Annotated in this window: 118 protein-coding genes and 1 riboswitch (1 of these 119 running past the window's edge); of the genes, 89 read left to right on the top strand and 29 right to left on the bottom strand. The window is 36.7% G+C overall.

The genetic code is table 11. The features are described from left to right. The 3 genes from miaA to EK386_RS05310 form a co-directional block, all read left to right on the top strand. A protein-coding gene (gene miaA, locus EK386_RS05320; RefSeq protein ID WP_126657999.1) for a tRNA (adenosine(37)-N6)-dimethylallyltransferase MiaA crosses the window boundary here: on the top strand, nucleotides 1–835 show its 3' portion. The gene continues 86 nt to the left of window position 1, outside the view; only the last 835 of its 921 coding nucleotides appear in the window; its start codon lies off the left edge, out of view; the stop codon is at nucleotides 833–835. A 56-nt stretch (nucleotides 836–891) separates the two neighbouring features. Continuing rightward, the gene (gene hfq / locus EK386_RS05315; RefSeq protein ID WP_126657998.1) at nucleotides 892–1,125 is read left to right on the top strand and encodes an RNA chaperone Hfq; all 234 of its coding nucleotides are present in this window, start codon (nucleotides 892–894) and stop codon (nucleotides 1,123–1,125) included. Between the two features lie 207 nt (nucleotides 1,126–1,332). Further along, nucleotides 1,333–1,635: a rhodanese-like domain-containing protein gene (locus tag EK386_RS05310; protein ID WP_126657997.1), complete on the top strand. Its 303-nt coding sequence runs from the start codon at nucleotides 1,333–1,335 to the stop codon at nucleotides 1,633–1,635. A 109-nt stretch (nucleotides 1,636–1,744) separates the two neighbouring features. On the opposite strand, the gene EK386_RS05305 is transcribed toward EK386_RS05310, so the two are convergent. Further along, nucleotides 1,745–2,374 (bottom strand): trimeric intracellular cation channel family protein, encoded by a 630-nt coding sequence (locus EK386_RS05305; protein WP_126657996.1) that lies wholly within the window; start codon nucleotides 2,372–2,374, stop codon nucleotides 1,745–1,747. A 182-nt stretch (nucleotides 2,375–2,556) separates the two neighbouring features. Between EK386_RS05305 and EK386_RS05300 the strand changes: the two genes are divergently transcribed. From EK386_RS05300 to glnA (EK386_RS05265), 8 genes are all read left to right on the top strand, one after another. Then, complete coding sequence (locus tag EK386_RS05300) at nucleotides 2,557–3,804, top strand: methionine gamma-lyase family protein (RefSeq protein WP_126657995.1); 1,248 nt, start codon at nucleotides 2,557–2,559, stop codon at nucleotides 3,802–3,804. Nucleotides 3,805–3,988: 184 nt separating this feature from the next. Then, a complete protein-coding gene (locus EK386_RS05295; protein ID WP_126657994.1) occupies nucleotides 3,989–4,663 on the top strand; it encodes an adenosylcobinamide amidohydrolase in 675 nt (224 codons plus the stop codon). A 1-nt stretch (nucleotide 4,664) separates the two neighbouring features. Then, entirely contained in the window at nucleotides 4,665–5,618 is a 954-nt protein-coding gene (cbiB, locus tag EK386_RS05290) for an adenosylcobinamide-phosphate synthase CbiB (RefSeq protein WP_126657993.1), read from the top strand. Beyond that, nucleotides 5,590–6,666, top strand: coding sequence for a pyridoxal phosphate-dependent aminotransferase (locus EK386_RS05285; RefSeq protein WP_126657992.1), 1,077 nt, complete (start codon nucleotides 5,590–5,592; stop codon nucleotides 6,664–6,666). The genes cbiB and EK386_RS05285 overlap by 29 nt, the downstream gene beginning before the upstream one ends. Beyond that, on the top strand, nucleotides 6,659–7,258 hold the full coding sequence (locus EK386_RS05280; RefSeq protein WP_158674377.1) for a histidine phosphatase family protein: 600 nt from the start codon (nucleotides 6,659–6,661) through the stop codon (nucleotides 7,256–7,258). Before EK386_RS05285 ends, EK386_RS05280 begins: the two co-directional genes overlap by 8 nt. Before the next feature lie 67 nt (nucleotides 7,259–7,325). Next, nucleotides 7,326–7,946, top strand: coding sequence for a Bax inhibitor-1 family protein (locus EK386_RS05275; protein ID WP_126657990.1), 621 nt, complete (start codon nucleotides 7,326–7,328; stop codon nucleotides 7,944–7,946). Between the two features lie 283 nt (nucleotides 7,947–8,229). Next, entirely contained in the window at nucleotides 8,230–8,631 is a 402-nt protein-coding gene (locus EK386_RS05270; protein WP_126657989.1) for a MerR family transcriptional regulator, read from the top strand. Nucleotides 8,632–8,682: 51 nt separating this feature from the next. Further along, on the top strand, nucleotides 8,683–10,017 hold the full coding sequence (gene glnA / locus EK386_RS05265; RefSeq protein WP_126657988.1) for a type I glutamate--ammonia ligase: 1,335 nt from the start codon (nucleotides 8,683–8,685) through the stop codon (nucleotides 10,015–10,017). A 216-nt stretch (nucleotides 10,018–10,233) separates the two neighbouring features. Here the strand turns inward: glnA (EK386_RS05265) and EK386_RS05260 are convergent, their stop codons facing one another. From EK386_RS05260 to EK386_RS05250, 3 genes are read right to left on the bottom strand one after another with little or no spacing between them, the layout of a single operon-like run. Continuing rightward, nucleotides 10,234–11,352: a hypothetical protein gene (locus tag EK386_RS05260; RefSeq protein WP_126657987.1), complete on the bottom strand. Its 1,119-nt coding sequence runs from the start codon at nucleotides 11,350–11,352 to the stop codon at nucleotides 10,234–10,236. Next, nucleotides 11,353–11,823 (bottom strand): prepilin-type N-terminal cleavage/methylation domain-containing protein, encoded by a 471-nt coding sequence (locus EK386_RS05255; protein ID WP_158674376.1) that lies wholly within the window; start codon nucleotides 11,821–11,823, stop codon nucleotides 11,353–11,355. A 2-nt stretch (nucleotides 11,824–11,825) separates the two neighbouring features. Next, nucleotides 11,826–12,257, bottom strand: a complete 432-nt coding sequence (locus EK386_RS05250) for a prepilin-type N-terminal cleavage/methylation domain-containing protein (RefSeq protein ID WP_126657985.1) — start codon at nucleotides 12,255–12,257, stop codon at nucleotides 11,826–11,828. A gap of 477 nt (nucleotides 12,258–12,734) precedes the next feature. Between EK386_RS05250 and EK386_RS05245 the strand changes: the two genes are divergently transcribed. Then, nucleotides 12,735–13,004, top strand: a complete 270-nt coding sequence (locus EK386_RS05245; RefSeq protein ID WP_126657984.1) for a hypothetical protein — start codon at nucleotides 12,735–12,737, stop codon at nucleotides 13,002–13,004. 269 nt (nucleotides 13,005–13,273) lie between these two features. Here EK386_RS05245 and EK386_RS05240 read toward each other — a convergent pair whose 3' ends face one another. From EK386_RS05240 to EK386_RS05230, 3 genes are read right to left on the bottom strand one after another with little or no spacing between them, the layout of a single operon-like run. Then, nucleotides 13,274–14,821: a pilus assembly PilX N-terminal domain-containing protein gene (locus EK386_RS05240; RefSeq protein ID WP_126657983.1), complete on the bottom strand. Its 1,548-nt coding sequence runs from the start codon at nucleotides 14,819–14,821 to the stop codon at nucleotides 13,274–13,276. 18 nt (nucleotides 14,822–14,839) lie between these two features. Continuing rightward, entirely contained in the window at nucleotides 14,840–15,313 is a 474-nt protein-coding gene (locus EK386_RS05235) for a type II secretion system protein (protein ID WP_126657982.1), read from the bottom strand. Next, nucleotides 15,313–15,774 carry a type IV pilus modification PilV family protein gene (locus EK386_RS05230; RefSeq protein WP_126657981.1) on the bottom strand — a complete coding sequence of 154 codons (462 nt, stop codon included), beginning with the start codon at nucleotides 15,772–15,774 and terminating at the stop codon, nucleotides 15,313–15,315. The genes EK386_RS05235 and EK386_RS05230 overlap by 1 nt, the downstream gene beginning before the upstream one ends. A 319-nt stretch (nucleotides 15,775–16,093) precedes the next feature. On the opposite strand from EK386_RS05230, the gene EK386_RS05225 reads away from it, so the two are divergent. From EK386_RS05225 to EK386_RS05180, 10 genes are all read left to right on the top strand, one after another. Then, the gene (locus EK386_RS05225) at nucleotides 16,094–17,452 is read left to right on the top strand and encodes a VanW family protein (protein ID WP_126657980.1); all 1,359 of its coding nucleotides are present in this window, start codon (nucleotides 16,094–16,096) and stop codon (nucleotides 17,450–17,452) included. Nucleotides 17,453–17,466: 14 nt separating this feature from the next. Further along, on the top strand, nucleotides 17,467–19,143 hold the full coding sequence (locus EK386_RS05220) for a GspE/PulE family protein (RefSeq protein WP_126657979.1): 1,677 nt from the start codon (nucleotides 17,467–17,469) through the stop codon (nucleotides 19,141–19,143). A gap of 12 nt (nucleotides 19,144–19,155) precedes the next feature. Next, nucleotides 19,156–20,202 (top strand): type IV pilus twitching motility protein PilT, encoded by a 1,047-nt coding sequence (locus EK386_RS05215; RefSeq protein WP_126657978.1) that lies wholly within the window; start codon nucleotides 19,156–19,158, stop codon nucleotides 20,200–20,202. Next, nucleotides 20,199–21,410 carry a type II secretion system F family protein gene (locus EK386_RS05210; RefSeq protein WP_126657977.1) on the top strand — a complete coding sequence of 404 codons (1,212 nt, stop codon included), beginning with the start codon at nucleotides 20,199–20,201 and terminating at the stop codon, nucleotides 21,408–21,410. Before EK386_RS05215 ends, EK386_RS05210 begins: the two co-directional genes overlap by 4 nt. Before the next feature lie 60 nt (nucleotides 21,411–21,470). Further along, nucleotides 21,471–21,974 carry a type II secretion system protein gene (locus EK386_RS05205; protein WP_439331224.1) on the top strand — a complete coding sequence of 168 codons (504 nt, stop codon included), beginning with the start codon at nucleotides 21,471–21,473 and terminating at the stop codon, nucleotides 21,972–21,974. 109 nt (nucleotides 21,975–22,083) lie between these two features. After that, a complete protein-coding gene (gene pilM / locus EK386_RS05200) occupies nucleotides 22,084–23,061 on the top strand; it encodes a type IV pilus biogenesis protein PilM (protein WP_126657976.1) in 978 nt (325 codons plus the stop codon). Next, entirely contained in the window at nucleotides 23,058–23,666 is a 609-nt protein-coding gene (locus EK386_RS05195; protein WP_126657975.1) for a PilN family protein, read from the top strand. Before pilM ends, EK386_RS05195 begins: the two co-directional genes overlap by 4 nt. Further along, the gene (locus tag EK386_RS05190) at nucleotides 23,663–24,364 is read left to right on the top strand and encodes a potassium transporter (RefSeq protein WP_126657974.1); all 702 of its coding nucleotides are present in this window, start codon (nucleotides 23,663–23,665) and stop codon (nucleotides 24,362–24,364) included. Before EK386_RS05195 ends, EK386_RS05190 begins: the two co-directional genes overlap by 4 nt. 32 nt (nucleotides 24,365–24,396) lie before the next feature. Then, a complete protein-coding gene (locus tag EK386_RS05185) occupies nucleotides 24,397–25,149 on the top strand; it encodes a prepilin peptidase (protein ID WP_126657973.1) in 753 nt (250 codons plus the stop codon). Nucleotides 25,150–25,231: 82 nt separating this feature from the next. Further along, nucleotides 25,232–25,951 (top strand): gamma-glutamyl-gamma-aminobutyrate hydrolase family protein, encoded by a 720-nt coding sequence (locus EK386_RS05180; protein WP_126657972.1) that lies wholly within the window; start codon nucleotides 25,232–25,234, stop codon nucleotides 25,949–25,951. Between the two features lie 252 nt (nucleotides 25,952–26,203). Here EK386_RS05180 and lexA read toward each other — a convergent pair whose 3' ends face one another. Continuing rightward, entirely contained in the window at nucleotides 26,204–26,824 is a 621-nt protein-coding gene (gene lexA, locus EK386_RS05175; RefSeq protein ID WP_126657971.1) for a transcriptional repressor LexA, read from the bottom strand. Between the two features lie 168 nt (nucleotides 26,825–26,992). Between lexA and yneA the strand changes: the two genes are divergently transcribed. The 4 genes from yneA to tkt all read left to right on the top strand — a co-directional run bounded on the left by yneA (nucleotide 26,993) and on the right by tkt (nucleotide 30,512). Continuing rightward, on the top strand, nucleotides 26,993–27,328 hold the full coding sequence (gene yneA / locus EK386_RS05170) for a cell division suppressor protein YneA (protein WP_126657970.1): 336 nt from the start codon (nucleotides 26,993–26,995) through the stop codon (nucleotides 27,326–27,328). Continuing rightward, nucleotides 27,325–27,987 (top strand): YneB family resolvase-like protein, encoded by a 663-nt coding sequence (locus tag EK386_RS05165; protein WP_126657969.1) that lies wholly within the window; start codon nucleotides 27,325–27,327, stop codon nucleotides 27,985–27,987. The genes yneA and EK386_RS05165 overlap by 4 nt, the downstream gene beginning before the upstream one ends. A gap of 161 nt (nucleotides 27,988–28,148) precedes the next feature. Further along, nucleotides 28,149–28,379: a DUF896 domain-containing protein gene (locus EK386_RS05160; protein ID WP_126657968.1), complete on the top strand. Its 231-nt coding sequence runs from the start codon at nucleotides 28,149–28,151 to the stop codon at nucleotides 28,377–28,379. Nucleotides 28,380–28,517: 138 nt separating this feature from the next. Next, nucleotides 28,518–30,512, top strand: coding sequence for a transketolase (gene tkt / locus EK386_RS05155; protein ID WP_126657967.1), 1,995 nt, complete (start codon nucleotides 28,518–28,520; stop codon nucleotides 30,510–30,512). A 43-nt stretch (nucleotides 30,513–30,555) separates the two neighbouring features. Here tkt and EK386_RS05150 read toward each other — a convergent pair whose 3' ends face one another. The 4 genes from EK386_RS05150 to adhP all read right to left on the bottom strand — a co-directional run bounded on the left by EK386_RS05150 (nucleotide 30,556) and on the right by adhP (nucleotide 36,226). After that, the gene (locus EK386_RS05150) at nucleotides 30,556–31,986 is read right to left on the bottom strand and encodes a sigma-54-dependent transcriptional regulator (RefSeq protein ID WP_126657966.1); all 1,431 of its coding nucleotides are present in this window, start codon (nucleotides 31,984–31,986) and stop codon (nucleotides 30,556–30,558) included. A gap of 17 nt (nucleotides 31,987–32,003) precedes the next feature. Then, nucleotides 32,004–33,653, bottom strand: a complete 1,650-nt coding sequence (locus EK386_RS05145) for a sensor histidine kinase (protein WP_126657965.1) — start codon at nucleotides 33,651–33,653, stop codon at nucleotides 32,004–32,006. A 2-nt stretch (nucleotides 33,654–33,655) separates the two neighbouring features. Beyond that, the gene (locus EK386_RS05140; protein WP_126657964.1) at nucleotides 33,656–34,804 is read right to left on the bottom strand and encodes an iron-containing alcohol dehydrogenase; all 1,149 of its coding nucleotides are present in this window, start codon (nucleotides 34,802–34,804) and stop codon (nucleotides 33,656–33,658) included. A gap of 411 nt (nucleotides 34,805–35,215) precedes the next feature. Next, on the bottom strand, nucleotides 35,216–36,226 hold the full coding sequence (gene adhP / locus EK386_RS05135) for an alcohol dehydrogenase AdhP (protein WP_126657963.1): 1,011 nt from the start codon (nucleotides 36,224–36,226) through the stop codon (nucleotides 35,216–35,218). 427 nt (nucleotides 36,227–36,653) lie between these two features. On the opposite strand from adhP, the gene EK386_RS05130 reads away from it, so the two are divergent. After that, nucleotides 36,654–38,336: a methyl-accepting chemotaxis protein gene (locus EK386_RS05130; RefSeq protein WP_126657962.1), complete on the top strand. Its 1,683-nt coding sequence runs from the start codon at nucleotides 36,654–36,656 to the stop codon at nucleotides 38,334–38,336. A 152-nt stretch (nucleotides 38,337–38,488) separates the two neighbouring features. Here the strand turns inward: EK386_RS05130 and EK386_RS05125 are convergent, their stop codons facing one another. The 5 genes from EK386_RS05125 to EK386_RS05105 all read right to left on the bottom strand — a co-directional run bounded on the left by EK386_RS05125 (nucleotide 38,489) and on the right by EK386_RS05105 (nucleotide 42,134). After that, nucleotides 38,489–39,121 (bottom strand): LuxR C-terminal-related transcriptional regulator, encoded by a 633-nt coding sequence (locus EK386_RS05125; protein ID WP_126657961.1) that lies wholly within the window; start codon nucleotides 39,119–39,121, stop codon nucleotides 38,489–38,491. A gap of 164 nt (nucleotides 39,122–39,285) precedes the next feature. Beyond that, nucleotides 39,286–40,332 (bottom strand): sensor histidine kinase, encoded by a 1,047-nt coding sequence (locus tag EK386_RS05120; RefSeq protein ID WP_126657960.1) that lies wholly within the window; start codon nucleotides 40,330–40,332, stop codon nucleotides 39,286–39,288. Beyond that, complete coding sequence (liaF, locus tag EK386_RS05115; RefSeq protein ID WP_126657959.1) at nucleotides 40,329–41,012, bottom strand: cell wall-active antibiotics response protein LiaF; 684 nt, start codon at nucleotides 41,010–41,012, stop codon at nucleotides 40,329–40,331. Before liaF ends, EK386_RS05120 begins: the two co-directional genes overlap by 4 nt. A 117-nt stretch (nucleotides 41,013–41,129) precedes the next feature. Further along, nucleotides 41,130–41,768, bottom strand: a complete 639-nt coding sequence (locus EK386_RS05110) for a PspA/IM30 family protein (RefSeq protein ID WP_126657958.1) — start codon at nucleotides 41,766–41,768, stop codon at nucleotides 41,130–41,132. Nucleotides 41,769–41,780: 12 nt separating this feature from the next. Further along, the gene (locus EK386_RS05105; RefSeq protein WP_126657957.1) at nucleotides 41,781–42,134 is read right to left on the bottom strand and encodes a lmo0954 family membrane protein; all 354 of its coding nucleotides are present in this window, start codon (nucleotides 42,132–42,134) and stop codon (nucleotides 41,781–41,783) included. 232 nt (nucleotides 42,135–42,366) lie between these two features. On the opposite strand from EK386_RS05105, the gene sirA reads away from it, so the two are divergent. Both sirA and EK386_RS05095 read left to right on the top strand, forming a co-directional pair. Next, complete coding sequence (gene sirA / locus EK386_RS05100) at nucleotides 42,367–42,795, top strand: sporulation inhibitor of replication protein SirA (RefSeq protein WP_158674375.1); 429 nt, start codon at nucleotides 42,367–42,369, stop codon at nucleotides 42,793–42,795. A 130-nt stretch (nucleotides 42,796–42,925) separates the two neighbouring features. Then, nucleotides 42,926–43,147: a YneF family protein gene (locus EK386_RS05095; RefSeq protein ID WP_126657955.1), complete on the top strand. Its 222-nt coding sequence runs from the start codon at nucleotides 42,926–42,928 to the stop codon at nucleotides 43,145–43,147. Nucleotides 43,148–43,251: 104 nt separating this feature from the next. On the opposite strand, the gene EK386_RS05090 is transcribed toward EK386_RS05095, so the two are convergent. Next, nucleotides 43,252–44,199: an alpha/beta hydrolase gene (locus tag EK386_RS05090; protein WP_126657954.1), complete on the bottom strand. Its 948-nt coding sequence runs from the start codon at nucleotides 44,197–44,199 to the stop codon at nucleotides 43,252–43,254. 213 nt (nucleotides 44,200–44,412) lie between these two features. Here EK386_RS05090 and EK386_RS05085 point away from each other — a divergent pair, with 213 nt between their 5' ends. Further along, nucleotides 44,413–44,655 carry a YqkE family protein gene (locus tag EK386_RS05085; RefSeq protein ID WP_126657953.1) on the top strand — a complete coding sequence of 81 codons (243 nt, stop codon included), beginning with the start codon at nucleotides 44,413–44,415 and terminating at the stop codon, nucleotides 44,653–44,655. Between the two features lie 136 nt (nucleotides 44,656–44,791). Here the strand turns inward: EK386_RS05085 and EK386_RS05080 are convergent, their stop codons facing one another. Next, nucleotides 44,792–45,298, bottom strand: coding sequence for a VanZ family protein (locus tag EK386_RS05080; RefSeq protein ID WP_126657952.1), 507 nt, complete (start codon nucleotides 45,296–45,298; stop codon nucleotides 44,792–44,794). Beyond that, entirely contained in the window at nucleotides 45,295–46,185 is an 891-nt protein-coding gene (locus EK386_RS05075; protein WP_126657951.1) for an aldo/keto reductase, read from the bottom strand. Before EK386_RS05075 ends, EK386_RS05080 begins: the two co-directional genes overlap by 4 nt. Nucleotides 46,186–46,268: 83 nt before the next feature. Here EK386_RS05075 and EK386_RS05070 point away from each other — a divergent pair, with 83 nt between their 5' ends. From EK386_RS05070 to fur, 3 genes are all read left to right on the top strand, one after another. Next, nucleotides 46,269–46,814, top strand: a complete 546-nt coding sequence (locus EK386_RS05070; RefSeq protein WP_126657950.1) for an NUDIX hydrolase — start codon at nucleotides 46,269–46,271, stop codon at nucleotides 46,812–46,814. 171 nt (nucleotides 46,815–46,985) lie between these two features. After that, on the top strand, nucleotides 46,986–47,495 hold the full coding sequence (locus EK386_RS05065; protein ID WP_126657949.1) for a hypothetical protein: 510 nt from the start codon (nucleotides 46,986–46,988) through the stop codon (nucleotides 47,493–47,495). Nucleotides 47,496–47,620: 125 nt separating this feature from the next. After that, nucleotides 47,621–48,076 carry a ferric iron uptake transcriptional regulator gene (gene fur / locus EK386_RS05060; protein ID WP_126657948.1) on the top strand — a complete coding sequence of 152 codons (456 nt, stop codon included), beginning with the start codon at nucleotides 47,621–47,623 and terminating at the stop codon, nucleotides 48,074–48,076. Nucleotides 48,077–48,150: 74 nt separating this feature from the next. On the opposite strand, the gene EK386_RS05055 is transcribed toward fur, so the two are convergent. Continuing rightward, the gene (locus tag EK386_RS05055; RefSeq protein ID WP_126657947.1) at nucleotides 48,151–49,719 is read right to left on the bottom strand and encodes a zinc ribbon domain-containing protein; all 1,569 of its coding nucleotides are present in this window, start codon (nucleotides 49,717–49,719) and stop codon (nucleotides 48,151–48,153) included. Nucleotides 49,720–49,828: 109 nt separating this feature from the next. On the opposite strand from EK386_RS05055, the gene EK386_RS05050 reads away from it, so the two are divergent. The 6 genes from EK386_RS05050 to EK386_RS05025 all read left to right on the top strand — a co-directional run bounded on the left by EK386_RS05050 (nucleotide 49,829) and on the right by EK386_RS05025 (nucleotide 57,531). Next, the gene (locus tag EK386_RS05050; protein WP_126657946.1) at nucleotides 49,829–50,251 is read left to right on the top strand and encodes a zinc ribbon domain-containing protein; all 423 of its coding nucleotides are present in this window, start codon (nucleotides 49,829–49,831) and stop codon (nucleotides 50,249–50,251) included. Continuing rightward, the gene (locus tag EK386_RS05045) at nucleotides 50,251–51,819 is read left to right on the top strand and encodes a zinc ribbon domain-containing protein (RefSeq protein WP_126657945.1); all 1,569 of its coding nucleotides are present in this window, start codon (nucleotides 50,251–50,253) and stop codon (nucleotides 51,817–51,819) included. Before EK386_RS05050 ends, EK386_RS05045 begins: the two co-directional genes overlap by 1 nt. A gap of 125 nt (nucleotides 51,820–51,944) precedes the next feature. Next, nucleotides 51,945–52,847 (top strand): site-specific tyrosine recombinase XerD, encoded by a 903-nt coding sequence (gene xerD / locus EK386_RS05040; RefSeq protein WP_126657944.1) that lies wholly within the window; start codon nucleotides 51,945–51,947, stop codon nucleotides 52,845–52,847. Between the two features lie 258 nt (nucleotides 52,848–53,105). After that, nucleotides 53,106–54,284 carry a phosphopentomutase gene (gene deoB / locus EK386_RS05035; RefSeq protein ID WP_126657943.1) on the top strand — a complete coding sequence of 393 codons (1,179 nt, stop codon included), beginning with the start codon at nucleotides 53,106–53,108 and terminating at the stop codon, nucleotides 54,282–54,284. Between the two features lie 12 nt (nucleotides 54,285–54,296). After that, a complete protein-coding gene (locus EK386_RS05030; RefSeq protein WP_126657942.1) occupies nucleotides 54,297–55,601 on the top strand; it encodes a pyrimidine-nucleoside phosphorylase in 1,305 nt (434 codons plus the stop codon). A 205-nt stretch (nucleotides 55,602–55,806) separates the two neighbouring features. After that, complete coding sequence (locus tag EK386_RS05025) at nucleotides 55,807–57,531, top strand: SulP family inorganic anion transporter (protein WP_126657941.1); 1,725 nt, start codon at nucleotides 55,807–55,809, stop codon at nucleotides 57,529–57,531. A gap of 49 nt (nucleotides 57,532–57,580) precedes the next feature. Here the strand turns inward: EK386_RS05025 and EK386_RS05020 are convergent, their stop codons facing one another. Both EK386_RS05020 and EK386_RS05015 read right to left on the bottom strand, forming a co-directional pair. Continuing rightward, nucleotides 57,581–58,357 carry a response regulator gene (locus tag EK386_RS05020; RefSeq protein ID WP_126657940.1) on the bottom strand — a complete coding sequence of 259 codons (777 nt, stop codon included), beginning with the start codon at nucleotides 58,355–58,357 and terminating at the stop codon, nucleotides 57,581–57,583. Nucleotides 58,358–58,469: 112 nt separating this feature from the next. Continuing rightward, on the bottom strand, nucleotides 58,470–59,252 hold the full coding sequence (locus EK386_RS05015) for a hypothetical protein (RefSeq protein ID WP_126657939.1): 783 nt from the start codon (nucleotides 59,250–59,252) through the stop codon (nucleotides 58,470–58,472). 298 nt (nucleotides 59,253–59,550) lie between these two features. Here EK386_RS05015 and EK386_RS05010 point away from each other — a divergent pair, with 298 nt between their 5' ends. From EK386_RS05010 to EK386_RS04980, 7 genes are all read left to right on the top strand, one after another. Beyond that, complete coding sequence (locus tag EK386_RS05010) at nucleotides 59,551–60,165, top strand: hypothetical protein (protein WP_126657938.1); 615 nt, start codon at nucleotides 59,551–59,553, stop codon at nucleotides 60,163–60,165. Nucleotides 60,166–60,603: 438 nt separating this feature from the next. Continuing rightward, nucleotides 60,604–60,957 (top strand): STAS domain-containing protein, encoded by a 354-nt coding sequence (locus EK386_RS05005; protein WP_126657937.1) that lies wholly within the window; start codon nucleotides 60,604–60,606, stop codon nucleotides 60,955–60,957. Beyond that, a complete protein-coding gene (gene spoIIAB, locus EK386_RS05000; RefSeq protein ID WP_126657936.1) occupies nucleotides 60,950–61,393 on the top strand; it encodes an anti-sigma F factor in 444 nt (147 codons plus the stop codon). The genes EK386_RS05005 and spoIIAB overlap by 8 nt, the downstream gene beginning before the upstream one ends. A 104-nt stretch (nucleotides 61,394–61,497) precedes the next feature. Continuing rightward, nucleotides 61,498–62,286 (top strand): SigF/SigG family RNA polymerase sporulation sigma factor, encoded by a 789-nt coding sequence (locus EK386_RS04995; protein ID WP_126657935.1) that lies wholly within the window; start codon nucleotides 61,498–61,500, stop codon nucleotides 62,284–62,286. Next, nucleotides 62,283–63,743: a spore germination protein gene (locus EK386_RS04990; protein ID WP_126657934.1), complete on the top strand. Its 1,461-nt coding sequence runs from the start codon at nucleotides 62,283–62,285 to the stop codon at nucleotides 63,741–63,743. Before EK386_RS04995 ends, EK386_RS04990 begins: the two co-directional genes overlap by 4 nt. A 206-nt stretch (nucleotides 63,744–63,949) precedes the next feature. Continuing rightward, nucleotides 63,950–65,266, top strand: coding sequence for a diaminopimelate decarboxylase (gene lysA, locus EK386_RS04985; protein ID WP_126657933.1), 1,317 nt, complete (start codon nucleotides 63,950–63,952; stop codon nucleotides 65,264–65,266). 221 nt (nucleotides 65,267–65,487) lie between these two features. Next, complete coding sequence (locus EK386_RS04980; RefSeq protein WP_126657932.1) at nucleotides 65,488–65,853, top strand: GNAT family N-acetyltransferase; 366 nt, start codon at nucleotides 65,488–65,490, stop codon at nucleotides 65,851–65,853. Nucleotides 65,854–65,860: 7 nt separating this feature from the next. Here EK386_RS04980 and EK386_RS04975 read toward each other — a convergent pair whose 3' ends face one another. Then, nucleotides 65,861–66,361 carry a DUF309 domain-containing protein gene (locus EK386_RS04975; RefSeq protein WP_126657931.1) on the bottom strand — a complete coding sequence of 167 codons (501 nt, stop codon included), beginning with the start codon at nucleotides 66,359–66,361 and terminating at the stop codon, nucleotides 65,861–65,863. Nucleotides 66,362–66,503: 142 nt separating this feature from the next. Between EK386_RS04975 and EK386_RS04970 the strand changes: the two genes are divergently transcribed. From EK386_RS04970 to EK386_RS04895, 16 genes are all read left to right on the top strand, one after another. Further along, entirely contained in the window at nucleotides 66,504–67,283 is a 780-nt protein-coding gene (locus tag EK386_RS04970) for a segregation/condensation protein A (RefSeq protein ID WP_126657930.1), read from the top strand. Further along, a complete protein-coding gene (gene scpB, locus EK386_RS04965; protein ID WP_126657929.1) occupies nucleotides 67,252–67,839 on the top strand; it encodes an SMC-Scp complex subunit ScpB in 588 nt (195 codons plus the stop codon). Before EK386_RS04970 ends, scpB begins: the two co-directional genes overlap by 32 nt. A gap of 127 nt (nucleotides 67,840–67,966) precedes the next feature. After that, nucleotides 67,967–68,956: a D-alanyl-D-alanine carboxypeptidase family protein gene (locus tag EK386_RS04960; protein ID WP_246027582.1), complete on the top strand. Its 990-nt coding sequence runs from the start codon at nucleotides 67,967–67,969 to the stop codon at nucleotides 68,954–68,956. A 346-nt stretch (nucleotides 68,957–69,302) separates the two neighbouring features. Continuing rightward, on the top strand, nucleotides 69,303–70,037 hold the full coding sequence (locus tag EK386_RS04955; RefSeq protein WP_126657928.1) for a pseudouridine synthase: 735 nt from the start codon (nucleotides 69,303–69,305) through the stop codon (nucleotides 70,035–70,037). Between the two features lie 113 nt (nucleotides 70,038–70,150). Next, entirely contained in the window at nucleotides 70,151–70,696 is a 546-nt protein-coding gene (resA, locus tag EK386_RS04950; RefSeq protein ID WP_126657927.1) for a thiol-disulfide oxidoreductase ResA, read from the top strand. Nucleotides 70,697–70,702: 6 nt separating this feature from the next. Further along, nucleotides 70,703–72,364 (top strand): cytochrome c biogenesis ResB family protein, encoded by a 1,662-nt coding sequence (locus tag EK386_RS04945; RefSeq protein ID WP_126657926.1) that lies wholly within the window; start codon nucleotides 70,703–70,705, stop codon nucleotides 72,362–72,364. Further along, nucleotides 72,361–73,548 (top strand): c-type cytochrome biogenesis protein CcsB, encoded by a 1,188-nt coding sequence (ccsB, locus tag EK386_RS04940; protein WP_126657925.1) that lies wholly within the window; start codon nucleotides 72,361–72,363, stop codon nucleotides 73,546–73,548. Before EK386_RS04945 ends, ccsB begins: the two co-directional genes overlap by 4 nt. 232 nt (nucleotides 73,549–73,780) lie before the next feature. Next, the gene (locus EK386_RS04935) at nucleotides 73,781–74,497 is read left to right on the top strand and encodes a response regulator transcription factor (protein WP_126657924.1); all 717 of its coding nucleotides are present in this window, start codon (nucleotides 73,781–73,783) and stop codon (nucleotides 74,495–74,497) included. After that, nucleotides 74,490–76,265, top strand: coding sequence for an ATP-binding protein (locus EK386_RS04930; protein WP_126657923.1), 1,776 nt, complete (start codon nucleotides 74,490–74,492; stop codon nucleotides 76,263–76,265). The genes EK386_RS04935 and EK386_RS04930 overlap by 8 nt, the downstream gene beginning before the upstream one ends. Nucleotides 76,266–76,550: 285 nt before the next feature. After that, complete coding sequence (locus tag EK386_RS04925; RefSeq protein WP_126657922.1) at nucleotides 76,551–77,090, top strand: RNA polymerase sigma factor SigX; 540 nt, start codon at nucleotides 76,551–76,553, stop codon at nucleotides 77,088–77,090. Continuing rightward, a complete protein-coding gene (locus EK386_RS04920; RefSeq protein WP_126657921.1) occupies nucleotides 77,080–78,282 on the top strand; it encodes a hypothetical protein in 1,203 nt (400 codons plus the stop codon). Before EK386_RS04925 ends, EK386_RS04920 begins: the two co-directional genes overlap by 11 nt. A 144-nt stretch (nucleotides 78,283–78,426) precedes the next feature. Continuing rightward, a riboswitch (FMN riboswitch) is annotated at nucleotides 78,427–78,599 on the top strand. Between the two features lie 263 nt (nucleotides 78,600–78,862). Then, the gene (locus EK386_RS04915) at nucleotides 78,863–79,441 is read left to right on the top strand and encodes an ECF transporter S component (RefSeq protein ID WP_126657920.1); all 579 of its coding nucleotides are present in this window, start codon (nucleotides 78,863–78,865) and stop codon (nucleotides 79,439–79,441) included. 305 nt (nucleotides 79,442–79,746) lie between these two features. Then, the gene (locus tag EK386_RS04910; protein WP_126657919.1) at nucleotides 79,747–80,142 is read left to right on the top strand and encodes a MerR family transcriptional regulator; all 396 of its coding nucleotides are present in this window, start codon (nucleotides 79,747–79,749) and stop codon (nucleotides 80,140–80,142) included. Nucleotides 80,143–80,183: 41 nt separating this feature from the next. Then, nucleotides 80,184–81,518, top strand: a complete 1,335-nt coding sequence (glnA, locus tag EK386_RS04905; protein ID WP_126657918.1) for a type I glutamate--ammonia ligase — start codon at nucleotides 80,184–80,186, stop codon at nucleotides 81,516–81,518. Nucleotides 81,519–81,632: 114 nt separating this feature from the next. After that, a complete protein-coding gene (locus tag EK386_RS04900) occupies nucleotides 81,633–82,301 on the top strand; it encodes a TlpA family protein disulfide reductase (protein ID WP_126657917.1) in 669 nt (222 codons plus the stop codon). Between the two features lie 73 nt (nucleotides 82,302–82,374). Further along, nucleotides 82,375–82,671: a cupin domain-containing protein gene (locus EK386_RS04895; RefSeq protein ID WP_126657916.1), complete on the top strand. Its 297-nt coding sequence runs from the start codon at nucleotides 82,375–82,377 to the stop codon at nucleotides 82,669–82,671. Nucleotides 82,672–82,719: 48 nt separating this feature from the next. Here the strand turns inward: EK386_RS04895 and fabI are convergent, their stop codons facing one another. Further along, the gene (gene fabI, locus EK386_RS04890; RefSeq protein ID WP_126657915.1) at nucleotides 82,720–83,496 is read right to left on the bottom strand and encodes an enoyl-ACP reductase FabI; all 777 of its coding nucleotides are present in this window, start codon (nucleotides 83,494–83,496) and stop codon (nucleotides 82,720–82,722) included. A gap of 293 nt (nucleotides 83,497–83,789) precedes the next feature. Beyond that, nucleotides 83,790–84,038, bottom strand: a complete 249-nt coding sequence (locus EK386_RS04885) for a ferredoxin (RefSeq protein ID WP_126657914.1) — start codon at nucleotides 84,036–84,038, stop codon at nucleotides 83,790–83,792. Between the two features lie 105 nt (nucleotides 84,039–84,143). Here EK386_RS04885 and EK386_RS04880 point away from each other — a divergent pair, with 105 nt between their 5' ends. The 14 genes from EK386_RS04880 to EK386_RS04815 all read left to right on the top strand — a co-directional run bounded on the left by EK386_RS04880 (nucleotide 84,144) and on the right by EK386_RS04815 (nucleotide 98,386). Continuing rightward, nucleotides 84,144–85,178 (top strand): YpbB family protein, encoded by a 1,035-nt coding sequence (locus EK386_RS04880; RefSeq protein ID WP_126657913.1) that lies wholly within the window; start codon nucleotides 84,144–84,146, stop codon nucleotides 85,176–85,178. After that, the gene (locus EK386_RS04875) at nucleotides 85,178–86,617 is read left to right on the top strand and encodes a RecQ family ATP-dependent DNA helicase (RefSeq protein ID WP_126657912.1); all 1,440 of its coding nucleotides are present in this window, start codon (nucleotides 85,178–85,180) and stop codon (nucleotides 86,615–86,617) included. Before EK386_RS04880 ends, EK386_RS04875 begins: the two co-directional genes overlap by 1 nt. A 222-nt stretch (nucleotides 86,618–86,839) precedes the next feature. Next, a complete protein-coding gene (locus EK386_RS04870; RefSeq protein ID WP_126657911.1) occupies nucleotides 86,840–87,496 on the top strand; it encodes a LysM peptidoglycan-binding domain-containing protein in 657 nt (218 codons plus the stop codon). A 240-nt stretch (nucleotides 87,497–87,736) separates the two neighbouring features. Further along, nucleotides 87,737–88,495, top strand: coding sequence for a metallophosphoesterase (locus tag EK386_RS04865; protein ID WP_246027581.1), 759 nt, complete (start codon nucleotides 87,737–87,739; stop codon nucleotides 88,493–88,495). Between the two features lie 67 nt (nucleotides 88,496–88,562). Beyond that, the gene (locus tag EK386_RS04860) at nucleotides 88,563–89,537 is read left to right on the top strand and encodes a YpdA family putative bacillithiol disulfide reductase (protein ID WP_126657910.1); all 975 of its coding nucleotides are present in this window, start codon (nucleotides 88,563–88,565) and stop codon (nucleotides 89,535–89,537) included. A 388-nt stretch (nucleotides 89,538–89,925) separates the two neighbouring features. Continuing rightward, nucleotides 89,926–90,783 carry an alpha/beta fold hydrolase gene (locus EK386_RS04855; protein WP_126657909.1) on the top strand — a complete coding sequence of 286 codons (858 nt, stop codon included), beginning with the start codon at nucleotides 89,926–89,928 and terminating at the stop codon, nucleotides 90,781–90,783. A 27-nt stretch (nucleotides 90,784–90,810) separates the two neighbouring features. After that, nucleotides 90,811–92,010, top strand: coding sequence for an acyl-CoA dehydrogenase family protein (locus EK386_RS04850; RefSeq protein WP_126657908.1), 1,200 nt, complete (start codon nucleotides 90,811–90,813; stop codon nucleotides 92,008–92,010). A 74-nt stretch (nucleotides 92,011–92,084) separates the two neighbouring features. After that, nucleotides 92,085–93,062: a VOC family protein gene (locus EK386_RS04845; protein ID WP_126658052.1), complete on the top strand. Its 978-nt coding sequence runs from the start codon at nucleotides 92,085–92,087 to the stop codon at nucleotides 93,060–93,062. Nucleotides 93,063–93,095: 33 nt separating this feature from the next. Next, nucleotides 93,096–93,575 (top strand): flavin reductase family protein, encoded by a 480-nt coding sequence (locus tag EK386_RS04840; RefSeq protein ID WP_126657907.1) that lies wholly within the window; start codon nucleotides 93,096–93,098, stop codon nucleotides 93,573–93,575. Between the two features lie 17 nt (nucleotides 93,576–93,592). Beyond that, on the top strand, nucleotides 93,593–94,381 hold the full coding sequence (locus EK386_RS04835) for a 2-keto-4-pentenoate hydratase (protein WP_126657906.1): 789 nt from the start codon (nucleotides 93,593–93,595) through the stop codon (nucleotides 94,379–94,381). Then, nucleotides 94,378–95,256: an acetaldehyde dehydrogenase (acetylating) gene (locus EK386_RS04830; protein ID WP_126657905.1), complete on the top strand. Its 879-nt coding sequence runs from the start codon at nucleotides 94,378–94,380 to the stop codon at nucleotides 95,254–95,256. Before EK386_RS04835 ends, EK386_RS04830 begins: the two co-directional genes overlap by 4 nt. Before the next feature lie 11 nt (nucleotides 95,257–95,267). Beyond that, nucleotides 95,268–96,278, top strand: coding sequence for a 4-hydroxy-2-oxovalerate aldolase (gene dmpG, locus EK386_RS04825; RefSeq protein ID WP_126657904.1), 1,011 nt, complete (start codon nucleotides 95,268–95,270; stop codon nucleotides 96,276–96,278). 550 nt (nucleotides 96,279–96,828) lie between these two features. Next, nucleotides 96,829–98,064 carry an MFS transporter gene (locus EK386_RS04820; RefSeq protein WP_126657903.1) on the top strand — a complete coding sequence of 412 codons (1,236 nt, stop codon included), beginning with the start codon at nucleotides 96,829–96,831 and terminating at the stop codon, nucleotides 98,062–98,064. Further along, on the top strand, nucleotides 98,030–98,386 hold the full coding sequence (locus tag EK386_RS04815; protein ID WP_126657902.1) for an SDR family NAD(P)-dependent oxidoreductase: 357 nt from the start codon (nucleotides 98,030–98,032) through the stop codon (nucleotides 98,384–98,386). Before EK386_RS04820 ends, EK386_RS04815 begins: the two co-directional genes overlap by 35 nt. Before the next feature lie 78 nt (nucleotides 98,387–98,464). Here EK386_RS04815 and EK386_RS04810 read toward each other — a convergent pair whose 3' ends face one another. Together EK386_RS04810 and EK386_RS20420 are read right to left on the bottom strand one after the other, a co-directional pair. Then, nucleotides 98,465–100,123: a methyl-accepting chemotaxis protein gene (locus tag EK386_RS04810; RefSeq protein WP_218939061.1), complete on the bottom strand. Its 1,659-nt coding sequence runs from the start codon at nucleotides 100,121–100,123 to the stop codon at nucleotides 98,465–98,467. A gap of 424 nt (nucleotides 100,124–100,547) precedes the next feature. Continuing rightward, nucleotides 100,548–100,622 (bottom strand): TetR family transcriptional regulator, encoded by a 75-nt coding sequence (locus EK386_RS20420; protein WP_246027585.1) that lies wholly within the window; start codon nucleotides 100,620–100,622, stop codon nucleotides 100,548–100,550. A gap of 41 nt (nucleotides 100,623–100,663) precedes the next feature. On the opposite strand from EK386_RS20420, the gene EK386_RS04800 reads away from it, so the two are divergent. The 12 genes from EK386_RS04800 to EK386_RS04745 all read left to right on the top strand — a co-directional run bounded on the left by EK386_RS04800 (nucleotide 100,664) and on the right by EK386_RS04745 (nucleotide 112,186). Next, nucleotides 100,664–100,855 (top strand): hypothetical protein, encoded by a 192-nt coding sequence (locus tag EK386_RS04800; RefSeq protein WP_126657900.1) that lies wholly within the window; start codon nucleotides 100,664–100,666, stop codon nucleotides 100,853–100,855. Nucleotides 100,856–101,104: 249 nt separating this feature from the next. Further along, nucleotides 101,105–102,061 carry a VOC family protein gene (locus tag EK386_RS04795; protein ID WP_126657899.1) on the top strand — a complete coding sequence of 319 codons (957 nt, stop codon included), beginning with the start codon at nucleotides 101,105–101,107 and terminating at the stop codon, nucleotides 102,059–102,061. Nucleotides 102,062–102,086: 25 nt separating this feature from the next. After that, nucleotides 102,087–102,887: an FAD synthetase family protein gene (locus tag EK386_RS04790; RefSeq protein WP_126657898.1), complete on the top strand. Its 801-nt coding sequence runs from the start codon at nucleotides 102,087–102,089 to the stop codon at nucleotides 102,885–102,887. An 11-nt stretch (nucleotides 102,888–102,898) separates the two neighbouring features. Then, entirely contained in the window at nucleotides 102,899–103,795 is an 897-nt protein-coding gene (locus EK386_RS04785) for an isocitrate lyase/PEP mutase family protein (protein WP_126657897.1), read from the top strand. Continuing rightward, the gene (locus tag EK386_RS04780) at nucleotides 103,792–105,213 is read left to right on the top strand and encodes an FAD-binding protein (RefSeq protein ID WP_126657896.1); all 1,422 of its coding nucleotides are present in this window, start codon (nucleotides 103,792–103,794) and stop codon (nucleotides 105,211–105,213) included. The genes EK386_RS04785 and EK386_RS04780 overlap by 4 nt, the downstream gene beginning before the upstream one ends. A gap of 15 nt (nucleotides 105,214–105,228) precedes the next feature. Next, nucleotides 105,229–105,984 (top strand): SDR family NAD(P)-dependent oxidoreductase, encoded by a 756-nt coding sequence (locus EK386_RS04775; RefSeq protein ID WP_126657895.1) that lies wholly within the window; start codon nucleotides 105,229–105,231, stop codon nucleotides 105,982–105,984. 179 nt (nucleotides 105,985–106,163) lie between these two features. Next, nucleotides 106,164–106,613 (top strand): GlcG/HbpS family heme-binding protein, encoded by a 450-nt coding sequence (locus tag EK386_RS04770; protein WP_126657894.1) that lies wholly within the window; start codon nucleotides 106,164–106,166, stop codon nucleotides 106,611–106,613. 2 nt (nucleotides 106,614–106,615) lie between these two features. Continuing rightward, nucleotides 106,616–107,995 (top strand): FAD-dependent oxidoreductase, encoded by a 1,380-nt coding sequence (locus EK386_RS04765; protein ID WP_126657893.1) that lies wholly within the window; start codon nucleotides 106,616–106,618, stop codon nucleotides 107,993–107,995. Nucleotides 107,996–108,019: 24 nt separating this feature from the next. After that, entirely contained in the window at nucleotides 108,020–108,862 is an 843-nt protein-coding gene (locus EK386_RS04760; protein WP_126657892.1) for an aspartate/glutamate racemase family protein, read from the top strand. Nucleotides 108,863–108,985: 123 nt separating this feature from the next. Beyond that, complete coding sequence (locus EK386_RS04755; protein WP_158674374.1) at nucleotides 108,986–110,824, top strand: XylR N-terminal domain-containing protein; 1,839 nt, start codon at nucleotides 108,986–108,988, stop codon at nucleotides 110,822–110,824. A 155-nt stretch (nucleotides 110,825–110,979) separates the two neighbouring features. After that, nucleotides 110,980–111,738, top strand: a complete 759-nt coding sequence (locus EK386_RS04750) for an AAA family ATPase (protein WP_126657890.1) — start codon at nucleotides 110,980–110,982, stop codon at nucleotides 111,736–111,738. A gap of 160 nt (nucleotides 111,739–111,898) precedes the next feature. Further along, nucleotides 111,899–112,186: a DUF5316 domain-containing protein gene (locus EK386_RS04745; RefSeq protein WP_126657889.1), complete on the top strand. Its 288-nt coding sequence runs from the start codon at nucleotides 111,899–111,901 to the stop codon at nucleotides 112,184–112,186. Between the two features lie 134 nt (nucleotides 112,187–112,320). Here EK386_RS04745 and arr read toward each other — a convergent pair whose 3' ends face one another. After that, nucleotides 112,321–112,737: an NAD(+)--rifampin ADP-ribosyltransferase gene (arr, locus tag EK386_RS04740; RefSeq protein ID WP_126657888.1), complete on the bottom strand. Its 417-nt coding sequence runs from the start codon at nucleotides 112,735–112,737 to the stop codon at nucleotides 112,321–112,323. 625 nt (nucleotides 112,738–113,362) lie between these two features. Between arr and EK386_RS04735 the strand changes: the two genes are divergently transcribed. Next, on the top strand, nucleotides 113,363–115,099 hold the full coding sequence (locus tag EK386_RS04735) for a methyl-accepting chemotaxis protein (protein ID WP_126657887.1): 1,737 nt from the start codon (nucleotides 113,363–113,365) through the stop codon (nucleotides 115,097–115,099). Nucleotides 115,100–115,343 lie beyond the last annotated feature (244 nt).

Raw genomic sequence — 115,343 nt, 5'->3', positions numbered from 1 at the left:
ATTTAATGGAGAAGTGATCAACGGCGATTCGATGCAAATTTATAAAGGGCTCGATATCGGTACGGCGAAAATTACAGAAGAAGAAATGGAAGGCATTCCTCATCATTTATTAAGTTTTAAGGAACCAACTGAAAGCTTCTCTGTTGCGGAGTACCAATTGCTTGTCCGTGAGAAAATTGAAGAAATCAGAAGTCGAGGCAAGCTTCCCATTATCGTTGGTGGAACGGGTCTTTATGTGCAAGCAGTTCTTTATGATTTTCAGTTTACAAAAGAAGACGTGGATGAAGAAGCTCGCCAAACCTATTATGAGGAACTTGCTAAAATCGGTCCGGATGCCATGCACGCCCGTCTAGCCGAACTCGATCCCGAAACGGCAAGTACAATTCACCCAAACAACACTCGACGCGTCATCCGAGCATTGGAATTAGTCGAATTACATGGCGTTTCCAAAGCTGCTGAAGAACATAATCGAGGAGATGTCCCACTTTACAATCACTTAATTATTGGATTGGATATGGACCGCGAAAAACTTTATGAACGAATTAATTTACGTGTAGATGTCATGATGGAAAAAGGATTACTCGATGAAGTGAAATCGTTATGGGATCAAAATATTCGAGACGTGCAAGCAGTTCAAGCAATCGGGTATAAAGAGTTGTATGCTTATTTTGACGGTCGTATGTCGCTTGAAGATGCGGTGGAACAACTGAAACAAAATTCTCGACGCTATGCGAAACGCCAATTGACATATTTCCGCAACAAAATGGATGTACAATGGATTGGTGACGATTGGAATAAAATTGTAAAATATTTTCAAAATTCAGAAGGAAAATAACTTCTGATGTCGAATACTTCACTATATAGAAAATAGAAATAGAAGAGGTGTGCGGCGTGAAATCAATCAATTTACAAGATACGTTTCTTAATAATTTACGAAAAACGAATATCTTTGTCACAGTATTTTTAACGAATGGTTTCCAATTAAAAGGATTAGTGAAGTCATACGATAATTTTACCGTGTTGCTAGAGTCTGATGGCAAACAACATCTTATATACAAACATGCAATTTCAACATTTGTCCCATCTAAACACGTTTCCTTTGGTAATGATGAAGAGAATAATTAATTGTAAGATCGGCGAAGTGGTTCCTACTAGCCGATTTTTTCTATGTCTAGCTCCAGCGCCCAGCCCCTCGGAAACTTCAACTTCCTCCTACGCATGCAAGCATGCTTGTCGGAAGTCTCCAGTTTCTTTCGGGGCTAAGCAGGTCGCTTGCGCTTTTCTTATTTTTCTCTATAATGGCAATGTAGATGAATATTGGAGGTTTTGTAAATGAAAACAATGACAACAGAAGAAATCATTAATTTATTAGATGCAAACGAAGATTTAAATGTTATCGATGTGCGCGAAGCAGATGAAGTCGAACAAGGCATGATCCCAGGTGCCGTACACATTCCACTAGGGTCAATTCCTGAACGTGCGGATGAATTAGATAAAACAAAAGAATATATCCTTGTATGCCGCGGCGGCGTTCGTAGTGCAAAAGCTGGCGAATACTTAGAATCACAAGGCTTCGAAGTGATCAACCTAGAAGGCGGTATGATGGCTTACGATGGAGAATTAGAGTTTAAATAATGGCGAGCTGGGCGAAATCCCGTCAAAAAGTGAAGGAATTCCGTCAAATTCAGCGATAATCCCGCCAAGTTCACCTGAAATCCCGCCAACAACATACAAAAAGCACATATCATCTATGTGCTTTTTGCTTTGTATTAATCATAGTTAACTTTCGAACAGGCAATTTCCAGTTTCTCATATACGATAAAACGCGCAAAGTCGTAATCACCACAAATAAAACATATAAGAAAACATCTCCGGGTACTAATTCCAGTCCAATGACTAAACCAGCCCCAGCTGCCCACACTGCATAGATTTCCTCTCGTAATACGATTGGTTTTCTTCCAGCTAATAGATCTCGCACAATCCCACCGCCAGAACCTGTTAAGATCGCAGCAACAATTACTGCACTTACAGGTAACTCTAAGGAAACCGCGTACATCGCACCTTGAATGGCAAATGCGGATAAACCAATCGCATCGGTCAAATTCCCCCAGCGATGCCAATGCTTAATAAGCTGATGAGGTACTAAGAAAAAGATCGTAATCGCCGCAATCGCAATTTGAAACATCATCTCCTGGCTCCATAACGTCGATACCGGTAAACCAATTAATATATTTCGAATGGCCCCGCCACCAAAAGCTGTGACAATACCTAATAAGTACACCCCAAATAAATCATATTCTTCTTCCATCGCCACAATCGCACCGGAAATCGCAAAGGCAATGGTCCCAATGATACTCAATACTTCCCAAGCCATAAGTACATCCCCTTAAATTTATATTATTCTGAGAATAGCAGTTTGAAAGAGTTTCGTAAAGATAGTAGTTTTATTCGTTAGATGGTTTATTTACGAATTCATCAATTCCAAGCCCTAAAACGGTTGAAAAGCTGCAAAGAATTGTTAAGATGAATAAGAAGATAAATAAGGGAGCAATCAACATGACATTTTTTTCAACATTAAAGCCAGAAACGTTGCAACTTGCGCAAGAGGTAGAAGAGAAAATTAAACCCTTTCATGATCAAGTAGACGAAATGGCGTTTTATAATCAACAAAAGGTGTTGGCAGCCTTTCGCAAACATCAAGTAAGTGACTTTCATTTACATCCATCTACAGGGTATGGCTATGACGATGAAGGGCGTGATAATTTAGAACGCGTTTATGCAGAAACGTTCGGTGCAGAGGCAGCAATCGTACGCAGTCAAATCATTTCTGGCACACATGCCATCACGCTTAGTTTATTCGGCGTACTGCGACCAGGTGATGAACTAGTCTACATAACGGGGAAACCATATGATACGCTCCAGTCGATTGTCGATGGGGGAGAAAAAGATACCGGCTCTCTAAAAGACTTTGGCATTGGCTATCACCACGTTGATTTACTCAATGACCGAGAAATCCATTGGGCAGCAGTACGCAATACGATTAATGAAAAGACAAAAATAGTCGCTATCCAACGCTCAAAAGGTTATGCAACTAGACCTTCCTTCACAATCGATGAGATAGAAGAAATGTGTCAAAAGATTCGTGCCATCAAACAAGACGTGGTCATCTTTGTCGATAACTGTTATGGGGAATTTGTGGAAGCAAAGGAGCCAACTGAAGTAGGGGCCGACTTAATGGCAGGTTCCCTCATTAAAAATCCTGGCGGGGGCTTAGCGAAAATCGGTGGTTATATTGCTGGACGTGCTGATTTAGTGGAGAAATGTGCGTACCGAATGACTTCTCCTGGAATCGGTGCAGAAGCGGGGGCATCGTTAAATACGTTAGCCGATTTTTATCAAGGATTCTTCCTTGCACCGCATGTGGTAGCGCAAAGTTTAAAAGGAGCTATTTTCACTTCAGCTATGCTGGAAGAAGTGGGCATGTCAACGTTTCCACATTATGCAGCAAAACGAACAGACTTGATTCAATCGGTTTCTTTCCAAACAGCGGAGCAAATGATTGCATTTTGTCAGGAAATTCAAGCAGCGTCTCCAATTAACGCTCATTTCGCACCAGTTCCAGCGTATATGCCTGGCTATGAGGATGACGTCATTATGGCTGCAGGAACATTTGTACAAGGTTCCAGCATCGAATTAACTGCAGATGGTCCGATTCGTCCGCCATTTACTGCCTATATACAAGGTGGTTTAACGTACGAACATGTGAAATTTGCGATTTGTAGTGCGGTTCAGAAAATTCGATAGTGAGGGGAGCGGTTCTTTCGTTTGGGAGCCGCTTTTTTAATTCCGCCAAATTAGTAAGAAATCCCGCCAAAAAAAGCAATATTTCCGCCAAACTTGTTGAGAATTCCGCCAAACTTTCAAATAATCCCGCCAAACCGCTTTTTTTATGCTAATTTAGAAGTACTACTAAACTAGAGGTCAAAACATGATTACATTAGAAAACTTCAAAAAATATAAAGAGTTTATCGTTGTCGAAGCACCCACACCGCTTCGCACATTTAGTTCGGCCATGCACAATCCTGGCTATGGCGAGTATACATTCTTTGTCAATCGTACGGTAGGGATAGACTATTTCCCCGAAGATGCCAATGAAGAAATGCGCCAGTTCCTCAATGAAAGAAACTTTCCATTAGAACAAACCATTGCCATGATGACAGCGGTGGATATGGAATTTGCATTTATCGATTGTTATGAAGAAGGGGAAACATCCATCGTGATCATGGTGACTGCTGGTTTAGGTAATGCAGTCGATGTCACAAAAGCGCATCAATATGCTTATCAACCCAAAGTGGGCACTATCAACACATTTATTTTTATCAACGGCAACTTATCCGATGAAGCACTCATTCAAGCGTTATGTTGCGCAGTGGAAGTGAAAACGAAAATTATTCACGAACGTGGTATCCTTGATCACAAATCCGGTACAATTGCGACAGGTACATCAACGGACAGTGTATGCGTTGCCTCAACCCAAACCGGAGAATTTCACCAGTATGCAGGCTCTATTACAAAAATGGGGACGTTAATCGGACGAGGGTTATATGAAACAATGAACAAAGCCGTTGATAGTTACTTAGCTTTTAAGAAAGGGAATCAGTAACATGCACATATTGGCCGTTTTCCTAGGGCAACTATTAGACATTATCATCGGGGATCCACCAAAACTCCCGCATCCTATCAGATGGATTGGGAACTTCATTGCGTTTCTCTCAAAAAAATTAAACCAAGGTAACTCCCGTACAATAAAAGGCGCAATCATGGCATTCATCGTCGTTGGTACTGTTACTGTCGTGACATTTTCGGTCGTCTATTTATCTTATACAATTCATTTCGTTGTCGGGTTATTAATCGAAACCATTTTAATCGCAATCGGCTTAGCACAAAAAAGTTTAAAGGAAGCGGCCATGGTTGTCTATGACGCGCTTAAACGAGGGGATTTAGATGAGGCACGGGTGAAATTGTCTTGGATTGTAGGTCGCGATACGGCACATTTAGAGGAACCTGAAATCGTGCGCGGAGTAGTCGAAACAGTTTCAGAAAATACAAGCGATGGCATTACGGCGCCCCTGTTTTACGCGATTTTGTTTGGGGCAACAGGTTTGTGGGCCTACAAAGCGATCAACACCCTCGATTCAATGGTCGGTTATAAAAATGAAACGTATATGCAGTTTGGCAAAGTTTCCGCAAGACTGGATGATATGGCTAACTTTATCCCAAGCAGAATCACAGGTTTACTCATTTTATTGTTCACAAAAAATAAAACAAATCGTCCACTAAAAGAGCGATTCATAAATTGGCTAGTGGACGCCAAAAAACATCCAAGTCCGAATAGCGGCTACTTAGAAGCGGCAACAGCCTATCAACTTGGCATTCGATTAGGTGGCTACAATACATATAAAGGAATTACGTCGTTTCGTGCTTATATGGGAAAACCGACTGAAACGTTACAGGCGAGTCACATTAAAGAAGCGATTACACACATGCTCATTGTTTCTTGGGTATTCATTTTAATTGTGGGAGGTGTTCATGTTGCAATTTCCCTCGCATGGCGCTAATTATGAAGCATTATATAAAAATTTTGGACTAGATTTACCAGAAGTCGTATTTGATTTAAGTGAAAATGTCAATTCACTCGGCATACCAAAGCAAATAGAAAAACTATGGCCGAGCTTGCAACAACAATTGTTAACTTATCCGCATCCGGAAGCAGAACCACTTCGAACAATGATTGCAACAAAACATCATGTACAAAAGGAATGCGTGTTAGTAGGAAATGGTGGGGCAGAACTGCTCACGTTTTATGCCCAGCTTTACCGTGGAAAAAAGGTGATTCTTGTACATCCAACATTTTCCGAATATAAAATGACATTAGAAGCAGCAGGAGCAGACGTAATTGATTTAACGATTTCAGATGTGGCAGCCTACCAATTACCAATTGAAGAGATCAAGCAGGAGATGACCGATGCTGACTGTCTGTATTTATGTAATCCTAACAATCCAACAGGTGCACTCATCTCAAAAACTATATTACTAGAATTAATTCAATACGGTGAAAAAGTGGGATGTGCAGTACTCATTGACGAGGCGTTTATGGATTGGACGGATGAAGAACATTCGGCAATCAATTTAGTCAACGAGTTCAAACATGTAACGGTATTGCGTTCCATGACGAAAATGTATGGCATCGCAGGGATAAGACTTGGTTACTTAATTGGATCTCCTCAACTTGTACGTGATTTGCGGAAACGATTGCCGCATTGGAATGTGAATAATCTCGCTATATCTATTGGTGTGGAATGTTTAAACGATGAGCAATTTAGACAAGAAAGTATCAACTATCAACACAAGCAAAAAGTATATTTGGTCGATTATTTATTATCGCGAAATTGTATTGTAACGAACAGTGTAGTAAACTTCCTTTGCTTTCAATTAGCAAACCCTACAGACACGCGTGAATTTTATTTTCATTGTTTGAAGCGCGGCGTTGTATTACGGCATACCGAAAACTATATTGGCATGGATGGAAAGTGGCTTCGAATCGGTATTAAATCCGCAGAAGCACTGGCAAAATTTCAAGAAGTCATGGATGAATGGTATGCGTAATATGGAAATTTACTTTGTTCGTCATGGAGAAACCGAATGGAACAAGGAAGGGCGCTTACAAGGATGGTTGGATTCCAAACTGACAGCAAGAGGAATTGCCCAAGCAGAGAGGCTAAGAAATGAACTACCAAATTTCCAAGCGACCTATTCTAGCCCACTTCAAAGAGCGATTCAAACAGCTAGCATTTTAGCAGACCAAGAGATTCATCTGGATGATCGATTAAAGGAAATTCATCTAGGTATCTGGCAGGGGCAGTTAATTGAGGCGCTTTTGAAAGATGAACTCTATGATGCTTATTGTAATAGGCCAGCAATGTATGTGCCAAATGGTGGGGAAACCTTTGAACAAGTTACTCATCGAATGTGGGACTTTTTGATGGATTGTTCAAAGCTTCATCAAGGCGAGCGTATTTTAGTCGTTACCCATGGAGTGGCCATTCGTGCATTGCTTTTGAAAGTACTAAATTTACCGATTCGAAAAATTTGGGACTTTGGCGAAATCGATGGGACAAGCGTGACGAAAATCGTGATCGAAAATGGCAGATTTATTGTTGAATCCATTGGCATGACCGAGCATATTACTTTACTGTAAAAATGATTAATAACCACGCTCCTTTCGAAATATAGTAAATAGTAAACTATGATGATTGGGGTTGTGTATGGGGCAGTTAAGTAGGAATCGGAACTACGACCTCATTTTAAAACACTTTGCTTGTATGTGGATCTTAACAGTTGTCGGTGTCCTCATTGCGCTTGTTTTACCGTTTTGGTTAGTCGTAACGTTAGCCATCATAGGTGTAGGGTTAATTGTGCTCATTTTCTTAATGCAGCTAGGACATATAATCCTCTACTATGCCATTCCATTTTTATTAGGGATGCTCCATTTCTTATTGTTAGTATTGTTCATTGATTGGTTTGGAAAAGCTCTTGTGCTGTCCGTATTTATCGGGACCGTAATAATTTTCTTGTTGTTAACCATTTTGGGATTAAAATTAATTGCCGAAATAACGGATTCATTTATTTACTTATTTGCAGTAATCATTGTATTTGTTGTCTTTTCATTTATTTATATTTTCATTCCAATTAGTAGCGTAGTATTACTCGTAATTGCCGGCCTCGTAGTTTTATTACTAGCGATCTACACCGTTTACGACTTAAACAATATGCGCAACAATTTTGTGCGGGATAGTGAAGTCATTGCCATTGCCCTCGGGTTATATTTGAATTTTATTGCGCTTGCATTAAATGCCTCGCAAATGACGAAGAAAATCAAAAGATAATAAAACGCTACCTAATCGACTAAGGTTAGGTAGTTTTTTTGCATATGCTAGGTGAAAGAAGTTTGAATGTTTAGAGTGAACTGGGGGAAACGCTTAATTTTTTCTTAACATCCTTTGTAAGAAAAAATAATTTCTAAATATGAATCTTATTTTCTGAAAAGTGCTACTAACTACTTAATTTTTCGCAATTTTTCCCACTTATTCTTAATGTGTAAGTTTTTCTGACATAAGATTGACATTACAATTGACGGAGAGTATTATAATGGCAAGGGAGGTGAATTAAATGAGTGGAAATAAACGAACGAGTGAAATTAGAAGATCGATGCCACTTTTACCAATTGGTACCGTTATGCAACTAACAGAATTATCTGCGCGACAAATTCGTTATTACGAAGAGCACGATTTAATTCAGCCACACCGTACAGATGGAAATCGTAGAATGTTTTCATTGAATGATGTCGATACTCTACTTGAGATAAAAGATATGCTAGACCAAGGTATTAACATGGCCGGCATTAAAAAATTATTTGATTTAAAAGACAATCCAGCTGCACAAGCCGTACAAAAAGAAAAAGAAATTTCAGATTCAGAATTGCGTAGTATTTTACGCCAAGAGATGCGCAGTGCAGGAAAACACCAAAAATCGTCTTTGCGACAAGGGGATTTATCGCGGTTTTATCAATAATTCGCGTAAATTATAAAAAGCTAGTGGAAAACAGTAGGAGTGTGGAATATTGTGGGTAAATTCACAAAAGAGGACATTAAACGACTTGTAGAAGAAAAAGAAGTAAAATACATTCGTTTACAATTCACTGATATTTTAGGAACAATTAAAAACGTAGAAATTCCAGTAAGTCAATTAGACAAAGCATTAGATAATAAGATGATGTTTGACGGTTCTTCTATTGAAGGTTTTGTTCGTATTGAAGAATCTGACATGTACTTACATCCTGATCTTGATACTTTCATGGTTTTCCCATGGACTACTGGTAACGGGAAAGTAGCTCGTTTCATTTGTGATATTTATACAGCTACAGGAGAACCATTTGCAGGGGACCCACGTAACAACTTAAAACGCCTATTAAAGAATATGGAAGAGCTAGGGTTCACAGATTTCAACCTTGGACCAGAGCCTGAATTTTTCTTATTTAAATTAGATGCAAAAGGTGAGCCAACGCTAGAAGTAAATGACCATGGTGGTTACTTTGACTTAGCGCCAACTGACTTAGGTGAAAACTGCCGTCGTGATATCGTATTAGAGCTTGAAGAAATGGGCTTTGAAATCGAAGCTTCTCACCATGAAGTAGCACCAGGTCAACACGAAATTGACTTTAAATATGCGAATGTTGTAGAAGCATGTGACAACATCCAAACTTTCAAATTAGTTGTTAAAACGATTGCTCGTAAACACGGCTTACATGCAACATTTATGCCAAAACCATTATACGGTGAAGCAGGTTCTGGTATGCACTGTAACGTATCTTTATTCAAAGGGAAAGAAAACGTGTTCTACGATGAAAGAGCGGAACTTGGCTTATCTGAAACAGCAATGCAATTTATGGCAGGGGTACTTGCACACGTTCAAGGATTTACAGCGATCACAAATCCAACTGTAAACTCATATAAACGTTTAGTACCTGGTTATGAAGCACCATGTTACGTAGCGTGGTCTGCTCAAAACCGTTCACCACTAATCCGTGTCCCATCTGCTCGTGGACTGTCAACACGTATCGAGGTTCGTTCTGTTGACCCAGCAGCAAACCCATACTTAGCATTAGCGGTAATTTTAGAGTCTGGTTTAGAAGGGATCCGTCAACAAATGACACCACCTCCTGCAATCAACCGCAACATCTATATCATGTCAGATGAAGAGCGTAAAGCAAATGGCATCGACAATTTACCAGCAGCTCTTGATGATGCGTTAGTTGCTTTAGATAAAGATGAAGTGGTAAAACGTGCATTAGGTGAACACATTTACGCAAACTTTAAAGAAGCAAAAGAAATTGAATTCGAAATGTTCCGTACAACAGTACATCCTTGGGAACGCGAACAGTATTTGAAGATGTACTAATTGGTGCCTGGCACACAAACAATTCTGGCAATTATATACAATTTAAAAAGCATTGGGGCATAATTTTGTGCTCCAATGCTTTTTCCTTCTGTACTGCTTTTTTCCAAGTTAACACATTAATCATTTCAGATAGAATTGTTGCACTCAATTTGACAAACTCACATAAAAAAGCTATTACAAAACGCTGTAATAGCTTCTGAATAGAAGACAGGGACACTAAATTTCTCTAATAGGTTGAACGGTCCATAACTCGCCTGTAATATTAATTTGTTTTATAGGGTCACTTTTATAATCTGGTATGGGATTTTCAATAGGCTCCAATGATAGGCTACTACAAGATATACTTGCATTTCCCCCACCACTAGCACTATAACCATTAGCAACTATTGTACCGCAAAGGTCAGCGTTACCATTAATTTTAATATTAGAAAATGGTGCAATAATTGTTCCAATAAATTTTGTACTTTTATTTCCATTCATTACTACATCACCATTCAAAACAAAATATGAACCATTAATAGTTGTATTACTAATAGTAAAACCATTTGTTATGATAGTAAAGCCTTTTGTTTTAGCGAATTCTATCCATTTTTTTGCTTCATCCACAAACTTAGGATTTACTAATGTAGATGCAGGGTGTGCAATTGTGCTATTATTAGCAATTATTATGGAAGGTGCATTTGTTTGAGTGGGAAACTCGAACTTTGGAGCAATTTGCACGATAGGATCACTTCCTCCATTCGATTCATTAATAATGAAATCCTCCTCTATTACGTTGATAATAGTGTTGCTATTTATTTTAATACTTTGAAGAACTTGCCTTTCCTTATTATCAATTTGACCATTTGCTATTATTTGGCAAACAATTTCTTCCCCGTCTTTATATACATTGATATCAAATTCAGCGGTCGGTGCAACATTATTAATTAGAGAAAACGAACTTGAAGAACCACCTGAACCTAAGTTAAATGTTGAATTAAACCTTTCAAAATTATTTTCTACGTTTCCATATTCATCTTTTAATCGATTAAAAATCTCTGTTTTTATACCTTCTATGTCTACTGTATTATCTTTTAATATATAATTATTATAATTAATACCGTCCCTTATAGCTTTTATTTTCTCCAGCACTTCTGCGCGTTTTTCTACAACAGTTGCTTCAGCAATATAATAAACAGCCTGATCAATTCTTTCATTCGAGGTGTTTTTTAAGGTATTTCCTGAAACAGTTAATATGCTCATTCCTAAAATAGAAAGTAGGACTAACGCGAAAAGCGTAATAAGTAGAGAGTATCCGTGGTCATTTGAAAAGTAGCGATTTTTAGATCGTTTCATTTATGAATCCCCACTTCTTACAATTATTTTCGTTTTAATCGAATCTTTGAGTTTATCATTAATAATTTCAATACTAATTATTGATACTTTATTAGGATGAGTACTGTTGGGTGTTAACACAAATTTTTCAACATTATTAATATATACTGAACTATCTTTATAAAGTGTTTTTGCTGATGAGTCATAATAAAAAGTAGTTGTAGAACTTTCAATTACTAGGTCCATTGAGTTGGGACTTAAATAATTTACATCACTAGCTTTTCTAATTTCTTTAGTCAGTAGTTTTAATTTGTAAGAAATATCTGACAATTCCATATTTTTATCATATTGGTTATTATAGTGATCATTACTTTTTATAACAATGCTATAAACTAGTGAGCTTACAATTGATACTATAACGATACTAGCTAACACTTCGACAAGTGAAATTCCAAATTGTTGTTTGATTATCGAGGGTTTTGTCCTTTTCACCACTATTTCCCCCAATCTAAAGTATTTTCCATTTGTGCCTTTGGATGTGTATCGTCTTTATGATCATAGACTTGAATGAGTATTCTAGTTAACTGAGGATACGTATCATTATTTGTAAGACTTAATTTAATATAAAAGTTATAGGAACTATTTGTTTTTTCAAAATAAGTAGTGTTTTTTGTATAGCCTTTAGATAAGATGACAGATTCAGGGTCTGCTCGTTTAATAGATTCAAAATATAACTCTTCCATCTCCGTTTGAGCAACATAGGTAGCATCAATGATTCGCTCGGAAGTTCTCGTTGTTTTCGAAGACTGAGTAAGTAAAGAAAAAATACTAAGAATAATAATGGATAAGATGACGATGGATGCAATGACCTCCACTAACGAAATACCGGATTCATTTAAACGAAAAGATTTATAAAAACGTTTCATAAAGAAACACCTACTTATCTAGTGAAATGGGGAACTATTTATTTAAATCATATTAAATAAACGAATTTTTGTATATGGGGAAGTAGGAGGAATTACTTAATTAATTCGATTAATTTTTAGTATATTTGATATTATTAGTATTCATTTTAAAGTTAGGACTATTTTTATATTATATTTACATAAATGTATTAATAATATAAAAATGGTAAATTATATGTAAATACCACCACTTAGGGTTGATCTTCACTCGGGCTAAATCTTCCGCACATGCTTTATCCCTAAGGAGTAGTGATACAAGATTTACTACATTTAAAGTGGATGAAAATAATACAATTAGAATTGATGTTGGGGAGAGAGAAGTGAATTTATTTGTCGGGGATTTAAAGAGAGCACAAGGGAAAATTAAATATTTTCGAAAAAAGTATTACAAGTATTAAGGGCTCATTGAATGGAAATCTATATAGTGGGGGCTCCAAAGTGGTAATTTTGGGTGGTGTACCGAATAATGGACAGATGATTGTTGCGCGAAATACAAATGTATCCGTTCGAGAAGGTGGGAATATTAAAGGAATAGTCATAGCCAATTCGCTATTAGCAGATGGTGATACGAGTATTACGTATGGTTCACCGGTAGTACCGATTTCAAAACCAATACCAACAACACCTAAAACGGAAAAAGTGATAGGAGGCATTGATTTATTGAGTGAACTCTTTATTGAAGATGCTTTAATGGAGATCGTTGAGTAGGATATGAAATAAAAATAGCTGTATCGGACTGTAGACGAACTTGGGGAATATCAAGTTTGGGCGCAGTCTTTTTATTAATTCGATATGTTTTATAAATACAGTATTTATCGATAGAAAATATTAATAATTAGATAGAGTGCATGATTGGGGATGGGTAGAGATGAAATTTTGAGATTGATAATTGTGGTATTATAAAATAAAATGCCCACCAAAATGGAGGGCATTTTCTATAGTAGTAATTAATTAGTTTTTTGTGTCTTTATTTAAACTTATTGCAACGAGCAGGGATTGTAGTCTTTATCAGTTGTTTTCCCTACGGAAGCTGAACCATTATGAGAGAAGGAATTTACAACAATCTTCCCATTGACATTATAAGTACCTGATGATGAATAGGAAGCATTTGGTGCACAGATACCTTTAATAGTTGTGCTTGAATCACCATTAACAGTAATTGAAGATGTGTTGGAAACAAGAGAACCTTTGATATTAAGATTTTTATCGATATCTACGTTACTAGTAGAATTTAAAGAATAAATATTTGCGTCAGCATTAATAGTTCCTTTTTTGTCTAGATTCAAGTCATTTTTGATGAATATATTAATTTTTACTTTTGAATTTTCCGCTTTAATATTTAAGATTCCCTCATTAATATCGAGGTCTCCGTTAATGTAAATGTTTATAGTCCCTTCACCATCGAATTTTAAAGTTGTAGTTTGCTTTTTGTCTGATAATAAAACACTAGAATCAATGAAAAGATTTTTTGATGTTGATGTATTAAAGGTAATATCATTCCCATTTATATTGTTCAAGATATAATTTTTGTCTAAATTCTGTGGGTTACGTAATACCTTTAGTTCAGTATAGTCATTTTTGTTATTGAAATAACTTATAAATTCTTGTTTAGTAGGGAGTTTAATATCGTTAACATCATATTTGCTATGAGTAAATCCTTTACTACCGTTACCAGTACCTGTTTGATTAAATGTGCCACTGGTAGTGGTGTATACTAAACTTTCACCGAAGACTGGGTTTTCTATTTCATTATCATCAGAGCCACCGCCGCCAGAACCATCACTGCCAGAATCACCGTCATCACCAGAGTCATCATCTTTACAATTCTTATTATGCGGTGGACATTCGGATTTATCTGGATCACGTTGACATTTATCATTGCCATGACCTTGACAGTTACTATCCTTATTATCTCCGCTGTCACCAGGGTTGGATCCACCGCCAGGAACGGTACCAGGAGTAGGTGCTGAACATGGCGTGAAATTTTCATCAATAATACATATCTCTTTGATACTACCCGGATCAATAATGTTCCCATCATTATCAATTAAAATGGTTTGTGAAACTGCACGTCCAATAGCATTACCAGATCCTTCAATTGTGCCTCGCGATAGGATAGTAAATTGATTTGCAGGATTGTTTGTTAATTTTACAAATGCTTTTGTTTTTTTATTAGGATCATTAAGATGATTTTCAAAGTTATAAACCTTAATATTAGTTAAATCTAGTTCCGGGTTAGTAGATATTTTATCTAAGATATTTTCTAGCTTACTTTTAGATGAGTCCGTACTAGGATTATTAATATTATCTATGAGGTTTACTTTAACATGATTAAGTCCAGCCTCTGCAATATAATATACAGCTTGGTCATCTCGTTCCCTCTCAGCAGCTTTACTAGTATTATTCGAAATTGTAAACATACTGATACCGATAATCGAAAGCACTATAACTGACATTAAAGCAATCATCATGGAAAAACCTTTTTCATTTTTAAAATAACTAATTAAACTTCTTGTTTTAAACAAATTCCCCACTCCCTTCATTTATCTTTCTATAATAGTTGTTTCATATTTTTTATTTTTACTACGGTCATCTAAGTATTGAATCGTTATTGTTCTTTGTTTATTACCCGAAAGTGTTGTACTCTCAACAATATTGTATGATAGAATTTGATCTGCTATAGTTGAGCCATTTAAAGTTATTTTTTTATTATTCGGGTCAGACTCGTCTAACTTATATATACTTTTAGGAGATCCATCTACTTCTTTTACTTCAAGAATGGTAGGGTTACTACTAATAGATAGGGTAGTTGGATAGCTTCGAATATCTTTGGTCATCAAATTAATTGCATAACTAATACTTGATAACTGGCGATTATTACCAGATTGATTGTTATATTCTTTTTGTCCATTAGTTAAGACGCCAAAGATTATTGGAGTAACAATTGCTATAATGGTTATTACTGCTAATATTTCTAATAGAGTTATGCCATTTTGATTAGTTAAAAGTTTTCTCATTAAGGTCTCCTCCACTCTAGAGTGTTTTGCATTTGAGCTTTTGGAGTTTTCAGAGGTGAGCTTTTTTCGTCGTAAACATTAATAATGATATGGGTAGTTAATAAAATAGGATCAGTTTTGCTTATTATAACTTGTATGTAAAAATTCCTATTCGGTGTTGTTATGTCTTTTTCATATTCTGTTTCGGGAGAAATGATATCATAATCTAACTCTAAATCAATTGCATTTTCATAATCAGCAAATAGAGTTGTTTGAGATTTGTCATACAACTTCTCCATCTCTGTCTGTGCAAGGTAAGTCGCTTCTACAATATCCTCATTATTCTTCGTCGTTCTCCCCGACTGTGTCAACATCGTAAAAATACTAATTAAAATAACCGACAATATTACAATAGAAGCAATTACTTCTACTAAAGAAATACCAGATTCATTTAAGCGGGATTTCATTATTAATTTCTTCAATAAAAATTCACCTACTTCGTCACTTTTAATAAAAAACTTCCTTATTAAAATGTTACTATTAACTTAAATAGGTAACATTTTTATCTAAATGTTTGGAGTTTGAAAAATACTAAACAATTTCTTCCTTAATTATACAATATTGTAAAGTAAGTTGCTATCATAGTAGGAAATTTCATAATTTCATCAAAAAATTCCAAAAGGACATAGGTAAAAAGAAACGTATATTTTCTTTTTTTTTATTGTATGCTATATTTGTAGTTAATAAGAATTAATTGGTTAAAATAACCATGAAAATTACGGGAATATTACAGATTAAGAGGTGAGCCAACTGAATATCCAAAAAAAATTCGTACTATTTATTGTGCTAACTGTTTTCCTACTTTACTTAATCTTACCATTCAATCTTTTTTCATCGAATGTCGTTTTGGCTGATGAAGAGGAAATCAAAACAAGTGGCTCTACAATTGGTAGTGTAAGTGTCGCAGGTCTAGAACGCAATGCAATTACTCAAGCTGTAACGGATGCGATTATTAGTTGGAAGTCTGAACCAGTGATCATCTCTGGTGGTGGGGAAGAACTTAGCATCGATGTGAATGAGCTTCAATTTAATGTGGAGGCAGCGGTTGATCAGTACGAACTATTAACGGACAAACCTTGGTATGCATTTTGGGTGGATGAAAAAACTGTTCATTTACCAATTGATGTGACTGTTTCCGATACTATTAAAACTGATGTCGCTAATATCTCGGTCTGGAATGCAGAAGAAACATTGAACCAATTAACTGGACAAGCTTCTTATTTAAAATCTCATGACATTGAAGCATCTGTTAATGATATCTCCCATATTGAAAATGATCGATTAGCATTAACGATGGAAGCCATTCCAGAAGGTGCTATAGGGATTTCATACATAGCACAATCTTTAAATGATAAAGTACTTAATCCAAACGAACCGTTTTCTCTGTTAGAAACTCTTGGGGAAAACAGCAGTATATCGAATAAAATGGGGCTAAATTTCTTAGCTTCAGTCCTATATAACACGGTGTTACAAACAAATTTCGCTATTTTAGAGCGTCACTCCCAAAATGAAATTCCTACCTATTTAGAACCGGGAATTGAAGCGCAAGTAAGTGAGTTTGAGCAAAAAGATTTGAAATTTGTTAATACAACGACTAATCCAGCACTTATTAAAGCGACTGTTGAGAACGATATGCTAAAGCTTGAAATATATTCAACAGTAAAAGAAAGTGACGTATCCGTAAGAGTGGAACGGGAAGAAATCATTGCACCACGTATTATTAATCGCTACTCCACTGATTTACCAATTGGCCAAACGACAATTGTTCAAGAAGGTCAGGAAGGTTTACGAATTTCAGTCTTCCGTAATATTACAGAAAATGGTAATGTAACAGAAGAACATATTAGTCGTGATTATTATAAGCCCATTAATCGTATCGTCCTAAATTCATCGAGATCACTGTTACCTGAAACGGATGGAACGCAACCAGATACAGATTTGAACATTGATTTAAACGGCGATGGGTTACCAGATCTCGAGCTTGATGATTTTATTCCGAAAAACCCAACAGATTTAGAAAAAAATGATTTACCAACGAATGAGAATGAATTGCCACCTGGTAGTTATTATGATAAAGGTGGGAATCTAGTTACTCCATAGGAAGGAGATAAAAAATGAGACCATCTTCGAGAAAACGCCTAGGGGATTTATTAGTCGATGCAGGAGCGATTACGAGTGAACAACTTGATTATGCCCTGACAACCAAAACGAGTGATGAAAAAATAGGGGACTTCCTTATTAAACAAAACTTTATTACCGAACAACAGTTAATTGAGGTTTTAGAGTTTCAATTAGGGATACCTCATGTCAATTTAAACCAATTCACCATTGACCCAGAATTATTGCATTTAGTACCGGGCGAACTTGCTAAACGTGCCATGGTTATGCCGATTCGCCGCGATCGAAATAAACTCTTTATCGCCATGGCTGACCCAATGGATTACTTCGCGATTGAAGAAGTGCGCATGGCAACAGGGTGTCAAATTGAAACAAGTATTGCTGCAAAAGACGATTTATATCGAACAATTACGAAATACTATGACCTTCAGGAATCGATGGAAGCAGCATTGTCGGACCTTGGATTGGCTGCCACAACTACAGAGGCGGCACCACAACAAGAAATTAATGATGACGATTCACCGATTGTTCGATTAGTAAATCAAATTATTGCCAATGGGGTTGCCTCAAGAGCGAGTGATATACACTTTGACGCAATGGAAAATGAATTTAAAGTTCGCTATCGTGTGGATGGTGTGCTACGAACAGAACGTTCTTTACCTAAACATATGCAAAATATGATGACGGCTCGTGTAAAAATTATGGGGAACTTAAACATTACCGATACACGTACACCACAAGATGGCCGTATTCGAACAACGGTAAATTTTAAGCCAATTGACATTCGTTTATCAACGTTACCAACCATTTTCGGTGAAAAAATCGTAATGCGTATACTAGATGTGACGAATGCGGCAAATGATATCAATAAGCTAGGATTTACGAAGCGAAATGAAGCCCTATTCCGTGACATGATCGCTCGTCCAAATGGAATTGTGCTCATTACTGGTCCTACTGGTTCTGGTAAATCTTCCACGTTATATGCAGCGTTGTCGAACTTAAACAGTGAAGATGTGAACATTATTACGGTTGAAGATCCAGTGGAGTATCAATTAATAGGCGTCAACCAAATTCAAGTAAATGAAGATGTTGGGTTAACGTTTGCAGCAGGATTACGTTCGATTTTACGTCAAGACCCGGATATCGTCATGATTGGGGAAATTCGAGACTTAGAAACAGCAGAAATTGCGGTTCGAGCATCGTTAACAGGTCACTTAGTATTAAGTACATTGCATACAAATAGTGCGGTTGAATCCATTTCGAGATTACGTGATATGGGGATTGAGCCGTTATTAATATCATCTTCTCTAGTTGGGGTTGTTGCGCAACGATTAGTACGCAAAATTTGCCGAGACTGTAAAACTACAGTGGATGCAACCGAACGTGAGAAGGAAATATTTAAAGAATACGGTCTACAAGTAACAACTGTTCAGAAAGGTCGTGGCTGTCCATCTTGCGGGCAAACCGGTTATAAAGGTCGATATGCCATTCATGAAGTATTACCAATTGACCGTTATATAAGAGAGCATATTTTAAGCAATGGTTCCAATACACAGCTAACAGATTATATGAAACAAGAAGGATATAACTCGTTAATGATTGATGGGTTACTAAAAGTGTTGGATGGAGTAACAACAACAGAAGAGGTAATCCGTGTGGCAACGACAGAGTAGGGAGAATTAACTATGAGCAATTTATCAATTCACGATTTACTTATGCGTGCATATACAGAAAAAGCATCGGATTTACATTTAACAGTAGGGTTGCCACCGGTTTATCGCCGAAACGGTAAACTCGAGCAATATGGAAATGAGCTTTTAACGCCAGAAATTTTACATGAAATGGTCTATGACATTATGCCTGAGCATAAAGTTGCAGAGTATGAGAGTCATGGGGAAACGGACTTCAATTTCTCCTTAGAAGAGTTATGTCGATTCCGTGTCAATGCTTTTCATCAAAAGAATGCCAGTGCTCTAGTTTTACGTTTGATTTCTTCCAAGATTCCTACAATTGAATCACTGAAAATGCCAGACATTCTGTATCAATTAATGGAAAAACCACAAGGATTAATTTTAGTAACAGGTCCTACAGGCTCCGGGAAATCAACGACATTAGCAGCCATGATTGATTATGTAAATGAATCGAAAGCAAAACATATTATTACATTGGAAGACCCAATCGAATATTTACATCATCATAAACAATCGATTGTCAACCAACGTGAAATTGGTGTAGATACAGAAACCTTTGCGACTGGCTTACGTGCAGCCCTTCGTCAAGATCCAGACATTATATTAGTTGGTGAGATGCGAGACTTAGAAACCATTTCAACTGCGATTACGGCAGCTGAAACAGGTCACTTAGTACTTGGTACATTACATACATCAAGTGCACCAACTTCGATTGATCGTATCATTGACGTATTCCCACCACATCAACAAGGGCAAATTCGTGTGCAATTGGCAAATGTATTGCAAGGGATCATTTCGCAAAGACTATTTCCAACGAAAGATAAAAATGGTCGTGTAGCAGCAACAGAAATTTTAGTCGGTGTCCCAGCGATTGTAAACTTAATTCGCAGTGAAAAAGTACACCAAATTCCAAGTATCATGCAAACAAGTCGTGCTCTTGGAATGCATACATTAGAAAGTTCCATTCAAACACTAGTCTCTTCAGGAAAGGTTTCATTAGAAGAAGCAAGACCGTTTATGAATGTTGGTGATTATAGTTGACGGTATATAAATACACCGGTCGAACGAAAAAAGGCGAACAAAAGAAGGGCATAGTGGATGCACCAACAAAACAAGCCGCCATTGCTAAACTTCGCGAGCAGGGAATTAACCCGCGTCAATTAGAAGAATCGAAAAGCCTTTTGCATATGGAAATTAGTTTAGGTGGAGGGGCAAAGGTAAAAAATGAAGATTTCGTTATTTACTGCCGTCAATTTGCCACATTAATTCGTGCAGGGATTTCCATTGTGGAGGCAACCCGAATTCTAGCGGATCAAACAACGAGTAAACCGTTAAAAAAGGCTTTATTAGCAGTAGAGGAAGATGTACGTGCAGGGACACCCTTCTCTAAAGCTACGCTAAAGCATCCAAAAGTGTTTCCACAACTATTCGCGAATATGATTGCTTCTGGGGAAGTAACCGGGAACATGGACGAGACATTAGAACGACTAGCTAACATGTTTGAGAAACAATATAACTTAAAAAAGAAAGTACAATCAACATTAACCTATCCATTAATTTTACTTTTTATAACAATGGTGGTTGTAGCATTTTTACTAATTTTTATCGTTCCTAATTTCGTCACAACCTTTGAAGAAATGGGAGCAGAATTGCCTTTAATTACAGTCTATACAATAACTTTTAGTAAATTTTTACAAAGCTTTTGGTGGTTGTTACTAGTCTTGATGATTGGGGCAACTATTGTATTGCAATTCTTATATAAGAAAAATAAACAATTTCATTATGGAGTGCATTTAATGCTTTTAAAGATGCCGATGTTCGGGAAATTATTTCAAAAGTCTGCTATTGCCAGAATGACAAGAACACTATCTTCTTTATTTAGTAGTGCAGTCCCGATATTAAATTCTTTGACTATTGTTGAAAGAGTCGTGGGGAATCCAGTCTTAGGAAGAGTTATTTTAGAAGCACGGACGAGTCTAGAAAAAGGACAATCATTATCGGGGCCTTTTGAAAGAAGTTGGTTATTTCCACCATTAGTTACTTCGATGACAAAAATTGGGGAATCGACAGGATCACTTGACATTATGTTAGAAAAAGTGGCAGATTTTTATGAAAGCGAAGTAGACCGATCTGTAGATACTTTAAAGTCTTTAATTGAACCGTTAATGATTCTGTTATTAGCAGGAATTGTAGGACTGATTGTAGCTGCAATAATGATGCCAATGTTTAGTCTTTATGAGCAGATGTAAAAGAGTGTAGTTTTGATACTTAAATATACAGAAAGGGCGTATTTCAAGGAGGTGAACAATATGCAAAAAACGTCCGAGCAAAAAATTAATGAGAAATTAAAAGTAATGAAAAATTTAGGAGGAAATGATATGTTTAAAAAAATAAAAAAACGTGTAAAGAATGAAAAGGGTTTGACTTTGATTGAGTTATTAGCTGTAGTTGTTATTTTGGCAATTGTTGCTGCAATAGCAGTTCCATCTATTGGTAACATTATTAATAATTCTCGAGATAAAGCAATTTTGGCTGAAGCTTCTAATGTATTAGCTGCTGCAAAACTTGCACATATAGATAATAAATGTACAACTGTAACTGCAACTGCAACAACTACATGTAATGCCGGTGTTATTGATCCGTATCTTGATGGCGTAGCGTTAGTTACTGGTGACCAGGCAGTACTTAGTGGTAGTACTTGGACTGTAACTTATGCTAAATTAGCAAATATTGTTGGGTCTGATTATAAAGCTAACGTATCTAATGCAAATGCTATCACTGAAGAAAATCTAAATTTAAACCTCAAAAAATAGGGAGTTAATTTCTGTAAAGTTAAGATAGTTTTTGTTACTTTTCCTGAAATACATATTCAGGAAAAGCATAGAAAAACTAAACCAATTATAATGTGATTGGAGAACGTGTATGTTTAAAAAAGTGAAAAAATCCCATACTTCCATCGAACTTCGAGATTACGTAATCCGTGCGCTTGTGATGAAGGGGCCTGGCTTAGAACAATCACAGCTTTTTGAAATTCCATTAGAACATGGAGCGATTGTTGAATCTACTATTGAAAATGAAATGATTTTATTTGAAATATTTAAAAAGTACACATCCAAATGGGGCGGAAAAAAACAAAATGTCCGCCTTTTTGTGCCTGATACATCGGTGCTTTTAAAGACCTTTGAGCATCCGGAAGACGTGGAGCCGGATAAACTTTTAGAATATGTTCAAATGGAGCTTGGGGAGTCGATTCGTGTTCCCTTTGAAGATCCTTTAGTGGATGTGTATGACCATACTCCAGGGGATGGACAGGCAATTCTTTTTGCGGCCCCATCGGAAGAAATTTCAAAGCTCACATCAATTTTTCTCGATATTAAAATGGAGCCGGAAGTTGCCGATATTCGCTCCCTTTGTAATTTACGAATTTTAGATAAAATGGGCTTGATTGATGGAGAGAAAACGTACTTAGTTTCGGACTGGTCCATTAATGAGCTCTCTATTTGTATTTACTCCCTTGGCCAAGTGGAGTTTCTTCGTTTTCAATTGATTGAAACGGAGATGTTGAAGTGGGTTTCGACTGTGGAATCGGAGGTAGATGTACGGTTTGAATTTCAAGGTGATCCGCAAAGCTATTTAATGCAAGTAATGGATCTTGTTTTGGAACTAGATCGAATGATGAATTTCTTCCGTTTTTCTTTACATAAGGGTGAAAAAGGTGTTGATGAGATTATCGTCATGGGGGATAATCCATTTATAGAACAAATTACGGAAACGTTGAATAACAATTTAAATATTCCTTCAACACTCATAAATGATGAAGTCATTTCGAAGCATTTTCCTAATTTTAAAGCGAAACATACTGCTTTATTAGGCCTCGCTCTAAAGGAGGTTGACCCATGATTCCAGATATAAACCTGTTGCCCAAAGTAGAGCGGCGTCGACAGGCAGATTCCAAGTTGCTTTATGTGTTACTTGCGATCATCGTATTACTTATTTTAAGTTTACTTGTATGGCAATATTTTAATGCGCGAAGTAGTGTTGCTTCGATGAAAAATGAAGAACAAGCCTTAATTGCACAACGAGATCAATTACAAGCTGAGTTTGATGTTTTAAACGGTATGAGTTCAAGTTTATCATTAAATGAATTTGTGGAATTTTTGGAAATTCTCTCATATCCCGTTTCACCAATTATTAATGAAGCCCAAACTTTACAACCGAATAACTCCTTTTTACGCGCTTATGAATTTTCAGAAAATAGCGTTACGATTACCCTCGATTTTGAAACGTTAAATGCGATTTCTGATTATGTTGCTAGACTTTCGAATAGCGGGTATTTTAAAGACGTTCAAGTTTCTACTATATCGAACTTTGAATTAGTAGTTGAAACAGAAGAAGGCTCAACGGATGATACAACGAATTTTAACGAACAACTTCGATATTCAGCTAACATCACATTATTGATTGATGATGCGTATTTAGCTACTACTGGAGGTGTGAACGAGTGAAGCTTTTCTCTGGTAGTAAAAATTCTAGTCTGATCTTATTGGTTGCCTTAGTTGCTGCCTTATTATTTGCGCTTTATTATTATGTGGTGCTTCCAAAGAAAGATGAAGCGAGTTTAACCCAAACGTCCATTTCCAGTTTGCAGACGGAAATTACAACGTTACAAGACCAAATCAATAATCTGCAATCGGAGCAAGTGATTGAGTCAAATACGTTTGCACTTCGAAAAAAATTACCACAAAGCCGTGAAATCGATCAACTGCTTTTAAACATAGAAGAAATTGAATACATTTCCGGTACACGCGTATTGAATATTAACTTTAACAATTATGATTCTCTTGTTTCTGAAACTCTTCCAGAAGAGGAAGCGACAGAAGAAACAACAGAACAACCAGCACCAGCACCTGAAGAAAATGCGAACACGGAAGAAACACCGGAAACCGAAGAAATTCCAATGACATCGATTGATCGTGCATCCATTCCGAATGATTTAAAACTTATTACGTTCACGATTGATGTCGAAGCACCAAACGCGAGAAACCTTCAAAAATTTATTGAAGAAGTGGAAAATTTAGAACGCATTATGCATATTGATACGATCAGTTTTGCTCTTCCTGGTGAGGAAAGTGTCATTTTGGATGAAGAAGAAGTGGTATCGGTTTCGCTTCAAGTGACAACTTTTTATTATGAAGGTGAGTAATAAAGACAGGTAGAAAGTAAGGAGCGTTTTACATGGAGATTGTTTATGCTAGTTTTGCGTTAATCTTTGGACTCGTCTTCGGTTCATTTTTTAACGTGGTTGGGCTAAGGGTTCCGTTGAAAGAGTCAATCGTAACACCACCATCGCATTGCACATCCTGTAACCGACGATTAACGACTCTGGACCTGATACCTGTTTTTTCGTACATATTTTTAGGCGGGAAATGCAGAAGTTGTGGTGCAAAAATCTCCCCCATTTATCTCTTAACGGAAATTATGACGGGGATTTTGTTTGCCTTTACGGTTTACACATTAGGCATTACGATTGAAACGGCTGTCGCGTTACTGTTTATTTCTTTGTTAATGATTATTGTCGTTTCGGATATTGCCTATATGCTCATTCCGGATAAAATTCTATTATTCTTTTTACCATTTTTAGTGATTGGGCGCGTTTTCTCACCGCTCGACAATTGGTGGGATAGTTTACTAGGGGCAGTAATTGGCTTTGGTATTCTACTACTGATTGCCATTATTTCAAAAGGTGGCATGGGTGGGGGAGACATTAAACTCTTCTTCCTCATTGGGTTAGTGCTTGGAACAGCAAACACGTTAATCACGCTCTTTTTATCATCAGTAATCGGGATGATTGTCGGTGTGATTGTTCTAAAAGTACGCGGTCAAGACCGAAAAACACCCGTTCCATTCGGGCCATCGATTGCTCTGGCGGCGGTCATTGTCTATTTTTACGGGGAAGCGATGTTAAATTGGTATATGAACTTATTTTAGCTTAACGATGTCGTTAGGCTTTTTTCTTTTGCGTGAGGAATGATTTCGCCTCTCACGAATATTTTATAGGGGAGGTGCTTGTATGAAGCCAATCATTGGAATAACGATGACCGTGATCAAAGAGAAATATAATATAAATGTTCCGTACGTCCAATCCGTATTAGAAGCTGGGGGATTGCCATTTTGTATTCCTTTTGGCGTCGAAAAAGAGGCTGCCCAAGTGGTGGAGGTGATCGATGGATTGTTGTTAACAGGTGGGGTTGACGTTCACCCGCATTATTTTCAAGAAGAACCCCATCCGCAATTAGGTGAAGTGATGCTCGAGCGCGATAAAGTGGAAATTGCGTTAGCGCATGCAGCCTTAAATAAAAAGCTGCCGATTTTCGCCATTTGCCGAGGAATTCAGCTATTAAATGTTGCATTAGGAGGCACCCTATATCAAGATATCAATGCCCAATATGAGCAAGAACCCCTGCTTCATAAACAACAAGCTTTACGACATGAACCAAGTCATTTTGTGGATGTTGTTCAAGGTTCGATATTGCATAAAATTGTGGGAAAAGATCGCATTGCGGTGAATTCGTTGCATCATCAAGCGGTAAAAGACGTTTCGGATATTTTGAAGGTGTCTAGTCGAGCAAGCGATGGCATTATTGAAGCGATGGAGTTAGAAAATTATCCTTTCTGTATCGCGGTACAATGGCATCCGGAAGAAATGGCGGTAAAAGGGGATACGCATTCTCGAGAATTGTTTAGAGCGTTTATTGAAGCGTGTGGGGGAACAGGGAAAAATGTTAAATAGCAGGTAAGTGATCCAAAGTAGTTGCTAAGTGATCAGAAATCCGAGTAAGTGATCAAAAGAGGAACCTAAGCGCCCACAACCCGGAGCCAAACGCCCACAACCGGAAGCAAGCGCCCACAACCAGGAGCCAAACGCCCACAACCGGAAGCCAAGCGCCCACAACCAGAATTCAAACACTCACACCCCATCCAAATCCAACCAAAATAAAAAAGTTGTCACTTCAGTCTCCTAAAGACCAAAGCGACAACTTTTTTAATGAATTTGTCTATATAATCCAACGACTTTACCTAAAATCGTTACTTGATTTACTAGAATCGGGTCCATGCTTGAGTTTTCGGGTTGTAATCGGAAATGTGTTTTTTCTTTAAAGAATCGTTTTACTGTTGCTTCATCGTCCTCTGTCATGGCAACAACGATATCCCCGTTATTCGCTGTAGAAGTTTGTTTTACTACCACATAGTCTCCATCAAGGATACCGGCTTCGATCATAGATTCTCCCATAACCTCTAGCATAAATAGATTTTCTTCTCCAGCGCCATACGTGTCTGGTAGAGGGAAATACTCTTCTATATTTTCAATAGCTGTAATTGGTAGCCCCGCAGTAACTTTCCCAACAAGAGGAACGTGAACGACCGATTGCTTTTGAACGGATTTATTGTCGTTATCTAATATTTCAATTGCGCGGGGTTTTGTAGGGTCTCGGCGAATTAATCCCTTGCTTTCTAAACGTTCAAGGTGGCCATGAACAGTCGAACTTGATGCAAGACCAACTGCTTCTCCAATTTCCCGAACAGATGGTGGATAACCTTTCGTGCGAACTTCTTCTTTAATAAAAGCTAGTATATCTTCTTGCCTTTTTGATACTTTTTTCAACTTTCTCACCTCTTTATGTGAATATGTATCTCTATTAGTTACATATAGTATAGCAGTGAAAGATTAGAAATGCAAACATAGGTTCGAAATTTTTATTGACAAAAACATGTGTTCGTATTAAATTAAGAACGTACATTCCGAACAAACATTCGATTAGGAGTTGAAAGTATGAATTGGTTACAAAAAAATAATTATATCGTTGTTTTATTTATCGCTTTCGTTATTATGGGGGCTTTTTTACTTATTATGGATAATGGTGACTCAACATATGAACATATAGAAATTAATCATGGCGATACTTTATGGTCGCTTGCAGAACAATATCGAGGAAATATGACAGTTCAAGCATGGATTGAAAAGGTAAAGTTGGAAAATGGCTTAAAACATGAGAAAATAATCGCAGGACAAGTCATATCAATCCCAGTAAACGAAGATAGCATTTATATGGTCCAAAAAGAGACAGAAGAAAATGAGACAATCGAGGTAGCGAGTAGAGAACAATGAAAACAGAAAACAACAGAGCAGTCATCTATACAAGAGTAAGTACGGAGAAGAACACGCAAGAAACATCATTAACAAGACAACAAGAAGAGCTAAGTCGTTATGCTCAAAACTTAGGCTATGAAGTATTAGCTACATTTCAAGATCAACAAAGTGGATACGATGTGGAGCGACCTGGGTTACTTGACATGATGGACTATATAAAAGAACAACATGTAGCAGCCATATTTGTGCAGGATGAAACCCGATTAGGACGTGGAAATGCACGAATGGCAATTCTGCATTTACTGCAAAAAAGCGAGACAACCGTTTATTCATTGAATAATGCAGGACCGCTAACATTAAATGAAATGGACACGATGTTACTAGAAATTTTAGCAATCGTCGAAGAATATCAGCGGAAAATCCATAATGCAAAAATTAAAAGAGGCATGAAGCGGGCAGTCGAAAACGGTTATCGACCAGAACTCAACATCAAAAACCGCCACAATCACGAAGGCCGCGAACGCATAGAAGTACCGATAGAAGAAATCGTTAAATTACGCGATAAAGGTCTCACTTTTCAAGAAATCGCCTCCACATTAAGAGGTCTCGGTTTCCAAGTCAGTAAAGCAACTGTTCATCGCAGATATGCAGAATACATCGAAGAACTAGAAAATTAAAACGTAAATCAGGTGTTTGTGGATTACTAATAAAATATTACACAAAATGATAGCATCTTAATTTGATGCTTTTTCTTTTAAATAAATAAGGTGAAATACTTGCGCTTCCTCACATTTTTACTTACCTTTTAAAGTAATGGGTAATGAAAGGTGAGAAAAATATGTTATCAAAAGAAAAAATTGAACGAATTAATGAGTTATCAAAAAAAGCAAAAGAAGGAACATTAACAGAGGCAGATGCAAAAGAACGTACACTTCTTCGCAAAGAATATTTAGAATCCTTCCGTAATTCTTTCCGAAATACAATCGAAAATGTACAAGTCTACGATTCAAATGGGAATGAAGTTACCCCGGAGAAAATTAAACAAATTCAAAAGAGTAAATTAAATTAGGATCATTGCCAATAATGTAGCACAATTGTAAAAAGTATGTCATAAATCCAAAAATGTATGCAAAATGGATTGTTTTCTTTGACAATCTTGTCTAAACTGTAAAAGTATAAACATTCGTACGAGAAAGGATGTCAAATAATGGCACAAAACGCGGATTTACAAGCAATTAATGCAATCCGAACACTATCAATTGATGCAATCGAAAAAGCAAATTCTGGTCACCCAGGTTTACCAATGGGTGCTGCACCAATGGCATATACGTTATGGACGAAGCAATTACGCCATAACCCACAAAATCCAACATGGTATAACCGTGATCGTTTCGTATTATCTGCTGGTCATGGTTCAATGTTACTATATAGCCTATTACATTTAGGTGGCTACGGCTTAGATATGGAAGAAATTAAAAACTTCCGTCAATGGGGATCAAAAACTCCAGGACATCCTGAATATGGTCATACTGTTGGGGTTGAAGCAACAACAGGCCCACTTGGACAAGGGATCGCGATGACTGTTGGTATGGCAATGGCGGAAAAACATTTAGCTGCTACATATAACAAACCAGGTCATGACATTGTAGACCATTACACATTTGCATTATGTGGAGATGGTGATTTAATGGAAGGTGTTGCTGCTGAGGCGATTTCTCTAGCAGGACATTTACAATTAGAAAAATTAATCGTACTTTACGATTCAAATGATATTTCTTTAGATGGGGATTTAGCAAAATCATTCTCTGAAAACGTACAAAAACGTTTTGAGTCTTATGGTTGGAACTATCTTCATGTTGCGGATGGTACAGATATTGATGCCATCAATACAGCAATTGAACAAGCAAAACAATCAAAAGGCAAACCAACATTAATTGAAGTGAAAACTGTTATTGGATTTGGTTCTCCAAATAAATCAGGTAAAGCTGATTCACACGGTGCTCCACTTGGCGCTGACGAAGTAGTACTTACAAAATCAGCTTATGGTTGGGGACACGAGCCTTTCCAAATTCCTGAAGAAGTTTATGCTACTTTCAAAGCTGCAGCTGAAACACAAGGAGCTGCACCAGAAGCAGAATGGAATGCAAAATTTGAAAGCTACAAAGCAGAGTATCCTGAATTAGCTGATCAGTTTATTAAAGCAATGAACAACGAACTTCCTGCTGATTTTGATGCAGAAGTACCTGTTTATGAGGCTGGTAAATCAGTTGCAACGCGTTCATCTTCTGGAGATGTAATCAATGCATTAGCGAAAAAAGTTCCTTCATTCTTTGGCGGAAGTGCTGACCTTGCTGGATCAAATAAAACAACGATGAAAGGTGCTGGCGACTTCTCACCAGAAACACCTGAAGGCCGCAACATTTGGTTTGGAGTTCGTGAATTTGCGATGGGTGCTGCATTAAATGGTATGGCATTACATGGTGGATTAAACGTATTCGGTGGTACGTTCTTCGTATTCTCGGATTATGTTCGTCCTGCAGTTCGTTTATCTGCATTAATGGGCTTACCTGTAACATATGTATTTACGCACGATTCAATCGCAGTAGGGGAAGACGGCCCAACGCACGAACCAATCGAACATTTAGCATCTTTACGTGCAATGCCAAATCTATCTGTAATTCGTCCAGCTGATGCGAACGAATCGGCGGAAGCTTGGAAATTAGCAGTAAGTTCTAAAGACGTTCCAACTGTATTAGTTCTTTCTCGTCAAAATTTACCGGTTCTTGCGAAATCAGCAGAACTTGCAAAAGACGGTGTAGCAAAAGGTGCCTATGTTGTATCACCAGCAACAAAAGAGACGCCAGATGCAATCTTAATTGCTACAGGTTCAGAAGTTTCTCTTGCAGTGGAAGCACAAGCAAAATTACAAGCTGAAGGAATTGATGCGTCTGTTGTTTCAATGCCAGCAATGGATCGTTTCGAGCAACAATCCGCAGAGTATAAAGAATCAGTTCTTCCAAAAGCAGTAACAAAACGTTTAGCGATCGAAATGGGCTCTTCATTCGGTTGGCATAAATACACAGGCTTTGAAGGCGATGTATTAGCAATCGATCAATTCGGTGCAAGTGCTCCAGGCGAAATTGTTATGGAGAAATATGGTTTCACTGTGGATAATGTTGTAGCGAAAGTGAAGGCATTATAAGGTGATAAAAAGGGGCATCCTCAATAAATGAGGAAATGCCCCTTTAAATTTTCCCTTTTTCATTAAGTAAATATTTTAATTGGCGAGTTGTGATGTTCAATGAATCGGCTGTTTTCTTTCGATCACCAACATGATTTTTTAATGATTTTAAAACAAATGAACGTCCGACTTGTTTTTCTAATTCCTTTACAGAAAATAAGACATCATCTAACTCAATATCATTGTGTCCATCCCATAAAGATAAAATATTTTTTGTCCAGCTCGTTATGAAGGATTCAAATTCATCATTCATTTGATAATTGTCCTCATTTTGATGGTTGTTTTGTAGAAGTTTTTCTGGCAAATATTTTGGAGTGACAATCGTTTCACCTTCATCCACTAAAGCAGCGGCTCGCTTGACAATATTAAATAGTTCGCGGACATTTCCTGGCCACATGTAGTTTCTCATTATTTCTAAACTTTCTCCTGAAAACGTTAGATGACTTGCATTTACCTTTTGTAAAAAATAATTTAAATATAGATTTAAATCTTCAATTCTTTTCCGTAATGGGGGGATATTCAGTTTTACAACATCTAATCGGTATAATAAATCTTCACGAAATGTTTTTTCTTCTACAGCTTGTACTAAGTTTTTATTTGTTGCCGCAATAATGCGGGTGTTCGTTTTACGGACAGCTTCACCACCAACACGATAATATTCGCCAGTTTCTAATACTCGCAACAATTGAACTTGAATTCCTAAGCTCGCTTCACCAATTTCATCTAAAAATAGAGTTCCGTTATCTGCAATTTCAAATATCCCTTTTTTTAATTTTACTGCTCCCGTAAAGGCTCCTTTTTCATGACCAAATAATTCACTTTCTAGTAATGTTTCCGGAATTGCGCCACAATTAATTCGAATAAAAGGTTGGTTATATCGTTGACTTATATGATGAATAAAGTTGGCAAGTACATCTTTACCCGTCCCCGTTTCCCCTTCAATGAGTATATTAATATTCTTTTTTGCAATTTTTTCTGCTAGTTTGGCAAGTTCATTCATAGCTGCATTTTCGCCAATGATAAAGCCAATTGTGGTAGCTAGTTGATTTGTTTCTGTTCGATTTGAAATGTATTCAGTACTTAGAAAATTGTCCAATGTTTTTTCTAATAGCTCCAAATCATCAAAAGGTTTTTCGATATAGTCATTAGCCCCATTTTTCAAAGCTTCAACGGCTGTTTTCACTGTACTGTAGCCTGTCATGATAATAGCTTTACACATTGGTTGAGATTTTTTTAATTGTTTTAATAATTGGATACCATTTGAATCTGGCAGTTTCATATCAATCAATGCTAGGTCAAAAGAAAGTTCAGAAATTAATGTAGTAAATTCGTTTTTGTTAACTGCAGTCTTTATGTTAAATCCTTTTTCTTCCAGTAAATGACGAAAGAAATTTCCAACTTCAATTTCGTCGTCCATAATTAAAATACGCTTCAAAAATGAACACTACCTTTCTATTGGAATTTAATTGGTAGTTTTAAGCTGAATTCACTACCTTCTTTGTATTTACTATCCACTTCTATCAATCCATTATGTTTTTCTGCTATCCCCAAGCTAACCGATAGACCCAGTCCTGTTCCTTTACCAGGTTCTTTTGTGGTGAAAAAAGGGTTAAAAATATCTTGCAATTGATGTGGTTGAATACCATTCCCATTATCTTTTATTGTGAGAACGACCCATTTTTTTGCTTTATCATAAAATTCTTTTGTTTCAATGGAAATGATTTTTTTAGGGGTATTTTTCTCTTCAAGGGCATCTTTTGCGTTGATTAACAAGTTTAGGATAATTTGTCCTATTTGCTGGATATTCCCGTAAACACTATTTATGTTCAATTGCAGTTGCTTTTCAATCGTAATATTTTGTTTTTTGAATTGATCTCCAATTATTTCCAATACTTGTTCTACAGCATCATTTATGGAGAATTCATCAAAACTATACTCGTCTTGGCGAGAAAAGGTAAGTAAATTTTGAATAATATTTTTAGACCTTTTTCCACAAGTATAAATACCTGATAATAGTTTATGGGATCGATCGTCTGATTTTGCATCACGTAAAAGTAATTGCGAATTTCCAAGAATCGCGGTTAAAGGGTTATTTAATTCGTGTGCTATCCCTGCTGCAATTTCTCCAATAGCTGCCAATTTTCCTGATTGAATAAGCTGTGCCTCCATTTTTCTTTTTTCAGTAATATCAATAATATAAATGATAAATGAATATACTTGTTGAACGTTGTTATAAATTGGATATGCACGCAATTCAAAAAGATGGTGATTGAAATGAAACTCTTGATAAAAATTTTCCTCAATAGATATACTCGATAAAAAATAGTTGTTTGTTCTAGGTAGATCAAGTATTGTTTGTAGGTCCTGGCCAATGATAGAAGTGTCAAAAAAATTTATTGCCGAAGTATTACATTTTAAAATGATCCCATTTGTATCAGTAATGAAAATCATATCTGATACTGCACGAAAGGTTTCTTCCCATTCCTTTTTTGAGTTTAAAACTTTATGGTACAACTGTACATTTTCAAAACAGACAGCAATTTGATCTGAAAGTTGTTGAAGAAATGATAAATCATCTTCACTAAAATGGTTTAATTCTTTTCTTCCAATACTTAAAACGCCAATGACTGCTTTTTTACTTACAAGAGGGATAATGAGAATACTTTGAATGCCTAACGACTGATATGCTTTTTCTTCTATATAAATTGGCGTGTGATTTTCCATTTTAAATAGTACTTTTTCTAAAGTAAGGATGGATTGCCAATAGAGAGATTTTTCTTTTTCAAACACATATCCCATAGGAAAGTAAAAGGAATCTAATGGAAAGACGTTTGATAAAACTAGTTGATTATTTTCATACAAGGACAAGCTCATTCGCTCGATTGCAATAAAGGGTTTTATTTTTTCAAAGATGTTTTTTAGCATTTCATCAATTGACATTTCAATATTAAGACTTTGCGTGACTTCATTGATGACTTCTAATTGCATATTTTTCTTTTTTAATTCTTCTACCGTAACTTTCAATTCACTGTAATAGCTTTTCTTTGAAGATTGTATTCCTGTCAATTTACCAATTAATGATTCTCGTTCTTTTAGTACCAAGTCTACCAGGCCTTTCTGAAAAGTTCTTCAATGGCTTCGACTGTGACATCTCTTGGATTTGTCAACATACATGCATCGTGGAGGGCAGTATAGCTCATTGTAGAAATTTCTTTATCTTCAACTTGTAATTCTGATAGTTTTTGTGGAGCGCCTATGTCAACGATTAATTGTTTTACTAAATCAATTGAGATCTTTCCTGCTTCCATTTTTGAAATAGTAAAATCCTTATGTCCTAGTAGATAAGCAATATCAGAAAACTTATCAGTATTTGCTAGTAAGTTATATTCCATCACATGTGGAAGAAGTATGGAGTTAATGTCTCCATGTAAAATTGGATATCTTCCACCTACTGCATGGCTCATCGCATGGACTGCGCCTAAAATTGCGTTTGAAAATGCAATTCCAGCTTGTAAACTTGCCATCGCCATATGAGTTTTCGCTTCTTTATTAAATTGTGATGCTACAGAACATCGCAAATATTTGCCTACAAGAGATATTGCATTTTTTGCGTGAACATCCGTTAAAGGTGTTGCGGCTAAACTAATATAAGATTCAATTCCATGTGTTAATACATCAATTCCGGTTGAAATGGTAAGATGAGTATTTTTTGTTACAAGTGTTTTAGGATCAACAATGGCAATATCAGGTATCAATGATTTTGAAATGATTGTCATTTTTTTTCGTTCTTTTGTATTTAAAATAATGGAAAATTGCGAAACCTCAGATCCAGAACCTGCTGTAGTTGGAACCATAATTTGGGGAGGGAGGGGATGCTTTATTTTGTCGACCCCTTCATAATCACGAATATGTCCTCCATTTGTAGAAAGGAGTGCGATTGCTTTTGCAGCGTCAATGGTACTTCCTCCACCAACTCCGATGACAGCATCACAATTTTTTTCTAAGTAAATTTCTCTACCTTTTTCGACTTCGTGGTCTTTAGGATTCACAGTGATATCTGTAAAGGTTGTATATTGCAATCCTACCTCTTCACACACTTTTACGACTTTATCAAGCCAACCAGCCTCTAATATGCCTTCATCACTTACAATGAGTACATTGGATGCACCTAATCGTAAACAACAATCCCCAATTTGAGAAATGGTGTGGTTTCCGAAAATGATTTCTGGTAATACAAATTTATGAACGTTCATATGTACCTCCTCCAAAAAATCAACTATATGTTGTATTCCATATAAAGGGTATAATCCCTTTTTTTCGAGTGTAGGAAAGTATAAGTTTAGGGATATCGACATCAATGCGACATCGATTTGTCTCATAATGACGATCAATCGTGCTTTTCTAAACAATCAATTACACCTTGGCGTAATTGCGTCCAGATTTCGGACTCGTGTTTGGGTCTGCACGATGCAGGTCAGTTAGCCGTTGTCACAGGATATGACGTTCTTAGGCTAACATCCTACAAATTCCTTTACGAAATCTGTGACATCCGCCGGGGCTTTATCTTCCTTCAGTAGAAGTGGGAGTCTTCTACTGAAGGAAGATAAAAAGGTTGCTCAACTCGAAATGATCGACTTGAACAACCTAGCATACTTAAAATTGAATTATAATGTTAAAACAATGCGCCCGTTAATTTTTCCTTCTTCCATTCTTTTAAATACATCGTTAATATTATCTAGTTCAGCCGTTTCAATGATTGCACGAACTTTGCCACGCGCAGCAAAATCAATCGCCTCTTGCATATCTTTTCTCGTACCTACGATTGAGCCTTTTACAGTTACTGCGTTTAATACAGTATCGAAAATTGGAATTGGTAGTTCATCATTTGGTAACCCAACTACGACTAGAGTACCACCACGTTTAACAGATTGGTAGGCTTGTTCAAATGCTTTTTTACTAACCGCAACACTTATCGCTGCATGAACACCACCTACTTTTTCTTTGATTACTTCAACTGGATCTTCTTTTAAACCGTTAATGGCAATATCGGCGCCTAGCTCAATGGCTAAGTTTGATTTGTCATCACTAATATCCACTGCAACGACATTCAATCCCATCGCTTTTGCGTATTGTAGTGCAATATGGCCAAGTCCGCCGATACCATAAATCGCAACCCATTCACCTGGTTTTGCCCCGGAAATCTTTAATGCTTTATACGTTGTTACACCTGCACATAAAATCGGTGCAATTTCAACAGGGTCAACGTTTTCTGGAATACGAGCAACATAATCTGCGGGAGCTTTACAATATTCCGCATACCCACCATCAACAGAGTAGCCACCATTGAGTTGATTTGGGCAAAGTGTTTCTTGTCCAGCTAAGCAATATTCACAGTCACCACATGCTGAATACAACCAAGGAATCCCAACGCGATCTCCAACTTTAATAGACGTTACATCTTTCGCAATCTCAACAACAACACCAACACCTTCATGACCAGGGATAAGAGGTAATTTCGGTTTCACTGGCCAATCTCCATGAGCTGCGTGTAAATCCGTATGGCAAACACCACAAGCTTCTATCTTTACTAAAATTTCACCGCTTTCTAATGTTGGCTTTTCAACCTCCTTAATTTCTAACGATTTGTTAAACTCATTAACTACAGCTGCTTTCATTAAATTCCTCTCCTTTTCGGTTTTATACTTTATATATAAGCAAAAAGCATGCCAAAGACTAAATGTGTAAAGAATAGGATTTTAAGAGATTACAAGATTGTAAAGGGCCGAAATTTTGTCTACATAGAACAAAAAAATGTTTATTAAGCTAGAAAAAAGTACATCAGAAAAAATATCCAATGTACTTTGTATTTTACAAGTCGTTTTGAAACGTATAGACAACTACCTGAATTTGATCCTCACTCATGTGTAGGGAATGGTAAAACACATAATATTGTCGGTTTTTAACGAATATATCTCTCTTAAGTCGCATAATTGTCACTTATTCATAATTTCTAAATTTTTATTATATGCTAATTTGCCCTTGTCTATATTGCCTGTAAATAGGTACGATAAATTGTAAATATAGTACAAAGGTGGTGCATTTATGCGGTTTTCTATAAAGAGAAAAATGTGGATTGGTTTTGCTTCGCTACTCTTTTTGCTTATCGTAGCAAGTAGTTTAGCTATAATAGGCCTTTTTGATTTAACAAATCGATATAAAGATATATTAGAAGTTGATATGCAAAAAATATCTCACATAACAGAAATAGAAAATAGTCAAAGAATAATAGCAGCAACACTTTTAGAGTATGTATCATTTAAAGATCCTGATTTATTAAGCATAATTGATACAGAAGTTAAAAATGGCATTACTACTGCTGAAAATGACATTGAGATCGGAACTGATGAACAATCAGCTAAGTTATATGAAGAGTTAAAAGTTAATTCTGAAAATTATATTGCAACGAATAATAAACTCATTCAACAAATACAAATGGGACGACTAAATGAAGCTACTTTTGTAGAATCAAAACTACAAAATGAAAACATAATTAGCATATTGAATGAATTAGAACAAATTCATGAAGAGAAAATTGCCCAGGCGCAAAAAAAATTAGATTCTTATCAATCTACTGCCATCACGATCATTATTAGCGTAACGATTTTTAGTATTATTTTAGGAATAATTATTTCTACATTAATTAGCAGGGTAATTTCTAAACCGATTATTAGAGTAACAACGGCCCTTGAAGAAGTAGCCAATGGAAACTTATTAACCGATCCTATTAAAATAAAAAATAATGATGAGATTGGAAAAATGGCCGAAACATTTAACAAAATGTTATTAGATATTCGAAATGTAGTAACGAGTGTGCGTGAATCTTCAATACAAATCGCAGCGAATGCAGAACAGTTATCAGCTAGTACTCAAGAAACATTAGCTTCTGCTCAAGTGGTGTCAACTTCCGCAGAACAACAAATGTTAACTAGTAATCAACAATCCAGTTTGATGAATTCATCTGTTCAAGCAATAACAGAATTAAATGACGGGGTTTCACAAATTTCCTCAGACAATGAGTTAATGCTACGTTCGACAGATGGAGTACAAAAGCTAGTTCAAACCGGTTCTTCTGTTGTAACAGATGTTGCCAATCATATGAATACAATCCATAATACTTTCCATGAAACAACAGCGATTATAAAAAATGTAGAAAAGCAGTCCAATGAAATACAAACTATTACATCACTCATAACAGATATCTCTGACCAAACGAATTTACTTGCATTAAATGCAGCAATTGAGGCGGCTCGTGCAGGAGACTATGGCAAAGGGTTTGCTGTTGTTGCGGATGAGGTTCGTAAATTAGCAGAGCAATCAAAAAACTCTGCTATAGAAATTACAGCAATGGTACAACAAATTCAAAATGCAAGTAGTGAAGCGGTAAAGACAATTTCTATTGGTGGCGATAAGGTAGAACAAGGATTATGTAAAACAAATGAATCTTTGGATGTATTTAATGAAATCGAAACGAGTGTTGGAGATGTGGTGATTAGAGTAGAATCTGTATCAGCTGCAATTGAACAAATTCAAGCGATGACTGATAATGTTAAGGAAAGTGTCGTTCAAGTTCAATCACTTGCGAATAATGCAGTTATTTTAGCAGCTAATACGAGTGGGGCAACAGAGGAACAAGTGGCAGCTAATGAGGACATTTCTACTAATGCAAGTTCTTTAGCAAATTTAGCAGAACGACTTCAAACAGAAGTAAGGCATTTCAAAGTTTAATCCATTACGCTTTTACGAAATCTGTGACATCCGCCGGGGCTTGAACCTCTACTGAAAAGGTTACTTTTTAGACACTCCTCTCCCACTTATAGAAGATAAATAAAACGGGTATTCATGTGGAGGAACGTGAATGCCCGTAATTTTTGTGTGCCTTATTTAACTAGACCATTTTGGAACGCATACACAACAGCTTGTGTACGATCTTGTACTTCTAATTTTGATAAAATGTTGCTTACGTGGGTTTTGACTGTTTTTAGTGCAATGAATAATTCGTCCGCGATGTCTTGGTTTGTTTTCCCTTGAGCGACTAGTAAAAGGATTTCCATTTCTCTTTCCGTTAATTGCTCGTGAAGAGGGGAGGAGGCAGCACTTCGCATTCTTGAAATCATTTTTGTCGTAACTTCTGGCTCTAATACTGGTTGGCCGGTTACTGTTTTTCGAATCGCATCGGCAATTTGTTTGGCATTTGATGTTTTTAATATGTAGCTAACTACGCCTGCTTCTAATGCTGGGTACACTTTATCGTCATCTAGGAAACTTGTCACCATCATTATTCGTGCTTCTGGCCATTGCTTAATAATTTCAGCAGTCGCTTCAGCACCGGTCATGACGGGCATTACATTGTCCATCAAAATAATTGTTGGTTTTAATTGGAGAGCTAGTTCGACCGCTTGCGCACCGTTTTCAGCTTCCCCGACAACGGTCATATCTGGCTGTGCAGACAAATAAGCAGATACCCCGATTCGCACCATTTCATGATCATCTGCAATCAAAATGTTTATCACAACGTCACCTCATTCAAATGTTTAATCTTATATAAAAGTATTTAAATTAATCCCGCCAAATTTCCAATGTATTCCGCCAAAAGTTAGGAAAATCCCGCTAAATTTCAGATTAATCCCGCCAAAAATTAAAAAAATCCCGCCAAACTCCAGTGATTCATTAAAATTTATTCCTTTTCCTGCTCTGCCTCAGCTAAAATCTCTTTCTCCCCAAGCGGCACCTTTACCTCCACAATGGTTCCAACATCTGGTACGGAGACAATTTTGTACGTGCAGCCGATTTCAACTGCGCGTTCGGCGATGTTGCGTAAGCCGTAAGAAGTAGATTTATCTTCTTCGATGTTAAAACCTTGACCGTTATCCTGGATGCGCAAGATGCCGATGTTGTCACGGGCTACTAACAGCAATTCTACCTCAGATGCTTTTGCGTGACGGAGGGTATTGGATAATGCTTCTTGTGCAATACGGAACAGGTGATCTTCCTCGGCTTTGGACAATTCAATTTCCTCGATTTGATACTCAATATGGAAATAGACTTTTTGTTGCAGCTCGACGATGAGTTCGGTTAATCCTTGTGCTAACGTATTGTTTCGTAAAGCAATTGGTCGTAAATGTAATAGTAGTGCACGCATTTCCAATTGGGCTTGTTGGACGATTTTTTCTACTTGTTGCAATGTCTTTTTAGAGGAACCCAACTCATCCTCTTGTTCTGTGACCGCTGATAACAACATAGACGCTGCAAATAGTTGTTGGGATACCGAGTCATGAAGTTCACGAGCGAGTCTTTGGCGTTCGGCGATGATTCGTTCTTGAATGATTTTGTCATTGGCTTCCGCTTTTTCATTTGTTAACCGTTGTAAACTTTTCCGTTGCGTTTCAATTAATTCGTTCGCTTGAAGTAAGGCCTTTTTTAGTGCGCGGGAAATATTATTTTTCTTTAACGTGAAATCTGGGTCCACCACTTGCTTAACATAACGAGTAGCAGCATTTTCTCTTGTTTTGGCGATAAAACTCATCCAAATGCTAACGAGTAAACTAATCGCACCAATAACAAAATACATAATGGCAATAAGAGGGATTTCCTGTACATCCTGTTCCCATAAAAGACGCCAATTTTCTTCAGTTGGTTCACCTAAAATTAAAAAGAGGAAACTAAACGCCATTCCACTTAGTATAAATACGAGGGTGATGGTACGAAATATAAATGATATCATTTCCGAATCACCTCCACATCGCCAAGCCATGTTGCTACATGAATGACTAGTTTTCGTTTTGCTTCTTCCGGATTACCATCTTCAAATACGATTTGCTCATTAATCAAACGTTTTGAAGATTTGCGAAGTAGTTTTGCTTCACCTAAAATTGTTGAAAATTGTAACCGGAATGGTACCTCATAAGGAACGACAACCATTACTTTACCAATCGATTGGCGAATGGAAATGACAGAAGTTCCAGCAGGTAAGATCGTTTCTGTCGTGTCGATTGTAATATCTCCAAGAAAACGTTGGATTTGAACGTCTTGCCATTTGTAGTTTTCAATAGGTACAGAAGTTGTTCCAATGAGTTGGTTGTTTTCAATGGATTTTACTTGGAAATCATTCGTATCTACAACGACAATTTTTGGTTCCTTTGTTGCATGTTTATATAGAAGGTAAATGAGTACGCCGACAATTAATAGGCGTAAACTCCAAACCGTTAAGACCGCCATAAATAGGAAGAAGCAACCGACCCAGAAAAAGCTTCTCTTATTTTTAGAAAAACTATAGTAGATGAGGAGTGCCCCGATGATCAGTAAAAAGGCACCGCCATTATTAAAAATTGTCAGCTCGACGAACACAATTAATAGCACAATAATTGAAATAAACGTCAGTTGGTCCGTGCTAAATCTGCTCACAATGGTTCCTCCTTTTTGTGCTAGTATTGGGCAATTTTTTCCTTTAGACACATCTTAGGAGAAGACTACTAGATGCCTTCTCCTGTTACTGGTAATTATATCATGTTCTTGTTCGAATTAGTTTTGTTCTTTTAATTCAAGTGCTGGTGTCACTACTGCAGTTTTCTCTAGTTGCGCTAAACGTGCTTCAAGTTGTGTACGTTCGTAATCTTTTTCGATATTGTTAGCTAAGTTATCGATGTAAGACGATAGATCATTAAAATCTGTTTCTTCGTTTGATTTTAACACGTGATCCATTTTGTGGTGAGCACGCGTTACGTTTTCTTTGCCCATTAGCTGTAATTGGCGTACTTTCATATCTTTAATTTTGTGTTTCATTGTTTCGAATTTACGTTCAAGAGAGATAAATTCTTCTGTAGCCTGCTCAAGACTTGTTACTAAAGTGAATTGACGAGTTTGGTATGCTTCTACCTCTTGTGTAGCAAACAAAATTAAATCTTCTTCTTTATTTGCTTGTGCTAATTGAAGCTGGTTCGTGCGTTTTTCAAGCATTTCCGTTGTTTCTTTTAATTCACTTTGTAACTGCTCTTTTAGTTGAGCTTGGCGTTGAAGTAATTTGCCTGTTTGCTCTGTTTGTTTTTCTGCTTCACGGATATATTGGTTTAGCATCGCGATTGGATTTTTACGTTCCTTTTTATCAAACATTTCGTGTAAATCTGCCTCAATTGTGTACTTAAATCTTTTTAATAAACTCATTTTATTCTCTCCTTATTTTGTCAATTTTGCCCATTCGTTTTCAAAGTTTGTGAATGGATCTTCTTCTTTTACTTTCACACTGCTAAATGATACTTCTTCGTTGTTCCACTTTTTATAAAGAACATACAGTAGAACTAATGCTGCAAGACCAATTAATGCTGGGATGTTTGAAATGGCTGAGAATACGCCGACAAGACCAACTGCAACCCATAGTACTTTTGCAATTGTAGATTTTGATTTCACATAGTAGTGCATCCCGGCGAATACAAGTAAAGCTGAGAATGCAAAGCCAATTAGCGGCCCCATCATACTAAGTGCGACAAGTACTGCAGTTCCTCCAGCAAGTAAGATAAGAAATTTTTTCATTTTGTTCTAGCTCCTTTCGTTTGTACCTTTATGTTACCTTTCACGCGAATTTCCTAAAACGGACTGGAATTGCATTTTTCTCTAGGTCTTGAGGCTGAGCTTGTCTAGGCAAAGTGTTCCAATTTAGCATTTCACGGTATTTTGACAAAAATAGAAGGGAAGCTGTGACACCCTTTGACAAAATATTCAAAATACTTTCGTTATAATGTTGTCAAAGAGAGGAGGACGAAAGATGAGAAAATATTCGATTTTTAATATAAAAAAACAGTACCAATCTTTTGTATTTGGTAGAGAAAGATTACTTCTTGAAATGGTAACGACAAAAGAGCAAGCCCTCGAGTCCTCTGTTAGCAAGCAGTTAAGCTATCTCTGTGAACCAATCGAAGGAAGTCTGGTACAAAGTGCAATCTATGAACATTTAAAAAAGAGTTTCCCGACGATACGTTGTGTAGGAGAGTATTTAAATTTTGAACACCAATTAAAAGGTGGATTAAAATTAAAAGTATTTCCTTATCATATAGAAGCGATATGTGAAGGATCGCGAATGCTCGATTTGGATTTATTCCATTCCCTAAGTCAGATGAATGACTCGTTTATTGCGTTTAATAAAGAAGAGTCTGAGTGTGGATGGCTAAAACCAATTAAGCATGCTTCCTACTAGAAAATATTTGTCGAAAATAGAAAGCATTACTAGAAAAAACATGTGAAAAGCTAGTATCCATAAAGTTTATAGTGTATAATCCTTCATGGAGAGTTTATCTCGGAATTGTTTAGTGGAGGAGGTAGGCACATTGGCAACATGGATTTGGATTATGATCGTTATTATCGCTCTAGCTGGGGGCGTTGCATTAGGTTTCTATTTAGCGCGTCAATATATGATGAAATATTTAAAAGAAAACCCACCTATTAATGAACAAATGATTCGTGTGATGATGGCTCAAATGGGACGTAAACCATCTGAGAAGCAAGTTCGTCAAATGATGGCACAAATGAACAAGTTTCAAGATAAATAATTGTAAGCTCGAACAACAGTTTTCATTTGCTTGAACTGTTGTTTTACTTTTGTACGAAAATATAAAAGAGCGTTCCTTTCAATGAGGAGCGCTCTTTTGGTCGTTTAGGATATTTCTTTCTCAAGCTCTTGTACAAAGATATATTTTTCTAAAAACTGTTGCACGATCTCTTCATATTCGTTCGGATTTTGGTTGAAACTTTGCGCATGGACACCTTTTTCGAAGAGCTTTAACATTTTTGGTTCACTTTTTTCCTCATACATTTCTTTTGTCATGTACGGTAAAATAAAATCATCTTCCATACTATGAACAAATAACATCGGGGATTGAATGTTGCGGACCGCTTCTTTTGGTGTCACGCTTTTCATGGAATAACCATCACGTATTTTTAAAAATAGGTTTGCTAAATGAATCGGGATTTGTGTACGTAAAATCGTCTCTTTTTTCACAATTTGCGAAACGAGCTCTGAAAAATTCGAAAACCCACAATCTGCTATATAAAAATGGGCACCATCCTCAATTAAACCGGCATATAAAATCATACTGGCCGCACCCATGGATTCGCCATGAATGCCGATGATCGCGTCGTCACCCACAATGGACTTCACCGTTTGAACCACCGCTGCAATATCAAACTTCTCGTAATAGCCATAGCTTGTTGTTTTTCCGCCTGATTCTCCATGCCGTCTATGATCGAAAATAAAAGAGTTAAATCCTAACCGTTCAAACATGCGTGCGTAGCGGACAGAATTGATTTTATTTTCAGTTACACCATGGCAAATGATGATCGTATTTTTTGTTTGAAGCGGCTCGAGAAAGATCCCTTTAATGGCATAACCATTTGGGGAATCGATGCTCATTTCTTCCTTCTTGCAATTTTGGTACCAATTTTCATCAAAACGTTGTGCTTTTAATTCACGATCATAAATAAAATTTGCATCTTTATTTTTTATATACATTAAGCGATTGGTCACAAAAAATCCAAAACCTGTCGTGATGGCAGAAAGGGTAGTAATAATACTAGAGAGCCATAAAACTTTTTTTCGTTTCATAAAAACACCTCAATTCTTAAATAGTATTGAATATTCGGCGTACCACTATGCATCGTGTCGCTATATTAGGAAAGTAATTATACGTGAGTTATTACTATATTACGCAAGAAGAGACGATAAGTTCGTAGTATATGCTCATTTTGCGTAGTTGTTCGTGAATTTTTTGTAAACGTGATAAACTATGTACGAACAATAATTAGAGTAGGTGATTTTATGGCAAAAAAGAAACAATCCAATCAAAATGTACAAAATGATGAAGCCATTACATTAAAAGATCAGTTAAATGGGGATGTATTGGCGAAACTAAAAGCGGCGAAGCAAAGTTTAGTAGCTGATGAACAAGCAAAAGAGGAAGAACGTCAAGCAAAATTAGCATTTGAACGTAAACAACGAGAGAAGAATATGAGTTTTGAAGAATTGCTAGACAAGTATGGGGATAAAGGATCGAAGTTTTAATCGTGGTAGGTGGGTGATTTCCGCCAAAAAGTAGGATTTATCCGCCAAAATTCACGAAATACCCGCCAAAAAGTTGGGTTTATCCGCCAACTTTCGCAAAATACCCGCCAAACACAAAAAAGCGCGAAGCAACCATTTAAAGATTGCCTTGCGCTTTTCTAATACTTCTTTCATTATAAACATCAACTAAAACTAGCCAAATCTTAAATAGGAAAACAAAACAAACTGCCCCGGCTGTATCTAACAAGACATCCTGAAAAACACCCGTTCTTCCTTCCACTAAAGTTTGGCGATATTCATCTAAGGAAGCGACGATAAAAGTAGACATGATCGCAAAAATGGTAGCGAATTTTAACCTGAATTTGCGATAAGTTAAATAGAACAAAACCCCAATTAACCCAAAACCGACAAAATGTAATCCCTTGCGTACTAAAAATTCAACAAAATAATAATAGCCTCGCGTTTCAACAGAAATCGTTTGACCCCAGTACGATACATGAATTTTACTTAAAAGGTGATAGAAAGGTTGATCCTCAAGTACATTTTGAAGTGTCGGGACAATCGTTTGTTGCTCATACGACATACTAGACACACAAAATAAAATAATGAAGACACAAACAATGGCGATAATATATTTTTTCATCGATGGTCCGTATATTTCTCTTGTTTTGTGATGTTGTGGACTAACGAGAAGTCTGTGATGGATTGTGCTTTTTCGTATGCCTTCACATTTAAAGTGAATTGTTCTTTTGTTCTGGCGCCAATGACAGTGGAGGCAATCATTGAGTTACGTAAATTAAATGCTAGCGCAAGGGCATGAAGATCCCCATAAGCTGATTGTAATTTGTTTAGCACCTCAACGACTTCTTCCTTAGAATACCCCATATAGTTTGAAACCCGATTTGGCCAGTCATTTGTAAGTAAACCTTTTGCAATTGAGCCTCGAGTAACGATTGACGCCCTAGTTTCTGAAATCAGGTTGAACCATTCTTCCGCGCGGCGATCTAAAATATTGTATTGCATCATATTTGATATGGCATTGCTTTGCTGTAAAAATGATGTAAAGACATTTGGACGAATTGAGGAAATGCCATACTCGCGAATCCAGCCTTCTTTTTTAAGCTTTTCAAACGTATCGATCATTTCATCCCATGGGTCATCTATTGTGCCACCGTGTAATTGATATACATCGATATAATCCGTTCTCAATCGCTTTAAACTTGCCTTTAACCCGTTTTCAATATGACGAGGGGATGGATCCCAATGCCAGCCTTCTTCGCCATCATTCCATCGATTGCCTACTTTTGTAGCAAGAATGATATCTTTGCGATGGGGTTTTAAGATTTCGCCTACAATTTCTTCGTTAATGCCTTTATCGTAAAGGTCTGCAGTATCAAAATAATTTATACCATAATCAAGGGCGGCCTCGACAACTGGTCTTGCTTCATTCACCGTGGTAGGTAAGGACATACATCCTAAACTGAGTTCTGTAATTTCAATGTTGCTCTTTCCAAGCGTTCTTTTTTTCATATCGACCCTGCTTTCTCCCATACAATTTCACTCTCTAATGGTACAATGAAAACAATAAACAGGACAAGTGAGGGCATTTGTAGATGAAAAAATTTGAAGAAAAAACAATTCATTCTAATGAAATCTTTAAAGGGAAAATCATTTCTTTAAAAGTAGATGATGTGCTCCTTCCAAACGGCAAAGAATCAAAACGTGAAATTGTCAATCATCCTGGTGCCGTTGCAGTCATTGCCGTTACAGATGAGGGGAAATTAATACTCGTTGAACAATACCGCAAAGCGTTGGAACGATCCATTATTGAAATACCAGCAGGAAAACTAGAACCAGGGGAAGCACCAGAAGTGACAGCTAGAAGAGAACTAGAAGAAGAAACAGGATTAGGGTGTCATACATTAACGTACCTTCAAACATTCGCAACAAGCCCTGGATTTGCCGATGAAATCATCCATCTCTATGTGGCGGAAGATTTATTTGAAATTGAAGAAAAGGCTGAGCTCGATGAAGATGAGTTTGTAGAGATTCTAAAAGTTTCGATTGATGAAGCAGAAGAGATGGTACAAAATAAACGAATTTATGATGCCAAAACAGCATTTGCTGTGCTTTGGATGCGACTCAAGAGAGGAAAGTAATCAAGCAAATATAGTACGAAAAATGAGCGCGAAAAAAATTTTTTAGCGCTCTATTTGTGTTCGAAGGGATGGCACTAACCTTTAGAGTAAATTGCTAGAATCTGAGCAAAAATCGAAGGGTATATTGATAGAGGACGAGCATAAGATGGTAACAACGAAAGGAGAATGCTTATGTTTCGTTCGATACTGATAATCCAATTTGCAGTGATTCTAGCAATTAGCTTTATTAGTGGAGTTGTTTGCTTTCAATTGTTTCCTTTAGACAAGGCCATGCAACTAATCGGATATATAGATCCACGAGTTTTGGATGTACAAGATATTTCCATATTAGGCACCATTGCACCGTTAGTTATATGGGTTCTCCTTGTATTATTTTTTGCAACCCACCCCTATTTACACGTATTGGCACGCCTTGTTGTCGCAGTGAAGGCAACCTTCTTCGGCTTTAGTTCCGTTTTTCTATTAACCCAGCAAGAATCGTTGTTAATTTATAGTGTTTGGTGGTTTCCGTTTCAATTAGTTTATTGTTTCTTACTTTTCTTGCTTTGTTCGGTCTATGCTTCAAAAAAGGTGGGGGGCAATCGGAAATATTTCTTTGCTCAGAAGCTTTTTGTAACTCTTGTTGTTATGTTAATTATTATTTGTGTGGGTGAAAACGTGGTTATTAATTATATTTTGTAACGTAGAATATGAAAATTAATGTTAAGGCTGTGTCTTTTAAATTGAAGTTTCCTTTCAATGCAATCCCTCTCTTGTAATAACTTTTACTCATTTGGTATAATAGAGTGAGTTTAGGAGGGCGTCTTATGGAAAGCCGTATCGATCGAATAAAAAAGCAATTGCATAGTGCTGGCTACAAACTGACGCCGCAGCGTGAAGCGACAGTTGCAGTACTATTAGAACACGAAGAAGACCATTTAAGTGCTGAGGACGTTTATTTACTCGTAAAAGATAAAGCACCGGAAATTGGTTTAGCTACTGTTTATCGAACATTAGAATTATTAACAGAATTAAAGATTGTTGATAAAATTAACTTTGGCGACGGGGTATCTCGCTACGATTTAAGACAAGAGGGAGCAAAGCACTTCCATCATCATCTTGTTTGTATCGAATGTGGTGCTGTAGATGAAATACAAGAGGATTTATTAGAGGATGTTGAAGTCATCGTCGAAAAACGTTGGAACTTTATCATAAAAGATCATCGTCTTACATTCCATGGTATTTGTCATCGTTGCCATGATAAACAAACAGAAGAAAATTAGGAAAAGGTGTACGCTTGGAATCCTCCAAATGTACACCTTTTTTAATAGAATCATAATTTTTAGGCAGAGCGTTTTTAATTAATTTTTGTTTTCGATACGTTTTTAACATCTTCAATGCTTGAAATTTTCAATATGCCGTTTACCAGTTCAAAAATATATTGTTTCTCCCGTTCATAATGCCAATTTCCATCCATTTCAGAATAAAAATTGAAAATCTCTTTCGAAGTTAGTTTAATACTATTTTCAGATAATGGTTCTATTTTCAAAATATCATTGGAGATAAATTCATAATAGTAATAGCCTAAACCGGTTTGATCCACGACGAATTGTTGATAATTTTTTTGTAGCTGCGATCCATCGATGAAATAGTGATCGACATAGGAAAAATCCGCATAGTTGACGGCGATATTATAGTTGTTTCTGAAATTATAAAAAGTGTCTCTTGCTAAATCTCGATAGTCCCCATAAAATTTTTGAATGGCCTGTTGCTTTTCTTGTTGTTCTTTTTCCACTTGCCGTTGTTGTTGAATCTTCGCAAAGGTAATATGCTGTTGTTCCTTTGTTAATTGTAATGTTTCAGATTTGATTATTTCATCGTTTTCCTTTGCCTCTGCATATATTTCTACAGAACTATCTAGAGGAGCAGCGAGTAGTTCAATTTCAGCCACGGTTTTATTTGTATTTTTTCCGTTAATATAAACGATTGCCTCCTCAATATCGGATGTTAGTTTCGTTACATGTGCACTTAAATCGATTTCAAGCAGTTGTTCATTTTTTTCTTCCCCTACAACAGATAGAGTATATTTTTCTTCTTTTTCAAAATGCTCATCTTTTAGTACGATCGTATAGTTATACTTTCCTGGCACAAACTTTCCAACGACTACAGCCTCTGTAGAAATACTTTTCCTCCCATCTTCCCCCATCTTCAAGGTGATACTATGACTCGTTGTTTTAGCCTTGACTTCAATTGGATGATATTGAAATGTTAGTTTTTTATAAAAGATGAAAAACTTTTCTTCTATTACAGTGAACACTTTATTCCCAGCTTCATCATAGATCGGTTCGGCATACCCTTTTAATTTATACTGTTGGATGGCTCGTTCAATTCCTTCTTTCGCAAAGGAATTCCATGCGTCATTTTCCATATAGTTAAAAAAGGTGGAAGGGGTGTAGATCGTGTCCTCAGAAAAGACAAATAGATTCGTAAAGTCCTCTTCCTTTTCCTGAGAAAAATATTGATTCATCAAAACGATTTGCGCTTCGGGGTCGACTTTTTTAGCAATAAAGAGATGGGTGGTGATGACCGCGATAAGAAGGATCAGGACGGATGCACCTGTAATTTTTGTCGCCAATCCAAATTTCTTTTTTTGAAATCGTTTTGGAGCACTTTGAACAAGTTCAGCGGTCACCATCTCAAGTTCGGGTTCTATTATTGGCGTTCCACAGTGGACACAAAATTTTTGGTTCTGTTTAATTTCTTTTCCGCATTGATGGCATGAATACATGGAAACGGAATCTATCGGGTATTCATTTATTGGAAGTTCGGGTGTTGTATCGTCACTTGGTGGAAAGGGTGTACCACATTCAATACAAAAGTAGTCATGATTTGTGGCTTCTTTCCCACAATTATTACAAATACGCATAATCGTGCTCCTCCCATTAATATGTTTGTATTAATATATCGTTTGGAAGTTCAACTAATAACTTAAAATTTTGGTACATTCTGTTAATAACAAAGGGGGAGTCGTTTCGATGATTGAGACGAATAAACGAAAAGGGATAGATTTAAAGGATGTGAAACAACGTCTAAATGCTTCAAATGAACAAAGACTTGAGCTGATTGTGAGACTTGGGGAAGCGACAAACAACATGTTGCGTCACAATGAAGAGGATCTGACGCCATTGCACCAATTATCGGATCAGCTATTAAATTTAGATATCGAAATCTATCAATTGTTGTGTACGTTAAATGAGCTATCAACAAATAACCAACATTGTATAAATTGTCAGCAAGCGTTAGTGGAAAATGCGAAGTTTTGCGGGAATTGTGGCACATCAAATCCAAATTTTAAAGATGCAACAGTACCACAAGTCAATTGTTATTATTGCAAACAGTTAATTGATGAACCGCATATGTATTGTCCTTGTTGTGGTGTGAAGCAGGAGGGGATGTAGTGTACTGCATTCATTGTAGTGAACATCATCCGAAACAATTTGTATATTGCCCAAACAGTGCGCAAAAAATCTATGAACCAACCAATAAAAAATTTACATATAACATGAATGATTTTTGCCTTTCCTGCGGGGTGAAAAATGATCGAAGTTACGCTTTTTGCACCTATTGTGGCACGCAACATTTAACGAAAACTGAAAAGAAAATTGGCATTAACAAATTGTTGGAAACGACAATACCTGAAATTAAATTATCGACGGTGAATAAACGTGAAATAAAAGCAAAATCAGAAAAGAGCCTGCAATTTTTAAAAAGGAATAAGCTATTGTTTGTACCAATCCTCGTTACTTTCTTACTCTTAATATTGTCTACGTTTGTCATAAAATCGTCGCTATCCACCTTTGTGGAAGAAAATCTAAACACACAGGATGAAGAATTGTTGCTAATAGCAGCGCTTGTAAACGCGGATATATTAGAAAACCTTTTATACGAAGAATTGGATGTCCGTGTAGATATTCCGAATATGACATCGATTCCTACAATGATTAGTCTCTATCATAACGCGAAAGTGAACTTTAATATGTCTTTCGGTGAAGATGGCTACAGCGAGGAAACGTCGGGAGAGTTGAACAATCTCTTTTCGGGCTTATTATTTATCCCGATTTTGTCGTTAGCGATTGGAGGCATCGTTTACGGTAGAATGGCGCGGCATTACAACTGGGGATTATATAAAGGGATTTTATACTCAGTTGGCGCGTATACGCTAGTTTTGACCATCGTTTCTCTTTTCGCCCGCAAATCCTATAAAGAAACCTTTGAAGCTTTTTTCGCAGAGGCTACGCTAGGATTCAAGATTTCTGCTTCAATTATTGATATGTTGTTCACTTCACTACTGTTATCTACCATTGTATTTGGTTTTTTTGCCATTGTTTCGTATTACGGAAAGTCCGTTGCGCAACAGTTGTATAAGGAACGAAAAGAAATTCAATATGCCGTTTTTGCTATTGCCATCACCCTAATTGGTGGTTGTGTTCACTATGTTAGTTCGCTAGCAAAAGTAAAAGATCTTACTTCAGACATACCAAGTTCTTTAGATGGACTGTTAGCAATTTATGTTAGTATAATAACTTGGTTTTTGGCCATGTTCGGTAAAATGAATATGACAGCGACGAGTGAGTTTTCGGAACTGCAATCGGAAACGTATCGCTGGTTTTTTGGCAACAATGATGAAAATATACTCCTTTCCTTTATGGAGGGCGAATCGATTACAATGCTTCCGCCAATTGTCTTAACACTCCTTCTAATTGCGTTAGTCGGGGCAAGTGGCTATACGTTATTTAATATTCATCAATTAAAGCTAAAAGAGACGGCAATTTTCGCTAGCATTTTTACTGTATTACAATGTTTCATTATATTTTTAATAAGTGTGAATCTGTCCCTAGATTTAGGTGGCGATCTTGTTAAGCTTTCTTGGAACTTTTCAATTATCAGTGCCGTTCTGCTAACCTATATCCTATCCTTTGCTAGTTTTTATAGCGGTGGTTTTGTAAGAAAACAATTAACGAAATAAATTTCCATCCCTTAGTGAATGTACTAGGGGATTTATTATTTGTGAATGACGTGTCCTCCTAAAGTTTTTATACAGAACATGGTAAAATAATAGAAACAACGGTATATAGAAATGGGGCAGTTCACATGAAAAACTTTCAAGATCCACTAGATGATTATCTTCATTTTTTACAGGTGGAACGACAATTATCATCAAATACGTTGTCATCCTATCGACGCGATCTTTCCGGCTATATAAATCATTTACATAAAGAGCAACATTTAGTGAGTTTAAATGAAGTCGAGCGAGCAAATATTTTAATGCATTTGGAAAACCTACGCAATCAAGGTATCTCCCCTCGTACAGTTGCACGACATATTTCATCGATTCGTTCGTTTCATCAATTTTTATTGCGAGACAAGGTGACCGATCATGATCCGACCGTTCACTTAGAAATGCCACAAGTTGAGCAAAAATTACCGAAAGTGTTATCCGCTGAAGAAATTGATGCATTAATAGCTGCGCCCAATCGTGATAAACCTCAAGGCATTCGAGATATGGCGATGCTCGAAATATTGTACGGTACGGGTATGCGCATTAGTGAATGTATCGGGTTAAATTTAGAAGACATCCATTTAACGATGGGCTTTGTCCGCGTTTTTGGAAAAGGTGGAAAAGAACGAATTGTGCCATTGGGGAAAGGGGCTATTCGAGCTTGTGATTTATATTTGCAAACTGCGCGGGGGAAATTACAAGGAAAGTATCCCAAAACTGATGCATTTTTTATAAATCAACGAGGAAAACGTTTAACGAGGCAAGGTTGTTGGAAACTCTTAAAGGAGCATGCCACAAATGCAAATATTAAAAAAGAAATTACACCGCATACATTAAGACATAGTTTTGCCACACATTTAATTGAAAACGGTGCCGATTTACGCGCTGTTCAAGAAATGCTAGGCCATGCAGACATCTCGACAACGCAAATTTATACGCATATTAGTAAAACGCGTCTATCTGAAGTTTATAAGCAATTTCATCCGAGGGCATAGATTATTTGTTTCAAGCGCTCGGAAAATTGGGGTAAGTGATCCAAAGCTGATGCTAAGCGCCCCGAAAATGGAGCAAGTGCCCACAAATCGTGGCAAACGCCCTCAATTTGGAGCAAATGCCCTCAACTTGGGCTAAGCGCTCACGCACACGCATCTAGTGAATCAAAACTCCATAAAAAGTTCAAACCCGTCAGATGTCTGACCTTTATTTTTGAAAATAATTTGGTTATATTAGGTATTGAAGAGGAGGACGAATAAATGAAACCCTTTAAAAAAATACATGTTGTCGTAATGGATTCAGTTGGGATTGGCGAAGCACCCGATGCAGAAAAATTTGGTGATGTTGGGTCGGATACGTTAGGACATATTGCTGAAGAAATGAACGGTTTAACAATGCCGAATATGGAGCAACTGGGCTTATCCAATATTCGTGAAATAAAAGGCATCGCAAAAGTTGATCAACCAAAAGCTTACTATGGCATGATGCAAGAAGCGTCCGTTGGGAAAGATACAATGACAGGACATTGGGAAATTATGGGCCTTAATATCGATAAACCATTCAAAGTGTACCCAAATGGATTTCCAGCAGAATTAATCGAAAAGTTAGAAGCCAAAACAGGTCGTAAAGTAATCGGAAACAAACCTGCGAGTGGTACGGGCATTATTGAAGAACTTGGGAAAGAGCATATGGAAACAGGGGCGATTATTGTCTATACATCAGCCGACCCAGTACTTCAAATTGCAGCTCATGAAGAAATTGTTCCATTAGATGAACTATATAAAATTTGTGAAATTGCGCGGGAGCTTACGTTAGAACCAGAATTTTTAGTTGGTCGTGTCATTGCGCGTCCGTTTATCGGGACACCAGGAAACTTTACGCGTACGTCTAATCGCCATGACTACGCATTAAAGCCATTCGGACGTACAACAATGAATGAATTAAAAGATGCGGGTCGTGACGTCATTGCAATTGGGAAAATTTCTGATATTTTTAACGGAGAAGGGGTAACTGAAGCAATCCGTACGAAAAATAATACAGATGGAATGGATCGATTTGCAGAGGTTGTACGCCGTGAATTCCATGGCATAAGCTTCCTTAATTTAGTTGACTTTGATGCAAACTTTGGCCATCGTCGTGATCCAATTGGTTATGGCAGGGCATTAGAAGAATTTGACGAACGCCTACCTGAAGTACTTTCTGCTTTAGCGGACGACGATTTACTAATGATTACGGCAGACCATGGGAACGACCCAACCTTCCCAGGAACAGATCATACACGTGAATATGTTCCATTAATCGTCTATTCACCACGATTTGAACGTGGGAACGAATTACCTTTACGCGAAACCTTTGCAGATATTGCCGCAACAATCGCGGAAAACTTTAATGTAAGTGTACCACCATTTGGAACAAGTTTCTTATCGAGTTTAAAGTAGGAGGTAAGCAAAATGAGAATGGTCGATATAATTGAAAAAAAACGCAATGGGGAAGCATTAACAACTGAGGAAATTCGCTTTTTTGTCAATGGCTATACAGATGGCTCCATTCCAGATTACCAAGTCAGTAGTTTAATGATGGCAATTTATTTCCAAGATATGAATGATCGCGAACGCGCAGACTTAACAATGGCAATGGTTGAATCTGGTGATCAAATCGATTTATCCGGAATTGAAGGAATTAAGGTTGACAAGCATTCCACGGGTGGAGTGGGTGATACAACGACATTAAGCCTTGCCGCGATGGTTGCAGCAGTGGGAGTACCTGTTGCGAAAATGAGTGGTCGTGGTTTAGGTCATACTGGCGGAACGATTGATAAATTAGAATCGATTGAAGGGTTCCATGTCGAAATTTCCAACGAACAATTTATTAAACAAGTAAACGATATTAAAACGGCAGTCATCGGTCAAAGTGGTAATTTAACACCTGCTGATAAAAAACTTTATGCGCTTCGTGATGTAACTGGAACAGTAGCAAGTATTCCATTAATCGCGAGCTCCATTATGTCGAAAAAAATTGCGGCTGGTGCAGACGCCATTGTTTTAGATGTAAAAACTGGCGATGGTGCATTTATGAAATCTTTAGAGGATGCACAAAATCTTGCTCATGCAATGGTACAAATTGGGAATAGTGTTGGGCGTAAAACGATGGCGATTATTTCGGATATGAGCCAGCCATTAGGATTTGCCATTGGAAATGCATTAGAAGTAAAAGAAGCGATTGACACGTTAAAAGGTGAAGGTCCACAAGATTTAATGGAACTGTGCTATACACTCGGCTCCCAAATGGTGGTGCTCGGTGGAAAAGCAAGTACGCTGGAAGAGGCAAGAAAACTACTTGAAGAAGTCGTGGCAAATGGAGCTGCTTTAGAAGTCTTCAAGAAGTTCGTCGTTGCACAAGGTGGCGATGCATCGGTTGTTGATAATCCGGATCTTTTACCACAAGCAAAATATACATGCGAAGTGCCAGCGAAAAGTAGTGGGTACGTTGAGAAAATTGAAGCGGATGATGTCGGTGTAGCAGCGATGTTACTTGGTGCAGGGCGAGCTACGAAAGAATCAACAATTGACTTAGCGGTGGGGTTAGTTCTTCATAAAAAAGTCGGCGATCAAGTACAAGAAGGGGAATCTCTTGTCACGATCCATGCGAACAGTGAAGATGTAACAGAAGTTATGAATAAATTGTATGAACATATTGTCATCTCAAAAGAAAAAGTGGAAGCTCCTTTATTAATAAAAGCGGTTATTAAAGAATAAATTATTTTCACTTAATAAGATGATAAAGCCTATTTATATAGGGATTCGAAGAGTTAGTAGTGTATTGTTATATAATACGCTACTAATTTTTTCTTTCTATTTTCAGAAAATATGTTAGAATATGATTAATACAGAAAAGTGTAATTTTATACAGAATTTATGCATGAAAGAGAAATTTCTGAAATCTATAAAAAGAAGGGATAGCATGAGCAAGTTTTGGACAGGGAGATTTGAGGGGTATTCATTTGATCATTTAAAAAAGGATTTATTATCTGGAACAATTGTGGGGATTGTCGCCATTCCACTAGCGATGTCATTTGCCATTGCTTCAGGTGTCAAGCCAGAGTACGGAATTTATACCGCAATCATTGCAGGGATACTAATTTCTTTATTAGGTGGATCAAAATACCAAATAGGAGGTCCTACGGGTGCCTTTGTTCCAATTCTATTAGGTATTGTTATTTCTTACGGCTATGAAAATCTGTTAGTAGCAGGTTTGATGGCTGGAGTAATGCTCGTCTTGATGGGCGTCTTTAAACTAGGTGTGTTAATTAAATTTATTCCTAGACCGGTGACAATCGGGTTTACTGCGGGGATTGCCGTCATTATTTTTAGTGGGCAAATATCAAATTTTTTAGGCTTAACTGGGATTAAACAGCATGAAAGATTCATAGACAACATGAAAGAGATTGTTAGTCACTTAAACACGTTCAATCTATACAGTGTATTCATTGCTGCGATTTGTTTTGTCGTGATGTTACTTACACCAAAAGTTTTGCCAAAAATTCCAGGGGCACTTGTTGGAATTGTCGTTTCAGCTGTTCTAACGGCTATTTTCTTTAGTGGACAAGTAGCTACAATTGGGTCCACTTATGGGGCGATTCCAAACACACTACCGGAATTCGGAATCCCTGAAATCACATTTGAACGTATTTCAATGCTCATTGGACCGGCATTTGTCATTGCCATGCTTGGGGGAATTGAATCCCTATTATCTGCAGTAGTGGCAGATGGGATGACAAATAGTAAGCATAACAGCAATCGGGAATTAATTGGACAAGGGATTGCGAATATTATAACACCATTCTTTGGAGGCATTCCAGCAACAGGGGCCATTGCACGTACCGCAACGAATATTAAATCGGGTGCTACTTCACCAATGTCTGGTGTGATTCATGGGTTGTTTGTCTTATTAACATTACTCGTTTTTGCGCCATTAGCCGTTCATATTCCTCTTGCTTCATTAGCGCCCGTGTTAATGATGGTTGCGTGGAATATGAGTGAACGAAAACATTTTGCCCATATATTAAAATTAAAATCAGGTGACTCTATTGTTCTAGTCATTACGTTTTTATTAACAGTATTTACTAGTTTAACAGTGGCTGTTGAAGTGGGGCTATTACTAGCAATCATTCTATTTGCAAAGCGCATGAGTGAGATGTTAGTCGTTTCAAAGGTGCTGCCAGATCATGAAAGCAGCAATGGAAAGGTGCTACCTCATGTTGTAAGTCCATCCCATGATTGCCCGCAAGTAAGTATTTATACAATTGAGGGACCACTATTCTTTGGTGCAGCGCAAAGCTTTGAACAATCCATTTTATCATCTATCCATGTCAAGCCGAGTGTACTCATATTACGGTTGACGAAGGTTCCGTTTATCGATACAACTGGGGAGGAATATTTCCGTAATATCGTAAAGGATTTTAAAAGCCATGGTGGAACACTCTTAGTATCTGAAGTTCGTCCATCCTTAAAACAAACGATGGATCAAAACGGACTGACGAAAGAAATTGGCGAACAAAATTTCTATGAGCATACGGGAGAAGCCATTAATCGAGCAATAGGCTGCTTAAATCGAAACGCTTGTCTTGGTTGTAAGCATTTTGCATTTAAGGAATGTGAAGAATTAGCTACGACAAAAATTAGTTAATAGTAGGAGCACAGTTCATAATTGAAGAACTGTGCTTATTTTAATGGATTTAAATAGTCAAAGTATCAACCCAAGCATATTGTTTATCCCCAAAAAGTACGGATTTATCAATGTAATCATATTCGTCTAAATCTATGGTACAGTTGGGGAGCTCGAGAAAATATTTCCCTTTTACATTCTCAATTTTTATATGTATGCCGCTTTCGAGTAAGTTTTTCTTCAGTCGATAAATAGTTGTATAAAGATTTTGTTCAGCTTTTTTCATTTCCAGAGAAGGCCATAGTTTTTCAATGATTTGCCATTTTTCAATGCCGTTCTTACGGTGAAGAATCATTAAGGCAAATAACTCTTCTACCTTAACTGTCGACCACTTTAATCGAACTTCATTATGATTTTGTAAAATACGAATATGCCCTATGAGTTCAATTCTAATATCTTCACTTACTTTGACAATTAATTGATAATTCTTTTTTTCTATTACTCTTTCAAGCGCCTCCTGAAGTTCATTATCATTAGCTGGTTTTAATAGATAATGAATGGCGTTTAGCTTAAAAGCATCAACGGCATATTGGTTATATGCAGTGACAAAAATGATTTCTAATGTTGGACATTTGGTGAGGAGCTTTGTCCCAAGTTCAATCCCATTCATTCCAGACATTTCAATATCCAGAAACACAACATCAGGCTTTAATGTTGGAATTTCTTTAAGTGCGCAAGTAGGTTTTTGAAACTGGCCAATTACAGTAACTAAACCCGTGCTTTCTAATTGCATTTTTAAGAAATTGGCGACGAGCAATTCATCATCAACGATTACTGCTTTGAGCATAAAGAGGAACCTTCCTTCTTAAAGTAATGGTATTTCAAACTTTACCATCGTCCATAATCCTTGTTCACTGGTAACGAGTAATTGTGTACGATAAGATTTCGCTAATCTTTTATTAATGTTGGAAATGCCTATTCCTCGTTCGTTCACCTAAACAGAGATTAATCAAGGCAAAAAAGATACACGATAAAGCGAAAGCAAGGATGAAAAATTCCTTTCTACGATACCTTTCCACGAAAAGATACAAAAGAATATATAACAAACCAATCGTTAGTAAAACAGTAAGAATCGCTAATTCCACTATTCCTTTTTTGAAACTACGGGTGACTAAAGTGCCTTGTTCACCGAAATAAATTGAGTTCGCAATCCCTGCACTAGTATAGTAAAAATCGGATACTTGAATAATTACTTCGACCTGTTGTGTGTCGGATTCAAAGAAAATTAACTTTGGATAATTTCCTTCCATATAATTTGCGTGTTCCTTTGTGACATTCCCCTCTTCGCTTACCAATTCGCCATTAATAAAAATTTTACTTGCACTCCGAATGTTCTGCTTTTTTATTCCAAGAACTTGATCTGTTGGTACGTTGTTAATAACGAGTCGATAGGTGCCAATTCCTTGTTTTTCTGCATTAGCTGACCATTTACCTGGAACATGCATCCATTCTACATTTTCACGAACCCCATTTGTAAAATCATTCGGTTCATATAACGTTCCTTCATAAAACTCCCATTGCCCATCAAGTGAAGTCATCTTGTCATCACGAAATGGCGTTTCATTTAGATTGAGCGTACCTTGTGAAGCGAAAAATGGTTGATCATTATGTAGTAAAAGAACAGTAATGATTAATAGAAGAGCAAAACTGAATAAAAGAAATAGAATTTTCTGTATGTTCAATTGCGTACCCCCAAATGATTCAAGCTCTATTTTGATGTTTAAATTTGTAATAATTTGGTTTAAGTTGCCATTTAATTCATATTAATTATAGAGAGTGTCTAGAGATTAAGTCTATTTAAATTTGAATAGAATGAAAATGACTTAAAATAGAGGGATTTTTAATAACATTAAAAAAAGGGGGAAACCAAAATCCTTGTAAGTTTCTTGTAAGAAAATTTTATTTGAAATGTTTATTTCGATATTTCATAATTTATCTATCCAATTATTAGGACTTAAGTCTATGGTGAGGGATGGTAGTTTGAAATATAAATCTAGTAATAATCAAATTCATATAGCCAATGGGTGTGGTGAAGGTCTATACGTTCTTGTACTCCCATTTCAAACGTGGAATTGGGGAGAAAGAGGATTTCATGTGGAATCCTATAAGAATGGTTCTTCTGGGGAAATTCAAAACTTCGGTGTGTATAATTTAGCTAGTTTGAGTGAGTTAATTAAGAACGTAAATCGGATGTCCTCAAAAACAATTGAGTCTACGAATGGATTCTTTTTAAAAGAAGATTCACATAGTACAAATTCACTAGAAGAAGAGAAAGCAATTCGAGAAAAAATTATGAACTTCCTAGAAAAAGATGCGATCAAAATTCCTTTTGCACAGAATAAAAAATTAGATTGTGATGACAACAACAATTCGTTAAGAACATTGTCGCTAAGTGGATGGGGATCGTTATTTGGTGTGCAAGATGTGACACTCTTTATTGTGACACAAAATCTAACCCGTCAAGCAGCGTTTAAAACAAATTTTGATTGCTCTTGGGTGGTCTTGCCCAACGAGATTGTTAGAGCGGGAAATGAGGATTTTTGGAATACTGATCAAGCCAAAGAAGTATATCAATTTGTAATATTTGGTAGTTGAATAAGAGTAAACGATGGGGCATTTCTCAAATTGAGATTGCCTCTTTTTTCTTTGTATAAAATTTTCCGTTTATGTCGAGAGTGTTTATTATGTGAAAAAAGTAGTTGGTTATGACAAAACATGGTGTGGAATCCAATTTTTATGTTTAAAATAGCCCTCCTTTTTCCATACTATTTTTGTTCAAACCTCTAAGTAATTTTGTGTTAATCATTGAGGTTCGAGTTTTCGATTATTTTGTCTACTATCATCATGAATGACTGTGTTTCTCTATACGAAGCTTGTTAATCTTCATTAAAAAGCCATATTCCTAAGTAATATTGCGCTTGATATTGTCGTATTTTCACTAGTTTCAGCGAATTAGTTCTACTCTTGTCAGCCAAAAAGGATTTTTACTAATTGCTGTGGAATTAAGCGCATAAGAGGAGGCGAACTAACAATATGAACTATGAAATAAATATGCACCTAAATGATATAGCAGTCATCAGGCTATACGGTGAACTTGATCACCATGAAACTGAAAAAATTCGAAACCACATTTCCAAAACGATATTGCAAGGAAACTTAACCACAATTATTTGGAATTTAGAACGTCTAAATTTTATGGATAGTTCAGGTGTTGGTTTAATTTTAGGTCGTATGAGAGAACTAAACGCAGTGAATGGACAAACAATCATTTTGAACCCATCAAATACAATGAAAAAAATATTCCAGTTTTCAGGTCTTGCATCTTTTATGATGGATGGCACGGAGGCAGATGCAATTTTACATGCAAGGGGGATTGTGAATGGATAACGAAATGACGCTTTCATTTGTAGCGATTAGTGAAAATGAAAGTCTTGCGAGAATGGCCATTACGAGTTTTGTTGCACAGCTTGATCCAACGATTGACGAACTGTCAGAGTTTAAAACAATTGTTTCAGAGGCTGTATCGAATGCTATTATTCATGGCTATGACGAGGATGGAAAAGGGTTAGTCACAGTCCATGCAGTGCGAGAGGGCGATATTGTTTCAGTCGCTGTGAAAGACAATGGAAAAGGTATTTTTGATGTAAAGAAAGCGATGGAGCCATTATTTACGTCAAAAGCAGAAATGGAACGTTCGGGCATGGGCTTTACGATTATGGAAAGCTTTGCAGATGATTTGCAAGTAGAATCCGAGCCAAATGTTGGAACGGTCATTACTTTTTCGAAAAAATTTTACTCAGTAAAAATGCCTCAAATTTCGTAAGTCATGTTTTCTGAGTTTCCAACCAGTTTTGTTTCTGTTAGAGCATTGCAGCTTTTAAAAAATTATGGACGCAAATACAGTTGTATTTGATAGAAGTGAGGGGGATGAGGACAATCGAACAGCCGTCCAATGTTTTGTTGACACAGGAGGAAATGCGCGAGCTTATCGGCAAAGCTCAATCTGGTGATGTTGAAGCAAGAAAACAAATGATTGAAGGCAATACACGGCTCGTTTGGTCGATTGTGCAACGCTTTGCTTCTCGGGGAGTAGAGCTTGAAGATTTATTCCAAATCGGATGTATTGGACTAATGAAATCTGTTGATAAATTTGATCTATCCTACGATGTGAAATTCTCTACTTACGCCGTACCCATGATTATTGGGGAGATTCAGCGTTTCTTACGGGATGATGGGATGGTAAAGGTAAGTCGGTCTATTCGCGAGTTAAATTATAAAATTCGTCACGCAACGGATGAATATTTAAAAACGAATGAAAAACCGCCTTCCATATCCGAACTTGCTGAAATTTTAGGCGTAACGCAAGATGAAGTCCTCGTTGCAACGGATGCAATGCGGGATCCGGCATCACTTCATGAACAATTATTTGAATCTGAAGGGGATTCCATTACTTTAATGGATCAAATGAAAGATGAAAAGTCCGAATTGCCGTTTCATTATATTCCGTTAAAGGAAGTACTGACAAAACTCGATAAACGAGAACAAGCCATCATTTATTTAAGATATTACTTAGATTTAACACAAACCGATATTGCAGAAAGGTTAGGAATTTCCCAAGTTCAAGTTTCGCGTTTAGAAAAGAAAATTTTAGCGCAACTTAAGTCTTGGATGGATACAAATTCATCACGAACTACAAAAAAGACGGTGAATAAATGAGTAACAAAATATTTGCATCTTTAGATGAAGCAAAAGATTTTTTGTACGGTAAATTTGGTAAAGATGAGTCCTTCGATATTTGTATTAAGGATCTTCATGTAAGAGATTTACCGATTCTTTGTGTTTATATTAGTGGGTTGGTAGATGGAGCTACGATAACCGTTCAACTAACACCTCTTTTATATGATGTTAGTCATGGCGTAGATTCCAAGCAAGAAATTAAAGATGAGGCAGAATATTTTAATAATCATTTTAATTTCTATGGTAAATCTGAACCAAAAGATAAAAATGAATTTTTACTAGGCGTTTTAAGTGGCCAAGTCGGTATTATTACACAGAGTGGCTATGGGTATGTATTGGAGCTAAGAAGCTATCCAGGACGTCAACCAGATGAACCGGATAATGAAAAAGTAATTCGAGGTTCGCGTGATGGTTTTGCAGAGAATATTATGTTAAACACGGCATTAATTCGACGCAGAATTCGCGATCCTCAATTACGTTTTGAACTGCACAAAATATCTACTTTAGGGCAAACCGATGTGGCCATTGCGTATATGAAAGATATTGTTAACACGAAGCATTTAAAGTGGATTAAAAAAAGGTTGAAAGAGATTCAACATGATGGGTTAACGATGTCCGACAAATCTCTTGAGGAATGGCTTTTTAAACAAAGATTCCACCCGTTGCCTTTTGTTAGGTATTCCGAAAGACCCGATATCGTTGCCGCCCATTTGTTAGAGGGACATATTGCAATTATTGTCGATACGTCTCCTTCTGTCATTATTGTGCCGATTTCAATGTTTCACCTATTACAACATGCAGAAGAATATCGACAAGCCCCATTTATCGGTACAGGCATTCGATTGCTACGATACACAGCTGCTATTTTGACTTTAACTTTGTTGCCAATTTGGTATTTACTCGCCACCCATGAAGAATATTTACCAAAAGCATTGGAGTTTATTGGCTCCAAAGAAAAATCTACATTACCATTGTTTTTACAAATAATCATTGCGCACCTCGGGTTAGAATATTTGCGGATCGCTGCAATACACACGCCAACCCCTTTATCTACCGCAATGGGTTTAGTGGCTGGTATTATCATTGGTCAAATTGCCATTGATGTTGGATTGTTCTCGCCGGAAGTCGTATTGTACACAGCGGTAACGGCCATATTCTCGTTCTCGATTCCGACCTATGAGCTTAGTTCTGCAATGAAGTATTTCCAATTTTTCATTATCATTGCCACCGCCGTCGCAGGAGTGAGTGGATTCTTTATATCACTATTCCTAATATTCTCCTACTTGTGTGCACTCAAGCCAATGCAAGTTCCGTACATGTGGCCGCTTGTTCCATTCTTTCCAAAAGCATTTACACGAGTATTCATCCGTTTCCCAATGGCAGACGATGCAATCAGACCTTATCTTGTCGGTGCAAAACAAAGAAAACGTGCATAATCAATCGTTGCGTGAAAGGCTATTCCTATGATAAAGTTCATCATAAGGTGATTTTAGATTTTAAGAATAGTGTCTAGCTACGAACGCTAGCTCCTTGGCCACTTTAACTTCCTCCTACGCATGCAAGCATGCTAGTCGAAAGTCTACAGTGTCTGTCGGAGCTTAAGCGAGCGTTCTTCGCTTTTCTTGCAACGGGGGAGAAAAATATGCACTTATACGGAACTCAAAAAATTAATGAAAATGGACATTTAACGATTGGTGGAGTTGATGCAGTAGAGCTTGCAAATTCTTACGGCACTCCACTTTTCGTTTATGATCTTGAATTAATTCGCGATCGCGCACGTGGATTTATCGAAACATTCAAAAAATTAGATGTGAAAGCTGAAGTGGCCTATGCATCAAAGGCCTTTTCTTGTGTGGCGATCTATCAACTGGCACAAGAAGAAAACTTATCTTTAGATGTTGTATCTGGCGGGGAGTTATATACAGCAATTAAATCTGGTTTTCCTGCTGAAAGAATTCATTTCCACGGCAACAACAAATCTTATGCTGAATTAGAATTAGCATTTGATACAAAAATTGGTTGTATCGTAGTGGACAATTACTATGAAATTGATTTATTAAAACAAATTTCAGAAATTAAACAACAATCAATGCGTATTTTACTTCGTGTTACTCCAGGTGTGGAGGCGCATACCCATGACTTCATTACGACAGGACAAGCGGATTCGAAATTTGGCTTTGACTTAAATAATGGACAAGCAGATGAAGCGTTCCAACAAGTAAAAGACCACCAATTCCTACAACTACTGGGCTTACATTGTCATATCGGTTCACAAATTTTTGAAACAGATGGCTTTAGTTTAGCTGCTGAAAAATTAATGCAAAAAATTGGTGCATGGAATAAAGAATATGGTTTTGAGTGCACAGTGTTAAATTTAGGTGGAGGCTTCGGTATTCGTTATACGGAAGAGGACAAACCACTTGAACCACAAGTTTATGTAGAAGAGATGATTAAAACGGTTCAAGCGTTTTGTGCAAAGTTAAACTTAAACTTACCTGAAATTTGGATTGAGCCAGGACGTTCACTTGTTGGGGATGCTGGTACATCTTTATATACAGTTGGTTCACAAAAAACAGTTCCAAATGTTCGTGAGTACATCGCTGTTGACGGTGGGATGAGTGATAATATTCGTCCAGCATTATATGATGCAAAGTACGAAGCAGTGATTGCGAATAAAGCGAATGAACAAAAGGAAAGTACATATACGGTAGCTGGTAAACTTTGTGAGTCTGGCGATAAATTAATCGTGGATGCTCGTCTACAAACAGCTGAACCAGGCGATACTTTAGCTATTTTCTGTACGGGTGCATATGGCTATTCAATGGCTTCAAACTATAATCGTGTGCCACGCCCAGCAGTAGTATTTGTAGAGAATGGACAGCACCAGCTTGCAATTCAAAGAGAATCATATGAGAACATTGTGCAGAATGATCTTCCTTTTACACTGAATCGAGGGTAATACAAAATGAAAGTGAAACTATCTAAATGGTGGCTTCTAGGCATTATGTTAGTGTTTTGTTTAGCTTGGGCGTTATTTTATCTTTATGTCATCATCCCAAATACATCTTTAGAGTAAATTACATAACATGGTAGTTTATGGGAATAAAGTTGCATCTCTAGCTTAAATCGTGTAGGATATTTAAAGATGTTGTACCGATAGAAAATGAGGGAATGTTATTCATGTTAATTCGCTATAAAAAATCTTTAGAAAAAATAGCAATGGGTCTTCTATCATTTATGCCACAAGAAAAAGATGTTAAACGTTTGATGGAAACGATTCAAACATATGAACAAGTTGACAATTGGCACTTATTCTTATGGAAAAAAGATGAAGAATATATTGGGATTGTTGGAATTTTAGATGAGGATCATGTTGCGACAATACAACATATAACTGTTATACCTTCGTATCGTGGAGAAGGAATAGCCATCAAAATGCTTAAAGAACTACAAAAAACAGGTCAATATAAAGAGATAAAAGCAAACCAAGATACGGTACCTTTTATCGAAAAATGTTTACCAATTTTAGAAGAGGCAGACGACTAATTTAGCGTCAGCCTCTTCTTCTTATTTTTTCATCCCGTGCTTTAAGAATATCTGAACGATCGCGAAGCATATGTTTATGAAGAAGATATTCTGTAGAAAGTATAGGAAGTTCTTTTATTTTTTCATTAACGATAGTAGAAAGCTCTTTGTTCGTAATGCTTAACTTAATGAGCTGGAAAGGCATATCTTTTTCGATCGTCGCAATGCAATTTTCACAGTCACGATATAATTTCGCATAATCTATAAATGCAAAAAACGGTGATAACTCATTTTTAGAAAAGTTATTTAACGCTTTTTTTAATATTTTTCTAGCACCATTTTTATTATTTCGGCGCCAATGATACATGCCTGTAGCCAATTGGACATATCCTACCAATGGGTGATTTTTATCGCCAGGTGCACATTCTTTCCAATATTCTTCCAATACTTCGTGGCATTCGAAATAATCTTGATTGCCATTGAAATATGTACAATAATCGACAAACAATGAATGAAACAATGGATGCATTCTATACCTCTTTCCTCTATACTAAAATTTGAAATGTAGGCTATTTTTCATTTAGGAATTTGAAAGTCTCCAGTTTTCGCGAGCTGCTTTCGCTTTTCTAAGGATTCGCCTAGTTGAACAACAAACGTCAGGTGGTTGACCTATGTATGAAGTAAAATTAGAAGCCTTCACTGGACCTCTTGATTTATTATTACATTTAATTAACCGTTTGGAAATTGATATATACGATATTCCAATGGCAGAATTAACAGCACAATATATAGATCATATCCATGCGATGAAAGTACTCGAGCTAAATGAAGCAAGTGAATATCTTGTTATGGCGGCTACACTTTTAGCAATAAAAAGTCGAATGCTTCTTCCTATCCATGAAGGAGAAATGGAAGATGCTGAATTCGAAGTGGACGGACCTGATCCACGTGAAGAACTTGTAATAAAATTAATCGAATATAAAAAATATAAAGAAGCCGCAACGGAATTAAAAACCCTCGAAGCAGAGAGAGCTCAAGTGTTTACGCGTCCTCCAAGTGATTTATCTGCTTTTACACCTGATGAACAACTTGCTCTCTTTGATGCAAATGTGAATGTTTACGATATGTTAAGTGCCTTTCAAAAATTACTTCGTCGTAAGCAACTGAAAAAGCCGTTATCTACTCGAGTAGCGAGGCAAGAAATCTCTGTAAAAGCGCAAATGGTCGCTGTTATTGATTCATTAAAACTACATGGGGGGAAATCTAGTTTTTCGGACCTTTTTCCTTATGAAGACAAAGCAACGATTATCGTAACCTTTTTATCATTACTCGAGTTAATGAAACGCCATGTTGTCTTTGTTGAACAACAACATAACTTTGAAGATTTAACCGTCACTTTGCAGAAGGAGGCAACTTTAGATGAACTTGAACAAATTGATGAGCAAAATTGAAGCCCTTCTTTTCGTAGTTGGTGATGATGGTTTAACAATTAACCAATTATCTAAAATTTTAGAAGTGGAAACGATGGAAATTGAAGCGGCCCTCAGTGAGCTCGAAACGAACTATAATGACAACGAAGAACGAGGTATTACGTTAAAGACGTTAGCAGGTACATATCAAATTACAACAAAACCAGAAATGGCAGAAACGATTAAAAAGCTTGTAGAAAATCCAAATAGTCATGTACTTTCCACAGCTTCATTAGAAGTATTAGCCATCATAGCGTACAAGCAGCCAATTACAAGAGTCGAAATTGAAGATTTACGCGGTGTAAAAAGTGAACGCCCAATTCAAACCCTAATTTCTCGTGCCCTGATCCAAGAGGTTGGACGAGCAGATGGGACTGGTCGTGCAATTCTTTACGGTACGACAAAAGAGTTTTTAAATTACTTTGGACTAGAAAATATTAAAGAACTTCCTCCATTGCCAGAAGGTGAACTACTTGATGATAATGAAGAAACGGATTTATTTATGACAAAGTTCCAAGAAGCATTTAATGCGGAATGAGAAAAGTATAAATCGTTTCGTTTTGAATAGCGACTAGCTACAGGCATGAGCTTAATCGAAAGAACCTTCAGAGCTTTCGCCAGCGCCTTTCGCTTTTCTTATAGTAATTTGTAAAAGGAGTGGCTTATTGAAAAGGTTGACCAAACTATTTTTTGCTAGTATTTGTTCGTTTTTAATCTTTTTTTCTGTAACACAGGCGGCAAACGCATCTTATGCTGTCATCGATGCGGATACTGGTAGGTTACTATTAGGTAGTAATGTGCATCAACAAATGCCAATTGCCAGTTTAACGAAAATGTGGACAGCTCTTATAGCCATTGAAAATAATGAGTTAGACGAAGAAGTTGAGATTACGAGACAAGCAGCACTTAGTGAAGGTTCTTCTATTTATTTAGAACCAGGTGAAAAGGTAACCATCGAAGAGCTACTATACGGATTAATGCTTCGATCCGGCAATGATGCAGCCTATGCTTTAGCTGAGCACACAGGTGGTTCGATTGAAGGCTTTGCAGATATGATGAATGAAAAAGCGTATTTATATGGATTAGATAATACGTATTTTACAAACCCATCCGGCCTTCATAATGATTTACATCTTTCTTCTGCCTATGATACTGCCCAAATGTTACGTATTGCTATGCAAAACGAAAAATTTAGAAAGATTGCTTCAACTATCAATTATAAAAGTCCTTCAAAAAACGGAGTAACGTGGCAAAATAAACATAAATTACTTCGTCAACAAGTAGGAGCGTTAGCAGGGAAAACAGGTTTTACAAAAGTAGCTGGACGAACATTAGCAACCTATTTTGAAGAAGATGGCAAGAAGGTAGTTGTCGTGACGTTAAGCGAATCCAATGACTGGCAAGTACATAAATCGCTTGCAAATAAAGTATTTTCAGAATACGACTATGTGACAGTAGCGGAAAAAGGGGAGTATAAAGCGACAGAGGATAAAACAATTGAACTAAAAAAACCGATTAGTATATTGTTAAAACCAGAAGAAGAAAAAGAACTTCAAAATGTTTTACATCTTTCAAGAAAACAGGACGAGTTTGGCATTTGGCATGTCATGTTAAAGAATGAAAGTATATACGCAACAAGAGTGGATATCAAGTAATGGAAAAAATGTATAAAAGATGAAACCTTATTATTTAAATAACGTTAAACTCTTTTAGGACTGCACATTAAGCAGTCTTATTTTTTGTATGTTAAGCACAAACTAATTTACAAGTAATAAGAAGTCAGATTATTTTGAGTATAATTTTTTTTACATCTTCAAATAGTATTATATGGAATAATTTACAATTGCGTGTGCCGTTGTTGGTATTCAGGAAAATTAATCTGTACTTTTTTAAAATAATGAAATTACTTATGAATTAAGCTATTTTCCTTTAATATTGCGACAGATTGTGACATAATTTTCAACAGATTCATAAAACGTGAAATGGACAAGGTGAGATAAAATGGAAAGATTACAAAAAGTGATTGCTTATGCGGGCGTTGCATCGAGACGAAAAGCCGAAGCATTAATTCTAGAAGGAAAAGTAAAGGTCAATGGGAAGGTCGTAAAAGAATTAGGAACAAAAGTTTCCACTTCTGACACAATTGAAGTAAATGGGGTTAAACTAGAAAAAGAAGATAAAGTATACTTCTTATTATATAAGCCGCGTGGTGTGATTTCTGCTGTTACAGATGATAAAGGACGGAAAACAGTAACGGATTTATTCAAGAAACATGTAACGGAACGTATTTTTCCTGTAGGACGCCTTGATTATGATACATCGGGCTTATTATTACTGACAAATGATGGGGAATTTGCTTATCAAATGACACACCCTAAATTTAAAATTGATAAAACCTATATTGCCCGTGTAAAAGGTGTACCAACAATTGAAGGATTAAAAAAATTACAACGTGGGATTAAATTAGAGGATGGCAAAACAGCCCCTGCAAAAGTGAGTATGACTTCATTTGACGAAAAAGCTGGAAAAGCAATTTGCGAAATTACCATTCATGAAGGAAGAAACCGACAAGTACGTCGCATGTTTGAAGCGATTGGAACACCTGTAGTGAAACTAAAAAGAGAGCGTTTTGCCTTTTTAGACTTAGGTGGTCTTGTTCCGGGTGAATACCGTCAATTAACAAAGCATGAAGTAAAATTGTTACGTGTGCTTGCAGATACTGGTAAAATCGATTAACACTGAGTAAGTAGTGATAACGTTCAAACTTTAGTCATAATCAAGGGAAAAACAGAAAATGAAGTTTGCTATAATAGAAAAGATTTTATAGTTTTTGTAGGAGGTAACCGATTGTGGATAAGAAAAAGAAACGTTCTATTACACGTGGGATCATCCTTGTTGTCCTACTTGCTGCAATTGTGTACACAGTTTATAGTTCAGCAACAAAAGAAGAGGTTGAAGTTCTTCAAGTAGGCGATGTGGCACCAGACTTTGAACTTGTTGATTTATATGATAGTAATCTAAAACATCGACTTTCTGATTACGAAGGAAAAGGAATCTTTTTAAACTTTTGGGGTACTTGGTGTGAGCCTTGTAAAAAAGAGATGCCTGCGATGTCCAATCAATATGCCATCTATAAAGAACAAGGTGTAGAAGTGTTAGCAGTAAATATTGCCCAAACTGAATTTGAAGTGAAAAGTTTTATTGAAGGTTTAGGTGTTCATTTCCCTGTAGCAATAGATGAAACGAAAGACGTCATGACAACTTATAATGTCACTCTATTACCTGCTACCATTTTAATTAATCCAGAAGGTAAAGTAGAAAAAATTATTACTGGTGAAATGAATGAAACGCAAATTGCTTCATACATGGAATCAATTAAGCCAGAACAGGAGTAATAGATGATGGAAAAAATCATTTGTGCTTGTGGACATGAAAATCCACAAGGTACCAAACTCTGTGAAAAATGTGGACGGCCTCTAACCGAAGAGGAAAAAGATCGAAAAATTGTAGATATGCGCTATGATGGAATCGCTATTCGTTCAAAAACGCGAAACAAATCGATTATCGATAAGATTTGGAATTTCTTTTCGAGTGTAAAAGTTGGCGTTTCCCTAATTATTATCAATTTAGTCGCTGCATCAATTGGGACAATTTTCCCCCAAGAATTTTATGTAGGCGTTGCCACAGAAGCAGAACGAGCAATTTATTATGAAGAAACATATGGTTCCCTCGGTAAACTATATTACCAACTAGGACTTTCCGATGTTTATAGTTCATGGTGGTTCCAAATTTTAGTAGGGTTACTTGGGATTTCGATTATTATTGCCAGTCTTGACCGAGGTATTCCTTTACACAAATCATTAAAAAATCAACGAGTGAAACGTCATGAAAGCTTTATGAAACGTCAACGTGTCGTTGCAGCAGGTCCAGTAACGGAAGGGGACTCTTCTAAAACCCTTGACTTAGTTGAAGAGCAAATGAAAAAGCTAAAATACAATGTTCGTCGTGAAGGAAATGCTATTTTAGCAGAACGCGGTCGTTTTGCACGTTATGGCCCATACATAAACCATGTAGGATTAATTGTTTTCTTACTTGGTGTCATGTTAAGACTGTTACCTGGTTTTTATGTGGACGAGTCCATATGGGTACGTGAAGGTGAAACGCGTACAATTCCAGGTATGGATGGTTACTTTATTAAAAATGAAAAGTTCATTTTAGAAATGCATGATAATGAAAAAACAGAAGCGCAAATTCAGCAAGGAGTTAATGCTGTTGCGAAAAACTATCAAACGAATGTGAAATTATACAAACAACCGGAAGATGCAATTCCTGGACAAACGGACAATTTAGAACTCGTGAAAGAATATTCAATTCGTGTAAATCATCCACTACAACATGAAGGCTATTCATTGTATCAAATGGATTTTCGTTTAAATGAATTAAAAGCAATGAATTTCTCCCTGACAAACAAAGCGACAGGCGAGGAATTAGGGGATGTTAGCGTGGATTTAACAAACCCTCAAAATGAATATGTCATTAACGAACAAACAAAGGTAAGTTTATTAGGATACTATCCTGATTTCAGTGGATTTAAAGACGGGGAACCACAAACAGCTACATCCACTCCGAATAATCCTGCATTTATTTTCAAAATGACGACGCCTGAACAACCAGACGGAGAAGTGAGTTTTGTTGCGATTAAGCAAACCATTGAACCGAATGGTGATAATGCATATAAAATGAAATTTAAAGGTGTTGAAACGCGAAATATGTCCGGTTTAACAGTTCATAAAGATCGCACAATTCCAATTTTATTTATCGGTGGTATGATCTTTATGTTAGGTGTAGCTATTGGTTCGTATTGGAATCATCGTCGTATTTGGGTAGAGCAATTACAAGATGGTTCAATCCGTCTTGCAGCACATGCAAATAAAAACTGGTTTAATATTAAAAAAGATTTGAATACTATTACAGAATACGCACATTTACCTCAATTTATTGACCAGGTAGAAAAAGAGGAAGAAGAAGGTCAAAAAGAAAAGGAAGGTGACAACACCTTATGAATTTAATTGATTTAAGTGGCAATTTGCTATTTGTAGCGTTTATTGCTTATTTAATAGGTACGTTCCTATTTGGTGGTGCTATTAAAACATCGAAACCAGATGGAGCGGAAAAACGTGCAAATACTTGGGGAAAATTAGCTATTATCGTAACAATTATCGGGTTCCTAGCACAATTAGGATACTTTATTACACGTTGGATTCATACAGGACATGCCCCTGTAAGTAATATGTTCGAATTTACGACAGCATTTGGTATGTTTATCATCGGTGCCTTTATTTTAATTTACTATATGTATCGATTATCAGTGCTTGGCTTAGTTGCATTGCCTATTGCACTTTTGATTATTGCTTATGCAGCAATGTTCCCGAATGAGGTTACGCCACTCGTACCATCATTACAAAGTTATTGGTTAACAATTCACGTAATTACTGCTGCTCTTGGGCAATCGGTTTTAGCTATTAGTGCTGTGGCTGGGTTAATTTATTTATTAAAAGCTGTTGATCCGAAAGTAAAATCAAAAGGTCGCTTTTGGTTAGAAGCAGTGCTTTATTTCATGGTACTTGTCATTGGATTTGTCGCTGTAACAGTCATATTTAGAGGGATGGGCTATGAAGCTGCCTTCACGTATGTGGATAAAAACGGTGCACAACAAGAAATTATTTATAACATGCCAGCCGTCTTTGGTATGAACGAATCAGAATTGTTAACAGATAATGTAATGGAACCGTTAGCAGAAATGCCACCTGTCATTAATGCGAAAAAGTTAACAGTTGTTTTCTGGTCATTTATTGCTGGATCAATTCTATATTTATTAATTCGATTAGTGACTCGTAGACGAATTCTTGCAATGTTACATCCATTAGTTCAAAAAGTGAATCTAAATTTACTAGACGAAATTGGTTACCGTTCTGTATTAATCGGGTTCCCTATCTTTAGTTTAGGAGCATTAGTATTTGCGATGATTTGGGCACAGGAAGCATGGGGTCGCTTCTGGGGATGGGATCCAAAAGAAGTATGGGCACTTATTACATGGTTATTCTATGCAGCATTCCTTCATCTTCGTTTATCAAAAGGTTGGGAAGGCAAAAAGAGTGCTTGGCTTGCCCTAATCGGTTTTGCCATTATTCTATTTAACTTAATTGTTGTAAACCTAGTAATTGCTGGTTTACACTCGTATGCTTAAATAATGTAAAAGTTCTTCTCTTATTTAGGGAAGAACTTTTTTTATGAATAACAGTTGATGAATTTCTAATATTCGTCTTAGCTTGGCTAATATTGTGCTATGTTTGGCTAATAATCCCCCTAGATTCGTGAGATGTTTTCCATATTATTGATGAATTATGATATTTTCTTTAATTTTTCGACACGAAATTGTACAATAGAATAGAGAGAAAGAATTGAGAGGGGTAAAACCTATGTCTGAAAATATTTCTGTATTAGTAGTAGATGATGAAGATCGCATTCGCCGTTTATTAAAAATGTATCTTGAACGAGAAGGCTATGATGTAGAAGAAGCTGAAAATGGGGAAATGGCACTCTCAAAAGCGTTAGAAAAAGATTACCATTGTATATTATTAGATATAATGATGCCTGAAAAAGACGGGCTTCAAGTGTGTGCAGAGTTACGTGAGAAAAAAATGACGCCAATTATTTTATTAACAGCAAAAGGGGAAGAAGCAAACCGTGTACAAGGGTTTGAGCTAGGGGCAGATGACTATATTGTAAAGCCTTTTAGCCCACGTGAAGTTGTATTACGTGTTAAAGCCATTTTACGTCGCTCGATTGCATTTTCACCTGTTTCAAGTCCATCCTCATCAAAGGATTTAGTTGTTTTTCCACATCTCACAATTGATCATGATGCGCATCGTGTAACAGCGGATGGAACAGAAGTTAACTTAACACCGAAAGAATATGAGCTTTTATACTTTTTAGCAAAAGCGCCAGATAAAGTATTTGATCGTGAACAATTATTGAAAGAAGTTTGGCATTACGACTTTTTCGGTGACCTTCGAACTGTCGATACCCACGTGAAGCGTTTACGTGAAAAATTAAATCGTGTTTCAGAAAATGCTGCAAAAATGATCGTGACAGTTTGGGGCGTAGGGTATAAATTTGAGGTTGTCAATGAATAAAATATGGAGAAGTATTGTCGGGAAGCTATGGATTACCATATTGCTTCTCGTTTCATTTGTTTTATTTGTCTTTACGGTATTAATGCTAGAGTTCTTAGAAGATTATCATAAAGAAAAAGCAGAACAATCGTTAAACCAAACTGCCTCCACGATAGCAAGCATTGTTGATAATTATGATTTGGAACAGTTAACCGATGAAATTATTACCGAGATGTTAACAGAAGATACAAATGCTTTTTTAGCATCGCCAAATCGAGAAATTGTTTCAACGTTCCACGTAGGTAATCATAAAGAAGAAATTCAAAATAAAATCATTGAAAATAAAGCATTTGACAATATATTTGAAACAAATGAGCCAATTATTAAAGAAATGATTTTACCATCACAAGTTGAAAACGAAAAGATGGAATCCTATATCGTTCTAAGTTATCCATTAAAAAGTGAGGGTGAGCTACATGGGGCGATTTTTATTTATCAAAATCCAAATGCCCTTCATAAAACTTCTCAACAAACAACGAAAATCGTATTTTTATCAGCTTTTATCGCGTTTGTCTTAACAACATTTTTTGCTTTTTTCCTGTCTTCTCGAATTACATGGCCACTTCGAAAAATGCGCGAACATGCCTTTGAGTTGGCAAAGGGAAAATTTGATGAGACATTGCCAACTACTCAAAATGATGAGATTGGTCAATTAGCTGTTGCATTTAATCAAATGGGTAGACAGTTAAAGCATCATTTAGAAGTGATTAATCAGGAAAAAGAACAATTAGCTAGTGTTTTAACATCGATGACAGATAGTGTGATTACGTTTAATTTGGACCGAACAATTTTACTAAGCAATCCACCAGCGGATCGCTTATTACAAAAATGGTTTATTCGGAAAAAATCGCAAGAAGATAGCCCGATTCCTATTGAAATATTGGATATGCTTGATCATGTACTTTCTTTTGAGGATAAGCTAGAAGAAGATCTTGAGATGGACGGCTCCTACTATCGTATAACATTTAGTCCGTTAAAAAATAGTAAACAATCGATTCGTGGAGCGATTGCGGTAATTCGGGATATGACAGAGCAAATGAAACTAGAGAAATTACGTTCAGACTTCATTGCTAATGTCTCCCATGAACTTCGAACGCCAATCGCGATGTTGCAAGGCTATTCGGAAGCGTTGTTAGATGATGTCGTAACCGAAGAAGAAGAACGCAATGAAATGATTAAAATAATCTATGACGAATCTCAACGAATGGGTAGACTTGTGAAAGATTTATTAGATTTAGCGCGGATGGAATCAGGTCATACTACGCTATTTAAAGAGGATGTCCCAGCTGTCCATGTGATGGAACGGATTACACAAAAATTTGCGCAAGTGGCAAAAGAAAACCATGTCCAATTGCAATTCCACACAACTTTATCAAATGAAGTGAAAATTAATTTAGATGAAGATCGTATTGAACAAGTTCTGACTAATTTAATTGATAATGCCATCCGTCATACACCGAAAGAAGGTAGTGTAACAGTATCGCTTGAACATGAATTATCCTATGCGAAAATTCAAGTAGCAGATACAGGCGAAGGAATACCACAAGAAGATTTACCTTTTGTATTTGAACGTTTTTACAAGGCAGACAAAGCGAGAACAAGGTCAAAAGGTGGTACTGGTTTAGGCCTTGCCATTGCGAAAAATATTGTAGAATCGCATAAAGGAAACATTCGAGTGGATAGTATAGTAGGAGAAGGGACAACCTTTACGTTCTATTTACCACTTTAACGTAAGCAGGGGATTTAGTTTCCCTGCTTTTCTTTTAATGTCTAGCTGCAGCGGCTAGCTCCTCGAAAACTTCAACTTCCTCCTACGCATGCAAGCATGCTTGTCGGAAGTCTCCGAAGTACACGGATGTACGAGTGCCGACAATGCCACACGATGTGGCGTTCTTGGCGGCCAGTTTTTTTCGGAGCTGGGCGAGCCGCTTCCGCTTTTCTTTTAGATTATGAGCTGTGATTGAAACTTTTTCACCATAAACACGACAAATTCATAGAACGGGGGTGGTGTGGGTTGAAAGAATCCATTTTCCATTCGTTATATGATCGATATCACCAAGATGTCTTTCAGTTTTTAATTTATTTAGTAAAAAATCGTGGGGTAGCAGAAGATTTATCCCACGAAGTATATGTTCGAGTGATTAAATCCTATGAACGCTTTCAAGGTAGAAGTTCTGAAAAAACGTGGCTCTTTGCGATTGCAAAAAATGTAGCCATTGATTATTTTAGAAAACATGCAGTACGATCAGCCCATAATTTCGACGCCTTTAATTGGGAAACTGAACAACTGGTTTCTCCGATGAAATCGCCGGAAAGTTTAGTTGAATTAAATGATGAAATGAAACAACTGCTTGGGGCTTTGGAGAAATGCACAGGGGATCAAAAAATGGTCATCATTATGCGTTATTTCCAAGAGCTTTCGATTTCAGAAACCGCAGCAATTTTAAATTGGTCGGAAGGTAAGGTCAAAACAACCCAACATCGCGCAATAAAACAACTAAGAGAACTGCTAACAACTTCAGAAGAAACGGAGGCGAATCATTATGAATCATGAAAAATGGGACGATGACAAAATTGAAGAACTGCTATCGAATGTACCAAAAATTCATGATCATCGTTCTAAAGATGATGTGTTCAAGCGCCTACAAGATGAAGGGGTATTTGAGGAAGAGTTGGTACCAATGAAACAAAAGAAAAAAATCAATTGGTTACCATTTATTATATCAGTTGCTGCCATTCTAGTTCTTGCGATTGTAGGTACGTCCTTCACGAAACAAATGAACCAAGAAAGCTTGGACAGTACGGCACAAGAAGCAAAAGAAATATCAAATGACGCATCAAGAATAATGGATACAGGGATGGAAGAAGAATCAATGGGCTTGATGGCAGCAGAAATGACGAATCTAAGTACAGCTGTTTACCCCGACGAACTTGAAGGCAAAACTGTATTTCAACTAGGGTTAGCAAGTGATGCAGCAGACAGTGTACCGGTGACTGTGCTAATTCCGAATGAGCGGATTCAACAGGACTTTGGCAATACAAATCCAACAGGTGTGGCATTATATAATCAATATGCCGAAAACTTCAATGAAAGTGCTATTGGATTTAGGGAATACCATCCATTTGTCGGGAATATTTCCGAGCAAGGGAACCAGGTTATCCATACACTGCCAAGTAACCAGCCTTATGATACCGCATCTGCTTCTTCTGCAACGTATACTGCATCACTATTTGACACGTTCCATTATTACTATGATGAAGTGTTGTTGCGTAACGAAGATGGGTCAATTTTTGAATTCAGTGAAGCCGGGGAGCCAAGTAAGCCAATCCCATTAAAAGCAAAAGGTCAATTTAATTATTTTAAACATACGCAGGCAGATGGATCCGAATATTTAACACCAAATTTTAGAGTTACTTATAAAACGGTAGAAGAGGCACTGATGGCAATGAAGGAAGAAACGAATGATATATACAAAACGGTCATTCTACCAGAAGTGGAGTATGAAATATCTATAACTGAAAATGTTGTAGTAGTAACGTTCACAAAGCAACTAGATTTAATGAACTATGATCAAGGTGATGCAATGCAAATGATTGAAGGAATACTGTTAACTGCTTCAGGCTTTAATAAGCAAGTTCTGTTCAACAATATCGCACAAATCGAATGGCAAGGTTTTAACTTTGCCGATCCATTACCGATGCCAGTCGCGCCAAATGAAATTCCGTACGAAACAGTTTTCCAATAAACAATTGAGTGGGGGTTACTTCCCACTTTTTTTGTTGATCAAATTTTAAAAACATTTTGTGAGTTATATCACCCTTTTGAAAAGTACTATTTACAATACCTCATTTTCGAGATATAATTGCATTGTAATACCAATTAAATATTGATTCATCTTCGGGGCAGGGTGAAATTCCCGATCGGCGGTAATAGAAATCGCATTTTCCGACCATTTACTTGGAGGATTATGCAATATGTTTTCTTCAGCCCGCGAGCTCACTTTGAGCAGGATTTGGTGCAATTCCAAAGCCGACAGTATAGTCTGGATGGGAGAAGGTGAAGGTACGGTCTTATTCGTTCTCGGAATGAAAAACTGTATGTAGAGTATCAACAGTACAAATTTTTGTATTGTGACTACTTTTATTTGAGTTGTCTATTTTTAGAAACTCTTGTTTAACGTACAATTTTTTAATTCTCTTTTAAATGTGCCTATTCTCCCTTATGCTCTTATTGCATAAGGGATTTTTATTTTTAAAAGAGGGGGATCACGAATGGACGGACCTTTCTTCTTGCTTAGTTGAATCAGCAAAGAGGAGAGATTTACAATGAAAAATCAAAAGCTCAAGTTACGTTCATTCGTAACAATCGCGATGTTAAGTAGTATTTCATTTATTTTAATGCTACTAAACTTCCCGTTACCATGGTTCCCAGTGTTCCTGCAAATTGACTTCAGTGATGTACCACCGTTAATTGCTGCAATCACAATGGGTCCAGTTGCTGGTATTTTAGTAGAATTGTTTAAAAACATTCTCGACTGGATTTTCTCGGGCGCACCAACTGGAGTACCTGTAGGACATATGGCAAACTTTATGACAGGAGTTTTATTCATTTTACCTGTATATTACATTTACAAAAAATTCCCTACATTAAAAGGGTTAGTTGTTGGATTAAGTGTAGGTACAGTAGTTATGTCATTAGGTATGAGTTTACTAAACTACGTTGCTTTCTTACCGATGTATACGTACTTCCTTGGTTGGGGAAGTTTTGACATGAAAGAAACAATTGTACTTGGTATTTTACCATTTAATATTGTTAAAGGAATTATGTTACTATTTATTGTGGTGGTCTTGTTCCGTACAATGAGAGTATGGATCGAAAACCAACGAGCGCAATATTTATTATAAATCATATAAATCAAAAAGCTGTTCAATGAGTTTATAACTTGTTGAATGGCTTTTTTGTGTTTTCAGAGGTAAATAAGCGAATGGGGGAAGTGATTTCCGTGTTAGCTTTTAATGTGAATTATGCCCAGCAAACATTTTACTATGCGGTTACTGTAATGACGGGAATCCTTGCCGTAGATAGGTTTGCCCTTTATCTAACATTGAGATGAAAAAAATCTAAAAAACATATGTTAATTTAACTAACATTAAATTGATATGTCACATAACATAATATACAATAAAGTCATGAAAGGGAGGAGATGTCGATGAATCGAGAGTTTCGAAGAGCAATGCCGTTACTCCCTATAAGCATGGTAATGCAATTAACGGAGTTAACCGCGAGACAAATTCGATACTACGAGGAACATAAGTTAATTGAGCCCGCAAGATCAGAAAGTAACCGTAGAATGTTTTCTTTAAATGATGTTGATGCACTATTAGAAATTAGTGAACTTCTCAACCAAGGAATTAATTTAGCGGGTATAAAAAAGGTATTTGACTTGAGGAAGTTAAACAATGTTAAGTCATCTAACAAAATATCCATTTCAGATGAAGAACTTCGATCAATATTACGCGAAGAAATTCAACAAGCGCAAATTATGCAAAAAGCAAGTTTAAGACAAGGTGAAGTATCTCGTTTTTTCCAAGCAAAGGGCGAGTAATTAATAATTAACTAAATTAAAAGATTAGGAGAGTGTAAAGTATGGCGAAGTATACAAAAGAGAACATTCAACAAATTGTAAAAGATCAAGGTGTAAAATATATTCGCTTACAGTTTACAGATATTTTAGGGACAATTAAAAATGTTGAAATTCCTGTTAGTCAATTAGAAAAAGCGTTAGATAACAAAATGATGTTTGATGGTTCTTCAATCGAGGGATTTGTAAGAATTGAAGAATCAGATATGTATTTACATCCAGACTTAGATACATTCGTAATTTTCCCATGGACAGCAGAAAAAGGAAAAGTAGCGCGTTTAATTTGTGATATCGCAAATCCAGACGGCACACCGTTTGCTGGTGACCCGCGCTCAAATTTAAAGCGTGTTCTTGCGAGTATGGAAGAACTAGGCTTCACAAGCTTTAACTTAGGACCAGAACCAGAATTCTTCTTATTCAAACTAGATGAAAAAGGCAATCCAACATTAGAATTAAATGATGATGGAGGCTACTTCGATTTAGCACCGACAGATCTAGGTGAAAATTGCCGCCGTGACATCGTGCTTGAATTAGAAGAAATGGGCTTTGAAATCGAAGCTTCCCATCATGAAGTTGCTCCAGGACAACATGAAATTGACTTTAAATATGCGAATGCAGTAGAAGCTTGTGACAATATCCAAACATTTAAATTAGTCGTGAAAACTATTGCACGTAAACATGGTTTACACGCAACATTTATGCCAAAACCATTATTTGGTGTAAACGGATCCGGAATGCATGCGAACCTGTCATTATTCAGTGGGGACAAAAACGTGTTCTTTGATGAAGATGGGGATTTACAACTATCAAAAACAGCTCACCAATTCATGGCAGGGATTATTAAACATGCAAAAGGATTTACGGCTATTACGAATCCATTAGTAAATTCATATAAACGTTTAGTACCTGGTTATGAAGCACCATGTTACATTGCTTGGTCAGCTCGCAACCGTTCACCTTTAATTCGTATTCCTGCTTCTCGAGGTTTGTCAACTCGTGTGGAATTACGTTCAGTTGACCCATCCGCAAATCCATATTTAGCACTAGCGGTTTTATTAGAAGCTGGTTTAGATGGAGTTCGCAACGGCTTAGTACCACCAGCACCAGTAGATCGCAACATCTACGTGATGAATAGTGCGGAATTAAAAGAAAACGGGATTGAAAGTTTACCAGGTTCACTTTTAGAAGCATTATCAGAATTAGAGAAAGATGAAGTAATCAAAGCGGCATTAGGTGATCACATCTATTCTAATTTTAAAGAAGCAAAAGAGATTGAATACGATATGTTCCGCACGGCTGTTCATCCATGGGAACGTGAGCAATACATTAAAATGTACTAATCAAAAGTCCAACCGTTTCTTCCGTAGAGACGGTTTTTTCTTGTCTCAATAACAGAAAATCATGTTACTAGATTTCATTCATATAGTAGTAAAAAGTGTTGAAGGGGTGTGCTGGTGGGGAAGAAATTGCTTTCTCTTAGTATTACAATCTTTCTTCTTAGTGTCATTATTTATACAATCTATACGAATCTAAAAGAATCAACGAATAAAAGTGTAGAAGTGAGGGAAGAGGATCTTTTACAGGAGTTTGTTGATATTCCAATGGATGATACGACGATTACATACCAAATGATTGAGGAACCTGTCGTACATGACCATGAAGAACATGCACATGGGGAAGGAAATTTACCGTCAGAAGTTCGTACGTTAAATAGCGAAGCACCAGACTTTAAGCTTCAAACGTTAACGGGTGAAACCGTGAAACTTTCCAATTTTAAAGGCAAAAAAGTGTTTATTAATTTTTGGGCAACGTGGTGTCCACCATGTGTTGACGAAATGCCTGAAATTGAAAACTTCTATAAACATCATTCAGAAAAAAATAATGTAGTCGTACTTTCCATTAATTCAACAGATTTAGAAACGAATAAAGCATCCATTGAAAAATTTGTACAAGATTTTCATCTTACTTTTCCTGTTTTGCTAGATGAAGAGGGAGCTGCGTCTTATGCCTATCAAGTTTTAACAATTCCGACAAGTATTATCATTAATGAAGAGGGTAATTTAGTGGAGCAAATTATTGGTCCGGTAACAGAGGAAATGCTCATTGATAAATTGAGTTCATAAAATTGTTCGAATCGTTTGTTTCCTTCTGTAAGAAAATCTATTATGGTGAGAGTAAGGAAAGGGAGGTTGTTTTATGGAAGTTCTTTCTACACCCTATGTATTAAAAGAAAAGGCAAAGCAAGTAGGGAAAGTTTTTGGACAGGAAAATTTTGATGTGTTAAATATTCAATTAAAGACTGGCGAACAAGTACCAACCCATCACGCAGATTGTGACGTACTCATCATTGTAAAAAGTGGTGTCGTTACGTTTACGGTTGAAGAAGAAACGGTCGATTTAACAAGTGAACAAGTTCTTTATATCAAGCCTTTTGAAAAACATGGCTTAGTAGCAAAAGAAGATGTGGATCTAATTGTAATGAAAATAAAGTAAGTAAGAAAAGGACTCTTTATGTACACAACACGAAAGAGTCCTCATTTATTATCCCATAATATTGTAACCAGAATCTACGTAAATTGTTTCACCTGTCACGCCGCGTGATAGGTTACTTAACATTACAACAGTCATGTCGGCTACTTCTTCTTGGTTTGTATTGCGTTTTAATGGTGCTGTTTCTTCGATTTTGTGAAGAATCGTATTAAAGCTTGGTACACCTTTTGCTGCTAAAGTTCGAACAGCGCCTGCTGAAATGGCATTGACACGAATATTTTCAGCGCCTAAGTCAGCTGCTAAATAACGCATGGATGCTTCAAGAGCCGCTTTTGCTACACCCATCACATTATATCCATCAAGTACACGATCCGCACCTAAATAACTCATTGTCACAATGGAGCCGCCTTCTGTCATATAAGGACGAGCTGCATTGGCTACCGCTACTAAAGAATAGGCACTTGTATCTTGTGCAAAAGCATAGCCATCACGAGACGTCTCGACAAAACGGTTCTTTAAATCTTCTGCATTGGCAAAGGCTACTGAGTGGACAATTCCGTGAATAACGCCAAATTCTTCTCCGATTTGTGCAAATGCTTTTGTAATGCTTTCATCGCTATTAACATCACATTCTACTACCGCTGTTTTATAGTCTGTATAGTTTGCTAATACTTTTTCAATTTTCCCTTTTGATCGTTCTTTTCGATAAGTGAAAATTACATTCGCGCCTACTTCTAATAGTCTTTTGGCAATTCCCCAAGCAAGGCTTCGTTCGTTTGCTACACCCATTACGACTACATTTTTATCTTTTAATTGTAACAAATCCATGAAAATTTCCCCTTTATATTAAAATGTTATATCAGTTATTAGTACCAACTACTAATAAAAGTTTAACAGTAATTACGATGAAAATCAATGAAAAGAATTATGACTCGCAGGAATTGGTTTGGCTAATATTGAAGTGAGTTTGACTAATATTTCTCTTCATTTGGCTAATAAGTCAGCACATTTGGCTAATATCCCAAGCGATTTGGCTAATAGTCACTTGCTTCCCTCCAGAGAACAAATAAAAATACCCTATAAGAAAGACATTTTACTGTCTCTCCTATAGGGTACATTTACTATTCGTATTTTAAAGCATCGCCGTCAAATGATTCGTCTGCAACCTTAATTGAATCAGTTGGACAGCCTTCAAATGCATCTTGCATATCTTCCAGTAGATCTTCTGGAACTTCTGCTGTTCCCATGTTATCATCTAAAATAACGAAGGCAATCCCTTCATCATCGTAATCATAAATATCCGGGGCTGCAGCACCACAAGCGCCACAAGCGATACATGTATCTTTATCTACAATCGTATATTTTGGCATAAATCTTTCTCTCCTTTTCTACCTGCGCTCCAACAAAGCTTCTTTTCTATTCTAAATCTGTTTAATTTACTTTTCAACCTAAATACTAAAATGGAGGATTTGATTTTGATATTTCGACAAATTCTTTTGCAAATTTTCCACAAATTCAAACAAGAACGAACGATTTCTGCACCTTTCCACTTGCTAAGGGGCAAGCGTTCTGGGCAAACGATCCAAGATGTGGGCATTTTTCAATTACATATGTATTTTGGCATTTTACCAAAACTTTCTCGCAAAACCTATGATGAAGAGATTTCTAAATTAATAGAGGAACAATATATGACAGTTTCAGACGAAGGATACTATATATTAACAGCGAAAGCAAAAGAAATGAATCAAACTGTCGATCTACCTTTCAATGGCTGGCAATATCGTGGAAACGAACATCTCTTTTTTGCACGTCTGTCGTTAGTAATCCAAAGCTTATCCCATAAGGCGTATAACCAAATGTCTTTTTTACCCATTCAAAAAGATCCGCAAGTCCAAGAGTGGGTAAGAAAGTTTCTAATTTCACATCATTATCAAGAGCGAGATTTGCAACAACAACTATACGAGGAAATCATTGTCAGTCTTGAACAAGCTCCAATCGAACAGCATGCAAAAGTAATTGTGATGAAACGGTTAACGGGTTATAAAATCGCGGGCTATACATGGCAGCAATTAAGTATTTATGAAAATAAATCAGAAATGGATATCCAATTCATATATATTGCTTGCTTACATGCCTGGCTAAATGGAATTACAGATAAAGAAAGTCAGTTTCCCTTACTAGCTGCTATTGCCGAACAAGTGCGTGTTGCTATGCCGCTAAGTGGATCGGCTTATCAAACGGCACAACTTTTTCAACAAGGATACTCCATTGAGCAAATTAGTCAATACCGAAAGCTAAAAAGGAGTACGATAGAAGATCATATTGTAGAAATTGCGATGAATAATCCAAGGTTTGATATTCGTTCATTTATTACGGAGGAGGAAATTCATCAAGTAGTTAATGCAGTGGATGATTATAACACGAGAAAACTTAAAATCCTTCATGAAGTAATGCCGAATTTATCTTATTTTCAAATAAGATTAGTTCTTGCAAGGGGTGAAACCGTATAGTGGAAATTGAAAAAATATTAAAGGAACGATTTGGTTTTTCTACTTTTCGACCTGGACAAAAAGAAGTAATAGAGCAAGTGATGGGTGGCAATGATGTAATTGCACTTCTTCCAACAGGGATGGGAAAATCATTATGTTATCAACTACCTGGGTATATTTTTAATCAACCCGTACTCATTATTTCGCCGCTTTTGTCATTAATGCAAGACCAAGTAGATCAAATGAAACAATTCAAGGAAAAACGAGTTGTTGCACTGAACTCTTTTATGAATCCCGAACAAAAGAAGCAGACAATTTATCATTTAGAACAATATCGGTTTATTTTTATTTCACCTGAGATGTTGATTCAACCGCAAGTCCAACAAAAATTAAACACGCTACCGTTAGCTTTAATCGTTGTCGATGAAGCACATTGTATTTCACAGTGGGGGTTTGATTTTCGCCCAGATTATTTGAAAATAGGGGAGCTTTTTGGCAATCATCGTCCACCAATACTAGCTTTATCTGCTACTGCGACGAGTAAAGTGTTAAAAGATATTGAAGTGTATTTAAATATGAGTCAACCATATAAATATATTCATTCCGTGGATCGACCGAATATCCATTTAGCAAAGTATTCATTTTTAGAAAAAGAAGACAAGTTGGACTGGATTTTACGTCACGTTTTAGAAACAGAAGGACCTGGCATTATCTATACACAATCCCGTTCGAAAACAGAGAGTATTAGCGAACTTCTATTGCAACATGGTATTGCAGCAGCAAGCTATCATGGTGGGAAGGATCAATTAGACCGTCAATTTATCCAACAACAGTATATTGATGATTCCTTAGATTGGATTGTTGCAACCAATGCGTTTGGGATGGGTGTCCATAAACCGAATGTACGTCAAATTATACATGAAACCATTCCGGGCAATATGGCTAATTATATGCAAGAAATTGGGCGAGCTGGACGTGATGGCAAAGATGCTGTGGCGATTTTACTTTATGCGGAACGTGATGAGGAATTTGCGAAATTTGTCGGTATAGACGATCTCCCAAATGATCATCATATTGAACTTTATGAAACCTATCAACTAAGACAAGAACCACCTAATCAAATGATCCAAAATGGTGAAATCTCTGAAACATCCTTTCGAGTATTACAGTATTGGATGACTCAAAAATCAGCAAATGAAGTAAAAGAACTCTTTCAAACGATGAAATATGAAAAAATGCATGAAGTAGATGAAGTAATGAAACTAGTAAAAACAGAATGCTGTATGAGAGAAATTTTAGTGCAATATTTTGGGCAAGAGCTTGAGACGAAACCTACTAATTGTTGTACAAGTTGTGGGTTAACTTTAGAAAATCTACTATTACCACGTCAGCAAAAGGACCATGTTGTCGAAGAAACTCCTTGGCAGAAAAGGGTTGCTAAAATACTAGGAATTTCGTAAAGCTCTACTTCTTTTCTCCTTTTGTCGACAAAAATCTATGAAAATCACTTTTACCAGCATTTACTTTTTAAAGAAAATTCGTCATAATTAGATACAGTAAGTTTCATAAAGAGGTTCAAGGATTTTTGAATCGATTGAGAGATTTACTAGTTTACTCTTCTTCTTATGTAGTAAGTTTTACTGCCCGTTACGACGGGATAAAGATTGTTGGAGGTGGTACTCATGAGTAAAGAAGATTATCGAGAAAAATTTGAAGAACATCGACAATTAATCGAAGTAGAAGAAAAAAACTCGAGAATGTCACGCACTCGTAGAAAAGTTAAAAAGAAGAAACGGAAAAACCCATTAATGAAACTTCTTTTGTTTGTATTTATTGGGATTCCGTTAGTGGTACTCATTTATGTATCCGTTCTTTATACGCCTAAAGAAACAGAAGTGGTTAAAGATAACCGAGGCGGATCTGTCGTTGAAGTTCAAAAAAATACTACGGTTTCATCCAGTGGGAAAGAAGAGCCGCAACCAGTCATTAACGATGAAAAAGAAGAAGACAAAAAAGAAAAAGCTGATGAACAAAATAAAATAGAAGATGTAGCAAAACAATCAGAAGCAGATGCAGCGAAACTAGCAAAAGAGGCAAAAAAAGCCGAATTGGAAAAACAACAAGCGCTAGAGAAACAAAAAGAGCTTGAAAAACAAAAGGAACAAGAAAAGAAAGAAAAAGAAGCTTCTCAAAAAGTACATACGGTGCAATCCAATGAAAATTTATTTAGAATTGCAATGAAGTATTACAATGACCCAAGTGGTGTAGATAAAATTAAAGCAGCAAACGGCTTAGGTTCCGATAGTATTTCAGTTGGACAAGACCTAATTATTCCGTAAGTAGTGCTAGTCTTAGACTGTAACAATCTCGGTTCATCTCGGGGCTGTTTACAGTCTTTTTTCTTGTATCCAATTGTCGGCTAGTGTCTGTCGGAGCTTGCGCGAGTGCCTTTCGCTTCTCTAAATTGCTTTAGTTTATAAAATAATTTAAAATAACATCATTCACAAAATAGGTGGAATTGTAAAGACGGTGGTTCGTTTATACCTCGTCTTTTTGTTTTGGAACGGAGGGTCAGTTGGATGATTGTCATTTTACTTATTGTCCTAGTTGTATGTATAGGGCTTATAATTTACATGATCAAACAAGCATTTGAAAATAATGTGTTACACCATGACGTTCAACTCATGGGTGAAAAGGAGCAAGTTTCACTCTTTTTTATCTCAGATGTACATGTGCGAAAAATTAATGAGCAAATGATCAAAAATATAAACAAACCCATCGATGCAGTAATTATTGGTGGAGACTTTGCAGATAAACGAACGCCAATTGAGCGAATCTATCAAAATATTAGCATCCTTCAATCACTTGGTCCTGTTTATTTTGTTTGGGGCAACAATGACCGAGAAGTTGGGGAGGAACGATTACGCACAATTTTTAACGAAACGAATGTTACCATTATCGAAAACGAGTCATTCTTAATGCCAAACATGAAAAATCCTTTTCGATTAGTAGCGATTGATGATACATCTTCAAAAAATGCACGCGTCGATTTAGCATTCAAAGGGTGTAAAGAGCATGACTTAATTCTTTTTATATCCCATGACCCTCAAATTTTTAATAAAGTATTACAACGTTTCCATCCAATGATTATGCTCGGTGGTCATCTACACGGTGGACAAATTCGGATTGGTCCGTACTCTATGCATCCCCATGGTTCCTTTAAAGTTAGAAATGGAAAATATGAATTAATAAGTAATGGTTATGGTACGACTCTATTACCGATGAGATTAGGAGCCAAACCACAATGTCACATAATTGACGTAAACTTTATGAAGTAATTCAAGCCAAATGATTGGAAAATAGGATTATAATGAAGATAGGTATGTAATTAAGGAGATGTATGAAATGCAAAATGTTGATGCCATTATTGTTGGAGGAGGTCCATGTGGTTTATCCGCTGCGATTGAATTGAAAACAATTGGACTAAAGCCAATCGTGATTGAAAAGGGCAATGTAGTGAATGCACTATATAACTATCCAACTCATCAAACGTTTTTTAGTACGAGTGAAAAGTTAGCGATTGGGGATGTGCCCTTTATTATTGAAGAGCGAAAACCTCGCCGTAATCAGGCACTTGTTTATTATCGTGAAGTTGTGAAAATGAAAAATATCAAAGTCAATCGTTTTGAAAAAGTAGAATCTGTAACAAAAGAGCAAAATGGTCTTTTTACAGTCCAATCTGATCAATCAATGTACTCTACTCCCTTTGTAATTATCGCAACGGGGTATTATGATCAACCAAATTATATGAACATTCCTGGTGAAAATTTAACTAAAGTCTATCATTATTTTAAAGAGGCACATCCGTTTTTTGATACAGATGTCTTAGTAATTGGGGGCAAAAACTCTGCGGTGGATGCCGCGTTAGAATTACATAAAGCAGGTGCGCGGGTGACCGTTTCATACCGTGGAAGTGATTATTCGCCAAGCATTAAACCTTGGATCTTACCAGAATTTGCAGCTCTTGTTCGAAATGAAGAAATCACGATGCATTTTAATTCCACTGTGAAAGAAATTCGTGAACATGAGGTTTTACTAAACAGTGACGGTAAAGATGCAACGGTTAAAAATGATTTTGTGTTTGCCATGACAGGGTATCATCCAGATCATCAATTTATTCGTAACATGGGTGTCACGATTAATGAAGAAACAGGTAAGCCAACACATAATCCTGAAACGATGGAAACAAATGTCGAAAATTTATTCATTGCTGGCGTGTTAGCAGCAGGGAATAACGCCAATGAAATATTTATAGAAAATGGGAAATTTCATGGCGGCTTCATAGCGAATCATATAAAAGCAAAACAAAATAGTAAATAGTAGGAAGGGGGCTGTCTAGAAAGTTATACTTTCTGGACAGCTATGCTTCTAATGATATAATTTCGCTAAAAATCTGTGCTCCTGCGGTAGTAACAATAAATTGTTACATCCTCGTCGCAAAGGGGGCGTTCGAAAACTTTTCGAACGCCCCCTTTTTCGTGTTTCATGTAATTCGTAAGTTATATATGGTAAACAAATCAGAATTAGTAAACTATTTATTGAGTTTTCTAAAAATATTGAAAGTTGAAAATGCTGAATATAAAATTCAATTATCAAGTGAAAGCGCTTTAATAAAAAGGGCACATGTTTCTGATTATTATATAAGGGAAAGTAAAATCAGTAGTCCTTGAACTCATTAAAGTTCAATTTATATATAAGGGGTGTCTAAATGTCAATAATTACACGAAAAGTTAAAACAGGAAATTATGAAACATTGATCTATGAAGGTGGAAAAGGGAATCACGAAACGATTATTTTCTTACACGGCAGTGGACCAGGAGCAAGTGCTACATCAAATTGGAGAGATGTACTTCCACAATATGTAGATAAATTCCATGTAATAGCACCTGATATTATTGGCTTTGGTGATACAGACCATCCGACACAATACCCTGAAAACGGTGTTGAATGGATGAATTGGCGTATTCAGCAAGTGTTAGATTTAATGGAGGCTTTAGAAGTAAAGCAAGCAAATTTAGTTGGGAACTCGTTAGGTGGAGTAATTTCTTTATTCCTTGTCATGGATAGCCCGAAAAGATTTAACCGTGTTGTGTTAATGGGAGCTGGTGGCGGATTAACGGAACCAACGCCTGAACTCGCAAAACTAGCAAACTTCCATAAAGATCCTACGCCAAAAGCTTTAAAGAATTTATTAAGCTGGTTCTTATATGACATGACCGGAATGGAAGACAAACTCGATGCCATTGTAGAAGAACGTATGGCGCTATTTAATCGTCCGGATGTTCGAAAATCTTATGAAGAGAACTTCACCAAGTCTCACCTATCCGATATGTTAATCCCACCTTCTGCTTTAAAACGAATGACAAATGAATTTTTATTGATTCATGGACATCAAGATTGGTTTGTTCCATTAGCAAGTAGCTTATATGTGCTGGATTATTTAGAAAATGCAGAACTGCACGTATTCAAACGATGTGGTCATTGGGCTCAAATTGAACAGAAAGATCAATTTATCAAATTAACAAAGGATTTCTTTGAACAAGCAAAAGAAGTTAGCCGAGTATAATTCATTAATTTTGGGGAGTGTGAAAATATGGAACAAACGGTAGTAGATACTAGAAAAATGTTAGTAGAACGGGCAAGGAAATTAATACCGATGTTACGTGAATGTGGCTTACAAATTGATCAAAATAGTGAATTACCAAAAGAAGTTGTAGAAAAATTGCAGCAAGAGGGGTTAATGAAAATATTACGCCCTGAAATTTTTGGTGGCTATCAAACCGATATGCGCACGTATATCGAAGTTGTTACTGAAATATCAAGAGGAAATGGTTCAGCGGGCTGGTTTGTATCATTAAGTAACATTCGCGATTATATGATTTCCTATGCATTTGGTCGGAAAGCATTGGAAGACATTTTTGGACCAAATCGGGATAAGGATGTTATTTTAGCAGGGAATTTTAAACCGATTAAAATCGACATCGAAAAAGTAGATGGTGGTTACTATATAAAAGAAGCGCAATGGCCATTCGTTTCTGGTAGTCCTCATGCAGACTGGTTGTATTTCGGCTTCCCATTGGCAGACGAAAATGGTGGGGTAGAAATGGCCATCATGGTCGTACCAAAGGAAGATGCAACAGTTCTTGATGACTGGAATGTAATGGGCTTAAAAGGTTCAGGAAGTAACAGTGTGAACTTAAAAGACGTATTTGTTCCAGAACATCGCGTTTCCTTAGATCGACTTGCTCGGGCTGGTCACTACATCATTGATGAATTAAAGGATGTTCCGTTATATCAAACACCATTTGTTCCATCATTAACACTATCGATTGTAGGTCCTGCATTAGGTATTACAAAAGGTGCAATGGATTTACACATGGAACGAGTATCACGTGCTGGAATCGGAAACACCTTCTATACAAAAATGAATGAGGCACCGGTAACCCACTTACAAGTTGCTGAAGCACAACTAAAAATTGACCTAGCCGAGCTTCTATTACATCGCGCAGTAGATTTATTAGATGATTATTCGGAAAAAGGTCAAAAGTTGACGATGGAAGAAAGCATAAAAGTAAAAGCAGACTTTGGCTACGTGAATCAATTATGTAAAGAATCGATTGATTTAATGACGGCTGGAGCAGGTTCCGTATTCTCCTACAATGGAAATTTATTCCAAATATTCTATCGAGATTTCTTATCGATGCATTTACATGGCTTTATTACACCATCCAGTTTAGTAGAAACATATGGACGCGTTATGTGCGGTTTAGAGCCAAACACATACTTTGTTTAAGCAAATGAAATAATTGCAAGGGGATCAATTTTATTAATTTCATATAATCAAGGGGGAAATGATTGATGAGTACAATTCAAACACCTGAAATTGCAAAATTAGGACATTTTGGCTTAGTAACAACAGATTTAGAAAAATCACTATGGTTCTTTAAAGAAGTGATTGGTCTTGAAGAAACAGAAGTAAAAGACGGCGTGCATTACCTAAGAGCTTGGGGAGATTTCGAACATCATACAATGTATGTTCGAGCAGGCGATGAACCGCATGTCGACCATATTGCTTGGCGTACAAAAAGAGCCGAAGACGTAGATGCGTTTGCTAAAAACCTAGAAGAATCAGGTGTCGAAGTTCGTTGGGTAACTGAAGGTGCTGAAGCAGGGCAAGGCAAAGCATTCCGTTTTGAGCTACCGAGTGGTCATACGCAAGAAATCTATTTTGAAATGGAAAAAACGTTGGCTTCAGCTGAAAGTCGTTCGGTATTAAAAAACCAATCCCATAAATCTTGGGCTCGTGGTGTATCACCAAGACGTATTGACCATGTGAATCTATTAACTTCATTATTAGCCAATGAAGTTGCAGATTTCTTACAAGAGAAACTTGGCTTTAAACTAAGAGAATGTGTTCAATTACCAGATGGAAATTTAGTTGGTGCATGGCTAAGTGTTACACCATTAGTTCATGATATTGCGATTAGTCATGACCCATTTGCACCAACGACACATCAAGTACACCATGTTTCATATTGGTTAGATAATGCACAAGACTTATTACGTGCAGCGGACATTTTAAAAGAAAATGGCATATTCTTTAAAGGTCCTGGTAAACACGGAATTTCACAAGCGATGTACATTTACGCCATCGATCCTGGTAGTGGATTACGTGTAGAGTTATTTACGAATGGTTATTTAATTTTTGAACCAGATTGGGAGCCAATTGTATGGAGTGTCGATGAAATGGATATCGGCTTCACATATTGGGGCGATCAAATGGACAATAAACCAGAAAATAATCCAACAATCAGTGCGCAGGAGAAAAAATTAATTAGGGGCTAGATACTAGCTCCTACAACTTGGGAGGTTGACAAAATGGAAGATCGTTTATTTCGTGATGCAATGGGGAAGTTTGCAACAGGTGTTACAGTTGTAACGACACAATTTGAAAATAACACGTATGGAATGACAGCAAATGCTTTTATGTCTGTTTCTTTAGATCCAAAACTAGTGGTCGTATCAATCGGTCATAAAGCGAATTTTTTATCAAAAGTGAAAGAAAGTAAAAAGTTTGCAGTGAACATCTTAGCAGCAAATCAAAAACACTACTCACAAGCTTTTGCTGGACAGTTAAAAGAAGAGATTGAAATTGAATTCAATCAACTAGCTGGCTTACCGGTATTAGCTGGTGCATTAGCCCAAGTGAGCTGTGAGGTTGTGGCAGAACACGTTGAAGGCGATCACACTTTATTTATTGGCAAAGTTCTAGACATTAAACTAGAAGATGGCGAACCGCTTATTTTCTACGCTGGTAAATATCGTGAACTAGTAGAAAACGAAGTAAAAGCGATCTAATTAGAGGGGGTACTAGGATGAACATTGAAACTGCTGCAAACGCTCTTTTAAATGCAGAACAGGAAAGAACAACGATTGCCCCTTTCACATCCTCAACAGATATTTCTGCTGAGGATGCTTATCGTATTCAGTTACTGACGATTGAACGAAAGATTCAACAGGGTGCAACACTTAAAGGGATGAAAATTGGATTAACGAGTAAGGCAATGCAAGACATGTTAAATGTGTATACACCGGATTATGGCCATATTTTAGATGACATGGTCTATGAAGAGAATGAACCAATTGAAGTAGATAAATTTATCCAACCAAAAGTAGAATTTGAAATTGCCTTTGTATTAAACCAAGATTTAAAAGGTCCGAATATTATAGAAAACGATGTATTGCAAGCAACGCAATATGTTGTGCCTGCCATCGAAATCATTGATAGTCGCATTGAAGACTGGAAAATTAAATTTGAAGATACGGTGGCAGATAACGGTTCATCTGCTGGGGCTGTTTTAGGTAAAAAGAAAACACTTCTAAAGGGAATTGATTTAGCAGCTATTGAAATGAAGGCATTCAAAAATGGCGAACAATTTGATTCTGCAACGGGGGCTGCTGTGTTAGGAAATCCCGTAAAAGCAGTCGTCTGGTTAGCAAATGAACTAGCAAACTATAACATTTCCCTTCGCAAGGGAGATTTCGTTTTAGCAGGTGCTTTATCAAAAGCAGTTCCTTTTGAGGAAGGCGACCAGTTTTCTGCAGATTTCGGCGTGTTAGGAGAAGTATCGATTTCTTTTGCCAAGGCAGGTGTCAAAAAATGAAAAAGTTAAAAGTCGGCATTATCGGTTCTGGAAATATCGGAACGGATTTAATGTATAAAATTGAGCGAAGTGATGCCCTTGAAATGAGTGTCATGGTCGGGATCGATCCTGAATCAGAAGGGTTAAAGCGCGCGGCCGATCGAGGATACGTAGTCATTACGAATGGTATTGAGGGGTTAATGGAACATATCGAATTAGTCGATATCGTATTTGATGCCACAAGTGCTTATGCTCATAAAAACCATAGTGATTTATTAACAGCGGCGGGGAAAAAGGTAATTGATTTAACACCAGCAGCAATCGGTCCATTTACCGTACCGCCTGTAAATTTAACAGAACATTTCGAAAAAGATAATTTAAATATGGTAACTTGTGGTGGTCAAGCAACGATTCCAATGGTTAAGGCCATTTCAAGAGTTGTCCCTGTTGAATATGCAGAAATTGTGGCAACCGTTGCAAGTAAAAGTGCTGGTCCTGGAACACGTGCCAATATTGATGAATTCACCCGCACTACTGCAAAAGCAATTGAACAAGTGGGCGGGGCTAAAAAAGGGAAGGCAATTATTATTTTAAATCCTGCAGAACCTCCAATTATTATGCGTGATACAGTTCATGCATTAGTTGAAGAGGAAGGTAAGGAAGAGGAAATTATCGCTTCTATTGAAAAAATGGTAGAGGAAGTACAAACGTATGTACCAGGTTATCGTTTACGAGGTGTTCCTCAATTTGATGGAAGAAAAGTATCTGTATTTTTAGAGGTAGAAGGTGCAGGCGATTTCTTCCCTCCATATTCAGGAAATCTAGATATTATGACAGCAGCCGCAGCACGAGTAGCCAATGAACTTGCAAAACAGTTAGCAGCTGCAAAAGCGTAGGAGGGACTAATATGAAATCACGATCTTTTGAACTATTAGATGTTACACTTCGAGATGGTAGTCACGCCATGAAACACGCCTTTACAGTAGAACAAATCCGCCAAACAGCGCGTGGATTAGATCAAGCGGGGATTGGTTATTTTGAAGTTTCACATGGAGACGGTTTAGGAGGCTCTTCATTACAATACGGCTTATCAAAAGTCCAAGAATTACAATTAATTGAAGCCGCAGCAGATGTATGCGAAAATTCTAAGGTTTCTGTATTGCTTATACCAGGTATAGGGATAAAGGAAGATTTACAGGATGCCGTAAAAGCCGGAGCAAAAATGGTTCGTGTAGCCACACACGTAACAGAAGCGGATGTGGCAGCACAACATATAGCGCTAGGTCGAGAATTAGGTTTAAAAACAGTCGGCTTTTTAATGATGGCGCACATGGCACCTGTGGAAAAAGTGGTGGAACAAGCAAAATTATTTGAAAGCTATGGGGCGGAAGTAGTTTACGTTACCGATTCAGCGGGCTACATGTTACCTCAAGATGTAACGGAGAAAATTGCCGCGCTAAAACAATCAATTGGTTGTGAAATTGGCTTCCATGGTCATAACAATTTATCGATGGCAATGGCGAATACTGTTGCAGCGGTTGAAGCAGGTGCTACTTATATTGATGGTAGTTTAAGAGCTTTAGGCGCAGGTAGCGGGAATACGCAAACAGAAGTCATGGTGGCAGTATTAGAACGACTTGGATTTAACACAGGCGTTGACCTATATAAAATTATGGATGTAGCAAACGAGATCGTTGCGAAATTTATGCAACGACCACAAGAGATTACGGGCTCCAGTCTGATTATGGGCTACTCTGGTGTGTATTCAAGCTTCTTACTCCATACACAAGCCGCAGCACAAAAATTTGGTGTTGATGAGCGTGATATTCTAGTAGAATTAGGTCGACTTAAAGCAGTGGGTGGACAAGAAGACTTAATTTATGATGTAGCTCAACAGATTGCCTTAGCAAGAGTGTAATATCCAATTTAAACTCCTTCAATCTTTTGAGGGAGTTTTTTTAAAAGAGTTGATTGTAAAAGTTATCAAATTGACACTTCATAGATCCTTCATACCTTTCCACAAACGTAAGCAATTCATTGAAATTAATCTCCGTGTCTCTTAAACATTTCTTGAACAATCGTATAGAAATCATCGTAAAAGATTGCATTAAGTCCTACGTAAACGATATATTAGTCAATTCTTCTTATAATAAAAAGTTAATAAAAAGAAATGTAACTAGTTTTTGTTCTGAAATCTGTTTTAAGTAAGAAAGGACAGGCGCTTTAAATGTTTTTTTAAGAAAATAAGTGTAGTAAAAAGTCTTAGTTTACTTTCAAAAAGTAGTATAAAAGTATTTGAGTTTTGTAAACTTGTTGTAAATATTTAACTTAGAAAATATTATTAAGTTAGTATTTGAAGGCGTTTTATTTCTCGTTGATACTAATTTTGGCTAAAGGAGTGATTGCCGAAATATAATTGATTTTTACTTTTGCAATGATATTTAAGTGAAAAACAAGGGGGTTTGTTCATGAGTAAGGTAATTAATCGAAACTTTTTAAAGTTCTTAATTGTCATTATTGCTTTCCAAGACGTAGCAGCCGGTGTTGCAGGATCTATTATGGCGGACATTATTGCTGCTTATCCAGACTATAATCCAACGGTTGTTATGCTTGTAGCAACTTTCCCTGGTCTCATTCAAATTGTGCCTGCATTGTTTTACGGGAAATTATCCTCTATTTTTAGGAAGAGAACACTATTATTCACAGGTTTAATTTTGTTCATGATTGGTGGGATTATGCCATTCTTCATAGATAGTCTTCCATTAATCATTGCCTTCCGTGGATTATTAGGACTTGGTGTAGGGATTACAATGCCGTTATCGGTGGATATTATATCAGACTTCTTCGATGGTCGTGAACGTGATTTCTTAATTGGTTTCGGTACTTCAACAATTGCATGTATCGGTGCGATTTTCTTCCAATTAGGTGGCGGAATTTTAGCGGATATGTATGGCTGGCAATATGGATTCTTAACGTATTTATTCCCGATTTGGATTTTAGCATTAACGTTCTTGTTCTTACCTGAACCAGAGAAAAGACAAAAGTTACAAGAGACGAATGTTCAAAAAGTTAAACCCCCTAAAGTTATCTTCGGCGTTTCTTTAGGTCAAGTGTTCTTTTCTGCTTTAATTTTTGGCTATGTAACAAATATTTCAGTAGTGATCGCAAGTGAAAATCTAGGAACAGCTACACAAGCGGGCATGGCCATTTCTGTCTTTACATTTGGAACGTTATTGGCTGGCTTTGTCTTTGGTCGTGTAAAACATATGATTCCTGTATCGTATATTCCCGTAGCAGTTTTCTTAACTGGTTTAGGGATGGCTATTTGTTACTTCTCACATAGTTTAACTATGATCTTTATCGGTAGTATGATAGGTGGAGCAGGTATGGGTATCGGTCTACCAGGAGTATTTGCACGTGTTGCAGAAGCTACTCCAAAAAATAGCACGACATCTTATGTTGGTTTAGTTGTTGCGGCACAAGGAATTGGCGGTATAATGGGACCATTTGCTTTTGGGGCTATTATAAACATGTTTAATCAAGACATCGGTCGTTTCCCACTTCTTGTAAGTACGATAGGTTTATTTGCACTGGGAGTGGTTTGGTTAATAGCCGTTAAAGTAGCAAAACCAACTGATACACCAGATATTAAAATAGATAACCTAAATAATGAAGAAGAGGTATCCCCTGCGCTTACAAAATAAAGTGGTCATTATTACAGGGAGCACATCAGGCATAGGAGAAGCAACAGCAAAACTATTTGCAAAAGAAGGCGCAAAAGTCATTGTGACAGGTCGTCACGAAGAAAAAGGGAATGAAATTGTAAATGAAATAATAGAGCAAAATGGAGAAGCGCATTTTGTTCAAGCAGATATTACTGAAAATGACAGTTATCAAAAGATTGTGAATGAAACACTCTCAAAATATGGTCAAATTGATATTTTAGTCAATAACGCTGGAAGAATCATTGAAAAACCATTCCTTGAATTTACTGAAAGCGATTGGGATTACTTTATCAATAAATAGATAATAAAAATGCAAATCTTACTTCGGTAAGGTTTGCATTTTTACACGCTTAGAACGTTGGCTATTCAAATGATGTTTCTAAATTTTAAATTGGCGAACTAATCCATTCAGTTTTTCAGATAATTTCGCAAGTTCATCGGCATTATTGGCTACCTCTTCCATTGAGCTGCTTATTTGTTGGGACGAGGCAGAAGTTTGTTCTACGCCTGCAGCTGACTCCTCAGAAATAGCAGCAATTTCTGAGATAGATCCATTTATTTTTTCACTATTTGAAGCAATACTAGATAAATTTTCAACTACTGTATTAATATTGTTGGTCATTTCTGTTATAGCTGAATTTATTCCAGTAAAAGTTTCCTGAGTCTTCATTATTTGGCTAGTTCCTTGTTGAACTTCCGTATATCCATTCTGTAATGATTGCGTTACTGTACTAGATTCATTTTGTATACCATTAACAATTCCTGTTATACTTGTTATTGACGTTGATACTTGCTCAGCAAGCTTTCTGACTTCATCTGCAACTACGGCAAAACCTTTCCCATGTTCACCTGCTCTTGCGGCTTCAATTGCTGCATTTAACGCTAGAAGGTTGGTTTGATTAGCGATTTCTTGAATAACAGAAACCAATTTTGATATTTCTTGTGACTTAACATCTAAGCCCTGTACTTTTTGGACTGCCTCTTGTACAATCTGGTCAATCTTAGCCATTTGATTGCTAGATGCTTCCATTAATTTACTGCCTTCATTAGTCATTTGAAAAACTTCATTTGATGCTTTTTGAATGCTCTCTCCATTTGTATTAGTTTCTTGAATTGAAGTTGAAAATAACCCCATAAAGGAGGCTAGTTCACTAGTAGTTCGAGCTTCTGATTCTGTACCAGCAGCCAATTCATGCATAGTATCAGCGATTTGTTGGGAACCAGCATTCACTTCAGTAGCTGATTGAGTTAGCTCCCCGCTTTGACTTGTTATTAATTCAGAGGCAACATTTATTTCACTTAATAATTTGCGAATATTGTTACTCATTTCGTTTGTAGCAACAACTAGTTGACCTACTTCATCGTGTGATTTGGTTTCTAATGGCTCATTACTTAAATCACCACTTGAAATTAACTTCATTCGGTTCATTACTTTTATAATTGGCTTCGCAATGATAGTGGAGGTAATCAGTGCTGCTGCTATACTAATCAAGATAATCAAAATGATTACTATTGTAGATATAACTAGTGTTTTTTTTCCATTTGCTATAACTTTACTTTCTTTTTCATTAATGGTATCTCGACTTTGTTCTGCTAATTCTTTATAACCCATTACTATTTCTCGTATAACCTCGTTTTGTTCTGCTAGATTTTGTCGAGCTAATTCTATATTCCCTTTGTCATACTCTTCAAAAACTTCTTTTGCAACAAACTCTCGCCATTCAACGGTCTTTTTGATAAGTTGGTCAAATTCTTCTGAAGCTCCGATCTCTCTAACCATTGCTTCATAACGCTTACCCTCTTCTGTATACTCGTTAAATCGGTCTTTATAATCATTGCCATATAACACATAACCCCGGGCATTTGCTATTCGATCAGCCATTGTTTTAGCCATTCCTTCATTAGCAATTAATAGTGGCAGCTCTTTCTCTACAATGTTTTTAGCTTCATCATTGCTCTTCTTGATTACCGAATAATTATAAGCCCCAAATAGAACAACTAGTAAAATAACTAATGAAAATCCTAAGAGCATTTTCATTTTTATACTTTTAAAATTAAATCGTTTTTTCACTTCATGCACTTCACTTTCTTATAGTTTGTATTCCATAGTTGCCTAAAATAAACGCTTAAGTCCCCCAATTAATTGCTTGTTTTACCTAGTTTTCTAGTAGAAGCTTAGTTATCCATATGTAAAAATTTAAATTTCGTTAAAAGAGGCTTGCTAATAAAATTATTTGTCCATTTATTAAATAGCTTCTATTTATTATTAAAAGTTTTTGTTGTAAAGTCGAAAAACTATTAAATTAGCACTAGTATTTAATCTTAAAGCTTTTTTTAATTGTGATAATATCGTCCTATATTAGGCATATAAGACAATATTATAGCAAATTATAATAAAATAACAATCTATTCGAAAAAGAAAGAGAATTACTACATATTCACTTCCTTAGGTTTGTTACTAACTATTCGTATTTATCTTCGAAGCGTAGATAAAACGTTCCTCGATTAATATCTACTTTTTCCACAATTTCGTTGATCGTAATTTCTTGAAAATCCTTTTCTTCGATGAGAGATATACATGCATCAAATATCGCTTTTCGTGTTTTTCTTTTTAATAGCTAAGGGTGTTAATGGTGTGAAGGTATCAAAGCGTTTAGGACACGCAAACGCGAAAATCACGTTAGAAACCTATGCTTACCTTATTCCAAATGAGATTTATCTTCATTCAGCAGAAGAATCCCACTTCTATAAGTGTGGGATGAATGAATAAAAGTAACGATTTTAGTGGGGGTCAAACCCCGACTGAATGAAGATAAAGCCCCAGGCGGATTTAACGTGGATAAAAACCAATAAAAATTAACTAAAAATGTTTAGCAACATCAACAATTTCTACTCTAGTACTATAAAAATCAATTGTGTAATATTTCAGTATATTTAGAAATTAATAGTATTTGAATAATTAGTGAGATTTATTAGGGGATCTGAAAACGCATACATTAAACCGTTTGGAGGAGCTAGGATGGGAAAACCTGAAATCGCAAAATTAGGTCATGTAGCAATTGTGACATCGGATCTGGAAAAATCGTTATGGTTTTTTAGAGAAGTGATTGGTCTAGAAGAAACAGATGAAGTTGATGGTGTTCACTATTTAAGAGCATGGGGAGATTTTCAACATCACACATTGTCTCTAGAACAAGGTGAAAGTGGCTATTTAAAGCATATTGGGTGGCGAACGAAAAACAAAGAAGATGTGCAACAATTTAAGCAATTACTAGAAGAAGAAGGCGTTGATGTAACGTATCTTCCTAAAGGCGCAACACCGGGCATTGGAGAAGCAATTCGTTTTAAATTACCAAGTCTTCATACATTTGAGCTTTATTATGATGTAGAACGACCACCAGTTGCAGAACATCGCAGGTCGGTACTAAAAAATCAAACTTATAAATCCTGGGCAAAAGGCGTTTCACCTAGACGCTTTGACCACGTGAATATCCATACGTCAACAGAAGTGGATCAAACCTATGACTTTTTACTAGAAAAATTAGGTTTTAAATTACGCGAATATTTAGTAAACGAAGAGGGGAATACGATTGCAGGTTGGATGAGTGTCACACCACTTGTTCACGATGTCGCTGTATTATCCAAACCAAATTTACCAACACCAGCCAGATTACATCACATTTCCTACTGGTCTGATGATACGCAAGATATTTTACGAGCGGCAGATATATTAAAAGAAAATGGTATTCAATTTATTGGTCCAGGGAAACACGGGATTTCGCAAGCGATGTACTTATATGTGATGGATCCTGGAAGCGGTTGCCGTGTGGAATTATTCACAGGGGGTTACCTCATCTTTGAACCAGATTGGGAACCAGTGAAATGGACAATGGAAGAACGTTCACTCGGAAATACGTACTGGGGAGACTCAGTACAAGATAAAGAGTTAAATAATATTACGATCGAAGCTAAATAATGAAAGTGGAAGAGAGGGGAAGTTAATGAAAACAATTGAGATTAATAGCACTAACCTAAATGATTGGAAAAACAAACTTCCAAAACATGTGATTGCTCTAGGTTTTTTTGATGGGCTGCATAAAGGGCACCAACAAGTCATTTTGAAAGCGAAAGAAACTGCAATTCAACAAAACTTACCATTATCGGTCATGAGTTTTTTCCCGCATCCAAAAAGTGTGTTATCAAAAGGTCAAGCAAACGTGGATTACTTAATGCCGCTTTCCGAAAAAGAAAAGCAATTAGAGGCGATGGGTGTTAATTATTTTTTCATTGTTGAATTTAGTTTAGACTTTGCCTCTCTTACACCAGAAAAATTTGTTTCAGATTATTTAATTGATCTAGGCGCCGTTCACGCTGTCTGTGGATTTGATTACACATACGGTCAAAAAGGAGCCGGCAATATTACAACGCTAGCTGAACATGGTAAGGGTTTACTAGAAGTTTCTGTTGTACCGAAAGTGGATCTTTGTGGAGATAAAATTAGCTCCACTCGAATTAGAGAATTACTTACACAAGGTGAAATGATGTTTATTTCAAGACTTTTAGGTAAGCCGTACAAAGTTAAATGGGATGCAAAAACGGGATTATATCCTTTTTACACTCTCCCAACTCTAGGATTCTATGAAGTAATTTTGAGTCTTAATGGTCGAACACAACAAGGGATTATTTCTGTTTTGAGTAATCAAAATATTGATTTTGGAGAAATGCATATTCCTACAACAGGAAGCTTTACAATAACATGGCTTCGTGAAGTGAGAATTGATAACTATAAAGCAATTAGTTAAAGGATGAGACGATGACAAAAAATAAACAATTCAAATCATTATTAACACAACCAAATGCGTTTATATTACCAGGAGCTTATGATTCAATGACGGCTAGATTAATAGAAGAGTTCGGCTTTCCGGCTTTGTATGCGACTGGTGCGGGTATTTCAAACGCACAGTTAGGATGGGCTGATGTAGGGCTTACAACGGTTACGGAAGTGGCAGAGATTGTCAGTCGTATGTCAGATGTAACGACGATTCCGATTGTTGTCGATGGCGATACCGGGTTTGGAAACGCTATTAACGTCTTACGTACAATGAAACAATTAGAACGTGCAGGCGCTTCTGCTATTCAACTAGAAGATCAAGTTTCGCCTAAAAAATGTGGTCATTTCAATGGCAAAGAGGTGATCTCTAAAAATGAAATGGTCAATAAAATTAAAGCGGCAGTTGATGCGAGAGTCGATGTGAACTTTTCAATTATTGCTAGAACCGATGCAATTGCCGTTAATGGATTGGAAGATGCGATCGAACGGGCAAATGCCTATAAAGAAGCAGGTGCGGATGTCATATTCGTTGAGGCACCTACAACGATTGAGCAAATGAAGGCGATTACGGCAGGTGTGCCAAATGTCCCGCATATTATTAATTTAGTAGAAGGAGCTAAGACACCGCTCATTTCTTTAGAGGAGGCACAAGAAATTGGCTTCAAAATTGTGCTTTGTGCGAATACGGTCTTACGTTCAGCCATTAAAGGCGTACGTGAAAGTTTAAAAGTATTACAACGAGATGGTTCTCAAGAAAATATCCATGACCTAATTTGTACATGGGAAGAACGACAACAACTATTCAAGCTCCATGAAGTGAAAATGTGGGAAGAAAAATATTTAAAAGAGCATGAGGTAGAGGAGGTTCAATCGAAATGACAAATGAAATCGACTTCGATATCGCCATTATTGGGTGTGGCGCTGCTGGAACGGCTGCAGCATTAGCAGCGGCAGAGAAAGCGAAAGAACAAAATCAAAACTTGAAAATTGCCATTTTAGAAAGAGCCGATTTTGACCATCGTGGAGGCAATACAAGATGGACTGCGGCATATATGCGAATGGAAGACATCGATACGCCCGCTCCAAATTTCGTCGAAGATATGCTTGTCTTTTCCGACCATTATGGGGATAAAAACTATATCGAAACCCTACATCAAAACGCAGGACCTACTTTACGATGGGTGGAGTCAAAAGGAGTGGAATTTGATTATTTGCCAACGATGTTTTTAACTGCCTCAAAGCCAAGGTTATTGCCAGTTGGTGGAGGCCGTGCAATTATTGATAACCTTTCGCTACGGGCTAGAGCATTAGGGGTAGAAATTATTTATGAAGCGACAGCTTGGAACCTTTTATTAGATGAGACAGGTGCAGTAGAGGGCTTGAACATTCGCATTAAAGGTGGAGAAAGTGTTGAACTTAAAGTAAATGCTGTCATTTTAGCTGCTGGTGGCTTCCAAGGTAATCAGGAAATGATGGCTCAATATATTGGTCGTGATGCACATAAAATTCCACCGGTTTGTGAGGGCGGCTATTTTAACAAAGGTGAAGCAATCCGTATGGCACTTAATCTAGGTGCTAAAGGTGCGGGGCAATGGGATTCGTTCCACGCTGAACCTGTTGATCCACGAAGTAAACGAGAAGAAGCGGGCGTAATGCTATATCCTTATGCTATTTTAGTCAATCAGGAAGGTAAGCGATTTACAGATGAAGGGTATACAACGATTGATGAACAATATGAAGCGGTTGCTAGTAAGATATTTTATGAATGTACGGATCACGTTGCCTACATGATTACCGATCAAAAAATGTTTGATATTCCAAACTATGAAGAAGCACTTCAAACAGAGCAACCAGCGATTGAGGCAAATACCCTTGAGGAACTAGCAATAAAACTAAACATACCAGCTGAAACGCTTGTTAATACGGTAACAGAATTTAATAAAGCCGTTCAACCAGGTGAATTTTTATGGAATAAAAAAGATGGAAAGCAAGCAGTAGGAATCACACCTCCTAAATCAAATTGGGCAATTCCAATTGATCAGGCGCCATATATCGCTTATCCAGTGATTTCTTGCAATGTCTTTACAAATGGAGGGATTGCAACAGATATACAAGGACGTGTTCTTTCAAACGACAACGATGCCATTCCTGGTCTGTATGCTGCCGGTGAAATGACAGGACTTTATTACGGAAAATATCCTGGAGGCACTTCGGTATTGCGCGGATTAGTATTTGGGAAACGTGCTGGTGAACATGCAGTAGATTATGTCGCGTCAAAAGAAAAATCGTATTCATAACGAGGAGTGTTGTCGATGGAGTTAAAAGGAAAAGTAGCCCTTGTTACGGGAGGGGGCCGCGGAATCGGTCGTGAAACAGCCATTTTATTAGCTTCCCATGGTGCGGATGTTGCAGTTTGTGCACGAAGTAAAGAAGAGTGTGATGAAGTTGTACAAACAATAACAGGAAAATACGGTACAAAAGCAATGACCGTTTTATGTGATGTTGGGAATGTAGAAGAAGTAAAGCGAACAGTAAAAGATGTGAGTGACCACCTCGGCAAAATTGATATTTTAATCAATAATGCGGGCGTCATGCTGTTAAAACCATTTGTTGAAACGACCATTGAGGAATGGAATTGGGTACATGACATTAACTTAAATGCACCGTTTTATTTTTGTAAAGAGGTTGTGCCAGACATGATGACGAAAAAAGACGGGGTCATCATTAATGTTGGATCGATTTGGAGCACAAAAGGAGGCCCAAACCGTAATCCTTATATTACTTCTAAACATGCCATTATCGGATTTACAAAGGCGCTTGGTGAAGAGTTAAAACCAAATGGCATTCGAGTAAATGCAGTATGCCCTGGCCCTGTAGATACAAGAATGATGCATGAAATTGTTCCAGGATTAGATACATCTAGTTGGCTAAAACCAATTGATATCGCAAATGTCATTGTGGATTTAGTCTTACCAAAATCCGTTGCTATAACGGCAACGTCTATAGAAGCTTTTGGAGCAGGTCAGCCTGTCTCGGTTAGTCAAACGAACGCGCTATTAACAAAATAAAGTGAAACTTCAATCCGTGGGGGTTTCCCACACCCCACGGATTGTTAGTTGAACCAATCGGGCTTTTATGGGCAGTTAATCTCCCACTTAGCCACTTTTGTTTCATTTAAATCTTGAAGTGGGAGTGTTACTGCCCGTTAATGCGGGATAAAATTTATTTACAAAAAGGAGAATTTATTATGACGGAATTTGTAACGGCAATTGAATCAAAAAACATTAGTTTAGAGTTTGCAAATAAATTGTTAGAGGCTGCAGTAGAAAAAGGGAAAGAACTAGGGATTCCTTTTAGTATTGCGATTGTTGATAAAGTAGGAAATCTAAAAAGCTTTGCAGCGATGGATGGGGCACCAGTACTTAGTCTTGAAATTGCTCAAAACAAAGCATTTTCAGCAGCAGCTTATAACCGCGCAACCCATGAATGGTACGACCGTTTAAAAGATGATCCACCACTATTACACGGAATAGTTCATACAGATCGCCTTGTTATTTTTGGTGGTGGCTATCCAATTAAACTAAATGGGGAATTAATCGGTGGAATCGGAGTAAGTGGAGGACACTATTCACATGATATGCAAATTTGTGAGGCTGCACTTGAAGTAGTGAGTGAAGTTGAATCAAAGGTTGTGTAAGGATGGGGAAAAACTTTAACATCATTATCGTCGGTGCTGGCATGGCAGGCTTGTGCGCGGCAAATGAAGCAGCAAGTCTAGGTGCAAAAGTATTAGTGCTTGAAAAGGAAAAAGAAATTGGTGGAAGCTCCTTACTAAGTGGACGCTTTATGGCATTTGCCGAAACTGACCTCCAAAAAAAAGAAGGCATTCAAGATTCTTCTCAATTATTAATCGATGACATGCTTGCGGTTGGTGAAGGGAAGAACGAAGCACATCTTGTGGAAGCTTACGGTAAATCCCAACTCGAAACGTATAAATGGTTAGTCGAAAAGGGTGTGGAGTTCCATGCCGTTCGAGCAGCGAGTGGTCATACTGTACCAAGAGGGCATACGATCACGCCTCTTCAAGCCATTACAACTTTATATAATCAGGCCATTGCGACGGGGAACGTGACAGTGGTTGTAGAAGCTGCGGTTAAACGACTCCGAAAAAATTCAGATGGTCGTATTCAAAGCGTCATTTATGAAAAAGACGGACTAGAATTTGTTGTGAAAGGTGAGCAAGGTGTCATCCTGACGTCAGGTGGTTTTTCTAAAAGTAATGAGATGCTCGAATCCTTTGCGCCCCAATTAAAAAATGCTTTACGTATTGGCGGTAATGGGAATGTCGGTGATGGCATCAAGCTAGCTTGGGAGCATGGTGCGTGGGTAAGAGATCTGCCTTATTTACAAGGAACGTATGGTTTTCATCCAACTGCGGATGGACCTCGTAAGTCACAAGCCCATGCATTTTATAAAGGTGCGATCATCGTGAATAAATTTGGCAACCGCTTTGTCAATGAATCCATTTCGTATAAGTTAATTGGAACGGAAGCATTGAAGCAACCAGACAATACGAGTTTCCAAATTTGGGACCAAACGATTATGAACGAAAGTGTGCCTGGCGATGCATTATACGATTTCGATAACTTATTGCAACTAGGTTTAATCGAGAAAGCGAACTCATTAAAAGAATTAGCTCAATTAATTGATGTGCCGATTGAACAACTAGAAAAAACAATTGCTAAGTACAATGAGGACGTGTCTAAAGGTGAAGATAGTGAATTTGGTCGTAAAACGTTAACCCATTATTTTGGAAAACCTAAACAAATTAACGAAGCCCCATTTTATGCAATGCGTACAACGGCAGCAATGTTAGCGACTTATGCAGGCGTAGCAGTAAATGAGCAGGCACAAGTACTAAATCCTTTCAATGAACCAATTGACGGGTTATATGCAGCTGGTGAAATTGCTGGTGGCTTTCATGGTGCCGGCTATATGACAGGTAGTTCTTTAGGTAAAGCTGCCATCTTCGGAAGAATTGCAGCAAAATCTGCATTAGCAAAACTAGTAACCAATTAAGTTTTTTAGTAGGGAGTGAACGCATTGAAAATTTGGCATCAAAGCTTAACGTCGATCGAACAGGTTCCACAATACCGCGATGCAGTCATTGCGCATATTCAAAAAGTGGCGCGTCCAGATGTGGAAGTTGTGTTACATGGAATGAGTAGCGAGACGTATCCAACTGATTATCCGGGGCATTTTATTACGTATTCGTATTTACAAAATCTGCATCGCGAGCAATTTATCCGTAATGCACTCATTGCAGAAAGTGCAGGATATGATTGTATGTTTATCGGGACAATTCCAGATGTGGGACTACTTGAAGCAAGATCTCTTGTGGATATACCTGTCATCGGATATGGCCAAGCATCCATGCATATCGCGTCAATGTTAGGAGATAAAATTGGAATTGTCAACTTTTTAGAGCCTTTACAAGATCAATTGCGATATAATGCTGGCCGCTATGGTTTAGCCCAAAAGCTCGGTCCAATCGTTCAAACAAAAGTTGGCTTTTATGATATTTTAGGTGGTTTTAATAATCCAGAGCCTGTCATTGATAGCTTTATTGAAAGTGCAAAAATAGTGATTGAACAGGGAGCAGATGTCATCATTCCAGGAGAAGGACCGATGAATGTTTTCCTAGCGACGCATGGCATTTCAAGAATTGATGATGTTCCAATTGTCGATTCCTTTGCAGCAGGGTTAAAAATGTGCGAATCGTTAACAGATTTAAAAGAAAAATCAGGTGTTACGATGACAAGGAAGGGCTATTTCAATGCAAAACCGCCTGAAGAAGCAGTGAAAAAACTGCGTGCCTTTTATGGTCAAGAAAGTAATATTCATGAAGGACTCGATTTTGGACTTTCTGTAAAATCAAAAGTCTAAATAGTGTGAATATTGTAATGTTTTAGTTATAATCAAATAAATATGTTAGAAAATGACTTTTACTTTTAGTAGAAGTCATTTTTTGGTAAATAGTTTCTATTAGAACTCTGTGAGGTGTTGGTTTTGCTAGACTTGCAAACATTTGATAATTTTGAAGATAAAACTTTATCAACAACTTCTGCTACATTTGGTTTATTACGAAAAGAGTTAATCAGTAACTTAGGTATGAAAAGAGCAAAAGCCTTTCTTTTAAGATATGGTTGGAATTTAGGGGTAGCCCACGCGAAAGAAGTATTAAAATCACCTGGACCAATTGAAGAAATGTTAAATAAAGCACCCAATCTTCATTTACAAACGGGTCAATTATCCGATTTAAGTTCAGAACGTACTTTAATATTGGATGAAGATGGGAAAGTAGCACATATTTCTGCTACAGGTAAATGGTTCGATTCCTTTGAGGTATTGGAGCATGTTCGAAACCATGGAAAATCCACTCATCCTGTGTGTCATACATTAACAGGATTCGGCAGTGGATTTACCTCACTTGTTATTGGTAGAAAAGTATTTTTAAAAGAAGTGAAATGTCGTGCAAAGGGCGATGATGAATGCTGTTATGAAATGCGGCTCTTAGAAGATTGGCACGATGACATGGAAATGTTAGAAGAGATTCAATTATATAAAGAAAATAATTTTATCGATGAATTAAATTTCACCTATGAACAACTCCTTGACCAGAAAAACTATATCGAGAAAGTATCAACCTTTCATGATACGTTAACGTCAAAACTTTCGGATGGTGATTCGATTGAGGAAATTGTCAATACAGTTCATGAAACATTGAATATCCCGGTTTCTATTGAAGATTTAAATTTTCAACCGAGGATTTTTACTGGATTAGATAAGGAACAGTTCCAACAGTATAGTGACGATTTCCATAAATCCATCACAAAAACAAAGAGTGGGAAAATACAAATTTCTTCCTACAATAAAACGTTCATCATACGTGGGAAGTTACACAATCGCATCGTGACACCGATTATTGTACAAAAACAAACAATCGGCTATATTACCTTTCTCTATTTAGATAAAAATATCGTTAATCTTGATAACGATTTTATGTTTATACAACGTGCAGCAACCTCAGCAGCTCTTTATTTTTTAAATGAAAAGACAAGTTATGAAGCATTAGACAATATGAAGGGCTATTATTTTGAACAAATTTTATTAAAGCAATATTCATCAAAAACGAGTGCCATTTATCGGGGCTATTATTTAGGGATCGATTTAAAAGAACCGTATTATATTGCCACATTAACTGCAGAATCTAGTCAACTAGATACTTCGAAATTAGATTTTTTAGATAAAGTCATTCAATCCATTACCCGCTATTTAGATATGCAAAGTTATAAAATTTTAATTACCCAATATGAACATCAAATCGTCATGTTGTTTCCAAAAGTAGAGGCATTGCAATTAAAAATTGAAAATATACTTAAGCTATTAAATAATCAGTTTCGATTTGTTCAATTCCGCATTGGACTAAGTGGCGAAAGTGAGGATATCGAAACAATAGATGAAAGTTTAGAAGAATCCCAAATTGCTCTGCGCTTAAATACAGATGAGCAAATCGTCTACTTTGAAAATGCAAGTATCGTAGGATCGTTAATCAATTCCAAAAATATGATGACCATTCGCCGTAAAGCGCAAAAGGAATTAAGTCCAATTTTCCAATTAAAAGACCAAAAACGAGATGAACTATTAAAAACGATTTATATCTTTTTATTGAATGGTGGCAATCTACAGCAAACCATTAGTGATCTCTCTCTTTCGATGAGTGGATTAATGTATCGAATATCCCGTATTGAAAAATTGTTAAATAAAGAATTACGAAATCCAATCGTCGCTTACGAGTTATTAATTATGTTAGATGCTCTAAGAATTTTAGGCGATATCGAGGTATAAATAGAGGGGATTCAAGGGAGCACATTTAGGAAAGTCGTGTGCTCTCTTTATATTTTAATGGCGCGAAGAAAAAATACTTCTTTATAATAGGGGAAGGGTGGATGATTAATATTTTTTTAGAATTTACTATTTATACTCAATGAGGTGAAATTTTATTGGTTACGTTAAATGAAGAATCCCAATATATAAGGTCGATCTATCTTAAGAGAGAACAAATAGCATCTTATGAACATTTCCCACTTAATCTTTTATTCATTCAAAATTTTCAAGAGTTAACGTTTCATCCAAATGTAACGTATATTGTTGGAGAAAATGGGATGGGTAAGTCCACTTTACTAGAAGGCATTGCCGTTGCTTTAGGATTCAATCCAGAGGGAGGTACGTTAAATTTTAACTTCTCCAGTTTTGACTCTCACTCGAACTTAGACGAATACCTCCGTATCGTAAAAGGCATAAATAGGGCAAAAGATCATTTTTTCTTTCGAGCGGAATCTTTTTACAACGTCGCAACAAATATTGAAGCGTTAGATAGGGAACCAGGACCTGGGCCGAAAATTATCGATTCTTATGGAGGCAAATCACTCCACGAACAATCGCATGGGGAATCATTTTTTGCAGCGTTTATGGAACGTTTTCAAGGAAATGGCTTATACATCTTAGATGAGCCAGAAGCTGCCTTGTCACCATTAAGGCAAATGTCGATGCTCGCTAGAATAAATGAGCTCGTTAATCAAGGGTCTCAATTTATCATTTCAACCCATTCACCCATCATAATGGCGTATCCAAAATCGAAAATTATTCAGCTCACAGAAGAGGGCATGAGTGAATCCACATTGGAAGACACACAACACTATTCCATTATGAAGCAATTTTTTGAAGATAAAAATCGGTTACTACACCATCTTTTTCAATAAGTCAAATATCCGGATAGTCATCTTATCGAGCGCCCCATTCTAGAATAAGACTCTATAAATAATTACATGTTACTGCCGAACTGAATATTTCAGTAAAGTTAATTGTAACTTTTTGGTATTTCATTCGTATTAAGAGGTGAGATTGATTAGGGGGGATCATTTGAAATATTTATTGATGGGATCTTTTTTAGCTTTGTTAGGGGTAGCGGTGTCTTTTTTAATTTGGAATATTGAAATGGTTATTCCTATTACAAGTGGTATTGGATTCTTTTTCTTTGCAATAGCCTTTATTTTATCAGGAGTATTTGTAAGTGGAGATCGAATGCGTGCTAATTTGGCTACGGAATCGGATGAAGGTAGAAATGAAAGAAATAAAATCAGTTTTCATTCAGCTTTGGTTGGAATTCCGAGTATTGTGGTAGCATTATTATTTTATTTATCGAACTAAAGGGTAGTTCAATAAATCGCATTTAAGATTTTCAGCAATAGGATAATTTAACCTTACAATGAGTTGAATTGAAGAAGGAAGGACAGTACATATTTTTACCCGACTAATATGTACTGTCCTTTCATTTTTAAGGATTAATCTTCTATGACAGCATTTCCTTGTTCCCGTAACTTTTTTAAAGATGAAACCATATGATTTATTTGTTCATCAGAATGCCTTTCCCACGAGCCTAATTCAGCTATGATTTTCAACGGAGATTTAGACCGATACGAACGTGTTGGGTTTCCAGGAAATCGTTTGTCTGTTAAGTTCGGATCATTTTCAAAATCGCCTAATGGTTCTACAATATAAATTCTTTCTTTTGATTTAGATGTTGCTAATTCAGCACCCCATTTAGCAGCATCTAATGTTGCAGTAAAATATATATAATTAGATTTCTTATCTTGATAATTCGATAAGTGTTGTGGTTCTAATAACTCTCCAATTTTTAATTCTGCTTTAGTACCATGAAAAAATGGACCTTTATCTAACACATCTTTTTTGTCATTCATATCGATACACCTCTCAGATTTTTATATTTATGTACCACAGTATAGGATAGGATTTACAATGTTAAGAAAATTTTAATATCAAAAGGGCTAATTTTTCAATTTGATGCTGAGAAATTAGCCTTTTTATTGCTCCATTAAAGTACCATTTTGTTGAATTCATTCTAAGATTAAGTTATTAAATCATAGAAAAAAATTATCAAAAATTGTACAAATTGTACAAAAAATTAAAAAACATTATACAAACATTATACAAATCTATCTTTCTTTGGTATAGTAAAATATACCAATCATCTTAAAAGGCGAAGGTAGTAGAACAAAACAGTAAAGTTTAAATATATGAATGATTGAGCCAAGCTCATCGAATATTTGCTGAAATGAACGATGAGTGGACAGCTAATGGATATTAAATCTTGTTGAGTATTAGAGATAGATAATGGAATAGTTAATCATTGTGAAAATAGAGGATGTTTGGTGATTTGGTTAATTTTCTTGTTTTATTTGTCATACTTTTTTGCACAGTTAAAAATCAGTATAATACTCATGGGTTTTTATATCTATTTTATATTAGGCTCTTATCGAAAGATTAGTAAGTAAATTTACAAATAATCGAAAAGGAGAATGTGAAATGGGTGTATTTAGATTTACAGTTTCAAAGAAGTTATATGTAGGTTTTCTATCTATAATTATCTTTCTTGCACTTTTAGGAGGAATATCAATTATTGGTATGAATGCCATTAATGAAAAATCAACAGAAATTGCTGACAATTGGCTTCCGAGTGTTAAAACAATTAATAATATTAATTACCTTACTGAACATATTCGAGCACTTGAATACAGCTATAGCTTAAAATCTGATAAGAGTGAATTAGATAAAATAGAAAAAGAGATAAGCGAGACTTTATCAGCTATAGATAAGGCATTTGAAGAATATGAAGGGCTTATACTTTTAGAAGAAGAGCAAAAGAACTTTAATGAATTAAGGGAAAAGTGGTCAAGTTATGAAGAACTACATACTAATTTTATTGAGATTGGTTCTAAAATGGATGTAGTAAAAGGTGCTGGACCTATAGATGGTGAAAAATTTAACGAAACGAATGAACAAGCAGAGGCGTTATTTTCTGATATGCAGAAGAATTTAGATGCTCTTGTAAAAATAAATGATGATGCTGCTCAAAAGGCAAACAAGGAAGGCGATAATACCTTTGCAAAATCATTTACACTTATTTTAATTATTTTTATAGGTGGATTAATTTTAGCGCTTGTTATTGCTTATATTGTCTCAAGAATGATATCTAAACCACTTGAACTTGTTAATAACAATATAAAAGAAGTAGCAGATGGTAATTTAACAATTGAACCAGTAAATGTTAAAAATAAAGATGAAATCGGTGAATTAGCTCAATCCTTTAATGAAATGACAAGTAATTTGAGAGATTTAATCCACCAAGTTACCCAAACATCGGAGACACTTGCTGCATCATCGGAAGAACTTCTTGCAAGTTCTGAACAAACATCTCAAGCAACAGAACAAATTGCAATTTCTATTCAAGAAGTAGCAAGTGGGTCAGAAAACCAAGTAAATAGTGCGAGCTCTGCAGAACAATCAGTTAATGAGATTTCAAAAGGTATGGAACAAGTTGCGAACTCTATCCAAACTGTATCGGATTTAACTATGGCAACGAATCAAAAAGCAGAAGTTGGAACAGTTGTCTTATCGGAAACTGTGACGCAAATGGAAATTGTTCAAGAAAACGTGAATCAAACAGCCAATATTGTTACTAAATTAAGTGAACGTTCAAAGGAAATTGGTACTATTTTAGAGCTGATTTCAGGTATTGCCGATCAAACAAACTTATTAGCATTAAATGCTGCAATTGAGGCAGCTCGTGCAGGAGATCATGGAAAAGGCTTTGCTGTTGTTGCAGATGAAGTTAGAAAACTTGCTGAAGAATCGAGTAAAGCAACTAATAATATTCAGTTAGTGATTCAAGAAGTTCAAAAGGAAATTGGCCAAGTATCACTTTCAATGGATGAAGGTACAAAATCTTTAAAAGCAGGTATGAGTAAAGTACATGAAACTGGAAAATCCTTTAATGAAATTGCGGAAATGATTGAAGGGATTACGAGTCAAACTCAAGAAGTATCTGCGGTTATAGAAGAGGTAAACGCAAGCACTGAAGAAATGGTGCAGATGATATCTGAAATCGCAAGCGTATCTATACAGTCTTCAAAAAATACACAAAATATTGCTGCTGCTGCAGAAGAACAAAATGCATCAATGGAAGAAGTTTCAGCTTCATCCAATGCATTAAGTCATATGGCTCAAGAACTTCAAGTAAATGTTTCTAAATTTAAAATTTAAAAACTGAGATTGTTATAGATAAATAGGTTTCTAAATGGTTCATCCGTTACTAACTAATATGTCATTTGAGATTTTTTAAAAAGTAAAAATGACGATAGTATCTTTGACATGAAGAACACAAGCTTATAATCAAAGCCGAAGTGGTTTAATTGAACTGCTCCCTGTCAAGTAGACAGTGAAAATAATAAAAATGCTTAGGCGGCTTGAGCCCTGTATTCTAGGGGGCTCAAGCCGTTTAATGTTT

This window comes from Lysinibacillus antri (assembly GCF_003977595.1).
GTDB lineage: Bacteria > Bacillota > Bacilli > Bacillales_A > Planococcaceae > Ureibacillus > Ureibacillus antri.
This window is presented reverse-complemented; position numbering and strand designations above follow the sequence as displayed.

Excerpts from the sequence above, each read along its gene's own strand:
- EK386_RS05310 (WP_126657997.1), top strand. The coding sequence starts at position 1,333 with ATGAAAACAATGACAACAGAAGAAATCATTAATTTATTAGATGCAAAC.
- EK386_RS05305 (WP_126657996.1), bottom strand. The coding sequence starts at position 2,374 with ATGGCTTGGGAAGTATTGAGTATCATTGGGACCATTGCCTTTGCGATT.
- EK386_RS05300 (WP_126657995.1), top strand. The coding sequence starts at position 2,557 with ATGACATTTTTTTCAACATTAAAGCCAGAAACGTTGCAACTTGCGCAA.
- EK386_RS05295 (WP_126657994.1), top strand. The coding sequence starts at position 3,989 with ATGATTACATTAGAAAACTTCAAAAAATATAAAGAGTTTATCGTTGTC.
- cbiB (WP_126657993.1), top strand. The coding sequence starts at position 4,665 with ATGCACATATTGGCCGTTTTCCTAGGGCAACTATTAGACATTATCATC.
- EK386_RS05285 (WP_126657992.1), top strand. The coding sequence starts at position 5,590 with ATGTTGCAATTTCCCTCGCATGGCGCTAATTATGAAGCATTATATAAA.
- EK386_RS05280 (WP_158674377.1), top strand. The coding sequence starts at position 6,659 with ATGCGTAATATGGAAATTTACTTTGTTCGTCATGGAGAAACCGAATGG.
- EK386_RS05275 (WP_126657990.1), top strand. The coding sequence starts at position 7,326 with ATGGGGCAGTTAAGTAGGAATCGGAACTACGACCTCATTTTAAAACAC.
- EK386_RS05270 (WP_126657989.1), top strand. The coding sequence starts at position 8,230 with ATGAGTGGAAATAAACGAACGAGTGAAATTAGAAGATCGATGCCACTT.
- EK386_RS05260 (WP_126657987.1), bottom strand. The coding sequence starts at position 11,352 with ATGAAACGATCTAAAAATCGCTACTTTTCAAATGACCACGGATACTCT.
- EK386_RS05250 (WP_126657985.1), bottom strand. The coding sequence starts at position 12,257 with ATGAAACGTTTTTATAAATCTTTTCGTTTAAATGAATCCGGTATTTCG.
- EK386_RS05235 (WP_126657982.1), bottom strand. The coding sequence starts at position 15,313 with ATGAGAAAACTTTTAACTAATCAAAATGGCATAACTCTATTAGAAATA.
- EK386_RS05220 (WP_126657979.1), top strand. The coding sequence starts at position 17,467 with ATGAGACCATCTTCGAGAAAACGCCTAGGGGATTTATTAGTCGATGCA.
- EK386_RS05215 (WP_126657978.1), top strand. The coding sequence starts at position 19,156 with ATGAGCAATTTATCAATTCACGATTTACTTATGCGTGCATATACAGAA.
- EK386_RS05205 (WP_439331224.1), top strand. The coding sequence starts at position 21,471 with ATGCAAAAAACGTCCGAGCAAAAAATTAATGAGAAATTAAAAGTAATG.
- pilM (WP_126657976.1), top strand. The coding sequence starts at position 22,084 with ATGTTTAAAAAAGTGAAAAAATCCCATACTTCCATCGAACTTCGAGAT.
- EK386_RS05195 (WP_126657975.1), top strand. The coding sequence starts at position 23,058 with ATGATTCCAGATATAAACCTGTTGCCCAAAGTAGAGCGGCGTCGACAG.
- EK386_RS05185 (WP_126657973.1), top strand. The coding sequence starts at position 24,397 with ATGGAGATTGTTTATGCTAGTTTTGCGTTAATCTTTGGACTCGTCTTC.
- EK386_RS05180 (WP_126657972.1), top strand. The coding sequence starts at position 25,232 with ATGAAGCCAATCATTGGAATAACGATGACCGTGATCAAAGAGAAATAT.
- yneA (WP_126657970.1), top strand. The coding sequence starts at position 26,993 with ATGAATTGGTTACAAAAAAATAATTATATCGTTGTTTTATTTATCGCT.
- EK386_RS05165 (WP_126657969.1), top strand. The coding sequence starts at position 27,325 with ATGAAAACAGAAAACAACAGAGCAGTCATCTATACAAGAGTAAGTACG.
- EK386_RS05160 (WP_126657968.1), top strand. The coding sequence starts at position 28,149 with ATGTTATCAAAAGAAAAAATTGAACGAATTAATGAGTTATCAAAAAAA.
- tkt (WP_126657967.1), top strand. The coding sequence starts at position 28,518 with ATGGCACAAAACGCGGATTTACAAGCAATTAATGCAATCCGAACACTA.
- EK386_RS05140 (WP_126657964.1), bottom strand. The coding sequence starts at position 34,804 with ATGAACGTTCATAAATTTGTATTACCAGAAATCATTTTCGGAAACCAC.
- adhP (WP_126657963.1), bottom strand. The coding sequence starts at position 36,226 with ATGAAAGCAGCTGTAGTTAATGAGTTTAACAAATCGTTAGAAATTAAG.
- EK386_RS05130 (WP_126657962.1), top strand. The coding sequence starts at position 36,654 with ATGCGGTTTTCTATAAAGAGAAAAATGTGGATTGGTTTTGCTTCGCTA.
- EK386_RS05120 (WP_126657960.1), bottom strand. The coding sequence starts at position 40,332 with ATGATATCATTTATATTTCGTACCATCACCCTCGTATTTATACTAAGT.
- EK386_RS05110 (WP_126657958.1), bottom strand. The coding sequence starts at position 41,768 with ATGAGTTTATTAAAAAGATTTAAGTACACAATTGAGGCAGATTTACAC.
- EK386_RS05105 (WP_126657957.1), bottom strand. The coding sequence starts at position 42,134 with ATGAAAAAATTTCTTATCTTACTTGCTGGAGGAACTGCAGTACTTGTC.
- sirA (WP_158674375.1), top strand. The coding sequence starts at position 42,367 with ATGAGAAAATATTCGATTTTTAATATAAAAAAACAGTACCAATCTTTT.
- EK386_RS05090 (WP_126657954.1), bottom strand. The coding sequence starts at position 44,199 with ATGAAACGAAAAAAAGTTTTATGGCTCTCTAGTATTATTACTACCCTT.
- EK386_RS05085 (WP_126657953.1), top strand. The coding sequence starts at position 44,413 with ATGGCAAAAAAGAAACAATCCAATCAAAATGTACAAAATGATGAAGCC.
- EK386_RS05080 (WP_126657952.1), bottom strand. The coding sequence starts at position 45,298 with ATGAAAAAATATATTATCGCCATTGTTTGTGTCTTCATTATTTTATTT.
- EK386_RS05075 (WP_126657951.1), bottom strand. The coding sequence starts at position 46,185 with ATGAAAAAAAGAACGCTTGGAAAGAGCAACATTGAAATTACAGAACTC.
- EK386_RS05070 (WP_126657950.1), top strand. The coding sequence starts at position 46,269 with ATGAAAAAATTTGAAGAAAAAACAATTCATTCTAATGAAATCTTTAAA.
- EK386_RS05065 (WP_126657949.1), top strand. The coding sequence starts at position 46,986 with ATGTTTCGTTCGATACTGATAATCCAATTTGCAGTGATTCTAGCAATT.
- fur (WP_126657948.1), top strand. The coding sequence starts at position 47,621 with ATGGAAAGCCGTATCGATCGAATAAAAAAGCAATTGCATAGTGCTGGC.
- EK386_RS05055 (WP_126657947.1), bottom strand. The coding sequence starts at position 49,719 with ATGCGTATTTGTAATAATTGTGGGAAAGAAGCCACAAATCATGACTAC.
- EK386_RS05050 (WP_126657946.1), top strand. The coding sequence starts at position 49,829 with ATGATTGAGACGAATAAACGAAAAGGGATAGATTTAAAGGATGTGAAA.
- xerD (WP_126657944.1), top strand. The coding sequence starts at position 51,945 with ATGAAAAACTTTCAAGATCCACTAGATGATTATCTTCATTTTTTACAG.
- deoB (WP_126657943.1), top strand. The coding sequence starts at position 53,106 with ATGAAACCCTTTAAAAAAATACATGTTGTCGTAATGGATTCAGTTGGG.
- EK386_RS05030 (WP_126657942.1), top strand. The coding sequence starts at position 54,297 with ATGAGAATGGTCGATATAATTGAAAAAAAACGCAATGGGGAAGCATTA.
- EK386_RS05025 (WP_126657941.1), top strand. The coding sequence starts at position 55,807 with ATGAGCAAGTTTTGGACAGGGAGATTTGAGGGGTATTCATTTGATCAT.
- EK386_RS05020 (WP_126657940.1), bottom strand. The coding sequence starts at position 58,357 with ATGCTCAAAGCAGTAATCGTTGATGATGAATTGCTCGTCGCCAATTTC.
- EK386_RS05005 (WP_126657937.1), top strand. The coding sequence starts at position 60,604 with ATGAACTATGAAATAAATATGCACCTAAATGATATAGCAGTCATCAGG.
- spoIIAB (WP_126657936.1), top strand. The coding sequence starts at position 60,950 with ATGGATAACGAAATGACGCTTTCATTTGTAGCGATTAGTGAAAATGAA.
- EK386_RS04995 (WP_126657935.1), top strand. The coding sequence starts at position 61,498 with ATGAGGACAATCGAACAGCCGTCCAATGTTTTGTTGACACAGGAGGAA.
- EK386_RS04990 (WP_126657934.1), top strand. The coding sequence starts at position 62,283 with ATGAGTAACAAAATATTTGCATCTTTAGATGAAGCAAAAGATTTTTTG.
- lysA (WP_126657933.1), top strand. The coding sequence starts at position 63,950 with ATGCACTTATACGGAACTCAAAAAATTAATGAAAATGGACATTTAACG.
- EK386_RS04980 (WP_126657932.1), top strand. The coding sequence starts at position 65,488 with ATGTTAATTCGCTATAAAAAATCTTTAGAAAAAATAGCAATGGGTCTT.
- EK386_RS04975 (WP_126657931.1), bottom strand. The coding sequence starts at position 66,361 with ATGCATCCATTGTTTCATTCATTGTTTGTCGATTATTGTACATATTTC.
- EK386_RS04970 (WP_126657930.1), top strand. The coding sequence starts at position 66,504 with ATGTATGAAGTAAAATTAGAAGCCTTCACTGGACCTCTTGATTTATTA.
- scpB (WP_126657929.1), top strand. The coding sequence starts at position 67,252 with ATGAACTTGAACAAATTGATGAGCAAAATTGAAGCCCTTCTTTTCGTA.
- EK386_RS04955 (WP_126657928.1), top strand. The coding sequence starts at position 69,303 with ATGGAAAGATTACAAAAAGTGATTGCTTATGCGGGCGTTGCATCGAGA.
- EK386_RS04945 (WP_126657926.1), top strand. The coding sequence starts at position 70,703 with ATGGAAAAAATCATTTGTGCTTGTGGACATGAAAATCCACAAGGTACC.
- ccsB (WP_126657925.1), top strand. The coding sequence starts at position 72,361 with ATGAATTTAATTGATTTAAGTGGCAATTTGCTATTTGTAGCGTTTATT.
- EK386_RS04935 (WP_126657924.1), top strand. The coding sequence starts at position 73,781 with ATGTCTGAAAATATTTCTGTATTAGTAGTAGATGATGAAGATCGCATT.
- EK386_RS04930 (WP_126657923.1), top strand. The coding sequence starts at position 74,490 with ATGAATAAAATATGGAGAAGTATTGTCGGGAAGCTATGGATTACCATA.
- EK386_RS04920 (WP_126657921.1), top strand. The coding sequence starts at position 77,080 with ATGAATCATGAAAAATGGGACGATGACAAAATTGAAGAACTGCTATCG.
- EK386_RS04915 (WP_126657920.1), top strand. The coding sequence starts at position 78,863 with ATGAAAAATCAAAAGCTCAAGTTACGTTCATTCGTAACAATCGCGATG.
- EK386_RS04910 (WP_126657919.1), top strand. The coding sequence starts at position 79,747 with ATGAATCGAGAGTTTCGAAGAGCAATGCCGTTACTCCCTATAAGCATG.
- glnA (WP_126657918.1), top strand. The coding sequence starts at position 80,184 with ATGGCGAAGTATACAAAAGAGAACATTCAACAAATTGTAAAAGATCAA.
- EK386_RS04895 (WP_126657916.1), top strand. The coding sequence starts at position 82,375 with ATGGAAGTTCTTTCTACACCCTATGTATTAAAAGAAAAGGCAAAGCAA.
- fabI (WP_126657915.1), bottom strand. The coding sequence starts at position 83,496 with ATGGATTTGTTACAATTAAAAGATAAAAATGTAGTCGTAATGGGTGTA.
- EK386_RS04885 (WP_126657914.1), bottom strand. The coding sequence starts at position 84,038 with ATGCCAAAATATACGATTGTAGATAAAGATACATGTATCGCTTGTGGC.
- EK386_RS04870 (WP_126657911.1), top strand. The coding sequence starts at position 86,840 with ATGAGTAAAGAAGATTATCGAGAAAAATTTGAAGAACATCGACAATTA.
- EK386_RS04865 (WP_246027581.1), top strand. The coding sequence starts at position 87,737 with ATGATTGTCATTTTACTTATTGTCCTAGTTGTATGTATAGGGCTTATA.
- EK386_RS04860 (WP_126657910.1), top strand. The coding sequence starts at position 88,563 with ATGCAAAATGTTGATGCCATTATTGTTGGAGGAGGTCCATGTGGTTTA.
- EK386_RS04855 (WP_126657909.1), top strand. The coding sequence starts at position 89,926 with ATGTCAATAATTACACGAAAAGTTAAAACAGGAAATTATGAAACATTG.
- EK386_RS04850 (WP_126657908.1), top strand. The coding sequence starts at position 90,811 with ATGGAACAAACGGTAGTAGATACTAGAAAAATGTTAGTAGAACGGGCA.
- EK386_RS04840 (WP_126657907.1), top strand. The coding sequence starts at position 93,096 with ATGGAAGATCGTTTATTTCGTGATGCAATGGGGAAGTTTGCAACAGGT.
- EK386_RS04835 (WP_126657906.1), top strand. The coding sequence starts at position 93,593 with ATGAACATTGAAACTGCTGCAAACGCTCTTTTAAATGCAGAACAGGAA.
- EK386_RS04830 (WP_126657905.1), top strand. The coding sequence starts at position 94,378 with ATGAAAAAGTTAAAAGTCGGCATTATCGGTTCTGGAAATATCGGAACG.
- dmpG (WP_126657904.1), top strand. The coding sequence starts at position 95,268 with ATGAAATCACGATCTTTTGAACTATTAGATGTTACACTTCGAGATGGT.
- EK386_RS04820 (WP_126657903.1), top strand. The coding sequence starts at position 96,829 with ATGAGTAAGGTAATTAATCGAAACTTTTTAAAGTTCTTAATTGTCATT.
- EK386_RS04815 (WP_126657902.1), top strand. The coding sequence starts at position 98,030 with ATGAAGAAGAGGTATCCCCTGCGCTTACAAAATAAAGTGGTCATTATT.
- EK386_RS04810 (WP_218939061.1), bottom strand. The coding sequence starts at position 100,123 with ATGAAAATGCTCTTAGGATTTTCATTAGTTATTTTACTAGTTGTTCTA.
- EK386_RS04800 (WP_126657900.1), top strand. The coding sequence starts at position 100,664 with ATGCATCAAATATCGCTTTTCGTGTTTTTCTTTTTAATAGCTAAGGGT.
- EK386_RS04795 (WP_126657899.1), top strand. The coding sequence starts at position 101,105 with ATGGGAAAACCTGAAATCGCAAAATTAGGTCATGTAGCAATTGTGACA.
- EK386_RS04790 (WP_126657898.1), top strand. The coding sequence starts at position 102,087 with ATGAAAACAATTGAGATTAATAGCACTAACCTAAATGATTGGAAAAAC.
- EK386_RS04785 (WP_126657897.1), top strand. The coding sequence starts at position 102,899 with ATGACAAAAAATAAACAATTCAAATCATTATTAACACAACCAAATGCG.
- EK386_RS04780 (WP_126657896.1), top strand. The coding sequence starts at position 103,792 with ATGACAAATGAAATCGACTTCGATATCGCCATTATTGGGTGTGGCGCT.
- EK386_RS04775 (WP_126657895.1), top strand. The coding sequence starts at position 105,229 with ATGGAGTTAAAAGGAAAAGTAGCCCTTGTTACGGGAGGGGGCCGCGGA.
- EK386_RS04770 (WP_126657894.1), top strand. The coding sequence starts at position 106,164 with ATGACGGAATTTGTAACGGCAATTGAATCAAAAAACATTAGTTTAGAG.
- EK386_RS04765 (WP_126657893.1), top strand. The coding sequence starts at position 106,616 with ATGGGGAAAAACTTTAACATCATTATCGTCGGTGCTGGCATGGCAGGC.
- arr (WP_126657888.1), bottom strand. The coding sequence starts at position 112,737 with ATGAATGACAAAAAAGATGTGTTAGATAAAGGTCCATTTTTTCATGGT.
- EK386_RS04735 (WP_126657887.1), top strand. The coding sequence starts at position 113,363 with ATGGGTGTATTTAGATTTACAGTTTCAAAGAAGTTATATGTAGGTTTT.